Source organism: Nonomuraea sp. NPDC050786 (assembly GCF_040654115.1).
GTDB lineage: Bacteria > Actinomycetota > Actinomycetes > Streptosporangiales > Streptosporangiaceae > Nonomuraea.
The window spans coordinates 115,344-223,630 of record NZ_JBFAHJ010000014.1; the positions used below are offsets into that span (position 1 = coordinate 115,344).

General features: G+C 71.0%; 119 protein-coding genes and 4 pseudogenes (2 of these 123 cut by a window edge). 53 read left to right on the forward strand and 70 right to left on the reverse strand.

The window, feature by feature from the left end; translation table 11 throughout:
• A protein-coding gene (locus tag AB0H84_RS25190; protein ID WP_357608686.1) for an ROK family protein crosses the window boundary here: on the reverse strand, positions 1-906 show its 5' portion. It extends 81 nt beyond the left edge of the window; only the first 906 of its 987 coding nucleotides appear in the window; it begins with the start codon at positions 904-906; its stop codon lies off the left edge, out of view.
• 265 nt (positions 907-1,171) lie between these two features.
• Complete coding sequence (locus AB0H84_RS25195; protein ID WP_357608689.1) at positions 1,172-1,897, reverse strand: alpha/beta fold hydrolase; 726 nt, start codon at positions 1,895-1,897, stop codon at positions 1,172-1,174.
• 159 nt (positions 1,898-2,056) lie between these two features.
• Here AB0H84_RS25195 and AB0H84_RS25200 point away from each other — a divergent pair, with 159 nt between their 5' ends.
• On the forward strand, positions 2,057-2,365 hold the full coding sequence (locus AB0H84_RS25200; RefSeq protein WP_357608692.1) for a hypothetical protein: 309 nt from the start codon (positions 2,057-2,059) through the stop codon (positions 2,363-2,365).
• A gap of 114 nt (positions 2,366-2,479) precedes the next feature.
• Here AB0H84_RS25200 and AB0H84_RS25205 read toward each other — a convergent pair whose 3' ends face one another.
• From AB0H84_RS25205 to AB0H84_RS25240, 8 genes are all read right to left on the reverse strand, one after another.
• A complete protein-coding gene (locus AB0H84_RS25205) occupies positions 2,480-3,208 on the reverse strand; it encodes a GNAT family N-acetyltransferase (RefSeq protein WP_357608695.1) in 729 nt (242 codons plus the stop codon).
• On the reverse strand, positions 3,205-4,317 hold the full coding sequence (locus tag AB0H84_RS25210; protein WP_357608699.1) for an LLM class flavin-dependent oxidoreductase: 1,113 nt from the start codon (positions 4,315-4,317) through the stop codon (positions 3,205-3,207). Before AB0H84_RS25210 ends, AB0H84_RS25205 begins: the two co-directional genes overlap by 4 nt.
• 294 nt (positions 4,318-4,611) lie before the next feature.
• On the reverse strand, positions 4,612-5,595 hold the full coding sequence (locus tag AB0H84_RS25215; protein WP_357608702.1) for an ABC transporter substrate-binding protein: 984 nt from the start codon (positions 5,593-5,595) through the stop codon (positions 4,612-4,614).
• A gap of 19 nt (positions 5,596-5,614) precedes the next feature.
• On the reverse strand, positions 5,615-6,376 hold the full coding sequence (locus tag AB0H84_RS25220; protein WP_357608705.1) for an amino acid ABC transporter ATP-binding protein: 762 nt from the start codon (positions 6,374-6,376) through the stop codon (positions 5,615-5,617).
• A complete protein-coding gene (locus tag AB0H84_RS25225; RefSeq protein ID WP_357608708.1) occupies positions 6,373-7,239 on the reverse strand; it encodes an amino acid ABC transporter permease in 867 nt (288 codons plus the stop codon). Before AB0H84_RS25225 ends, AB0H84_RS25220 begins: the two co-directional genes overlap by 4 nt.
• Positions 7,240-7,429: 190 nt before the next feature.
• Positions 7,430-7,660: a hypothetical protein gene (locus AB0H84_RS25230; RefSeq protein ID WP_357608711.1), complete on the reverse strand. Its 231-nt coding sequence runs from the start codon at positions 7,658-7,660 to the stop codon at positions 7,430-7,432.
• Positions 7,661-7,726: 66 nt separating this feature from the next.
• A complete protein-coding gene (locus AB0H84_RS25235; RefSeq protein WP_357608714.1) occupies positions 7,727-8,476 on the reverse strand; it encodes an SDR family oxidoreductase in 750 nt (249 codons plus the stop codon).
• Between the two features lie 81 nt (positions 8,477-8,557).
• The gene (locus AB0H84_RS25240) at positions 8,558-9,331 is read right to left on the reverse strand and encodes an SDR family oxidoreductase (protein WP_357608716.1); all 774 of its coding nucleotides are present in this window, start codon (positions 9,329-9,331) and stop codon (positions 8,558-8,560) included.
• Between the two features lie 95 nt (positions 9,332-9,426).
• Between AB0H84_RS25240 and AB0H84_RS25245 the strand changes: the two genes are divergently transcribed.
• Positions 9,427-10,026 (forward strand): TetR/AcrR family transcriptional regulator, encoded by a 600-nt coding sequence (locus AB0H84_RS25245; RefSeq protein WP_357608719.1) that lies wholly within the window; start codon positions 9,427-9,429, stop codon positions 10,024-10,026.
• Between the two features lie 223 nt (positions 10,027-10,249).
• On the opposite strand, the gene AB0H84_RS25250 is transcribed toward AB0H84_RS25245, so the two are convergent.
• Entirely contained in the window at positions 10,250-10,861 is a 612-nt protein-coding gene (locus tag AB0H84_RS25250) for a TetR/AcrR family transcriptional regulator (protein ID WP_357608721.1), read from the reverse strand.
• Positions 10,862-11,090: 229 nt separating this feature from the next.
• Between AB0H84_RS25250 and AB0H84_RS25255 the strand changes: the two genes are divergently transcribed.
• Both AB0H84_RS25255 and AB0H84_RS25260 read left to right on the forward strand, forming a co-directional pair.
• Positions 11,091-11,825 carry an MFS transporter gene (locus tag AB0H84_RS25255; protein WP_357608724.1) on the forward strand — a complete coding sequence of 245 codons (735 nt, stop codon included), beginning with the start codon at positions 11,091-11,093 and terminating at the stop codon, positions 11,823-11,825.
• Between the two features lie 33 nt (positions 11,826-11,858).
• Positions 11,859-12,866, forward strand: coding sequence for an alpha/beta hydrolase (locus tag AB0H84_RS25260; protein WP_357608727.1), 1,008 nt, complete (start codon positions 11,859-11,861; stop codon positions 12,864-12,866).
• A gap of 55 nt (positions 12,867-12,921) precedes the next feature.
• Here AB0H84_RS25260 and AB0H84_RS25265 read toward each other — a convergent pair whose 3' ends face one another.
• Positions 12,922-13,764 carry a LysR family transcriptional regulator gene (locus AB0H84_RS25265; RefSeq protein WP_357608729.1) on the reverse strand — a complete coding sequence of 281 codons (843 nt, stop codon included), beginning with the start codon at positions 13,762-13,764 and terminating at the stop codon, positions 12,922-12,924.
• A 71-nt stretch (positions 13,765-13,835) separates the two neighbouring features.
• On the opposite strand from AB0H84_RS25265, the gene AB0H84_RS25270 reads away from it, so the two are divergent.
• The 3 genes and pseudogenes from AB0H84_RS25270 (at position 13,836) to AB0H84_RS25280 (ending at position 14,438) form a co-directional block, all read left to right on the forward strand.
• Positions 13,836-14,153 carry a hypothetical protein gene (locus tag AB0H84_RS25270; RefSeq protein ID WP_357608731.1) on the forward strand — a complete coding sequence of 106 codons (318 nt, stop codon included), beginning with the start codon at positions 13,836-13,838 and terminating at the stop codon, positions 14,151-14,153.
• Positions 14,150-14,329 (forward strand): annotated as a pseudogene (locus AB0H84_RS25275) (SDR family NAD(P)-dependent oxidoreductase); the annotation flags it as partial. The gene AB0H84_RS25270 and the pseudogene AB0H84_RS25275, both read left to right, overlap by 4 nt.
• The gene (locus AB0H84_RS25280; protein WP_357609043.1) at positions 14,313-14,438 is read left to right on the forward strand and encodes an SDR family oxidoreductase; all 126 of its coding nucleotides are present in this window, start codon (positions 14,313-14,315) and stop codon (positions 14,436-14,438) included. The pseudogene AB0H84_RS25275 and the gene AB0H84_RS25280, both read left to right, overlap by 17 nt.
• A 126-nt stretch (positions 14,439-14,564) precedes the next feature.
• Here the strand turns inward: AB0H84_RS25280 and AB0H84_RS25285 are convergent, their stop codons facing one another.
• The 4 genes from AB0H84_RS25285 to AB0H84_RS25300 all read right to left on the reverse strand — a co-directional run bounded on the left by AB0H84_RS25285 (position 14,565) and on the right by AB0H84_RS25300 (position 29,349).
• On the reverse strand, positions 14,565-15,344 hold the full coding sequence (locus AB0H84_RS25285; protein ID WP_357608735.1) for an HIT domain-containing protein: 780 nt from the start codon (positions 15,342-15,344) through the stop codon (positions 14,565-14,567).
• Between the two features lie 144 nt (positions 15,345-15,488).
• Positions 15,489-16,454 (reverse strand): pyridoxal-phosphate dependent enzyme, encoded by a 966-nt coding sequence (locus AB0H84_RS25290; protein ID WP_357608738.1) that lies wholly within the window; start codon positions 16,452-16,454, stop codon positions 15,489-15,491.
• Positions 16,451-24,652: an amino acid adenylation domain-containing protein gene (locus tag AB0H84_RS25295; RefSeq protein ID WP_357608741.1), complete on the reverse strand. Its 8,202-nt coding sequence runs from the start codon at positions 24,650-24,652 to the stop codon at positions 16,451-16,453. The genes AB0H84_RS25290 and AB0H84_RS25295 overlap by 4 nt, the downstream gene beginning before the upstream one ends.
• Positions 24,649-29,349, reverse strand: coding sequence for an amino acid adenylation domain-containing protein (locus tag AB0H84_RS25300; RefSeq protein ID WP_357608744.1), 4,701 nt, complete (start codon positions 29,347-29,349; stop codon positions 24,649-24,651). Before AB0H84_RS25300 ends, AB0H84_RS25295 begins: the two co-directional genes overlap by 4 nt.
• A gap of 1,171 nt (positions 29,350-30,520) precedes the next feature.
• Here AB0H84_RS25300 and AB0H84_RS25305 point away from each other — a divergent pair.
• The gene (locus AB0H84_RS25305) at positions 30,521-31,306 is read left to right on the forward strand and encodes a hypothetical protein (protein ID WP_357608747.1); all 786 of its coding nucleotides are present in this window, start codon (positions 30,521-30,523) and stop codon (positions 31,304-31,306) included.
• Between the two features lie 263 nt (positions 31,307-31,569).
• Here the strand turns inward: AB0H84_RS25305 and AB0H84_RS25310 are convergent, their stop codons facing one another.
• The 6 genes from AB0H84_RS25310 to AB0H84_RS25335 form a co-directional block, all read right to left on the reverse strand.
• Positions 31,570-31,818 carry a hypothetical protein gene (locus AB0H84_RS25310; protein WP_357608750.1) on the reverse strand — a complete coding sequence of 83 codons (249 nt, stop codon included), beginning with the start codon at positions 31,816-31,818 and terminating at the stop codon, positions 31,570-31,572.
• Entirely contained in the window at positions 31,728-31,970 is a 243-nt protein-coding gene (locus AB0H84_RS25315) for a hypothetical protein (protein WP_357608753.1), read from the reverse strand. The genes AB0H84_RS25310 and AB0H84_RS25315 overlap by 91 nt, the downstream gene beginning before the upstream one ends.
• Positions 31,967-33,013 carry a ferritin-like protein gene (locus AB0H84_RS25320; protein ID WP_357608756.1) on the reverse strand — a complete coding sequence of 349 codons (1,047 nt, stop codon included), beginning with the start codon at positions 33,011-33,013 and terminating at the stop codon, positions 31,967-31,969. Before AB0H84_RS25320 ends, AB0H84_RS25315 begins: the two co-directional genes overlap by 4 nt.
• Positions 33,014-33,146: 133 nt before the next feature.
• Positions 33,147-33,557 (reverse strand): cupin domain-containing protein, encoded by a 411-nt coding sequence (locus AB0H84_RS25325; protein WP_225289041.1) that lies wholly within the window; start codon positions 33,555-33,557, stop codon positions 33,147-33,149.
• A 9-nt stretch (positions 33,558-33,566) separates the two neighbouring features.
• Positions 33,567-34,319 carry an SDR family oxidoreductase gene (locus tag AB0H84_RS25330; protein WP_357608758.1) on the reverse strand — a complete coding sequence of 251 codons (753 nt, stop codon included), beginning with the start codon at positions 34,317-34,319 and terminating at the stop codon, positions 33,567-33,569.
• Positions 34,320-34,389: 70 nt separating this feature from the next.
• The gene (locus AB0H84_RS25335; RefSeq protein ID WP_357608761.1) at positions 34,390-35,046 is read right to left on the reverse strand and encodes a LuxR C-terminal-related transcriptional regulator; all 657 of its coding nucleotides are present in this window, start codon (positions 35,044-35,046) and stop codon (positions 34,390-34,392) included.
• Between AB0H84_RS25335 and AB0H84_RS25340 the strand changes: the two genes are divergently transcribed.
• Together AB0H84_RS25340 and AB0H84_RS25345 are read left to right on the forward strand one after the other, a co-directional pair.
• Positions 35,032-35,475 carry an alpha/beta fold hydrolase gene (locus AB0H84_RS25340; RefSeq protein ID WP_357608764.1) on the forward strand — a complete coding sequence of 148 codons (444 nt, stop codon included), beginning with the start codon at positions 35,032-35,034 and terminating at the stop codon, positions 35,473-35,475. The genes AB0H84_RS25335 and AB0H84_RS25340 overlap by 15 nt on opposite strands.
• 195 nt (positions 35,476-35,670) lie before the next feature.
• The gene (locus AB0H84_RS25345; RefSeq protein WP_357609046.1) at positions 35,671-35,805 is read left to right on the forward strand and encodes a WhiB family transcriptional regulator; all 135 of its coding nucleotides are present in this window, start codon (positions 35,671-35,673) and stop codon (positions 35,803-35,805) included.
• A gap of 7 nt (positions 35,806-35,812) precedes the next feature.
• Here AB0H84_RS25345 and AB0H84_RS25350 read toward each other — a convergent pair whose 3' ends face one another.
• The 12 genes from AB0H84_RS25350 to AB0H84_RS25405 all read right to left on the reverse strand — a co-directional run bounded on the left by AB0H84_RS25350 (position 35,813) and on the right by AB0H84_RS25405 (position 48,830).
• The gene (locus AB0H84_RS25350) at positions 35,813-36,298 is read right to left on the reverse strand and encodes an Ohr family peroxiredoxin (protein WP_357608767.1); all 486 of its coding nucleotides are present in this window, start codon (positions 36,296-36,298) and stop codon (positions 35,813-35,815) included.
• Between the two features lie 11 nt (positions 36,299-36,309).
• A complete protein-coding gene (locus AB0H84_RS25355) occupies positions 36,310-36,987 on the reverse strand; it encodes a hypothetical protein (protein WP_357608770.1) in 678 nt (225 codons plus the stop codon).
• A 46-nt stretch (positions 36,988-37,033) separates the two neighbouring features.
• Positions 37,034-37,948: an RNA polymerase sigma-70 factor gene (locus tag AB0H84_RS25360; protein WP_357608772.1), complete on the reverse strand. Its 915-nt coding sequence runs from the start codon at positions 37,946-37,948 to the stop codon at positions 37,034-37,036.
• Positions 37,949-37,990: 42 nt separating this feature from the next.
• Positions 37,991-38,707: an alpha/beta hydrolase gene (locus AB0H84_RS25365; protein WP_357608775.1), complete on the reverse strand. Its 717-nt coding sequence runs from the start codon at positions 38,705-38,707 to the stop codon at positions 37,991-37,993.
• Positions 38,708-38,727: 20 nt separating this feature from the next.
• Positions 38,728-40,374: a ferritin-like domain-containing protein gene (locus AB0H84_RS25370; protein WP_357608778.1), complete on the reverse strand. Its 1,647-nt coding sequence runs from the start codon at positions 40,372-40,374 to the stop codon at positions 38,728-38,730.
• A complete protein-coding gene (locus AB0H84_RS25375; protein ID WP_357608781.1) occupies positions 40,367-40,597 on the reverse strand; it encodes a hypothetical protein in 231 nt (76 codons plus the stop codon). Before AB0H84_RS25375 ends, AB0H84_RS25370 begins: the two co-directional genes overlap by 8 nt.
• Entirely contained in the window at positions 40,594-41,373 is a 780-nt protein-coding gene (locus AB0H84_RS25380) for a methyltransferase domain-containing protein (RefSeq protein WP_357608784.1), read from the reverse strand. Before AB0H84_RS25380 ends, AB0H84_RS25375 begins: the two co-directional genes overlap by 4 nt.
• A 78-nt stretch (positions 41,374-41,451) precedes the next feature.
• Positions 41,452-43,182: an FAD-dependent oxidoreductase gene (locus tag AB0H84_RS25385; RefSeq protein ID WP_357608787.1), complete on the reverse strand. Its 1,731-nt coding sequence runs from the start codon at positions 43,180-43,182 to the stop codon at positions 41,452-41,454.
• Positions 43,183-43,191: 9 nt separating this feature from the next.
• On the reverse strand, positions 43,192-44,376 hold the full coding sequence (locus AB0H84_RS25390) for a low temperature requirement protein A (protein ID WP_357608790.1): 1,185 nt from the start codon (positions 44,374-44,376) through the stop codon (positions 43,192-43,194).
• Positions 44,377-44,378: 2 nt separating this feature from the next.
• Entirely contained in the window at positions 44,379-45,209 is an 831-nt protein-coding gene (locus AB0H84_RS25395; protein WP_357608793.1) for a helix-turn-helix transcriptional regulator, read from the reverse strand.
• Between the two features lie 32 nt (positions 45,210-45,241).
• Positions 45,242-46,009, reverse strand: a complete 768-nt coding sequence (locus AB0H84_RS25400; protein WP_357608796.1) for an SDR family NAD(P)-dependent oxidoreductase — start codon at positions 46,007-46,009, stop codon at positions 45,242-45,244.
• Between the two features lie 163 nt (positions 46,010-46,172).
• Positions 46,173-48,830, reverse strand: a complete 2,658-nt coding sequence (locus AB0H84_RS25405) for an AAA family ATPase (RefSeq protein WP_357608799.1) — start codon at positions 48,828-48,830, stop codon at positions 46,173-46,175.
• Positions 48,831-49,291: 461 nt separating this feature from the next.
• Between AB0H84_RS25405 and AB0H84_RS25410 the strand changes: the two genes are divergently transcribed.
• Positions 49,292-49,930 (forward strand): SDR family NAD(P)-dependent oxidoreductase, encoded by a 639-nt coding sequence (locus AB0H84_RS25410; protein WP_357608802.1) that lies wholly within the window; start codon positions 49,292-49,294, stop codon positions 49,928-49,930.
• A gap of 263 nt (positions 49,931-50,193) precedes the next feature.
• Here the strand turns inward: AB0H84_RS25410 and AB0H84_RS25415 are convergent, their stop codons facing one another.
• Together AB0H84_RS25415 and AB0H84_RS25420 are read right to left on the reverse strand one after the other, a co-directional pair.
• Positions 50,194-50,853 carry a sigma factor-like helix-turn-helix DNA-binding protein gene (locus AB0H84_RS25415; protein ID WP_357609049.1) on the reverse strand — a complete coding sequence of 220 codons (660 nt, stop codon included), beginning with the start codon at positions 50,851-50,853 and terminating at the stop codon, positions 50,194-50,196.
• Between the two features lie 234 nt (positions 50,854-51,087).
• On the reverse strand, positions 51,088-51,438 hold the full coding sequence (locus AB0H84_RS25420; RefSeq protein ID WP_357608805.1) for a hypothetical protein: 351 nt from the start codon (positions 51,436-51,438) through the stop codon (positions 51,088-51,090).
• A gap of 114 nt (positions 51,439-51,552) precedes the next feature.
• Here AB0H84_RS25420 and AB0H84_RS25425 point away from each other — a divergent pair, with 114 nt between their 5' ends.
• The gene (locus AB0H84_RS25425; protein WP_357608808.1) at positions 51,553-51,756 is read left to right on the forward strand and encodes a hypothetical protein; all 204 of its coding nucleotides are present in this window, start codon (positions 51,553-51,555) and stop codon (positions 51,754-51,756) included.
• Between the two features lie 35 nt (positions 51,757-51,791).
• On the opposite strand, the gene AB0H84_RS25430 is transcribed toward AB0H84_RS25425, so the two are convergent.
• Entirely contained in the window at positions 51,792-52,925 is a 1,134-nt protein-coding gene (locus AB0H84_RS25430; RefSeq protein WP_357608811.1) for a cytochrome P450, read from the reverse strand.
• An 853-nt stretch (positions 52,926-53,778) separates the two neighbouring features.
• On the opposite strand from AB0H84_RS25430, the pseudogene AB0H84_RS25435 reads away from it, so the two are divergent.
• A pseudogene (locus tag AB0H84_RS25435) lies at positions 53,779-53,898 on the forward strand (hypothetical protein); the annotation flags it as partial.
• Here AB0H84_RS25435 and AB0H84_RS25440 read toward each other — a convergent pair.
• Entirely contained in the window at positions 53,865-54,077 is a 213-nt protein-coding gene (locus AB0H84_RS25440) for a hypothetical protein (protein WP_357608813.1), read from the reverse strand. The pseudogene AB0H84_RS25435 and the gene AB0H84_RS25440 overlap by 34 nt on opposite strands.
• Before the next feature lie 381 nt (positions 54,078-54,458).
• Here AB0H84_RS25440 and AB0H84_RS25445 point away from each other — a divergent pair.
• The 3 genes and pseudogenes from AB0H84_RS25445 to AB0H84_RS25455 all read left to right on the forward strand — a co-directional run.
• Positions 54,459-54,758: pseudogene (locus tag AB0H84_RS25445) on the forward strand (MBL fold metallo-hydrolase); the annotation flags it as partial.
• A gap of 19 nt (positions 54,759-54,777) precedes the next feature.
• Positions 54,778-55,116, forward strand: a complete 339-nt coding sequence (locus tag AB0H84_RS25450) for a hypothetical protein (protein WP_357609055.1) — start codon at positions 54,778-54,780, stop codon at positions 55,114-55,116.
• Positions 55,106-55,282: a hypothetical protein gene (locus tag AB0H84_RS25455; protein ID WP_357608816.1), complete on the forward strand. Its 177-nt coding sequence runs from the start codon at positions 55,106-55,108 to the stop codon at positions 55,280-55,282. Before AB0H84_RS25450 ends, AB0H84_RS25455 begins: the two co-directional genes overlap by 11 nt.
• A gap of 251 nt (positions 55,283-55,533) precedes the next feature.
• On the opposite strand, the gene AB0H84_RS25460 is transcribed toward AB0H84_RS25455, so the two are convergent.
• Complete coding sequence (locus tag AB0H84_RS25460) at positions 55,534-56,007, reverse strand: MarR family transcriptional regulator (RefSeq protein WP_357608819.1); 474 nt, start codon at positions 56,005-56,007, stop codon at positions 55,534-55,536.
• 94 nt (positions 56,008-56,101) lie between these two features.
• Between AB0H84_RS25460 and AB0H84_RS25465 the strand changes: the two genes are divergently transcribed.
• The 5 genes from AB0H84_RS25465 (at position 56,102) to AB0H84_RS25485 (ending at position 58,683) form a co-directional block, all read left to right on the forward strand.
• Entirely contained in the window at positions 56,102-57,070 is a 969-nt protein-coding gene (locus AB0H84_RS25465) for an NmrA/HSCARG family protein (RefSeq protein ID WP_357608822.1), read from the forward strand.
• On the forward strand, positions 57,034-57,306 hold the full coding sequence (locus AB0H84_RS25470; protein WP_357608825.1) for a hypothetical protein: 273 nt from the start codon (positions 57,034-57,036) through the stop codon (positions 57,304-57,306). Before AB0H84_RS25465 ends, AB0H84_RS25470 begins: the two co-directional genes overlap by 37 nt.
• An 83-nt stretch (positions 57,307-57,389) precedes the next feature.
• Positions 57,390-57,614, forward strand: coding sequence for a hypothetical protein (locus AB0H84_RS25475; protein WP_357608828.1), 225 nt, complete (start codon positions 57,390-57,392; stop codon positions 57,612-57,614).
• Between the two features lie 65 nt (positions 57,615-57,679).
• The gene (locus AB0H84_RS25480) at positions 57,680-58,192 is read left to right on the forward strand and encodes a hypothetical protein (RefSeq protein ID WP_357608831.1); all 513 of its coding nucleotides are present in this window, start codon (positions 57,680-57,682) and stop codon (positions 58,190-58,192) included.
• A 224-nt stretch (positions 58,193-58,416) separates the two neighbouring features.
• A complete protein-coding gene (locus AB0H84_RS25485; RefSeq protein ID WP_357608834.1) occupies positions 58,417-58,683 on the forward strand; it encodes a hypothetical protein in 267 nt (88 codons plus the stop codon).
• A gap of 22 nt (positions 58,684-58,705) precedes the next feature.
• On the opposite strand, the gene msrA is transcribed toward AB0H84_RS25485, so the two are convergent.
• Both msrA and msrB read right to left on the reverse strand, forming a co-directional pair.
• Positions 58,706-59,260: a peptide-methionine (S)-S-oxide reductase MsrA gene (gene msrA, locus AB0H84_RS25490; RefSeq protein WP_357608836.1), complete on the reverse strand. Its 555-nt coding sequence runs from the start codon at positions 59,258-59,260 to the stop codon at positions 58,706-58,708.
• On the reverse strand, positions 59,257-59,736 hold the full coding sequence (msrB, locus tag AB0H84_RS25495) for a peptide-methionine (R)-S-oxide reductase MsrB (protein ID WP_357608839.1): 480 nt from the start codon (positions 59,734-59,736) through the stop codon (positions 59,257-59,259). Before msrB ends, msrA begins: the two co-directional genes overlap by 4 nt.
• Positions 59,737-60,050: 314 nt before the next feature.
• Here msrB and AB0H84_RS25500 point away from each other — a divergent pair, with 314 nt between their 5' ends.
• Positions 60,051-60,968 (forward strand): NADP-dependent oxidoreductase, encoded by a 918-nt coding sequence (locus AB0H84_RS25500; RefSeq protein WP_357608842.1) that lies wholly within the window; start codon positions 60,051-60,053, stop codon positions 60,966-60,968.
• A 197-nt stretch (positions 60,969-61,165) separates the two neighbouring features.
• Here AB0H84_RS25500 and AB0H84_RS25505 read toward each other — a convergent pair.
• Positions 61,166-61,330, reverse strand: a pseudogene (locus AB0H84_RS25505) (glycoside hydrolase family 15 protein); the annotation flags it as partial.
• Between the two features lie 26 nt (positions 61,331-61,356).
• On the opposite strand from AB0H84_RS25505, the gene AB0H84_RS25510 reads away from it, so the two are divergent.
• Positions 61,357-61,671, forward strand: coding sequence for a hypothetical protein (locus AB0H84_RS25510; protein WP_357608845.1), 315 nt, complete (start codon positions 61,357-61,359; stop codon positions 61,669-61,671).
• Between the two features lie 47 nt (positions 61,672-61,718).
• The gene (locus tag AB0H84_RS25515) at positions 61,719-62,543 is read left to right on the forward strand and encodes a hypothetical protein (RefSeq protein WP_357608848.1); all 825 of its coding nucleotides are present in this window, start codon (positions 61,719-61,721) and stop codon (positions 62,541-62,543) included.
• Between the two features lie 81 nt (positions 62,544-62,624).
• Here AB0H84_RS25515 and AB0H84_RS25520 read toward each other — a convergent pair whose 3' ends face one another.
• Positions 62,625-63,476 (reverse strand): NAD(P)H-binding protein, encoded by an 852-nt coding sequence (locus tag AB0H84_RS25520; protein ID WP_357608849.1) that lies wholly within the window; start codon positions 63,474-63,476, stop codon positions 62,625-62,627.
• Positions 63,477-63,569: 93 nt separating this feature from the next.
• On the opposite strand from AB0H84_RS25520, the gene AB0H84_RS25525 reads away from it, so the two are divergent.
• From AB0H84_RS25525 to AB0H84_RS25535, 3 genes are all read left to right on the forward strand, one after another.
• Positions 63,570-64,319, forward strand: coding sequence for a helix-turn-helix domain-containing protein (locus AB0H84_RS25525; protein ID WP_357608851.1), 750 nt, complete (start codon positions 63,570-63,572; stop codon positions 64,317-64,319).
• A 45-nt stretch (positions 64,320-64,364) separates the two neighbouring features.
• The gene (locus tag AB0H84_RS25530) at positions 64,365-64,841 is read left to right on the forward strand and encodes a MarR family transcriptional regulator (protein ID WP_357608854.1); all 477 of its coding nucleotides are present in this window, start codon (positions 64,365-64,367) and stop codon (positions 64,839-64,841) included.
• A 157-nt stretch (positions 64,842-64,998) separates the two neighbouring features.
• The gene (locus tag AB0H84_RS25535; RefSeq protein ID WP_357608857.1) at positions 64,999-66,492 is read left to right on the forward strand and encodes an RICIN domain-containing protein; all 1,494 of its coding nucleotides are present in this window, start codon (positions 64,999-65,001) and stop codon (positions 66,490-66,492) included.
• 15 nt (positions 66,493-66,507) lie between these two features.
• On the opposite strand, the gene AB0H84_RS25540 is transcribed toward AB0H84_RS25535, so the two are convergent.
• Positions 66,508-67,386 carry an ABC transporter ATP-binding protein gene (locus tag AB0H84_RS25540; RefSeq protein WP_357608859.1) on the reverse strand — a complete coding sequence of 293 codons (879 nt, stop codon included), beginning with the start codon at positions 67,384-67,386 and terminating at the stop codon, positions 66,508-66,510.
• Positions 67,387-67,398: 12 nt separating this feature from the next.
• Positions 67,399-68,019: a TetR family transcriptional regulator gene (locus tag AB0H84_RS25545; protein ID WP_357608860.1), complete on the reverse strand. Its 621-nt coding sequence runs from the start codon at positions 68,017-68,019 to the stop codon at positions 67,399-67,401.
• Between the two features lie 144 nt (positions 68,020-68,163).
• Between AB0H84_RS25545 and manA the strand changes: the two genes are divergently transcribed.
• On the forward strand, positions 68,164-69,360 hold the full coding sequence (gene manA, locus AB0H84_RS25550) for a mannose-6-phosphate isomerase, class I (protein WP_357608863.1): 1,197 nt from the start codon (positions 68,164-68,166) through the stop codon (positions 69,358-69,360).
• A gap of 59 nt (positions 69,361-69,419) precedes the next feature.
• Positions 69,420-70,046: a flavin reductase family protein gene (locus tag AB0H84_RS25555; protein ID WP_357608866.1), complete on the forward strand. Its 627-nt coding sequence runs from the start codon at positions 69,420-69,422 to the stop codon at positions 70,044-70,046.
• Positions 70,047-70,050: 4 nt separating this feature from the next.
• On the opposite strand, the gene AB0H84_RS25560 is transcribed toward AB0H84_RS25555, so the two are convergent.
• The gene (locus AB0H84_RS25560) at positions 70,051-71,652 is read right to left on the reverse strand and encodes a bifunctional NAD(P)/FAD-dependent oxidoreductase/class I SAM-dependent methyltransferase (protein ID WP_357608869.1); all 1,602 of its coding nucleotides are present in this window, start codon (positions 71,650-71,652) and stop codon (positions 70,051-70,053) included.
• Positions 71,653-71,746: 94 nt separating this feature from the next.
• On the opposite strand from AB0H84_RS25560, the gene AB0H84_RS25565 reads away from it, so the two are divergent.
• Together AB0H84_RS25565 and AB0H84_RS25570 are read left to right on the forward strand one after the other, a co-directional pair.
• Complete coding sequence (locus tag AB0H84_RS25565; protein ID WP_357608872.1) at positions 71,747-72,325, forward strand: XRE family transcriptional regulator; 579 nt, start codon at positions 71,747-71,749, stop codon at positions 72,323-72,325.
• Positions 72,326-72,396: 71 nt separating this feature from the next.
• Complete coding sequence (locus tag AB0H84_RS25570; RefSeq protein ID WP_357608875.1) at positions 72,397-72,978, forward strand: hypothetical protein; 582 nt, start codon at positions 72,397-72,399, stop codon at positions 72,976-72,978.
• Between the two features lie 232 nt (positions 72,979-73,210).
• Here AB0H84_RS25570 and AB0H84_RS25575 read toward each other — a convergent pair whose 3' ends face one another.
• From AB0H84_RS25575 to AB0H84_RS25600, 6 genes are all read right to left on the reverse strand, one after another.
• Entirely contained in the window at positions 73,211-73,669 is a 459-nt protein-coding gene (locus tag AB0H84_RS25575) for a VOC family protein (RefSeq protein WP_357608878.1), read from the reverse strand.
• A gap of 64 nt (positions 73,670-73,733) precedes the next feature.
• Positions 73,734-74,627 carry an ABC transporter permease gene (locus AB0H84_RS25580; protein ID WP_357608881.1) on the reverse strand — a complete coding sequence of 298 codons (894 nt, stop codon included), beginning with the start codon at positions 74,625-74,627 and terminating at the stop codon, positions 73,734-73,736.
• A gap of 32 nt (positions 74,628-74,659) precedes the next feature.
• A complete protein-coding gene (locus AB0H84_RS25585) occupies positions 74,660-75,466 on the reverse strand; it encodes a hypothetical protein (RefSeq protein ID WP_357608884.1) in 807 nt (268 codons plus the stop codon).
• 107 nt (positions 75,467-75,573) lie between these two features.
• The gene (locus tag AB0H84_RS25590; RefSeq protein WP_357608886.1) at positions 75,574-76,230 is read right to left on the reverse strand and encodes a pyridoxamine 5'-phosphate oxidase family protein; all 657 of its coding nucleotides are present in this window, start codon (positions 76,228-76,230) and stop codon (positions 75,574-75,576) included.
• A 210-nt stretch (positions 76,231-76,440) separates the two neighbouring features.
• Complete coding sequence (locus AB0H84_RS25595; protein WP_357608889.1) at positions 76,441-77,217, reverse strand: putative protein N(5)-glutamine methyltransferase; 777 nt, start codon at positions 77,215-77,217, stop codon at positions 76,441-76,443.
• Positions 77,214-77,675, reverse strand: coding sequence for a helix-turn-helix domain-containing protein (locus AB0H84_RS25600; RefSeq protein WP_357608892.1), 462 nt, complete (start codon positions 77,673-77,675; stop codon positions 77,214-77,216). Before AB0H84_RS25600 ends, AB0H84_RS25595 begins: the two co-directional genes overlap by 4 nt.
• A gap of 86 nt (positions 77,676-77,761) precedes the next feature.
• Here AB0H84_RS25600 and AB0H84_RS25605 point away from each other — a divergent pair, with 86 nt between their 5' ends.
• The 4 genes from AB0H84_RS25605 (at position 77,762) to AB0H84_RS25620 (ending at position 80,691) form a co-directional block, all read left to right on the forward strand.
• Entirely contained in the window at positions 77,762-78,619 is an 858-nt protein-coding gene (locus AB0H84_RS25605; RefSeq protein ID WP_357608895.1) for a class I SAM-dependent methyltransferase, read from the forward strand.
• 37 nt (positions 78,620-78,656) lie between these two features.
• The gene (locus tag AB0H84_RS25610) at positions 78,657-79,520 is read left to right on the forward strand and encodes an SMP-30/gluconolactonase/LRE family protein (RefSeq protein ID WP_357608897.1); all 864 of its coding nucleotides are present in this window, start codon (positions 78,657-78,659) and stop codon (positions 79,518-79,520) included.
• Between the two features lie 72 nt (positions 79,521-79,592).
• On the forward strand, positions 79,593-80,198 hold the full coding sequence (locus AB0H84_RS25615) for a WHG domain-containing protein (RefSeq protein WP_357608899.1): 606 nt from the start codon (positions 79,593-79,595) through the stop codon (positions 80,196-80,198).
• A complete protein-coding gene (locus AB0H84_RS25620; protein ID WP_357608902.1) occupies positions 80,182-80,691 on the forward strand; it encodes an FBP domain-containing protein in 510 nt (169 codons plus the stop codon). Before AB0H84_RS25615 ends, AB0H84_RS25620 begins: the two co-directional genes overlap by 17 nt.
• A 70-nt stretch (positions 80,692-80,761) precedes the next feature.
• Here the strand turns inward: AB0H84_RS25620 and AB0H84_RS25625 are convergent, their stop codons facing one another.
• Both AB0H84_RS25625 and AB0H84_RS25630 read right to left on the reverse strand, forming a co-directional pair.
• A complete protein-coding gene (locus AB0H84_RS25625; RefSeq protein ID WP_357608905.1) occupies positions 80,762-81,400 on the reverse strand; it encodes an NAD(P)H-binding protein in 639 nt (212 codons plus the stop codon).
• Position 81,401: 1 nt separating this feature from the next.
• Positions 81,402-82,301, reverse strand: a complete 900-nt coding sequence (locus tag AB0H84_RS25630) for an EamA family transporter (protein WP_357608908.1) — start codon at positions 82,299-82,301, stop codon at positions 81,402-81,404.
• Positions 82,302-82,378: 77 nt separating this feature from the next.
• On the opposite strand from AB0H84_RS25630, the gene AB0H84_RS25635 reads away from it, so the two are divergent.
• On the forward strand, positions 82,379-82,882 hold the full coding sequence (locus tag AB0H84_RS25635; protein WP_357608910.1) for a MarR family transcriptional regulator: 504 nt from the start codon (positions 82,379-82,381) through the stop codon (positions 82,880-82,882).
• Between the two features lie 86 nt (positions 82,883-82,968).
• On the opposite strand, the gene AB0H84_RS25640 is transcribed toward AB0H84_RS25635, so the two are convergent.
• The 6 genes from AB0H84_RS25640 to AB0H84_RS25665 all read right to left on the reverse strand — a co-directional run bounded on the left by AB0H84_RS25640 (position 82,969) and on the right by AB0H84_RS25665 (position 88,225).
• Positions 82,969-83,784 carry a phosphotransferase gene (locus tag AB0H84_RS25640; RefSeq protein ID WP_357608913.1) on the reverse strand — a complete coding sequence of 272 codons (816 nt, stop codon included), beginning with the start codon at positions 83,782-83,784 and terminating at the stop codon, positions 82,969-82,971.
• A gap of 136 nt (positions 83,785-83,920) precedes the next feature.
• A complete protein-coding gene (locus AB0H84_RS25645) occupies positions 83,921-84,790 on the reverse strand; it encodes a pentapeptide repeat-containing protein (protein WP_357608916.1) in 870 nt (289 codons plus the stop codon).
• A 41-nt stretch (positions 84,791-84,831) separates the two neighbouring features.
• Positions 84,832-85,584, reverse strand: a complete 753-nt coding sequence (locus tag AB0H84_RS25650) for a GNAT family N-acetyltransferase (RefSeq protein ID WP_357608920.1) — start codon at positions 85,582-85,584, stop codon at positions 84,832-84,834.
• A 2-nt stretch (positions 85,585-85,586) separates the two neighbouring features.
• The gene (gene uppS, locus AB0H84_RS25655) at positions 85,587-86,363 is read right to left on the reverse strand and encodes a polyprenyl diphosphate synthase (protein ID WP_357608922.1); all 777 of its coding nucleotides are present in this window, start codon (positions 86,361-86,363) and stop codon (positions 85,587-85,589) included.
• Positions 86,350-87,156: a sigma factor-like helix-turn-helix DNA-binding protein gene (locus AB0H84_RS25660; RefSeq protein ID WP_357608925.1), complete on the reverse strand. Its 807-nt coding sequence runs from the start codon at positions 87,154-87,156 to the stop codon at positions 86,350-86,352. The genes uppS and AB0H84_RS25660 overlap by 14 nt, the downstream gene beginning before the upstream one ends.
• A 97-nt stretch (positions 87,157-87,253) precedes the next feature.
• Positions 87,254-88,225, reverse strand: coding sequence for a small ribosomal subunit Rsm22 family protein (locus AB0H84_RS25665; RefSeq protein WP_357608927.1), 972 nt, complete (start codon positions 88,223-88,225; stop codon positions 87,254-87,256).
• On the opposite strand from AB0H84_RS25665, the gene AB0H84_RS25670 reads away from it, so the two are divergent.
• Both AB0H84_RS25670 and AB0H84_RS25675 read left to right on the forward strand, forming a co-directional pair.
• The gene (locus AB0H84_RS25670; RefSeq protein WP_357608930.1) at positions 88,224-88,370 is read left to right on the forward strand and encodes a hypothetical protein; all 147 of its coding nucleotides are present in this window, start codon (positions 88,224-88,226) and stop codon (positions 88,368-88,370) included. The two genes, AB0H84_RS25665 and AB0H84_RS25670, sit on opposite strands and share 2 nt — an antisense overlap.
• 10 nt (positions 88,371-88,380) lie before the next feature.
• Positions 88,381-89,244: an alpha/beta hydrolase gene (locus AB0H84_RS25675; RefSeq protein WP_357608933.1), complete on the forward strand. Its 864-nt coding sequence runs from the start codon at positions 88,381-88,383 to the stop codon at positions 89,242-89,244.
• On the opposite strand, the gene AB0H84_RS25680 is transcribed toward AB0H84_RS25675, so the two are convergent.
• Positions 89,234-89,725, reverse strand: coding sequence for a MarR family transcriptional regulator (locus AB0H84_RS25680; protein WP_357608936.1), 492 nt, complete (start codon positions 89,723-89,725; stop codon positions 89,234-89,236). The genes AB0H84_RS25675 and AB0H84_RS25680 overlap by 11 nt on opposite strands.
• Before the next feature lie 100 nt (positions 89,726-89,825).
• On the opposite strand from AB0H84_RS25680, the gene AB0H84_RS25685 reads away from it, so the two are divergent.
• Positions 89,826-91,382, forward strand: coding sequence for an LLM class flavin-dependent oxidoreductase (locus tag AB0H84_RS25685; protein ID WP_357608939.1), 1,557 nt, complete (start codon positions 89,826-89,828; stop codon positions 91,380-91,382).
• Positions 91,383-91,432: 50 nt separating this feature from the next.
• Here the strand turns inward: AB0H84_RS25685 and AB0H84_RS25690 are convergent, their stop codons facing one another.
• The gene (locus tag AB0H84_RS25690; protein ID WP_357608942.1) at positions 91,433-91,753 is read right to left on the reverse strand and encodes a GYD domain-containing protein; all 321 of its coding nucleotides are present in this window, start codon (positions 91,751-91,753) and stop codon (positions 91,433-91,435) included.
• A 216-nt stretch (positions 91,754-91,969) separates the two neighbouring features.
• Between AB0H84_RS25690 and AB0H84_RS25695 the strand changes: the two genes are divergently transcribed.
• From AB0H84_RS25695 to AB0H84_RS25710, 4 genes are all read left to right on the forward strand, one after another.
• On the forward strand, positions 91,970-92,239 hold the full coding sequence (locus tag AB0H84_RS25695; protein ID WP_357608945.1) for a hypothetical protein: 270 nt from the start codon (positions 91,970-91,972) through the stop codon (positions 92,237-92,239).
• A gap of 161 nt (positions 92,240-92,400) precedes the next feature.
• Positions 92,401-93,492, forward strand: coding sequence for a hypothetical protein (locus tag AB0H84_RS25700; RefSeq protein WP_357608948.1), 1,092 nt, complete (start codon positions 92,401-92,403; stop codon positions 93,490-93,492).
• Between the two features lie 41 nt (positions 93,493-93,533).
• Positions 93,534-93,935, forward strand: coding sequence for a helix-turn-helix domain-containing protein (locus AB0H84_RS25705; RefSeq protein ID WP_357608951.1), 402 nt, complete (start codon positions 93,534-93,536; stop codon positions 93,933-93,935).
• A gap of 33 nt (positions 93,936-93,968) precedes the next feature.
• Positions 93,969-94,370 (forward strand): DUF4180 domain-containing protein, encoded by a 402-nt coding sequence (locus AB0H84_RS25710; RefSeq protein ID WP_357608953.1) that lies wholly within the window; start codon positions 93,969-93,971, stop codon positions 94,368-94,370.
• Between the two features lie 60 nt (positions 94,371-94,430).
• Here the strand turns inward: AB0H84_RS25710 and AB0H84_RS25715 are convergent, their stop codons facing one another.
• The 3 genes from AB0H84_RS25715 to AB0H84_RS25725 all read right to left on the reverse strand — a co-directional run bounded on the left by AB0H84_RS25715 (position 94,431) and on the right by AB0H84_RS25725 (position 97,021).
• Entirely contained in the window at positions 94,431-95,189 is a 759-nt protein-coding gene (locus AB0H84_RS25715) for a MerR family transcriptional regulator (RefSeq protein ID WP_357608956.1), read from the reverse strand.
• Positions 95,190-95,199: 10 nt separating this feature from the next.
• Positions 95,200-96,084: a DUF2268 domain-containing putative Zn-dependent protease gene (locus AB0H84_RS25720; protein ID WP_357608959.1), complete on the reverse strand. Its 885-nt coding sequence runs from the start codon at positions 96,082-96,084 to the stop codon at positions 95,200-95,202.
• A 94-nt stretch (positions 96,085-96,178) separates the two neighbouring features.
• Positions 96,179-97,021 (reverse strand): TIGR03619 family F420-dependent LLM class oxidoreductase, encoded by an 843-nt coding sequence (locus AB0H84_RS25725; protein ID WP_357608961.1) that lies wholly within the window; start codon positions 97,019-97,021, stop codon positions 96,179-96,181.
• A 117-nt stretch (positions 97,022-97,138) separates the two neighbouring features.
• Here AB0H84_RS25725 and AB0H84_RS25730 point away from each other — a divergent pair, with 117 nt between their 5' ends.
• Positions 97,139-98,152 (forward strand): LuxR C-terminal-related transcriptional regulator, encoded by a 1,014-nt coding sequence (locus tag AB0H84_RS25730; RefSeq protein WP_357608963.1) that lies wholly within the window; start codon positions 97,139-97,141, stop codon positions 98,150-98,152.
• Positions 98,133-99,182: a helix-turn-helix domain-containing protein gene (locus AB0H84_RS25735; protein WP_357608966.1), complete on the forward strand. Its 1,050-nt coding sequence runs from the start codon at positions 98,133-98,135 to the stop codon at positions 99,180-99,182. Before AB0H84_RS25730 ends, AB0H84_RS25735 begins: the two co-directional genes overlap by 20 nt.
• Positions 99,183-99,220: 38 nt before the next feature.
• Here AB0H84_RS25735 and AB0H84_RS25740 read toward each other — a convergent pair whose 3' ends face one another.
• Complete coding sequence (locus AB0H84_RS25740; RefSeq protein ID WP_357608969.1) at positions 99,221-100,042, reverse strand: nucleotidyltransferase domain-containing protein; 822 nt, start codon at positions 100,040-100,042, stop codon at positions 99,221-99,223.
• A 151-nt stretch (positions 100,043-100,193) separates the two neighbouring features.
• Here AB0H84_RS25740 and AB0H84_RS25745 point away from each other — a divergent pair, with 151 nt between their 5' ends.
• From AB0H84_RS25745 to AB0H84_RS25755, 3 genes are read left to right on the forward strand one after another with little or no spacing between them, the layout of a single operon-like run.
• Positions 100,194-101,066 (forward strand): class I SAM-dependent methyltransferase, encoded by an 873-nt coding sequence (locus AB0H84_RS25745; protein ID WP_357608971.1) that lies wholly within the window; start codon positions 100,194-100,196, stop codon positions 101,064-101,066.
• A 43-nt stretch (positions 101,067-101,109) separates the two neighbouring features.
• The gene (locus AB0H84_RS25750; RefSeq protein ID WP_357609052.1) at positions 101,110-101,268 is read left to right on the forward strand and encodes an ADP-ribosyltransferase; all 159 of its coding nucleotides are present in this window, start codon (positions 101,110-101,112) and stop codon (positions 101,266-101,268) included.
• 23 nt (positions 101,269-101,291) lie between these two features.
• Positions 101,292-101,618: a hypothetical protein gene (locus tag AB0H84_RS25755; protein WP_357608974.1), complete on the forward strand. Its 327-nt coding sequence runs from the start codon at positions 101,292-101,294 to the stop codon at positions 101,616-101,618.
• A 213-nt stretch (positions 101,619-101,831) separates the two neighbouring features.
• Here AB0H84_RS25755 and AB0H84_RS25760 read toward each other — a convergent pair whose 3' ends face one another.
• Together AB0H84_RS25760 and AB0H84_RS25765 are read right to left on the reverse strand one after the other, a co-directional pair.
• Positions 101,832-102,287 (reverse strand): hypothetical protein, encoded by a 456-nt coding sequence (locus AB0H84_RS25760; protein WP_357608976.1) that lies wholly within the window; start codon positions 102,285-102,287, stop codon positions 101,832-101,834.
• A 319-nt stretch (positions 102,288-102,606) separates the two neighbouring features.
• Entirely contained in the window at positions 102,607-103,494 is an 888-nt protein-coding gene (locus tag AB0H84_RS25765) for a phosphorothioated DNA-binding restriction endonuclease (RefSeq protein ID WP_357608979.1), read from the reverse strand.
• Between the two features lie 100 nt (positions 103,495-103,594).
• Here AB0H84_RS25765 and AB0H84_RS25770 point away from each other — a divergent pair, with 100 nt between their 5' ends.
• Genes AB0H84_RS25770 through AB0H84_RS25780 form a run of 3 tightly spaced genes read left to right on the forward strand, consistent with a single transcriptional unit; the run spans position 103,595 to position 105,437 of the window.
• Positions 103,595-104,182 (forward strand): helix-turn-helix domain-containing protein, encoded by a 588-nt coding sequence (locus AB0H84_RS25770; protein WP_357608982.1) that lies wholly within the window; start codon positions 103,595-103,597, stop codon positions 104,180-104,182.
• A gap of 3 nt (positions 104,183-104,185) precedes the next feature.
• On the forward strand, positions 104,186-104,902 hold the full coding sequence (locus AB0H84_RS25775) for an SRPBCC domain-containing protein (protein WP_357608985.1): 717 nt from the start codon (positions 104,186-104,188) through the stop codon (positions 104,900-104,902).
• Positions 104,903-104,951: 49 nt separating this feature from the next.
• Positions 104,952-105,437: a metallophosphoesterase family protein gene (locus tag AB0H84_RS25780; RefSeq protein ID WP_357608988.1), complete on the forward strand. Its 486-nt coding sequence runs from the start codon at positions 104,952-104,954 to the stop codon at positions 105,435-105,437.
• A gap of 24 nt (positions 105,438-105,461) precedes the next feature.
• Here AB0H84_RS25780 and AB0H84_RS25785 read toward each other — a convergent pair whose 3' ends face one another.
• Positions 105,462-105,920 (reverse strand): hypothetical protein, encoded by a 459-nt coding sequence (locus AB0H84_RS25785; protein ID WP_357608991.1) that lies wholly within the window; start codon positions 105,918-105,920, stop codon positions 105,462-105,464.
• Positions 105,921-106,125: 205 nt separating this feature from the next.
• Between AB0H84_RS25785 and AB0H84_RS25790 the strand changes: the two genes are divergently transcribed.
• On the forward strand, positions 106,126-107,415 hold the full coding sequence (locus AB0H84_RS25790) for an FAD-binding oxidoreductase (RefSeq protein ID WP_357608993.1): 1,290 nt from the start codon (positions 106,126-106,128) through the stop codon (positions 107,413-107,415).
• An 83-nt stretch (positions 107,416-107,498) separates the two neighbouring features.
• Here AB0H84_RS25790 and AB0H84_RS25795 read toward each other — a convergent pair whose 3' ends face one another.
• On the reverse strand, positions 107,499-108,077 hold the full coding sequence (locus AB0H84_RS25795) for a TetR family transcriptional regulator (RefSeq protein ID WP_357608996.1): 579 nt from the start codon (positions 108,075-108,077) through the stop codon (positions 107,499-107,501).
• Between the two features lie 95 nt (positions 108,078-108,172).
• Between AB0H84_RS25795 and AB0H84_RS25800 the strand changes: the two genes are divergently transcribed.
• On the forward strand, positions 108,173-108,287 hold the 5' portion of the coding sequence (locus tag AB0H84_RS25800) for an NADP-dependent oxidoreductase (RefSeq protein WP_357608999.1). Its footprint extends 851 nt past the window's final position; the window shows 115 of its 966 coding nt (coding positions 1-115); the start codon lies at positions 108,173-108,175; its stop codon lies beyond the right edge, outside the window.

Consider the following 108,287-nt stretch of genomic DNA (forward strand, 5'->3'; position numbering starts at 1 on the left):
CAGCGGACACTTTCCAGCGGCGCCGAATGCCTGCGCGGTGAAGGTCTCCCTGATGTGCTCCTCGAACAGGTCGTACGCGGCCAGCCCCTCGCCGGTGACGACGACCTTCTCCGGGCCGACCAGGTTCACCATTGCCGCGAGACCTCGCCCGATGGCTCGCCCGGCGATCGCGAAGACCTCCCGTACAGCCGGATGCCCGGCATGGGCCAGATCAACGGCTCCGGGAAGATCGAGCCCCATGTCGCGGGTCACCGCCCGCGCCTGCGTGACGATCGCCGGTTCGGAGGCGATCGCCTCAAGGCAGCCCCGCCCCCCGCAATAGCAGGCCGGTCCGGAGGCTGAGACCGGGATATGCCCGATCTCGCCTGCGACACCGTATCCACCCGTGACCAGGGCGCCGTTGATCACCAGGCCGCAGCCGATGCCGACCCCTACGGTCACGACGGCGAACGTGGTCGTGCCGACCCCCTCGCCAAACCACTGCTCGGCCACGGCGAGGGCATTGACGTCGTTCTCGACCGTCACCGTCAACCCGGTGGCAGTGGCGGCGAGGTCGGCAAGCGGTACGTCCTGCCACCCCATGAAGGGGCTGTAGCGAACCAGGCCGCTCGCCTGGTCCACGTCGCCGGCGACCGAGATGCCCAGGCAGTGTGTCTGCTCGCCTCCACCGGCCAGATCGGTCACGACCTGCGCAACGGCCTCTACCACGGCGGGCACGTCCTTGGTCGCGAGGGGCAGGTGCCTCGCGCTCCGAACCTGAGCGCGAAGGTCGGTGAGCACCGCGATCAGCTCGGTCTCAGTGATTTTCACACCGACGAAGTGCTCCCGGTCGGCCCGGACGGCCAAGGGCGCGACCGGACGCCCCAGACGGGCGCCGGTGCGGCCATCGCTCGGGAGTTCGTCCAAGTATCCGGCCTCCAGGATGTGTCTGGCGACCTGGGTGACCGCTGCGGACGAAAGTCCGGTGATTTTCGCGATATCTCTTCGGGAGATCGGCCCGTGGGTGAGAACCGTGGTGAAGACCGCGGTCGCTGCGGGCGTGGTAGTCACCGGATGTGGTCGCATATGAGTCATAAGGCTATCTGCCGCCGCGTTCGGCAAAGGAAGAGCGGCGGCTCGCTGATCAGCGGAACCTCGGCAACGTCCGGTTCCGTTCCAGTAGACCCCCGAGTCAGCCGAGCTTGAGCAGCAGTTCGGTGAGCTCGGCCGGCATGGTGATCATGCAGTCGTGTCCCGACTGCAGCTCCCACACCTGCGCCGGGCTGCCGTTGGGCTGAATCGCCGGAACGGGCCGCCGCTTGATGCCCTCCGGTACGCCGGCGACGCAGTGAATGTGCGTCCGGGGTATGGTGCGCACGGCCGGGTTGTCCAGCCGGACCGGTTGGACGAGGCAGAGCACCGGCTGATCCGACAACATCGCCCGCAGCCACGCCACGTCCGCCGGGTCGGTGACCCCGAACAGGCCCAGGGGCGGCGGCAGCTCGGGCATCGGCGGGATCCGCCAGCCGATCCCGGACTCCGCGGCGCGGTCGATGAGAACCTGAGTCATGGGATGCACGTCCACCGCGCTCTCGCCGTCCTCCGGGACCATCGCGTCGAGATAGACCAGATGGGCGATCCGATCCGGGATCCGGTTCGCGGCGGCGGAGATGACCAGCCCGGCGTAGCTGTGGCCCACCAGGATCACGTCGGTGAGGTTCTCCTCAGTGATCAGCCTGACGATGTCGTCGACGTGCGTGTCCAGCCCCACCTCGGGACCGAGCAGATGCGCCTTGTCGCCGCAGCCGGTCAGCGAGGGCGCAACCACCTGATGCCCGGCCGAGGCCAGCAGCGGGACCACCCGCTCCCAGCATTGTCCACTGTGCCAGGCCCCGTGTACCAGCAAATATGTAGACATGGTGTAGCTCCTTGCTTGCGGAAGACCACCGGTCGGTTTCGCCGGGTGTTCGTGCCGGAAGTGAGGTTTCCGCTCCCCCGCCGACGGAGCCAGAGCCCCCGCGATCCTGGGGGTGAGGGGACCAGGCGCACACGTAGGTGCGCGAATTACCGTGGGAACATGAGCGACGAATCCAACCTTCTGGGCGATTACGTACGCGCCCGCCGGGAGCTCGTCACTCCTGAACAGGCCGGCATCCCCTCCGTGGGCGTACGGCGCGTGCCGGGCCTGCGCCGGGAGGAGCTCACGAGCCCGACCGCGCCCGGGGTCACTCGCACCTACACCACATGGAAGGTCCTGACCGACGAGAACGTCGACGCCCGGGTCTGGTCGGGCATCCACACCCGCTCCGCCGACCAGGCCGGGGTGAGGCTGGGCCGCCAGGTCGCGGCCTACGCTCTGCGTCACGCCGCACGACTGTTCTCGTAGGTCGTACAGGAAGACCACTGAAGATGCATGTTCGGCCCCGTTCCTTCTGGACGGGGCCGAAACAACGGGCGGCTGGTGCCGACGGCCGTGGTCACGCTGCGGCCGTCGCGTCGGTCATGTGATCGGCACCGGGGTGCCCTGGGACGGATCCAGCGCCGGAACACGTACGGCGCGGAAGTCCGGGGTGCGGTGCAGGCGGAAGCCGAGCCGCTCGTACAGGCGGATCGCGCCGATATTGGCGGCCGACGCGTGCAGGAATGGCGTCTCGCCCCGGTTCCGGATGCCCGCGGCGACGGCCAGCACCAGCCTGGTTGCCAGTCCGCGGCCTCGGTGGGCGGGGTCGGTGCAGACGGCGCTGATCTCGGTCCAGCCGGGCGGGTGCAGGCGTTCGCCGGCCATCGCCACCAGCACGCCGCCGGACCTGAGGCCGAGGTAGACGCCGAGTTCGATGGTACGCGGCAGGAACGGGCCCGGCTTCGTCCGCTTGACGAGATCCAGCATCTCCGGCACGTCCTCCGTGCCCAGCCGGACCACGTCGGCGTCGTCAGCACCGGCAACGTGCTCACCGGTGAGCTGGACTCCCTGAACGTTCATCACCTCCTCCCAGCCGGCCGGAGCCGCCGATGTCGGGCCGGTCAGGGCCACGTGCCCGCCAGGTCCCGCCAGCGCCGCGACATCGGCCCAGTCGGCCGGGCCTGGCGCGGGCGGCATCGACAGGAACGGAGAGACGTCGAGGGGATAACGCAGCACGCGACCCCGCCGCTCGGCGAGATGGGCGTGCGCCCCAAGGAGCGAGGCCCGTACCGGATCGTCCAGGACGGCCGAGGACGCGGGCGCGGTCATGGCGCGATCCGGCTCAGCGGTGCCCGCGCTGCCCGCTGCCGGTCCCGTTCGGCGGCCCCCTCACGGACCAGCGGGATCACATGCCGCCCGAAGTCGATGGCGTCGTCCAGGATGTCGTAGCCACGGGCCGAGAGGATCTCGACGCCCAGGTCGTAGTAGTCCAGCAGGGCCTCGGCGACGGTCTCGGGGGTGCCGACGAGCGCCGTCGAGTTGCCCGCACCCTGCGTGGCCTCGGCGGTCGGCGTCCACAACGCGCGGTCGTGCCGCTCCCCTTTGGCCGCGACCTCGAGCAGCCGCTGCGAGCCGGCGTTCTGCGGCGGGCCGGACAACCGGCGCCGGTTCGCCCCCACCCGGTGCAGATCCCCCAGGATGCGCCGGGCCTTCTCCCAGGCCAGCTCCTCGGTCGGCGCTATGATCGGCCGGAACGCCACCTGGAACTTGGGCACGTCACTTCGCCCGGCTCGCAACGCCGCCTGCTTCACCGAGGCGATCTGCTGTGCCGTCTCGGCCAGTGGTTCGCCCCACAGGCAGTAGATGTCGGCCTCCGCCCCGCCGGCCGCGTAGGCGGCCTCCGACGATCCGCCGAAGGACACCCCGGGGCGGGGCTGCTGCTGCGGGAACACGTCCGAGGCGAAATCCCTGAACGAGTAGTGCTCGCCCTCGTGGTCGAACGGCTCCCTCGACGTCCAGCCCTTCTTGACGATCTGGATGTACTCCCTGGTCCGGGAGTAACGCTCGTCCTTGGTCAGGACGTCGCCCTCCCTGCCCTGCTCGTGGTCGTTGCCGCCGGTGATGAAGTGCACCGTCAGCCGCCCGTCGCTGATCTGGTCGAGGGTGGCGAAGGTCTTGAGCGCGTACGTCGGGTAGGACACGTTCGGCCGGTGCGCCAGCAGGATCTGCAGGTCTTCGACCCTGGTCGCCACATAGGCGGCCACCTGCGCGGGATCGGGCGAGCCCGAGCCGTAGGCGAACAGCACCCGATCCCAGCCGTACTCCTGGTGAGCGCGCGCGAGCCGCAGCGTGTACTGCTTGTCGAAGGAGGAACCCGAGCGCGGAGAGGTCTCCGAGCCGTCATTGGTCCCGCCGATCCCGAGAAACTCCACAGGCATGAGCCGAAACCTTTCCGATGTTCGTCAGCGAATGGTCTTGTCGTGCGTGGCAGGGAAGGCGGCACTCTGACCAAGGACACGGCCGTACAGCTGCCGCCGGCCACGGCGTGGACGCCGCCCCGTCACGAGATGATCACCTGCGACGCCGCGGAGAGCACCGGACCGATCGCGCGCCGCGCACCCGGGGTGCGCCCGTACCCCCAGCCCACGTGTACTCCAAGTGCAGTCCGGCCGGCAGCGGCGCGGCGGCCGGGTCCGACATGGGGACGAGCCGCACCTGCGCGGTGAGTTCGCTCACGACTCCTGCCGGGGCAGGCCGGGCGGGTTGATCTGTGACTCGGGGATCGCCTCGTTGGCCAGGCCCCAGCGGTCGAGGACCTCCTTGTACTTCCCGTTCTTGATCACCGTGTTGAGCGCCTCGCTGAGCGGCTTGACCAGGCCGTTGTCCTTCTTGGTCATGGCGGCGATGAGGCCCTGCAGGTCCGGGCCGGCGCCGGAGAACGTGCCGACGATCCGGGACCCGCCGCTGACGGCGATGTTGTAGGCGATGCTCGGGTTCGGCCCGAAGTACGCCTGGACGCGGCCGGACTTGAGCCCCAGCAGCACGTCGCTGTACTTCTCGTAGTAGAGGATCTCGACCGGTTTCAGTCCGGCGGCCTTGTTCTGCTTGTCCCAGTCGAGCAGGATCTTCTCCTGGTTCGTGCCCGAGCCGACCGAGACGCGCAGCCCGGCGATGTCGGCGGGCTTGGCGATCGCCTTGATGGGGCTGTTGTCGGGGACCTGCCAGCCGAGCTGGTCGACCCGGTAGGTGGCGAAGTCGTAGGTGTCCTTGCGCTCCTCGGTGACGGTGACGTTGTTGAAGACCACCTCGTCCTTGCCGGACTTGGCGGCCAGGAAGAGGTTCTCCCACGAACTGATCTCCGGGGAGATCTCCAAGCCAAGCACGTCGGCCACGAGCTGGGCGATGTCGGTCTCCACGCCGATCAGGGTGGTGTCGTCGTCGGCGCGGAACACCAGCGGCGCCGCGCCCTGGCCGCTGAAGCCGACGGTGAGCTTGCCGTCGGCCGCGACGTCCTTCGGCACCTGGGCCGCGATGGCGTCCACCCTCTCAGCCCGCACCCGGTTCTGGTCGGGGCCGGTATTGATCTTCTTGCCCGCCACCACGGGAGCCGCGGTGGCCTGAGCGGCTGGGGTTTCGAGGGCGGGTTCGGCGCCGCAGGCGGCGGTCAGCAGGAGGAACGCGGGCACGGCGAAGGCCCGCGCGAGCGAAGCGCGCATGTCGTTGTGTCCTTGGGAGTCAGAGAACCTTGCTGAGGAAGGCGCGGGTGCGTTCGTGGGCTGGGGCGTCCAGGAGCTGGGCGGGGGTTCCGAGCTCGACGATGCGGCCGGCGTCCATGAAGGCCACGATGTCGGCCACCTCGCGGGCGAAGCCGATCTCGTGCGTGACCACGATCATCGTGGTGCCGCCGCGGGCCAGATCCTTGATCACGTCCAGCACCTCGCCCACCAGCTCGGGGTCGAGGGCGGAGGTCGGCTCGTCGAACAGCAGCAGTTTGGGCTCCAGCGCCAGCGCCCTGGCGATGGCGACGCGCTGCTGCTGGCCGCCCGAGAGCGTGCGCGGGTAGACGTCGGCCTTGTCCGCCAGGCCCACCCGGGCCAGCAGCCGCTCGGCCAGCGGCTCGATCTCGGCGCGGGGCCGGCGCTGGGCCGAGCGCGGCGCCTCCGTGATGTTCTGCCGGACCGTGAGGTGCGGGAACAGGTTGAACATCTGGAAGACGAATCCGATCTGGGTGCGCTGCCGCAGCACCTCGCGCTCGGGCAGTTCGTGCAGGCGGTCGCCGACCTGGCGGTAGCCGAGCAAGTGCCCGTCCACCCGGACCGAGCCGCGATCCACCTTCTCCAGGTGGTTGATCGTGCGCAGCAGCGTGGACTTCCCCGACCCCGACGGGCCAAGGATCACCAGCACCTGTCCCTTGCGCACTTCCAGATCCACGCCGCGCAGCACGTGCAGCGCCCCGAAGCTCTTGTGCACGCCGCGCAGCTCGACCATGGCGGTCATGTGCGCCCCCTGCCGTAGTGGCGTTCCACGTAGTGCTGGACGATCGACAGTGCGGTGGTCAGGATGAGGTACCAGATGGCCGCGACCAGCAGCAGCGCCATGACCCTGCCGTTGCGGTTGTAGATCACCTGCACCTGGTAGAACAGCTCGGGCAGCGCCATGATGTACACCACCGAGGTGCCCTTGACCAGGCCGATGATCTCGTTGCCGGCGTTGGGCACGATGGTCCGCATGGCCTGCGGCAAGATGATCCGGAACAACCGCCGTCCCGGCGGCACTCCCAGAGCGGCTGCCGCCTCCCGCTGCCCGTGATCCACCGACAGCAGACCGCCGCGCACGATCTCAGCCGCGTACGCGGCTTGATGCAGCGCCAGCCCGAGCACCGCCGCGGTGAGCGGCCCGATCAAGTCCATGGTGCCGACGTCGAAAAACTCAGGACCGAACGGCACGCCTACCGACAACCGCGGGTAGAGCAGCGCCAGGTTGTACCAGAACAGCAGCTGCAGGATGAGCGGCACCGACCGGAACAACCACACATATCCCCAGGCCACCGACGACAGCAGCCGGTTGGGCGAGAGCCGCATCAGCGCCAGCACCGTGCCCAGCGCGAACCCGAACCCGATGCCCAGCGCGGTCAGCTCCAGCGTGAGCAGCACCGAACGCATCACCGACGGCGCGAACAGGTACTGCCCGACGATGTCCCACTCCCAGGCCGGGTTCGTCACCAAGGCACTGGCGACCATCGCCAGCACCACCAGCACACCGGCCGCGGCCAGCCACCGCAGCGGACGACGGGCCGTCACCACCTCCGGCAGCCACCCCGCCTCCGGGCGGGCCGGCACCTGCACTTCGGGCAGCGTCATGAGCCGCCTCCAATTTTGATCACGGAATCACTCCTCGACGGGAGGAAGGAGGTTGAGGAACGAGATTTCGTGATCAGTGACATTGCGCGCTGGCGACGTGGCCGTGGTCCACGTGCGGGCGCCGGGTCAGGTTCGCGGCCTGGCTCATGACCACGAAGCTACGGGCGCATATGGGCAAAGTCAATATTTCCTACTGGATATACATGTATTTTCGATCGCAGTGCCATCCGAGACGCAGCACCGGCAACCAGAAGGGCTTCGCGGCATGCTCATGATCACGCAGTCGGAGATCGAGCGCCTGCGCGGGCACGAGCCGGAAGCGGGCGGTGTGGTACTGGACGACCACCTTGCCCCGGCCGGTGCGACACGGCGAGCCGGCCGGGGCGGCGCAGGAGGTCATCGGGCAGTCGTGGGCCTCCACGACTGATGAAACACCTCGCCAATCGACGCAACCGAGAGCGTGGGGAGGACCGCTGACGAATCGAGGTCAGTAGGCGAGTTCTCCGATGCCGCCATCGACGCGCAGGACGGTGCCGGCGGTGTAGGCGGACTCGTCAGAAGCCAGGTAGACAGCCGCCTTTGCCAGCTCGGTGGCGGTGCCAATGCGATGCAGGGGCACGGTCCGCCGCAGCTCGGCGTACAGGGCGGCCTGCCGCTCGGGGCCGAGCGAGGCGAACGTGTCCGTGAGGGTCGGCCCCGGGCTCAGCCCGTTGACCCGGACGCCCCGCTCCTTCAGCTCGTAGGTCAGCCCGCGCGACAGGGACAGCAGGCCGGCCTTGGCGGCGCCGTAGACCGCCGCGTTCTCGTGCCCGATGAAGGCGGAGACGGAGCCGACGAGGATGACGGACGCCTGCCGGGACAGCAGCGGCAGCAGAGCCTTGATCAGGAAGAACGGCCCCTTGAGGTTGGTGGCGACGAGCCGGTCGAACGCCTCCTCGGTCCATTCCTCGATCGGCAGATGGGTGACGTCGGCGGCGTTGCTCATCACGACGTCGAGCCGCGGCCACTCCTGCCGCAGCCGCGCCGCGAGCGCCGCCTGGCCGGGCACGTCGCCGGCGTCGGACAGCACGGGCAGCACCCGGCCGCCCAGCCGCCGGGCGGCCTCCTCCAGACGTTCGCGCGAGCGGCCGGTGATCGCGACGGCCGCTCCCTCGGCGAGGAACTCGCGGGCGGTCTCGAACCCGATGCCGCTCGTCCCTCCCGTGATCAGGGCGTACTTGCCCTCAAGACGACCCATTGACCTCAATCTCCTCACTCGCGCCCGAGCGCGTGGTTCTGGTAGCGGTGGTTGAGCAGAGGGACCGGAGCGCGCCCCGGGTCAGATGGCGGTGCGGCCTCCGTCGGCCGCCACGACGGCGCCGGTCACGTAGCCGGCCTGGTCGCCGGCGAGGAAGGCGATCACCTGGGCGACCTCGGCCGGGTCGGCGGCGCGCTTCAGCGCGGTCGTCAGCCCCATGCCGCCGAGGTCCGGGCCCATGGCCGCCACCACCTTGGAGGTGGTCATCGGGCCAGGTGCCACGGCGTTGACGCGCACGTTGGATGCCGCGAACTCGGCCGCCCAGGTGCGGGTCAGCGACTCCAGCGCCGCCTTGGTGGCGCCGTAGACCGCCATCGCCGGCATGCCCAGGGCGGCCGCGGTGGAGCTGACGTTGACGATGCTGCCGCCCCCGCCGGCGGCCATCCTCGGCGCGAGCCGGGCCACCAGGACGAACGGCGCGCGCACGTTGACCGCGAAGGCGGCGTCGTAGCCGGCGAGATCCTGGTCGGCGGTCGCGCTGAACGGGACGATGCCCGCGTTGTTGACGAGCATGTCCACCGCCCCGGCGTCATCGGCCAGCCGTTGCACGGCCTGCGAGTCGGCCAGGTCGGCGGGGATGAAGCGCACGGTGCCGGCCGCGCTCGCCCGCACGTCATCCACGACCTGGGCGCCACGATCCGGGTCGGTGCCGGTGATGATCACGTTGGCCCCGCCGGCGGCGAGGATCCTCGCTGTCGCGTGCCCGAGCCCGCCGATGGCGCCCGATCCGGTGATCAGCGCCGTCTTCCCGTTGAAGTCCATGGGGTCCTGCCTCTCGTCCGCCGGCGCGCTCACGCGCCACCGACTTCTATGCGTTCGTTCAATAAGTCGAGCAGCCGTCACCGTACGGCATTTCGTGCAAGCGGTCAAAAAGTCGTACCCTGGGGGGCATGGCACGGACAGGACGCCCCCGCGCATTCGACAAGGACCAGGCCCTCGAGCGCGCGCTCCTGCTGTTCTGGTCCCGGGGCTACGGAGAGACCTCCGTCCAGGACCTCGTCGACGCGCTGGCGCTGGAGCGGGGCAGCCTGTACGGCGCCTTCGGCGACAAGCGGCAGTTCTACCTGGCGGCGGTCCAGCTGTACTGGGACACCTACGAGCGCGAGCTGGTCACGGCGCTGGAGGCCGGGCCGGTCTTGCCGGCGCTGCGCGAGGTGCTCACCCATCCGGCCCGGACGCAGGAGTACGCCTCCGACGTCGGCGTTCCGCAAGGGTGCATGATCGGCAACACCACCGCCGAACTGGTCCCGCACGATGCCGAGGCCCGCGAGATCGTAGCCCGCTCACACGCTCGCTTCACCCAGATCGTCGCCGACGCCCTGCGGCGCGCGCAGGCCATCGGTGAGGTCACCCAGGCCGCCACCCCTGAGGCCCAGGCGCAGCTCCTGCTGTTCACCGTCCAGGGCCTTTCCCTGGTCTCCCGCGCAGGACTCGACACCTCCGCCGCGCTCGCCGCCGTCGACGCCCTGATCGACGCCCTCCGCGCTTGATCCACGGGCTCGGCGGCCCACCGCGCCGTCGGCCCGTCCGGATCGCTGGGGCCTCGACCAGGTCACTGTGCGCCCCGGGGCCTTGCGCGAAATCCTCGAAGGACTTCACCGGTGACGAACGTGCCTGACAATCTCGGAGCCCACTTGCTCAACGGCGGCGGGGCTGGTGGGAGGCGTCGCTTCGGTCGGGGCGGGTGAGCGGCTGCAACGGCGTCGCCGGCCGTCAGCCGCCTGCGGCCTCGCCCGCCGCCGCGCGGGCGAGGGTGTCGGCCACCGTTGTGCGGGCGAGCCGGGCCACGGAACGCAGTTCGGCGTCGGAGGCGCCGGCGCGGCTGAGCACGGCCAGCGACTGGTTGATGCCGACGACGAACACGGCCAGCTCGTCCAGGACGCGGGGATCGGCCGGTGCGGCCGCCAGCGCCCCGCGTACCCGTCGGCGTTGGATGTCGAGCAGGGTGCGCACATGGCCACGGCTCTCCTCGCCGAGGATCGCCGACTGCGCCGCGGACTGCGCGATGAGGCACCCCGTAGGAACCGACGGGTCGGCGATGCGCGCCAGCACCACGTCCAGGAACGCCTCGATCGCGCGCACCGGATCGTCGGAGTGCGCGGCGAGCGCCTCCTCGTACTGGGCGCCGTAGGTGGCCGCGTAGCGGTCGAGACACCGGCGGAACAGGGCGTCCTTGCCGCCGAACGTGCCGTAGATGGAGCCGCGGCCCAGACCAGCGGCCGCGCCCAGGACGTCGAGCGAGGCATCGGTGTACCCGCGCTGCCAGAACACACGCATCGCCTGGTCCAGGGCAACGCCGACGTCGAACTGCTTGCGGCCTGACATGCCACACCTCCCGGATTCCTGGTAACCCGCCGTGATTCTACTCACATGTTGGACTGAACGATAAAACTATCTTTGACTGTTCAGTACAAGATGGCATAGCGTGCTGGAGCATGCGCAAGGGAGAAACCACTGTGATCCAGGACATCGCTCCAGAAATCGGTTCGCAAAACCACGGCGGCCGCCGCATCCGCGCCGGGTTCTGACTCGTGGCAACGATGTACGCCCTGTCATGCTGGGTGGCACCCTGCCGATTCCGCTGTACGCATTCTGGGTGCCGCACATGGGTTTCGGGCCCTTCACCACCACGCTGGCGTTCGCCGTCTATGCGCTGGGAACGGTGCTGGCGCTGATGATGTTCGCGTCCCTGTCCGGTCACGCGGGGCTCCGGCCGCTGCTGGCGGCCGCCGCGAGCACCGCGCTGTTCCTGATCGCCCGGGACGCCGGGACGCTGCTGGCGGCGCGATTCCTGTGCGGGCTGGCCACAGGGGTGTTCACCTCCACCGCCACCGCGGCGCCGAGCGAGCTCGCCGGCGGCAACGCTCGGCGCGCCGCGATGGTGTCCACCGCGGCGAACACGGGCTGGCTGGGACTCGGCGCCGTCATGGCCGGCGTGTTCGCCGAGTACGGCACCAACCCCACGCACCTGGTCTTCTGGGTCTACCTGGCGACGCTGGCGCCTGCGTTCCTCGCCGTCACGATCACGCCCGAGACCGTCGCGGTCCGCGGACGACCCGCCCTGGATGTGCGCAGGCCGGCCGTACCGGCCTGCGAAGCGGGGAGGCCGGAGTTCTGGCGGGCCGCCGCCGCCGTCTTCGCGGCCTACACCGGGTCCATCGCCCCGACGCCGGCGCTGGGGCTCCTCAACCAGGCGCTCGACGAGGACCTGGCGACGCTGCTGCTGTCGGTCGCGGTCGCGGCCACCACGCTCGCCTCGGCGCTGAGGCGTCCCACTCCGGCTGCTTGACGCGGCCGCATCACCTACCAGAAAGGAAACGCCATGAAGGCACCCATGCCCGAAGGTCCCGGCTCGGTCAGCGGAGCGCCGCACCTGCCGCCCGGCTTCACCGACACCTTCATCAGCCGCTACGTCGACACCGGCGACGTGCGCCTGCACGCGGTCACCGGCGGGCGGGGACCCGCGCTGCTGCTGCTGGCGGGCTGGCCGCAGAGCTGGTACGCCTGGCGGCTGCTCATGCCTGCGCTGGCCGCCGACTTCCAGGTCGTCGCGGTCGACCCGCGCGGCGTCGGGCTGTCGGACAAACCGCAGGACGGCTACGACACCGGCACCCTCGCCGCCGACATGGTGGCGTTGATGGCCGCGCTCGGGCACCAGCGCTTCTCCATGGTCGGCCATGACATCGGCATGTGGACCGGCTACGCGCTGGCCGCCGACCACCCCGAGCGCCTCGACCGCCTGGCCGTCGCCGAGGCCGCCATCCCGGGCCTGTCCCCCTCACCGCCGCTTTTCCATGGCACACAGGCCAACGACCGCCTCTGGCACTTCGCCTTCAACCGCCTCGCCGAGCTGAACGAGCTGCTCATCCAGGGCAAGGAGCGCATCTTCTTCGGCCACCAGTTCGCCACCAAGGCCGTGCGCAAGCTGCCCGACCACGCTGTCGAACACTATGTCGGCCCCCTCGCCGCCGACCCCGACGCCCTTCGCGCCAGCTTCGCGTTCTACCGCGCACTCGACACCACCATCGCGCAGAACCAGCGGCGCAAGGTTCGACGGCTGACCATCCCCGTCCTGGCGATCGCCGGAGCGGGCAACTCCGGCGACCTGGTCGAAAAGACCATGCGGCTCGCCGCCGACGACGTGGAAAGCGTGATCATCCCCGACTGCGGCCACTACCCCGCCGAAGAGGCACCCGAGGAAATGCTGGCGGCCCTCAAGCCATTCCTGACGGCCCACCGCTTCGATGCGATCGGGGGAGAAAGTGCCCCGAACTGCTCGCCCGGCTGGCCGCCCAGCGCGACCAGATCGACAGGCGGATCGCCGGCCTGACCGGCACCCGCAACCGGCTCGACTCTGTACTGGGCCGACCACGGGCGCGGTGGTCTCAGCGGGTGCTGTTGACCGTTGCCGTCGCCGCCATGAGGGCGGCGACGGAGTCGCGATGGTCGTGCTCGTTGCGCCCGAGGACGATGCGGCTCGGTCCGGCGTCTGCGACGGGGACGCAGATTGTGCCCGGTGATGCCGGGGTGACAAGTGAGCGAGGAAGTACCGCGACCACTCGTCCGAGTCTCACCAGTGGAATCAGTTCGGCGACGTCGTTGAGCTCCGGTCCGTCAGATCCGTCGTTTGATATGCCACGCCAACGAGGGAAGGTCTCTCCGTCGAGATCCGCGGACCCGATGCTGGAGCGTTCGGCCAGACGGTGGCCTTCGGGCAGCACGGCGACGCGGTCCTCGACGCGGAGTGTCTGGGTCGTGAGGCCGGTGAGGTCTTCGAAGGGCGCGTACAGGAGAGCGGCGTCGGCTCGTCCGTCGCGGACGAGGTCTGCTCGTTCCGGGCCGGGGTGGAACATGATGTCGACGTGTCGGGCGTGCGGGGTCTTCGCATACTCCGCGAGCAGCGCGGACAGCAGTCCGGCGTCACCGCCCGGTTTCATGGCGAGGCGCAGTGGCCCGGTCTCGGCCGCCTGCCGGGTGCGCTGCACGGCGACGTCCATGGCGTTCAACGCGTGCCGCCCCTGCTCGAGCAGTACCCTGCCGGCGTCCGTGAGCATCACGCTCCGACTGGTCCGGACGAACAGCTGCACACCCAGGCGAGTCTCGATGCGCTGGATCGTCTTCGACAGCGCGGGCTGCGCGATGCGCAGGCGGGACGCCGCGCGGCCGAAGTGGAGCTCCTCCGCGACGGCCATGAAGTACCTGAGCTCCCGCAGTTCCAGCAGATCCATGCCTGGAGGATATCAGTGTGCGACCCGGGCGGTATTGGACGGGGCGACCGGTGGAGTGCTTGAGTGGAACCATGTTCCTGCACACGATGCTCGTCTCCTTTGACGGCCAGATCTCCGACCCGGATCTCGATCAATTCCTTTCCGATATTGAAAAGTCCATGAAGGACACCGGCGTGGTGCGCAGCTTCTCTGCGCAGCACCACATTCCCGTCGTCGGTGAGGAAGCGATCCCGGCGTTCATCGCGACCGCGGTCCTGCAGTTCGGCGTCGAGTCCCAGGACGATCTGGCGACGTTGTTCGCGGCTCCGGGGGCGATCGACGTGATCCACAAGGGGAAGGCCGACCACCCCTACAAGGTGGCGTGGGTGAACCATGAGGTGCCGGCGTGACCGGCTTAACCGGGAAGGTCGGCCTCGTCACGGGTGCCGGAAGCGGGATCGGACGCGCCATCGCGTCCAGTCTCGGCCGCCGTGGCGCGGCAGTCGCGGTCCTCGACCTAGACGAGAGCGCGGCAGAGGAGACGGCCGACGCGATCACCGGGGCAAGTCATCACGCCGCTCGGACACCTGGCGACGCCGGAGGAGATCACCGAGGCTGCGATCCGGCTGAGCTCCGACGAGGCCTCCTCCGTCACCGGCACCACGCCGTCCGTCGACGGGGGAAGGCGAGCATGAGACCCGACCGACAGGCACGCAGCGCAAGGTCCCTGCTCAATCGAAGTCGTCGCTGGTTCCAACTGTCGTCCCCTGCGCTGTCCGCGTGGGGCAAACCAGAGGGACGGGGCCGGAAGCGACGCACTTTCAGGACGCCGCGGCGGTTCTGATGTGATCGGCCAGTGGCGACAGCGACGACAGCGGCAGTTCCCGATGCGTCCATGCCTGCCTGAGATCCTCGGGGGTGTAGCGGGGAAGCAGGTGAAGATGGAAGTGGAACACGGTCTGCCAGGCCGTAGGGCCGGTGGCGTGCCAGATGTTCATCCCGCCCGGTTCCAGCGCGCGCCGCAGCAGGGCGGCGGTGTGCACAGCACCCTGCATCAGCCGGCCCGCACGATCCGGACCGATGTCGGTCAGGTCGCGACAGTGCTCGCGGGGGACGACCAGGGTGTGACCGCGAGTCGCCTGCGAGATGTCAAGGAAGGCGACCACGTGCTCGTCTGCGTAGACGATCTCCGCGGGGATCTCTCCAGCTACGATGCCGCAGAATGTACAGGTCCCGGTCATGGCCGCCTTTCCTCCGCTTGATCGAACCAGAGCGTAGCGACGCCGGATCAGACTTGGGAGAGCGGGGCGCGTCCAGAGCCTCCGGCCTCGGGCCTTGACCGCTGCAGGTGGGCTGGTGGCATCCGCAGGAATGCCGGTGGTGTTGGACAGATCAGCTCCGGAGAAATCTGCCTCGGTCAAATCAGCGCCGGTCAGGTCGGCTCTAGCAAGAATAGTGCCAGCTAACTCAGCTCCAATGAGAACCGATTTTTGCAGGCTTGCCATACCTAGGTCTGTTCCGTCAAAAACTACGCCAAAGAGCGTTGAATCGGAGGGCAGGGCGCCCCTGAGGTCCGCATTGGCCGCGCCGACGGCTGGCATGGGCCCCTCCCAGGCCCGCCGTCGCGATGTTCGGCGACTCCAGGCCCCCGTGCGAGCCCCCTCCGGGAGCCCCGTGGGCGAGGCGGCCGAACACCGCGACGGCCCTCAACGTGCCGGCCCTCAACGTGCCGGCGCTGAAAGAGGTCAGGGTTCGCCGACGAGTGAGCGCTCCTTCGAGGCGCCGGAGCGGAGGGCCGCATTGCCGCCGGACAGGACGGCCACCACAGGCCCGGCCGGCAGCGCGTCGCGGTGGGCGAGGCACGCCGCGGTGGCCACCGCGCCGCTGGGCTCGGCGTGCTCACCCAACTCCCGCCAGAGCAGATCGGCGGCGGCCTCGATGCCGTCCTCCGTCACGGTCACCATGTCGTCCACGTACCGGCGGATGTGCTCCCAGGCCAGAGCGCCCAGGACCGGGGCCCGCAGGCCGTCGGCCCGGGTGCGGTACGTCCGCTCGACCGGCCAGGCAGTGCGCCGGCCCGACCGGAAGCTGGCCACGCCGTCGGCGGCCAGCTCGGGCTCGACGCCGATCACTCTGATCGTGGGGTCGGCGGCCTTGGCCGCGACCGCGATCCCCGCCAGCAGGCCGCCGTTGCAGACGGGCACCAGGATCGTCCGGACGCCGGGCAGGTCCTCGGTGATCTCGGACCCGGTGCTGCCGTGCCCGGCGACGATGTCGAAGTCGTCGGAGCGGACCACCGTGGCCCCGAGCCGGTCCGCCAAGGCCAGGCAGGTGACCTCCCGCAGCGCCGGCGGCACGATGACCACTTCCGCGCCCAGCTCGCGGGCGGCCACGACCTTCAGCTCCGGCGCGGTGTCGGGCAGCACCACGGTCGCGCGTAGGCCATGCCGGGCGGCGGCGTACGCGATGGCCTGGGCGTGGTTGCCCGACGACTGCGCGATGACGTGCCCGACACCGTGCTCGGCCAGCCGCCCGACGGCGTTCACCGCACCCCGCACCTTGAACGAGCGGGTCGGCTGCCGGTTCTCGGCCTTGACCCAGAGCCGTTCCCCGGACAAGGACGAGGGCAGGGACAGCAGCGGCGTGCGCTCGACGAACGGCGCGATCCGGGCCGAGGCGGCGGCCACGTCCGGCATCGTGACGAGGCTCATCCGGCCAGCACCTTGTCCTGGATGGCGTCGAGGTCGGCCTCGGCCTCGGACGGCGGCGCGGCGTCGGGCACCAGGTCCTCCAGGTGGTGCAGCGTGCGGTAACGCAGCCCGAGTATCCCCCAGACCACCATGAGCACCCCGCTGACCAGCAACACCAGCGCCGCACCCCGGCCGGGTCCGGAGGTGTGCGGCTGGGCCAGGTCGGCGAGGGGGCCGGCGGTCAGGAAGCCCAGCGGCTGCATGGCCGCGGCCAGCATGAGGTTGACGGCCAGCACCCGGCCCTGGAGCTCCGGTCCCACCTTGACCTGGATGATCGAGAGCCAGTGTGCGTTGGTGATGCTCATGCAGGCCAGCCGGAGGAACAAGGCGGACGCGATCAGCCACACCACCGGCCAGGCACCCATCAACACCATGCTGAGCCCCGACCCGATCACGAAGCCGACCATTCCGGTGGCCCGGCGCCGGGTCCCACCCCACACAAGCACTACCGCGGTGCCCACGGCCGCGCCGAGGCCGCCGGCCGCGGTCACCACGCCCAGGCTGGTCTCGGAGCCGATGGCCAGCACGACCGGCGTGATCAGTACCCACATCAGCGCGGTGCCGAAGTTGACCACCGAGAAGTACGCTGCCATCACCAGCAAGGGCCGACGCCGGAGGATGAACCGCCAGCCGCCGGTCAGCGCCCTCCGGAACGTCTCCTCCTGCCGGTGGAACAGCCGGTCGGGGAACCGGACCGCCAGCAGGGTCACCACTCCCACGGCGAACGTGACCACGTCGATGGCCACCACTGTGTGCAGCCCGAACATGCCGATCAGTGCGCCGCCGGCGAGCGGGGCCACCACGGTCCCGACGCCGAATCCCAGGTTGGCCAGGGCGTTGGCCTGCGGCAGGTACGGCTTGGGCACCAGTTGTGCGATCGCGGCCAGGTAGGCGGGCTGTTGGAAGGCGGTGACCAGCGAGGTGACGCCGACGATGGAACACACGTTCCACAACGCCAGCTGGTCGGTGACCAGCAGCACCACCAACGCCGCCATGGCGAGCCCGGAGATCGCGTCGCAGGCCAGCATGATCCGGCGCCGGTCCACCCGGTCGGCCACGGCGCCGCCCAGCGGCGTGAGCAGCACGGCCGGGATCTGGGCCAGCATCACGATCAGGGCCAGGTCCATGATCCGGCCGCTGCTCTGGTAGGCCCAGACTCCGAGGGCGAACGAGCTCAGCGCCGTGCCCACCGCCGAGACGAACTGCCCGCCCGCGACGGTGTAGAAGGGGCGCAGGCCGGTCCGTTCGAGTGGACGCACCGGCTCGGGCAGCCGCCCGGACCTCCAGCGGCTCAGGTGCTCGGTCAGCAGGGCGGCCAGCGGCTCGGCCTGGTGCCGCAGGAAGTAGTGGCCGGCGCGGGGCAGCACGGCCACCTCCGCGCGAGGCGCGAAGACTCCCCACTCGGCGTACCGCTCCTCGTACAGCTCGGTGGTCCGGTCCCGCTCGCCGACCACGCAGAGCAGCGGAGCACGTAGCGGCGGTCCCTCGGCGGCCAGTTCGCGGCCGAACCACTCCCGCGCCTCCATGGCGTCGTGGCGCATCGCCCGCACCGCGGCCCGCTGAGCCGCCTCCCCCATGTCGTCCAGCAGGCCGCCGGTGGCGCGCAGCGCGTCGAGGAACATCCGGTCGGAGACCCAGCGGTCACCGCGGAAGAGCCGCTGTGCCAGGCCGGGGAGCCGGGCGTTCGGGAAGCTGGCGGCCGCGATCACGCCCACGATCGGCACGCCGTCGGCCTCCAGCCTGCGGGCCAGGGCCACCGCCGGGGCGGAGCCCACGCAGTGGCCGTAGATCGCGATCGGGCCGGAAGCCGTGCCGGCCACCTCTGCGGCAAGAGCGTCCACCAGCTCGTCGAGCGGCATCGGCGGCTCTTCCGGCCGGGCCGGGTCATGGCCCGGCAGCTCCACCGCGAGCACCTCCACCCGCTCGCCGAGAGCGCGGGCCAGCGGCTGGTAGACCGCCGCGGATCCGCCGCCGTACGGCACGCACACCAGGGTGAACTCGCTGGTACGGCCGCCGCCCAGGCGGTGCAGCAGGGTGCCGCCACCGTCGAGGGACGTGCGGTCCAGGAACGCGGCCAGCTCGGTGACCGTGGGCCGGGTGAACAGGTCGATGACCCGCAGCCCGTGGCCGATCTCCTTGACCGCGCGCACCGCGGCGAAGGAGTCGCCGCCGAGGGCGAAGAAGTCGTCGTGCGCCCCGACCTCGACCGCGTCCAGGACCCGGGACCACACCCCGGCCACCAGCTCCTCCGTGGGTGTGGCGAGCGGTACGAACGTGGCGGTCTCCGGCTGGGGCTCGGGCAGGGCGGCTCGGTCCACCTTCCCGTTCGGGTTGAGCGGGAGCCGGTCGAGGACGACGATCTGGGCGGGGACCATGTAGTCGGGCAGCCGCTCGCGCAGCGCGGACCGCACCGCTGACGTATCCACGGTGGACGGTGTCACCCAGGCGGCGAGCTGCCGGGCCTTGCCTTCGCCCACGGGCAGCACCACGGCCTCGGCGATCTGGGGCAGGGCGCGCAGCGCGGTGACGACCTCGCCCAGCTCGACCCGGTAGCCGCGCACCTTCACCTGGTCATCCACCCGGCCGCGGAACTCCACCTGCCCGCCGGGTGTGACCCGGAGCAGGTCTCCGCTGCGGTAGCAGCGCCCCTGCCCGGTCAGAGGGTCGGGCACGAATCGCTCCGCGGTCAGCTCCGGCAGGCCTATGTAGCCGCGGGTGACCCCCCGGCCGCCGACCACCAGCTCGCCGGGAACACCGACCGGCACCGGGCGCATGCTCGCGTCCACGAGATGCCCGTACACACCCGGCAGCGGACGGCCCAGCGGCACGATCCCGGTCCGATGCTCGACGGGGATCTCCTCGGTGTCGCAGACCAGGCAGATCATCGTGGATTCGGTGTGCCCGTAGTGGCTCTGGATCCGCAGTCCCGGCCGCGCGGCGCGGGCCCGCTCGACCAGGTCCCACGGGCATGCCTCTCCGGCGAGGATCAGCAGCTTGTCCGGCAGGACCGCGGTCAGGTCGCCGCCGGAGGCGAGCAGTTCCAGATGGCTGGGCACGCACTTGACCACGTCGATGTGGTGCGCGTTCAGGTAGCCGGCGAACGCGGAGGGATCCATCGCGGTCTCCCTCGGCACCAGGTGAACCACTCCGCCCGTGGTCAGGGCGCCGAACACGCAGGTGAGACCGAAGTCGGCGGCGGGGGTGGAGACCACCGCGTACGACCCGCCGGGCACGTCGATCCTCGGCAGCATGCCGCTCAGGTAGCTCATCACACTGCGGTGCTCGGCGGCCACGGCCTTGGGCGTGCCGGTGGACCCGGAGGTGAAGATCACGTGGTGCAGGTGTTCGGGCCGCACGTCGGTCTCCGGCCGGGTGTCCGGCAGGGAGGGGAGCCGGTCGAGCATCAGCACCTGGTGATCCGGCCCGATGAGGCCGGCGAACTCGCTGGTCGTCACCACGGCCCGCACCCCGGCGGCGTCGAGCATGGCGGCGATCCGCGCGGCCGGATAGGCCGGGTCCATGGGCAGGTAGCCGCCGCCCGACTTCTGGATCCCGAACAGGGCGCAGGCCAGGTCGGCGCCCGGCTCGAGGAGCACGCCGACGGGCTGGTCGGCGCGCACCCCGGCGGCCAGCAGCCAGTGCGCGATCCGGTTGGCGTCGCGCTCCAGTTCCGCGTACGTCAGGCCGCGGTCCGCGCCCACGACGGCGGGGGCGTCGGGGGTGGCGTCCACCCACCGCTCGATCAGCCGGTGCACCGGGCCGTCCGCCTCGGCCGGCAGGGGTTCCCCGGCCAGGATGGGGCCGGTGACCGGCTCCAGCGGCACGGCGCCCACGGGTGCGGCCAGGTCGGCCAGCATCCCGTCCAGCAGCGTCAGGTACCACCGGATGAGCCGGTCGGCGGTGGGCGCCTCGAACAGGTCGGTGCGGTAGGAGAGCCCGCCGCGCAGCGGCCGTCCGGGCCCGCTGTCGATCACGTGCCAGTTCAGGTCGAACTTCGCGGTGTGTTCGGTCAGGGGGATTTCGGTCGCCTTCAGGCCGGGCCACTCCGCCCAGCCCGGGTCAGGGTAGTAGTTCAGCATCACCTGGAAAAGCGGGGTCGCAGACAGGTTCCGCTCCGGCCGCAGCCGGTCCACCACCCGATCGAACGGCGCGCCGGCGTGCGAGAAGGCGCCGAGCGCGGCCTCCCTGACCCGGCCCAGCAGCTCGTGGCCTGTCGGGTCGCCGCCCATCTCTGTGCGGACCACCACGGTGTTGAGGAAGCAACCGACCACGCCCTCGGTGTCGGGGTGGTCCCGGCCGGCGACCGGCACGCCGACCGCGATGTCGGTGCCGGCCGACAGTCGGGCCAGCAGCGTCTGCAGGGCCGCCATCAGCACGATGAACGGCGTCGCCCGGTAGGCGGCGGCCACCGCTCGTACCCGGTCGCTCAGCTCGGCCGGCAGCTCCAGGTGCACCGAGGCGCCGCCAGGGTCGGCCACCGCGGGGCGCGGCCGGTCCGTGGGCAGGTCCAGGATCGGAGGCAGACCGCTCAGGTGCCCGGCCCACCAGTCCAGGTCGTCCAGGGCGGGAACCGGGGCCACCTCGGCATACTGGGCCGGGGGCGGCTCCGGTGACGGGCGCAGGCCCAGCCGGGCGGCGTACAGGGCGGACAGGTCCGACAGCAGCAGGCCGCGGGTCCAGGCGTCGGTGGCGATGTGGTGGAAGGTGAGCGAGAGCACGTGCTCCTGCTCGCCGGCCACGAGCAGCACCGCCCTCATGGGCGGCTCCCTGTCCAGTGCGAAAGGCGTGGCCAGGTGCGCGGCCACCGTGCTCTCGAAGTCCGACGGTGCGACGTCCACCACGGACACCGGGACCTCCGTGGCCGGCCGCACCCGCAGGACCGGCTCGGGACCGGAGTCGTCGATCACGCTGCGCAGCACCACGTGCCGCTCGGCCAGGTCACGGACCGCGCCCAGCAGCGCCTCCCGCTGGAGCGGCCCGCTCAGCCGCAGCGGCAGCGGCACGTTGTACGCGGTGCTCTCCGGTTCCAGTTGCGCCAGGAACCACAGCCGCGCCTGCGTGCCGGACAGCTTGGCCGGCCCGTCGGGCCGTTCCCGTCGTATCACGGTCGCCTCGGCGAGGCGAGGTAAGGCGGCGGCCAGGTCGGCGAGCACCGGATGCTCGAACAGCAGCCGCACCGGGATCGGCGCGCCCAGCCGCTCCCGCAGCCGGCCGATCACGCGGGTCGCGGCGAAGGAGTGGCCGCCCAGGGCGAAGAAGTCGTCGTCCGCCCACACCTCCGGCAGGTCCAGCACCTCGGCCCAGACCTCGGCGACCAGGTGCTCCTGCGGCGTGCCCAGCGGCACCCGCACCGCCGGGCCGGCCTCGGGGACGGGCAGCGCCGCCCGGTCCACCTTGCCGTTCGGGGTGAGCGGCAGCGCGTCGAGCGCGGCGATCGCGGGCGGCACCATGTAGTCGGGCAGCCGCTCCCGCAGCGCGGCCCGCACCCGGGCCGTGTCCACGGTGGAGGGTGTCACCCAGGCGGCCAGGTGCCGCTGCGCCCCGGCGCCGACCGGCTGCACGAAAGCCTCCGACACCTCCGGAAGGACCCGCAGCGCCGCGACGACCTCGCCCAGCTCGACCCGGAAACCACGCACCTTCACCTGGTCGTCGAGCCGCCCCAGGAACTCCACCAGCCCGTCCGGGTTCACCCGCACCCGGTCCCCGGTGCGGTACCAGCCGTCCACGAACCGCTGCGCGGTCAGGTCGGGCCGGCCCAGATAACCGCGGGACAGGCTCGGGCCGCCGATCCACAGCTCGCCCGGCACGCCGGGCGGCAGGGGCCTGCCGGCGGGGTCCACCACCCGGAGTCTCGCGTTGGCCAGCGGGCGGCCCAGTGGCGCCACACCGGGTGCGACCTCCGTCATGTCGCAGGTCATCACCGCCACGGTCGTCTCAGCGGGCCCGTAATGGATCTGCGCCGTCAGATCCGGCCGCGCGGCCCTCACCCGCTCCGCCAGATCCGCCGGAACGGCCTCACCGGCCAGGATCAGCAGCTTCCTGGGCAGAGCATCCATACCCAGCAGTTCCAGCTGACTGGGCACCATCTTGACCACGTCCACCGGATGCGCGGCCAGATAGGCGGCGAACGCCGCCGGGTCGGTGGCCGTCTCGTGATCGATCAGGTGCAAGGTGGCGCCCGACGTCAGCGCGCACAGCACGGGGGTCAGCCCCAGGTCGGCCGCGGAGGTGGACACCAGGGCGTAGGAGCCCATACCCGGGGGGATCCGCTCGCCGACCGCGCCCAGGTAGTGCGTGATGTGCCGGTGCTCGACCGCGACGCCCTTGGGCGCGCCGGTGGAGCCCGAGGTGTAGATCACGTACGCCAGGTGCTCCGGCTGGACGGTCACGTCCGGGCGGTGCTCCGGCTCGGCCGCGGCGGCGGCGATCTCGGCCATGGTGAGCACGGTCCGGACACCGGCGGCGGTGACGACGGCCTCGATCCGCCCCGCCGGGTACACCGGGTCCAGCGGCAGATAGGCCGCACCGGCCTTGAGCACCCCCAGCAGGGCGACGGCCAGCTCCGGCCGCCGCTCGAGCAGCACGCCGACGGGCTCCTGCGGCTGGACCCCACGGGCCAGCAGCCAGTGCGCCACCTGGTTGGCCCGCCGGTCCAGCTCCGCGTACGTGAGCCCGGGACAGCCGGGAGAGGCGACCGCCACCGTGTCGGGGGCGGCGCCGGCCGCGCGCTCGACCAGGACGTGCAACGGCACGTCCGTCGCCAGGTCCCTGGCCGGGCCGAGCAGGTCGGGGCCCGCGGGCAGCCGGACGGGCGCGCCCGGATCGGCGAGCATCCCGTCGAGCAGCACCAGGTACCACTCCACCAGCCGTCCGGCGGTGGCCTCGTCGTACAGGTCGGTCCGGTAGCGCAGCTCCCCGGCGAAGCGGGTCCCCTCGTCGGCGAGCGTGAGGTTGAGGTCGAACTTGGCCGTCGGCGAGGGCAGCGGCTCGGGTTGCACCTCCACGCCGGGCAGGCTCAACGGCGCGATCGCGTCGTACACGTTCAGCATCACCTGGAACAGCGGGGTGACCGACAGGCTGCGCTCCGGGTGCAGCCGCTCCACGATCTGCTCGAACGGTGTCCTGGCGTGGGCGAAGGCGTCCAGCGCGGTCGTGCGGGCCCGGTCGAGCAGCTCGGCGCCGGTGGGGTCGCCCGAGGTGTCGGTGCGCATCACCAGGGTGTTGACGAAGAAGCCCACCACGCGCTCGGCGTCGGGGTGGTGGCGGCCGACGTGCGGCACGCCGACGGCGATGTCCTCGCAGCCCGACAGGCGGCTCAGCAGTGCCTGCAGCCCGGCCAGGAAGACCATGAACGGCGTCGCGCCCGCCACCGCGCGCACCTTCGCGGACAGGGACTCGGGTACCTCGACCGGGATCGTGGCCCCCTCCCACGCGGAGACGGCCGGGCGGGGCCGGGCCGCGGGCAGGTCCAGCACCGGCGGCAGGCCGGCCAGGCGCCGGGTCCACCAGTCGAGGTCCGCGTCCGCCCGCCCGGCTTCTTCCTGGTCCGCCTCCCAGGCGGCCACGTCCGCGTATTGCAGGGCCGGTGGCTCCGGCGACGGAGCCAGGCCGAGGCGGGCGGCGTACAGAGCCGCGAACTCCTCCAACAGCAGCCGTTCCGACCAGGCGTCAGTGGCGATGTGGTGCAACGTCAGCGCGAGCACCCACTCGTCGCCGCCGAGCCGGAAGAGCGCGGCCCGCATGGGCGGCTCGGCGTCCAGCCGGAACGGCCGCCAGGCGTGGGCGGCGAGCTCCCCGGCCAGCGATGCGGGCTCCACGTCCACCACAGGGACCGGTACGGGTCCGGCCGGGCGCACCCTGTCCCCGTCGATGACGCCGCGCAGAATCCAGTGCCGCTCGGCCAGGTCGGCGAGCGCGCCGGTGAGGGCGGCGGCGTCCACCGCGCCGGTCAGCCGCAGCGCCAGCGGCACGTTGTAGGCGGGGCTGTCCGGTTCGAGCTGCGCCAGGAACCACAGCCGCTCCTGGGCCGGCGCCAGCGGCATGTCCGGCGCGGACAACGCCGGGATGGCGGAGGCGCTCGGGACCTCGGCCGCGGCACGGGCCGCGGCGAAGCGGGACCGGACCAGTTCGGCGATCCGGTCCTGACTGACCTCGGTCATACGTCGTTTCCGCCCATCAGCTCGGCGATCAGTAGTTCTTCCAGTCCGGCGGCGAAGTCGGAGAGCACCGGCCGCTCAAACATCAATCGCACCGGGACCTCCAGCCCCAGCGTCTCCCTCAGCCGGCTGGCCACGCGGGTCGCGGCGAAGGAGTGTCCGCCCAGGGCGAAGAAGTCGTCGTCGGCCCAGACGGCCGGCCGCTCCAGCACGGCGGCCCAGATGGTGGCCACCAGTTGCTCGGGCTCGGTGGCGGGTGCAATCCGCTCGGCCTCCGGGACCTCGGCCGGCTCGGCCAGCGCCGACCGGTCCACCTTGCCGTTGGACAGAGTGGGGAGGGCCGCCAGCGCGACCCACCGCCGCGGCACCATGTGGCCGGGCAGCCGCGACCGAAGGTGCCTCTCGATCGCCGACACGTCGGCCGTCGCCGGCGTGACATGGCCGACCAGGTGTGCCTGCTCGCCGGAGCCGGCGACGGTCACCGCCCCGTCGGCCACCTCGCGCAGCACCGCCTCGATCTCGCCCAGCTCGATCCGGTATCCGCGGACCTTCACCTGGTGGTCCCTGCGGCCGTGGGGCTCCAGCGTCCCGTCCGGCCGCCAACGAACCAGGTCCCCGGTCCGGTAACACCGGCCGCCGGAGACGAAGGGGTCGTCGACGAACGCGGCCGCGGTCAGGTCCGGCCTGCCCCGATAGCCCCGGGTCACGCCGGCGCCGCCCAGCAGCAGCTCGCCGATCGCGCCGGGCGGCACCAGTCGCAGCTCGGAGTCGACCACGTAGGCGTGTTCCCCCGGCATCGGCAGCCCGATCGGCACCGGGCCGGACTCGTGCGCGCGGACCCGGTGCTGGATCGAGGCGACCGTGGCCTCGGTGGGGCCGTAGGCGTTCCACAGCTCGCGGACCAGGGGCAGGATCTGCCCGGCCAGGGCCGTATCGAGGGTCTCACCGCCGATGATGGCCAGCAGTGCCGGGTCGCCGGCCCAGCCCGCGGCCAGGAGCATCCGGTACGTAGTGGGCACCAGTTCGATCACCGTGGCCTTGCTGGCGGCGATCCGCTCGGCCAGCGCGTGCCCGTCCACGGCCGTGGCCCGGTCCACCACCACACAGGTGCCGCCGACGCTCAGGATGCTCCATAGCTCTGACGCGGAGATGTCGAAGGTCAGGGGCCCCACGACCGGCTGTACGTCCCGGGGGCCCAGGCGCAGCTCGGACGCCAGCCCGGCCACGTAGGCGGCCAGGTTGCCGTGGGTGACCTCCACGCCCTTGGGCTTGCCTGTGGAGCCTGAGGTGTAAAGCACGTAGGCCAGATCCTCTGCCCGTACGGCCGGCAGTTCCGTCAGGCCGTCGCGGGTGGTCGCCAGGTCGTCCGCGTCCAGTGTGGTGACGCCGGGCACGGTGGCGACACCGTCCCGGGTGAGCACCACACGCGCCCCGGCGTCCTCGGCGAGCCAGCGCAGCCGCTCGGTCGGGTGCTCCGGATCCAGCGGCAGATATGCCGCACCGGCCCGCCATACCGCCAGCAGGGCCGCAGGCATCAGGTGGTCCCGCGGCAGGCAGACCCCGACCACCTCGCCTGGCACCACCCCGTGTCTCAGCAGCGCCGCCGCCACTCGGCCGGACCAGTCGTCAAGTTCGGCATAGCTGAGTGAGGTTCCGTCCGGGCCGATCACGGCCGTCCCGTCGGTGCGGGCTTCCAGCGCCTCCGGCACCGTCTGGAAGGTCTCCGGCAGCTCCGGCCCGGCCGCGGCAGCCAGCAGGGCGGCGCGTTCGTCCGGGGTGACCAGCTCGAACGCCGACAGCGGCCGGTCCGGGTCGGCCAGCGCACACCGCAGCAGCCACATCAGCCGCTCCAGGTAGGCCTCGGCGCGCGCCGGATCGAGGTGAGCGGTGGCGTACTCCACCTGTAGTTCGGAGCCGTCCACCGTCCGGTTGACCCGCACGCTGAGCTCGTGGACCGAGGCACCCGAGCCCAGGTCGGTGAGCAGCTCCAGGTTGCCCAGGCGTACGGGCACCTCGGCGTGCTGCATGGCCAGCAGTACCGGGGCGCGGGGCAGGTCGGCGGGCGGCACCTCCTGGTGGACCAGTGCCCGCGTGGTCGCAGTCGCGGCCTGCCGGACCAAGTCGCGGAAGGTCAGCGTGCCGACCGGCCGCAGCCGTGCCGGTACCGTGTCCACCAGCGGGCCGATGACCTGGGTCAACTCCGGCCGGGCCCGCCGCGCCGCGACCACCCCCACCAGCGTGTCAGGCTCGCCGCTCGCCAGGGCCAGACCGGCCAGGTACACCGCGAACGGGGTGGCGCCGCAGTCCCGGGCCAGCGTGGCCACGCCTGTCACGAACTCCTCGGGCAGCGGCCGGATCGCCCGGCCCGACGTCAGGTCCGCGGGCACGGGCTCCGCCACCGGCGCGCCGGCCAGTTCGGCCCTCCAGAACTCCCGCAGTCGCGCCACATCAGGCTGTTGCCGCTGCTGCACGGCCACATCGCCGATCTGGACCGCAGGCTCGGCAACCGGCTCGCCGGCCAGTTCGGCGGCCAGCTCACCCATCAGCACCCCGACCGAGCCACCGTCGAAGGCGATGTGGTCCACCACGACCACGAGCTCGGCCTCCGCGTCGCCGAGCCAGCACAGGCTGGCCCGCAGCAGCGGTACCTCGCTCGTCACGTCGAACACGTGCGCTGCCGCGACCCTGGCCACCTTCTCCGGGTCCTCTCCCACGGCGTGCTCGACCAGGGGAACGACGGCCGGCGGATGCACCACGGCGTACGGCACGCCGTCCTCGTCGACGGCCACGGTGCTGCGCAGCACCTCGTGCCGGCGCACGACCGCATTCAGTGCCGAGCTCAACGGCGCGGCCTCGGGGAGGTCGCGCACTCGTAACCGGATCCCCAGCGTGGTGACCGGGCTGCCAGGGTGGAGCCGCCTCAAGGTCCAGAACTCGCGCTGCATGTCGGTGAGCGGATGCCGGGTCCGCCCACCTTGCCGTACCAACTCGGGCCCGGCCTGGCGTAACCGGGCGGCCAGGCCCGCCGCGGTGGGAGCGGTCAGGAATGCCGCCAGCGGCACGGTATGCCCCACCCTGCGGGACAGCTCGGTGACCACCCTGGCCGCAGCCAGGGAGTGCCCTCCCAGGTCGGTGAACTGATCGTGCACGCCGACCTGCGCCAGGCCGAGAACGTCGCCGATCACCTCGGTCACCAGGCGCTCGTCGTCGGTGCGGGGCGCGACCAGCGCCGCACCGGCCGACCGGAAGGCACCGAGCCTGGGCAGGGCCGCGCGGTCCACCTTGCCGTTGGGGTCGAGAGGAAGCTCCTCGGCCACGCCGATCCGGGTCGGCACCAGATGATCGGGAAGGCGGGCGCGCAGCCAGTCGCGCAGCTCCGGCTCGCCCACGCCGGAGGCCGCCACGTGGCCGGCCAGGTAGGCGACGCCGTCGTCGTCGCTCTCGGCCAGCACGGTGGCCCGGCGCACCGCGGGATGGCGGGCCAGCGCGGCCTCCACCTCGCCCAGCTCCACGCGGTAGCCGCGGATCTTGACCTGGTCGTCGGCCCGGCCGGCGAAGCGCAGCTCGCCCTCCACCCGGCGGACCAGGTCGCCGCTGCGGTAGACCCGGGAGCCGTCCGGCTCGGTGCGGAACGCCGGCGACTCACGGCCCAGGTAGCCGCGCGTCACCACCGGGCCGCCGATCCACAGCTCTCCCGTCTCCCCGTCGGCGACGGGGTTCCCGGCAGCGTCGCGCACCGAGAACGTCGCGCCGGCGATCGGCTCGCCCAAGGGCGGCTCACCCTCGTGGTCGCGGCCGATCTCGGCGGCGGCGCAGGTGGTGGTGCACTCGGTCGGGCCGTACAGGTTGAGCACCCGGTGGACCCCGGGGTTGGCGTAGATCCGCCGCACCAGGGCGGCGGTCAGCGGCTCGCCGCCGCAGAGCACCGCGCGGACCCCGGCCGGCAGCGGCTCGCGCAGCAGTACCGCCAGCGCGGACGGGACCCCGTTGACCGCGGTGACCTCGTCCCGGGCCGGCAGGGTCGGCAGCGCCAGGAGGTTGTCGGCGAGGATCACGGTCCCGCCGGCGACCAGGGGCAGGAAGATCTGGCTGATCGACGCGTCGAAGCAGACCGAGGCGGCGGCCAGCATGCCTGCCAGCTCCTCGGCGGAGTACGCCGCCGCCTCCCAGCGCAGCAGGTTGAGGGTGTTGCGGTGCTCCACGACCACGCCCTTGGGCGTACCGGTGGAGCCGGAGGTGTAGATGACGTACGCCGCGTCGCTCGGATCCCCGGGCACCGGCTGGAACCCGTCGCCCGGGGTCACGGCCTCGACGAGGACGGGCTCGGCGCCGGTCAGAGCGGCGGTCTCGCGCAGCGCGGCTGAGGTGAGCACGACGCTCACCCCGGAGTCCTGCGCCATGAAGCGCAACCGCTCGGCCGGGTAGGCGGGGTCCAGCGGCACGTAAGCCGCGCCCGCCTTCCAGACCCCGATCAGCGAGGGGATCAGCCACTCGTCGCGGCTGAGACACACGCCGACGAGCCCGCCGCGTCCGACGCCGCGTCGGGCGAGGGTGCGGGCGATGTCGTCGGCTCTGCGGTCCAGCTCGGCATAGGTGAGCCGGCTGGTGCCCGCTACGACGGCGGTCCGTTCGGGGGTAGTCCTACTTTGGACCGCTATCGCTTCGTGGACGCGACTTGTCGCGTCGAACGTCTCGGTCATGTCGACCGCTCCGTGCTGGCCATCTACGTTCTGCCTTAAGTTCTTGCCCGTGTCAGCCCATAAGTCACCACTTATGGACCTACTGACTGACTTGTCGGGTAAACCCTACTGATCGACTCTGGGTACCGAAGGCTCCTTGATCACGTTTTTGTCCCGGTCTGCGCACTTTTCGCATGAGCCAGGTAACGCGGGGTGCCGGAAGCCGCCGATTCTGTAATCGCCCGGGTGGCCGCTGGTGGCCGGAGGATTATTTCTCCGGCGCTTTTCGCGAAATCCCTGTCCGGCGGAGACAGAGCGCGGGAAATGTGCTGATCCTGTGGTTTCCTTGGCCGCGTGCATGGTGATCCGCCGCACCTCGTTCTGATCGTCCTGGCGGTCGGATCCGGCGTCTCGGGTTACCGGCAGAGATCATCCTCGGGGCGATGAGCCTCGGTTTCGTCGGCGGATGCGTGTACGGCGTGCCCATCACGCCGTCCATCGCCTGGGCACCGGTCGACGGAGACACCGTGCAGGCCCTCGTCACGGTGGTGATAGTCCTGGTGGCGGCCATGCCGGGGAAGCTCTATTCGTCACCCCCCGGGCGCCGTGGTGCGTTCCTCTGTGCGGCGGCAACCGGCCAAGGTCGTGGACGCGGTGGGCGGCACAATAGCCGGGGCGCTCCCGGTGCTCGTCATTTTCCGGATGGTGGGCAGCGTGCTGGTCATCAGCTCATTCGTACCGGTCGTGGAACGGATTCGCGGCTCATTGTTATCAGCCACGGTGGACGGCGTGAGAGCCTGGCATAAACCGTTCGAGAATTCATCGACCGGTCCGAATTCCCGCCCGTGCTCATCGCCGTCCGGGGCGGCATCGTGGACGTGGAGCCGCCCGACCCGGCCCGGCGGTGCTCGCCGGCGCCGGGCTCCAAAGGGCGACGCGTCGCGGGGACGTCTACGTGATCCGCCGCACCGTCGAGCAGGGAAGCTCCGGCGGGCCACGGCCCTTGGCGGCCTGGAAGGACTCCCGGCCGCCTTCTACGAAACCTCCTGAAGGGCCTCCCCCCTGAAAGTTTCCCCAACCACAGCCCATCCACCAGCGCCGTTATCGCCGGCTGTCGCCACGCACCCTCGCCTGGACGCCGGATGGCGTACCTTACTCCCGCTCACCCACATCCGCGTCAAAGGGAGTCGTCGTGCGTACATGGTTGGCCCGCGCCGTTGTGTCCTTCCTGATGGTGCCGCTTACGGTCGCTCCGTCGGCCTCCTCCGCCTCGGCTCAGACGGACGCGCGTACGTGTGTGAAGGCGAACCTGCTGTTCTGCGAGGACTTCCAGGCCATGCCCGTCGGCGGCGCGAGCAGTCTCCGCTGGGGAATCGACACCAAGCATGGCACGCTCACCGTCGAGCGTGGCGGGCGGGGGCAGAAGGTGCTGCGTGTGCATACCGATGGCAACGGCCGCGCGTTCCTGAAGGTGGACGACTTCGCCGCGCCGGGCAACAGCTTCTACGGGCGCGTACGGTTACGGGTCGGCGCGTTCCCGACCGCGCCGGACTGGGCGCACTACACGCTGGTCGAGGCGACCGGCGACGGGCCCGAGATCGTCCGCCCGCTCGGCGGCCAGTACGCCCCACCGCCCCACGGCGGAGCCGCGTACTGGGGCGTCGGCGCCGACGGCGGCCCCACCGGCGACTGGACGAACTGGCAGACCACAGCGCCCTCCGTCGCCGGGACCTGGACATGCGTGGAGTGGCACATGGACGCCGGCGACAACCGGATCTCGTTGTGGTTCGACGGGGTGGCCAAGCCGGAGCTCACCGTGTCCACCCGGGAGCACGGCGGCAACCCGGTGGACTTCGTCTTCCCGCGGTTCGACACGATCAAGCTGGGTTGGCAGCTCTACCAGAAGAACCCGACCCCCGCCGGCTACGACATGTGGATCGATGACATCGCGCTGAGCAGCCGAAGAGTGGGCTGCTGACCGGGCGCGCCTCGGCCCGCTGACGGTTCCGGCGCAACCACTCCCCGTACAGCAGATGAGCGCGCACTTGTCTCCCAATGGGCGCTGCCAGAGTCAGGTTGGCGCTTTGGGTGGTGGCCTCGGCCGCCGACAGCACTTACTCATATCGCGCGAGGCCGTTGTAGAGGACCGAGGCCGCCCAGTGCGCGGACGCGACGCCATTCAACTGACGGCGCGCCCGACGCCGACGGCTGGGGGCAAGTCGACCACACCGGCGCCGATTCTCACCGAGGCTCTCCGGCTTTCAAGGCGGTCTTGAGGACGTCGATGGCCTCGGCCATGGCGGCGCTGGTGGCCTCGGTGACGCGGACGGGGTTGAGCATCATGAAGTCATGCAGCGTGCCGTTGTAGCGGACGCTGGAGGCGGGCACCCCGGCCGCGATCAGCTTGCGGGCCTCGGGCGAGCGGTCGTACTCGACGAAGACGACGGCCGCGCCCGCACGTTGCCGACCCCGGCGGGGACGACGATCCACTTTTCGTCCACGTCCGGCTTGGCGATCGGGGCGGCCTGCAGGTCGTCGAGGACCTTGCGGGCGCCCTCGGGGCCGAGCTCGTACAGGAACGGCGGCTTCGAGGTGGCCTGCGCCAGCTCCCAGGCGGCGGGCTCGAGGATGTGTCTGTTCATGCTGTGCCTTCTTTCGCTGTGGAGCGGCTACGTGCTTCGCGCGGCACGTAGGCGAAGGTGGGACCGGCGCCGCCGGGCAGCGCCATCAGGGCCTGCGCCTGGGCCCTGAGCGTGAACATGGTGCGGGTGGCGTCCGTGAGCCGCTTCGGGTCGCCGTTGAATGCCTGCTCCAGCAGGTTCAGCAGGGTGCTGTAGGTGGTGTCGAACAGATCCTGCGCCGCCCGTACGGCACTGCCCGGCTCGGCGGGCCGCGGGTTGGGTGTCATCGGGAGCACGCCGTCCGGGTCGACGCCGACCTTCTCGCCGGTCGGGCCGGTCTTCGGGGTGTCGCCCCGCTGGTAACGGCGGCCGAGCTTGAGCTCCTGGAAGCGGTAGTAGTGGGCGACCTCTTTCCGGTCGGGGTGGAGGACGTCCTGGTCACCGTCCCAGACCTCGCCGCGGGCGTTGCCTTCCCCCTGCTCGACGATCTCCTTCAGCGCGCCGAGCGCGGACTCCAGATCCTCGACGGCGAACAGCGATCCGGCAGTGTGACGGAAGCGGGCGCCGCTCACCTGCCGGGCCGGGTCGCCGCAGAAGACCTCCTTCTCGCCGAGCGTGTCACACAGGTAGCGCAACCCCTGCTCGATCGCCGCGTAGAACTGCCCGATCGTCTCGTAGCCCTCGGCCTCCGGCGGCGCGCTCGGTGCCGCCGGCTGCTCCAGGCGCAGGAACATCTCCAGCGCCTCCTCGCCGAACGGCACCAGCGACACCTCCAGATCACTGTGCGGCAGCTTGCGCGGGTGCGGCGGCAGCATCTGCGGCATGTCCAGGCGCGGCGTGCCGCCGACGGCGTTGAGCAGGTTCGCCGCCAGCGCCAGATGCAGCATCTCCTCCACGAAGACGCCGCTCACCACCTCCACAGCCGCCGGGTTACGCTCCGGATCCAGCGAGTACAGCGCGGTCAGGTACGGCGGCAGCGTCGCGTGCTCCAGCTCGATCGCCCACTGCAGGTGCTCGCGGAGGCTGTCGAGCGTGCCGATCCGAACCGGTCGTTCGTGGTTCATTCGTGTCATACCTCGGGTTGTTGGCATGGCGGATCGGACCGCCGGCCGGTAGGCCGGCTGCCTGGTTCGATCCTGGGATCAGGCAGCGATGACGGCAGCCGGTGCCGTCACGCTGCGGGTACTTCGCCGGGGTTCAGGACGGGCGTGGCGCGCGGCGGTCCTTGCGCTGGGCCAGCTCGGCCTCTTCCACCAGCGTGAACATCGGCTTGCCCGGCTCGCACAGCATGGTGACCGTGAACCGTACCGGGACATCGTCGCGATTGTTGCCGTCCTGGTAGTGGATGACGTCGCCACCCGGCTCCCAGAACGCCTCGCCGGCGCGGATCACCCGCTCCGGCTCCCCTTCCAGCTCCATCAGCATCTCGCCCTCGAGGACGACGCCGAAGGCGGGACCCGGGTGGCGATGCGGCGGCGCGCCCGGGTCTCCGGGCGGGTACTCGATGACCACGGTCATCGCGTGCGCACCCTCGGGGATGAACGGAGGCTGCGCCTCCTGCAGCACGGTCAGCGCCGTCTGCCACGCGGTCGATCGCGGCTTGTCCATCGCCCGGCCCTACTTCGCGGTGGACTGGTCGAGCCAGTCTTTGTAGGTGATGGTGCCGAGCTGCGCGCCCTCACCGGGCACCAGCGACCGCTCGCCGAGCACGCTGCCGAAGTAGCGAGCCTGCGGGTCGGTGACAACCTCGCGGGTGTCGCCCCAGGCGGCCAGCGCCTTGCGGAAGAACTCGTCCATCTTGTACTGGGTCGGTCCGGCGATCTCGATCCGGCCGTTCAGCGGCGTCCCCACCGCGGTCCTGCCGACCGCCTGGGCCACGTCGTCGCCCGCGATCGGCTGGAACAGCACCGGCGCGATGTGCACCTTGCCGTCGACCGTGCTCTCGTCGGCGATGCCGCGGGCGAACTCGAAGAACTGGGTGGAGTGCACCAGCGAGAACGGGATGCCCGACTTCTCGATCAGCTTCTCCTGGGCGATCTTCGCCGCGAAGTAGCCGTTCTCCGGCATCCGCTCGGTCCCCACGATGGACACCGCCACGTGGTGGCCCACGCCCGCGGCCGCCTCGGCCGCCAGGAGGTTGCCGGTGGAGGTCTGGAAGAACTTCATGACGGCCTCGCGCTCGAACGAGGGCGAGTTCGACACGTCGATCACGACCTGGGCGCCCTTCAGCACCTCGGCCAGGCCCTCGCCGGTCAGCGTGTTGACGCCGGTGTTCGGCGACGCGGCCACGGCCTCGTGGCCGTGCTCGCCCAGCTTCTTCACCAGCTTCGACCCGATGAGCCCGGTCCCGCCGATCACTACGATTTTCATTGTTGGCACCCTTCTGGCTTTCGGGGCGCTGTGGTGCGCCCCTGTCGTCAGCTAAGACAAGGCAGCCCCCTCAGTTGTGACAGGCGGCCTCGTGTTCGAGGACGAGCCCGGTGAGCTCGACGCGCGAGCTGATCCCGAGCTTGGTGAAGGCGTGCCAGCGGTGCGTGCTGACCGTGTGCGGCGACAGGTAGAGCCGATCGGCGACCTGCTTGTTGGTGGCGCCGCCCGCGACGAGCCTGACGATCTGCAGCTCGGAGGCGGTCAGGCTGTCCCAGCCTGCGGTCGGCCTGCCGGACCCCGCGCGCGAGCGGCGCTCGCCCAGGCCCTTGAGGCGGTCGCGGACGCGGGTGGCGTCGTGCTCGGCCTCGACCTGCTCGTAGAGTCGCGGGGCGGTGTCCAGGTGGCCGCCCGTGCCGGTGTCCTCCAGCGCCGCCGCGAGCACGAGCGGCCGCGGGATGTCCCCGTACAGTTCGACGGCGCGGTCGATCAGGGCTTCGTCGCCGTCCAGGAGGGTGCGGGCGTGCAGCGCGGTGGCCGCGAAGATGGGGATGTCGGCGTTGCGGCGGTGGCGGGTCTCGGCGAACTCGGTGACCAGGACCGCCCGGCCGCGATCCCCCCGCCCGCAGGGGCGCCCGCCGCTCTCGGCCTGGCCGCCGTCGCGGCGTCCACCACCCCGGCTATGGCCGACAGCTCCGCCCGCCGCCTTCCCACGGTGGTGCTCGTCCACGGCGCCTTCGCCGACGCCAGCAGCTGGGACGGGGTCGTCGCCCGGCTGCAGCGGCGCGGGTACCCGGTTATCGCGCCCGCCAACCCGCTGCGCAGCGTGTCGGGTGACGCCGCCTGCATCGCCAGCGTCGTCAGGAACGTGCGCGGCGACGTGATCCTGGTCGGCCACTCCTACGGCGGCAGCGTGATCACCAACGCCGCCCGCCAGGCCTCCAACGTCAAGGCTCTGGTGTACCCGGTTTGGAAGAAGATTCCCAGCTGGGCGATCATCACGACCCAGGACAAGGCCATCGATCCGAACGGGCAGCGGTGGATGGCCAAGCGCGCCACGGCTCACGTCGTCGAGGTGAAGTCCTCGCACGCGGTCTCGGTCAATCACCCCGGCGCCGTCGCCGACGCCATCTTCGACGCCGACCTCGGTACCCGCTGACGCCGGGAAGGACCGGCCCGCTACTCGCGGGCCGGTCCCCCTGGCCTCCGACACTCAGGTGACGATCATGAACACAGCACCCCTCGCACCCCTGCACTGGGCAGACCGCGGGGCCTGCCGCGACAGCGATCCCGAGCTCTTCCCCCGTTCACCTGGGAGGGCCGGCCTGCCTGGCAGACCGCGGTCGCCCGGCGGATCTGCAGGGCTGCCCGGTGCGCGCAGTGCCTGAGGTGGGCCCTGGAAACGGGCGAGGCGGACGGGATGTGGGGCGGCACCACCCCTGACGAGCGCCGCCGCATCCGCGCCACCCGCGAGCGGCGGGCCGGGTGAGGCAGAGTCAGGAGGCGAAGCTGATAGTGGCGGGGATGCCCTGCCGGGTCATCTTCGCGTACGGGCACAGCGCCGTGGCCTGCTCCAGCAGCGGGGCGGCCGCCGCCGCTGCCACCCCTGGCCAGTTCACGACGAGGTCCGCCCGTAGCTGGTAACCGCCGTCGGCGGGATCCCGGCCGAAGGCCACGGTGGCCTCCACCGAGATCGCGGCCGGGTCGAGCAGGTGCCGCCTGGCCAGCAGGCTGAGCGCGCCGTGGAAGCAGGCGGCGTATCCGGCGGCGAAGAGCTGCTCGGGGTTCGGTCCGGGGTTGTCGCCGCCGAGCTCCTCCGGCATCCGCAGCTCTAGGGAGAGGGTGCCGTCAGCGGACCTGGCCTGGCCGCTGGCCCGTCCGTGTAAGGAACTGCCGCCGGTCACGGCGACGCGCGTGGAGTAGAGCGGCTTGAATTCCGCCCCGTTGTAGTCGTGGTCAGTGGGGAGGATCTGGTCGTTCACTGGTATGCCTTTCAGCGCCAATGCTGGAGTTTGTCGGGGTTCAAGATGATCCATACCGCCGTGACCTCGGCGCCGGCCACGCTCACGCTGGCCACCGCCACGGCCTTGCCCGCCCGCCGCAGGACGAGCCCCGTCCTGCCGTTCACCGACCCGATGGCCAGCTCGGTTTCTGGCTGGTCGATCAGCAACGCCGTGACGACCCGCGTGACCGCCTCCGCGCCGTAAGTCGGCCGTACGGCGACGCGCACCTTGCCGCCGCCATCGCTGACGACGATCGCGTCGGCGGCCAGGACTTCCCGCAGCGCATCTGTGTTGCCCGCCTGGCAGGCCGCGGCGAACCTGCGGGCCACCCGCTCGTGCCTGGCGAGCATCACCTGGCTGTATCCGGCCTGGTACGAGGTCGGACCGGGCACAGGCTGGGCCGGGGTCACCAGGCCGCCGGGTACGGGGTCGGGGTCGGGGTCGGCGAGGAGCTCCAGGCAGATGCTGCCCGCTGTCCGCGTCAGCCAGGCGCGCGGCACCGCGATGGCGGCGCGCTCCTCCTGATCGAGGGCGTACCAGCGGCGATAGGTCTCCTGGACGACGTGGTCGGCCGTGGTGTCCGAGCCGAAGATCCACAGAGCGATCTCGAGCAGGTGCTGCCGTTCGTCGAGCATCTCCGCCAGCGACTCGGCGCCCATCTCGGTCATGGTCTGCCGCCTCCTTCATTGTTGGCAGGTAAGACCGGACAGCCCGTTACGTTGTGACAGAGCGGCTGCGAGACCGCTCGAAGGCCTCGATCTTGGCCGGGTTGAGGATCCACAACAGGTGGTGGATCCCCTCCCTGGAGGCCTCGATGCCGAGCAGGGCGACGCCGCTGCCGTCCCGGGTGACGAGCACGCCTGGCAGCCCGTTCATCTCGACCCACGTGATGGCGGTGCCCGGCCAGAACCGCGGTGAGAACGCGGCCACGAACCTGGCCACCCGCTCGCTGCCCAGCACGGGGAACTTGGCCGATCCCCTGATGCCGTCTCCGTCGGAGGAGCTGACGACGTCGGCGGCGAAGAGCTCCTCCAAGGCGCCGACATTTCCCGTCTGGGCGGCGTCGAGGAAGGTCTCCAGGAGGCGCCGGTGCTGGAGCCTGTCGATGGGCTCGTGGCGTACGGCGGTCAGGCGCCTGCGGGCGCGGCTCACGATCTGCCTGACATTGACCGGGGTGAGCCGCAGGATCTCCGCTATCTGCGGATAGGGGTAGTCGAAGGCCTCGCGCAGGACGTAAGCGGCGCGCTCGGTGGGATTGAGTCTCTCCAGCAGGAGCAGAAAGGCCAGCTCCAGCGCTTCGCCGCGTTCGGCGCCGACAGTGGGGTCCAGACTGGTGTCCACGGGTTCCGGCAGCCAGGGGCCGATGTAGGACTCCCGCCGCACGCGCGCCGACTGCGCCAGGTTGATGGCCAGCCGGGTGGTAACCAGCGCCAGAAAGGCCGGCGGGTTCTCGATGGTCTCGCGGTCGGTGTCCTGCCAGCGCAGCCACACCTCCTGGACGATGTCCTCGGCCTCGGCCGCGCTGCCCAGCATCCGGTAGGCGATGCCGAACAGCCGCGGGCGCAGCTCGATGAAGGCGGACGCCGCCCGATCGAGAGCATCCGCCTGTTCCGGGGATTCCGTGTTCATGTGCCCCACGTCGATTCGCCCGTTGGCCTGGGCAGGGATTCGTCAGCCTCGCGCGTGGTCGGCAGCGTCGAGGATAGTCGCTGTCACGGCGTCGGGCTGAGAGGCCGCGAGCGCGTGGGAGGCGCCGGCGACCTCGCGGGTACAGCGCGAGTCCGCGCGCTCGGCCATGAAGCGCAGTGCGGCGGCCGGGATGTTGAGGTCCTTGTCGCCGTGGACGAACCAGGACGGGACGGTGCGCCAGGGCGCCTCATCGACGGCGAGCCCGTCGGACAGGGCGCGCTCGGTCACCGGCCGCTGGGTCGCGGCCATCAGCGCGGCCTCCTCGGTGTCGAGGTCGGCGCAGAACTGGCGGTGGAACTTGGCGGGGTCGATGCGGAACTCGTTGCCGCCGGAGGCCACCGGGTAGGACTGCAGCGCCTGGCCGAGCGTGCTGCCCTCGAACTTGCTCGACAGCAGCAGCGCGCTCTCGCCGGGCTCGGGGGCGAAGGCGGCGACGTAGACCAGGGCACGCACGGCCGGGTTGCCCGCCGCCGCCTGGCTGATCACCATGCCGCCGTAGGAATGGCCGACCAGGACGACAGGGCCGCCGATGCCGTCGATCACGCCCCGCAGGTAAGCGGCGTCGCCCTCCACGCTGCGCAGCGGGTTGGCCACGGCAACCGTGGTGAGCTGGTTGCCGCGCAGGCGCTGGATGACGCGGTTCCAGCCGGCCGACTCGGCGAAGGCGCCGTGGACGAGGAGGACGACGGGCTGGTTCATGGGATTGCCTTTCTGGTTGTTCACTCGTGAAAGCCGATCTCGCGGTGGGTGCCGTCGCAGAGCGGTTTGTTGCCGGAGTGGCCGCAACGGCACAGCGTCATCCGGTTCCTGGTCTCCAGGGGCCGGCCGTCCGACCGGGTGATGGGTATGCCGCCGGTCACCCACAGCGCGCTGGCCAGGCCCTCCTCCTCCTCCAGCACCGAGATGGCGCGCGGGAGGTCGGCCTCGATCGTCTCGCCACCGCGTTCGAGTGCGTAGCTGTAGGAGCCGGAGGGGCAGTGATCGATGCGGCCCATGATGTTCGAGCGCACGTCGCTGTCGGCGGTGTCGTCGAGCATCTTGGCGATGGGCCTGGTCCGGCCGATGCAGAAGGCGGCGTGCACGCACAGCTCGCCCACTCGCTGCGCGGAGATGCCGACGCCGTCGTGCACGTGCTGCAGCTCCTGGTAGGGCCGCATCGGCGCGGCCTCCGTGCCGTCGAAGCCGATCACGGCGTGGGTGCCGTCGCAGAACGGCTTGGCGCCCGAATGGCCGCAGCGGCACAGCGCGTAGGTCTCCTCGGTCTCCAGCGGCTCGCCGGTCTTCCAGGTGAGCGCGTTCTTCTGCTCGGCGGAGACGATCTTCCGCTTGCGCCGCAGGGGGACGCGACCGTACACGACGTACGGCCCGTCGCGGAGCGCGACGATCCGCTGGTGGTCGCCCGCGCTCCAGCGGCGCAGCTCGGGCGGGACGTACTCGAAGGTCAGGCCGCCCCGCCGCATCAGCTCGTGCGCCTGGGCCTTGAGCGCGTACATCTCCCCGGTGGCGACGGCGAGCATCCTCGGGCTGCCGTTGAAGGCCACCTCCAGCAGGTGCAGGATCGCGCAGTAGGTGTGGTTGAACTCCTCCTGCGCGGCGCGGTCCGCAGGGTTGGGCGTCATGGGAAACACCCCGGTGAGATCCACCGAGAGCCTCTCACCGGTGGGCCCGGACTCAGGGGTGTCCCCGCGCCGGTAGCGGCGACCCAGCTTCAGCTCCATGAAGCGGTAGTAATGGGCGACCTCGTCCTGGTCACCGTCCCAGACCTCGCTGCGGGCGGTACCCTCCCCCTGCTCGACGATCTCCTCAAGCGCGTCCAGCGCCGAGGCGAGGTCGGTGACGGCGACCAGCCTGCCGCCGGTGTGGCGGAAGTGGCCGCCGCTCACCTGCCGGGCCGGGTCGCCGGAGAAGACCTCCTTCTCGCCGAGCGTGTCGCACAGGTAGCGCAACCCCTGCTCGATCGCGGCGTAGAACTGCCCGATGGTCTCGTAGTCGTCGTCCTCCGGCGGGGCGCCGGGCGGCGCGGGCTGTTCCAGGCGCAGGAACATCTCCAGCGCTTCCGGGCCGAACGGCACCAGCGACAGCTCGAGGTCGCCGTGGGGCAGCTTGCGGGGGTGCGGCGGCAGCATCTCGGGCGTGTCGAGCCGCGGGGCGCCGCCGACGGCGTTGAGCAGGTTCGCCGCCAGCGCCAGGTGCAGCATCTCCTCCACGAAGACGCCGCTCACCACCTCGACGGCAGCCGGGTTGCGCTCCGGGTCGAGGGAGTACAGCGCGGTCAGGTACGGCGGCAGCGTCGCGTGCTCCAGCTCGATCGCCCACTGCAGGTGCTCGCGGAGGCTGGCGAGCGTGACGATCCGCGGCTCAGGCAACGTCGCCACCCGGCCGCGAGCCGTCCTCCAGCACCTCGACCGCGTCGCGCAGCACCCGCAGAGCGATCTCCTCGCGCTCGACGTCCGTCGGGTCGTACAGCCACTCGGTGACCGGCCGCCCCATCTCCTCCTCCGGATGGCTGGCCTCGGCGATGATCAGTTCTTCCTCGATCTCGACGTGGAGCTCGTACAGGAACTCGTTCTCACCGTTCGAGGTGCTCATGTCTCCTCCATGGGTTGTACGGCCGGCCTGCTGACCGCGTGGATCAGGCGGACGGCGATCTGGCCGGTGGCGAACAGGCGGGCGAAGCGCTCGCCCTGGCGGGCAGCGAGCGCGTAGGCGGGATCAGCCCAGTGGCGGCGGGCCACTACCGCGGCGACCTGGTCGGCGCGCCGCGACCACGACAGAGGCGCCCGGCCGGGCTGGTCGAGTTGCTCGAGAACCTCGAACCCGGCGCCTTCGAGCAGCGCGTCGAGCTCCCGGCAGGTGGGAAAGTGGTTGCCGTCGGGGACCTGGAGAACCTGCGGGCCCCTGGCCACGACCACCGAGAGCCCGAGCGAGGCGCCGGGCTTGAGCACCCGGTGGATCTCCCTGAGGACCGCGGCCTTGTCCCGCACGGTGCACAGCACGCCCAGGCACCAGGCGGCGTCGGCGGTTGCCGGGCGGAGCGGGATCTCTCGCCCGTCGGCCGCGATGACCGGCAGTCCGAACAGCCGGGCGGCCGCACGGCTGGCGGTCGGCATCGGCTCGATCAGGATTGGCCGGACCCCGAACCGCTCGGCCGCCCAGGCCGCCGGCCCGCCGACTCCCGCGCCCACATCGAGCAGCCGCATCCCGGGCGCCAGCTCGCACGCCTCGGCCAGCCATGCCAGCGCCGCGGGGCTCGCGCTGCCACGGCAGGCAGCCGGTACGGCATGCCGCTCCCCCAGCAGTTCGACGGCGTCGGCGGTCCAGCCCGCGACATCGTCGAACTCGGCGACCATCGCCAACGCGGTCACAACAACTTCCCCCGTTCAGTGATGTGGCCCGATCGCCAGCTAAGACAGGACAGCCCCGGCATTTGTGACAAGATCCGGCTACTCGACGAGCTTTCCCACGGTCGAGACCTCGCGCATGAGCGCCGCGATCTCGGCGGGAATCGGCGGGATGCTCTCCCGCTCCACCGATCCGGGGCCGGACCACACGAGGTTGACCTGCAGTGCGGGGTCGAGTTGCGGGTAGTCGGAGCGGTTGTGGCAGCCGCGGGTCTCGCGGCGCTCGATCGCGGTTTCGATGGTCGCGCGCGCGGTGAGTGCCGCGGACTTCAGGTCGAAGGCGTGGGCCAGGTCCTGGAAGCCGGCGATGTCCGGGTGCACGCCTATCCCGCTGATGCGCGCCTCGACCGCGGCCAGTTCGGCGAGGCCTTTTCGCAGGCCGCCCTCGTCGCGTACCACTCCGGCGTGCTCCGTCATGATGTCGCGCAGCGCTCGCTGCAGCGACCGCACGTTCTCCGGGCCGTCGGCAGACAGGAGCTCGTCCACTTCCTCCCGCGCTGCGGCGAGCGCCTCGGCGGAGCGGCGCTGGGCGTCGAGGCCGGCGGAATACTCCGCCGCCGCCTGGCCGACGATGCGGCCGAAGACGAGGAGCTCGATGAGGGAGTTGCCGCCCAGGCGGTTGGCGCCGTGCAGGCCGCTGGCCGCCTCCCCGATCGCGTACAGACCGTCGACGCCCGTGCCGTGGTCCTCGGGGCGTACCCAGACCCCGCCCATCGAGTAGTGCGCGGTCGGCGCGACCTCGATCGGCTTCTTGGTGATGTCGAGCATCTGCAGTTCCAGGAGCGTCTGGTAGACGCGAGGCAGCCGCGTCATGATCGTCTCGCGCGGCAGATGCGACACGTCCAGCCACACACCGCCGTCCGGGGTGCCGCGACCTTCCTTGATCTCTGTGTAGGCGGCCAGCGCGACCCGGTCGCGCGTGGACAACTCCATCCGCTCCGGGTCGTACCGGGACATGAACCGCTCGCCGAGCCGGTTGCGCAGGATCCCGCCCTCTCCCCGTGCCGCCTCGGAGACGAGCGTGCCCGCCGCGTTCTCCGGCGCGATGAGACCAGATGGGTGGAACTGCACCAGCTCGGCGTCGCGGACGCGGCAGCCGGCCAGGACGGCCAGGCGGAAGGAGTCGCCGGTGTTCTCGTCCCTGCGGGAGGAGGTGCGCCGCCAGATCCGGGTGTGGCCGCCCGCGGCCAGGATCACCGCATCGGCATGGATGACATAGCGGCTGCCGTCGGTCAGGTCGAACCCGTACGCGCCGAAGACCGCGTTGTCGCGCACGAGAAGCCGCGTGATGTACACCGTGTCGAGGACGCGGACGTCGAGCTGGGTCGCCCGGTTGATCAGCGTGCGCTGGATCTCAAGTCCGGTGTAGTCCCCCGCGTACGAGGTGCGCCGGAAGGTGTGGGCGCCGAAGAAGCGCTGGGAGATCCGCCCGTCCTGCTCGCGTGCGAACGGCATGCCGTACCGCACGAGGTCCTCGATGCCACGCGCGGCCCCCTCGGTGACGATGCGCACCGTCTCGGGGTTGGCCAGCAGGTAACTCTCCTTGAGAGTGTCGGCCGCGTGCTGCTGCCAGGTGTCCTCGGGGTCCATCGTGGCGAGGGCCGCGTTGATGCCGCCCGCCGCGAGCGAGGTGTGTGCGTCCGCCTTCGGCCGTTTGCCGACCGCGAGGACATCCACCCCGCGCTCGGCGAGTTCGATGGCCGCCCGCAGCCCGGCCCCTCCGGTCCCGATGACCAGGACGGACGTGGCGATTCTGTTCTCTGATGCGTGCATGATGCTCCTTCAGCTACGTGCCGCCCAGATGGCGACGGCGACCAGCGCGACGCAGGCGGCCGCGATCAGCGCGACCACGGCGGCCAGCCCGATCCATGGCGCCGCGAGCGGCGACAACACGACGGCGCCGACGCACCCTGCCACGGCAGTGCGGGGGATGACGGAGTCCGCGTCGACCAGCGCGTGCACCGCCCAGAGCAGGATGAGATACACCCCGACCGGGATGGCGACCGCGTAGCCGATCGCCATCGGCGATGCCGCCGCCTGGCGCCCGCTCTGCTCCACAGCCACCTCGAGCCCGGCGCCAAGAGCCGCCAGCGCGGCGAAGATGCCGAAGTGGCCGTACCCCCACCAGTACGACCGATCACGCCGGTCGCTGAGCCCCTCCCCTGCCTCGACCAGGAAGTACAGCCACCACAGGGCGAACAGCAGGACGAGACCGGATCCGGCGATGACGACGAGGGGGCCCGCTTCGAGCGCCCCTTCAACCCCTCTGCTCGCGGCCAGGACACTTTCACCCAGCAGGATGATCGTGAACAGGCCGTAGCGCTCGGCGATGTGGTGCGGGTGCCAGGTGGTTGCCCTGATCCGCTCCGCCCACCACGGCACCGCCAGCTCCAGGACGACCAGGCAGGCGAAGAACGGCAGCTGGAGTGACGCCGGCAGGAGGCCCGCCTCCACGAGAGCGAGCCGGAGCAACCAGCCCAACTCGGCCAGCCCTATGCCCCCGGCATAGCGGAGCCCCGTACGGCGGCTCGCCGGGTCTTCGAACGCGGCCCTCAGCCATTGGGCGACAAGCCCGATCCTCATGATGAGGTAGCCCAGGGTGATGATCCCGTAGTCGGAGTGGCCGACCGCGGCGGGCACGCCGGCGGCGAGGACCAGCACCCCAGCCATCTGCACCATGGTCAGCAGCCGGTAGGGAACGTCATCGGTGTCGTAGGACGAGGCGAACCAGGTGAAGTTCATCCACGCCCACCAGATCGCGAAGAACACCTGGAGGAACGGGACCAGCCCGGTCAGGCCATGACCTTCAGCGATGGCATGCGCGAACTGCGCCGTGACGGCCGCGACCGCGACCACGAAGGTGAGATCGAAGAGGAGCTCGAGCTGGCTCGACGCGCGATGCGGCTCGTCGATGGGCCGCGAGCTCATCCTGACCCGGATCCGGGTGGTGGTCCTGGTTGAGGGCACGCTCACGCTCCTGTCGCTCTTGCGGCGTCCGGTTCGCCAGGAAAGACCGGACGGCGTCGCGATCTGTGACAGATCGTGGCGGTGGTTGTCACAAGTCGGGAGGCCACTCCTCGACGTCGGGCCGGATCGCGCACGAGATCCTCATCCGCCCAACGGATCAGACTCACTAGACACCAGCTTCTCGACTTCCGCGCGCACCTCCGCCGCCCTCGCCACGTGATCAGGCACCGGCGCTGACCCGGCACCGACCGGTAGAGTCCCGCCCGCTCCTCCTCTTCGTGCGGGATCCCTTGCTCGACCACACCCAGCGCCTTCAGCAGCCGCGACAGGGCAGTCCCAGCTGTCAGCGGGACGCTGTCCATGCCGCGCAGGTCCACATAGAAGCAGCCGTGAGGGAACGCCTCCCCCAAGTGCCGGGTGGCGTGGACGGCCAGGGCTGTCTTCCCGATCCCGGCGTTACCGGAGATAGTGGCCACCACCGCGGTTTCCCCGGTCTCCGCCTGCTCGGCGAGGTCGCGCAGCAGATCGAGCTCCCGCAGGCGGCCGACGAAATCCCCTGTATCGCGCGGCAGTTGGCCCGCACCGGTGACCGGGCCGCTCAGCCGCGGCCGCCCCACCCGTGCAGCCTCGGCCGGCTCCGCTCGCTGTCCCTCATCCACCCGCAATGCCTCGGCCAGCGCCTGCACCGTGCGCCGTTGCGGGCTGCGGCTGACACCTCGCTCCATGTCACCGATCGCCCGCACGCTCACGCCCGAGGCATGCGAAAGCTCCTCGATCGTCAACCCCGATTCCTGCCGCAACCTGCGCAGGAGCGGGCCGAACGAGCTGACCATCCGTCCTCCTCGGTCTCCTCCATCGAACGCGGTTACCAGGTCTGGTCGCCGGCGCGGACCAGCAACTCGTTGATGGCGACCCGCCGGTCTCGCGTGACGATGTAGCCGATGGCGTCCGCCACGTCCTCCGGGCGCAGCGCTTCGATTCCGTCGATCCGCCGGCGGGCCGCGTCCCGGACGGTGTCGCTCAGGTGGTTCACCAGCTCGGTATCCACGGTCCCGGGCTCGACCACGCTGACCCGGACGCGCTCGCCGAGCAGTTCCTGGCGAAGCGACTCGGTGAACGCGTTCACGCCGGACTTGGTCAGGCCGTAGACGCTGCTCCCCGGCCGGGCGACCCGCCCGGCCGTCGAGCTGACGTTCACCAGGTCTGCCACCTGCCGGGGGGATGTCGACGCGGCGTAGATCAGGTGCGGGACGGCGGCGTGCGTGACGTGCAACAGCCCTGCCACGTTGAGCGAGATCATCCGATCCCACTCTTCAACGGTGGTGTGCAGCGCCGAGTTGAGCAGCATGATCCCGGCGTTGTTGACCAGGATGTCCAGCCGTCCGAACCGGTCCAGCGTGTCCTGCACCACGTTCTCGGCGCGCTCGGGTTCGGTGATGTCGGCCTCCAACCCGACGGCCTCGCCGCCCAGCATCGCGATGTCGCTCGCGACCCGGTCCAGGCGGTCGCGGCGGCGGGCCACGAGAGCGACCGCCGCGCCCTCACGGGCGAGGCGGCACGCGGTCGCGGCGCCGATTCCGCTGCTCGCGCCAGTGACGAGCGCGACGGCGCCGTCCAGCGGCTGATCATGCATGGCTGTCTCATTCCATCGGGGCGAGGAGGCCGCACGCAGGCACGACCGCTTCTCCCGCGTCCGGCCGAAGTGCCGACGTGATGAGACTCGCGCAGTGAACCCCTGGGCCGAACCAGGGTGTCTCACTGGTCAACCGGGGCCAGTGAGTGCCCCGGCGGCGGGGCTACGCCTCGCCGCCCGACAGTACGTCGCCGAGCTGCTTCCTGGAGCTGATCCCGAGCTTGGTGAAGATCTTGCGGAGGTGCCACTCCACCGTGCGCGGGCTCAGAAAGAGCCGTGCCGCGACTTCGGGGTTGGACAGGCCGTCTCGCACGAGCAGGGCGATCTGCTTCTCCTGCGCGGTCAGCTCGCCGCTCATCGAGGAACTCTTGCGCTCGCGGACATGGTCCCCCGTAGCGAGGAGCTCGCGGCGGGCACGCTCGGCGAACGCCTCCATCCCTATCGACACGAACATCTCGTACGCCGTCCGCAGGTGGACCCGCGCCTCGGCCCGCTGCCGTTCCCTGCGCAGCCACTCGCCGTACAGCAGGTGAGCGCGCGCCAGTTCGGGATGGAGAAGTGTACGGCCCAGCCGTTCGATGGCCTCGCGGTAGAGCCCGTCCGCGGCGGCGGTGTCGGTCAGCAGCGCACGGCAGCGAGCCAGGATCCCCTGCGCCCAGTCCGTGTCGCATGGTTCTGCCGCGTCCGCCAGGCCGTCGAGCGCCTCGCGGGCCGCCGCGTCGTCCCCGGAGCGCGCCGCAGCCTCGACGAGCTCGGGCAGCGCCCACTGAGAGACGATCAGGTTGGCGCTCTCGCTGCCGGCATGGGCTGCCGGCAGCGCGAGCCCGTAGCGGGCCAGGCCGTTGTAGAGGATCGCGGCCGCCCATTGGGCGGTGGCGACACCGTTCAGCTGGCCGCTGGCGCCGGCCTCCTCAATCGTGGCCTCGATGATCTCCATGGCCTCGGCCTCTTTGCCTTGCATCGCCGTCAGCAGGAGTTGCGTGTGCTGCGCCATGGGCACGCCCGTCGCATCGACGGCGGCTTCCGCTTCCGCGACGAGCGCGGCCGCGGCGGCGAGGTCCCCGCTCAGCGCGGTCGGTATCCCCAGCGAGTGGAGATAGACGGGAAGGTCGGACACGACGCCGGATCTGCGCACCTCGTCCAGTGCCCTGGCGCGGGTCTCAGGCATGGCCAGGTCGTCCCAGACGAGCGGGCTCACGCCGAAGGCCGCCCAGCCCCATTTCAGGAGCTCCTGAACGGGGCAGTCGGCGAGCGCGGCCTGCGCCCTGCGCAATGTGGGAAGCGCGGCTCTCCTGCCGTCGGTGATGAGCAGCGCGAAACCCTCGAGCACGAGCTCCAGGAGCCGCGGGCTGCCCTCGGGCGCGGGGAGTTCCCTGATCGCCTGGGAGACGGCCATGAGGCTGCCTCGGTTCGCCGCGCCGAACGACGCGGAACCCCAGGCGATGAGGTACGTCTCACGCGCCAGGTCCAGGTCGAACGGCTGCAGCCGCCGCGCGGCTGCCAACAGCATCAGCGGCGCCTCGTTGTCGAAGCCGGTCGCGAACGTGATGTGACCGCGCGTCAGGTGCGCTCGTACGCGCTGGAACTCGCTCTGGGCATCCCGGTCGGCGATGTCGGCGAAGCGGCGTGCGGCCTCGATGTCACCCGCCCTGAGGCTGGCGTCCGCCGCCATCAGGGCACGCTCGGCACGCCGCGAGGTGTCGATGGTCAGAGCCACGGATCGCTGCAGGAACGCCGCCGCAGCCGCCAGACCGCCGCGCGCCTGTGCCCGGCCGGCAGACCGTTCCAGCTCGGCGGCGACGCCCTCGTCGGGCGCGGCGGCCGCGGACGCGAGATGCCAGGCACGGCGGTCCGGGTCGGCCTTTGCGTCGGTGACCTCCGCCAGCGCGAGGTGGACCGCCCGGCGATCCCCTTCCTTCGCCGAGCGGTACACGGCAGACCGCACGAGCGGGTGACGGAAGATCACCCGCACGCCGAACTCCAGCAGCCCGTCCGTCCCGCCGGCCAGGACTGCCGCGGGAGTGACGCCGAGCCGTTCGGCGGCACGCCACACCAGCGAGGGGTCACCGAGCGGCTCTGCCGCGGCGACCAGCAAGAGCAGCCGGGTCTGCGCGGACAGGCCCTCGATCCTGGCCAGGAAGCTTTGCTCGATCCTGCCGGGCAGCGTGTCGGCGTCAAGGAGGCCGAACCCGCCCGCCATCCGGGTCACCGCCAGATCACGCGGCAGCTCCAGCAGGGCCAGCGGGTTTCCCCTGGTCTCGGCCACGAACCGGTCGCGGACGTGTTGATCGATCTGGACGTGCGTCACCCGGCTCAGCAGGGCGTGCGCCTCTTCCGCCGTCAGGCCGGTGACCTCGAGCTCCGGCAGTCCGAGCAGGTCGTGGGTCTGTTCGCGAGAGCCGAAGACGAGGGCGACCGACTCCGCGAGGAGCCGCCGGGCGACGAAGCCGAGGACCTGCGCCGAGGCCCGGTCCATCCACTGCGCGTCGTCTACCACGCAGAGCAGGGGACCCTTCTCCGAGGCGTCAGACAGCAGGCTCAGTACGGCCAGCGCGACCAGGAAACGTTCGGGCGGCGTTCCCCCTCGTATCCCGAAGACCGTCTCGAGGGCGTCGCGCTGCGGTGCGGGAAGGTTCTCCAGCTGATCCAGCAGCGGTGCGCACAACTGGTGCAAAGTGGCGAAAGCCAGTTCCATCTCGGACTCGACACCGGCCGCACGCAGCACCCGCATGCCCGTCGCCGAGCTCGCCGCGTACTCCAGCAGCGTCGTTTTCCCGACTCCCGGCGCGCCGTGTACGACGAGCACGCGGCTCTCGCCCATGCGGACGGCCGCGATCGTCTGATCGAGGAGAGCGCGCTCCGGTTCCCGCCCGACCAGCCGGTGTTCTGACCATGCCGGGCGCCCCGCCTACGTCGGTTCACGGTCCCCCGCCTTTTGCACCAGTTGCACGCCTTTAAATACACCCTAGGCACGCGCCGGGCCAAGTTGTACGATCTGCGTCTCCCCAGCTGAGCCGGTAGATCATCGTCGCGGATGCCGTCCACAAGCTCGGATACGACGCCATCGGGACTGAGGCAGTGTTCCATGTCCGGCCGGGCGTGCGGACGGCACGAGGTCGGTGCGGGGCCATGGGCCGCCCCGTGTGGCTTGTGGCGGGTTGACGTACCTGGTTCCTCGCCACGACGCCGCCATTTCGCGGCAGCTGTCACAGCCTGGAGGCTGTCCGGTCTTAGCTGGCGACCGGGGGCAACGAGGTGGCCTGGCGGACGAAAGGGATCCCGATGAAGATCGGCGCCGCCGCACCCGCACTCCTGGTGGTGACGTCAGCCGTTATCAGGACGGCAACACGACTCCCGGTCCGTTTCACGGTCACCATGCTGTGTGACCCCGGCAAGCCGATGCTCGTCCTGGGAGACGACGAAGAGCTCGCTCAGTTCAAGAACAACGCCGGGGTGATGCTCAACGGCCCGATCGTGGGTGCGGACATCACGCAATGGACCCGCATGGTCGAGACCAACCTGCTCGGCTCGATGTACATGGTCCATGCGGGTCTGCCCCACCTGTTGGAGCGCAGGGGCACGATCGTGCAGGTCTCCTCGACCTCGGGCTGGATCGCGTCGGCCTACGCCGGTGTCTACGCCGCGACCAAGTTCGGCATCACCGCCTTCTCCGAATCGCTGCGGCAGGAGGTCACCACCCGGGGTGTGCGTGTCGTGGTCATCGAGCCCGGCTTCGTCGCCACCGAGCTGACCGGCCACAACACGGACCCCACGATGCGGGCCGCCGCGCAGAACATGGCCGCCTCCATGCGCACCCTGCAGCCCCAGGACATCGCCGACGCCGTCGTGTACGCGGTCACCCAGCCGGAGCACGTCGCGGTCAACGAGATCCTCATCCGCCCGACCGACCAGACCCAATAGGGGAGTGACACCGGCCCTGCGCATAGGCGACCTTCGCCACGCCGGACATGCCATTGGTCGCAGGACCGAACGCGGCGGTCGTGACACACCGTTACGAGGAAGGCACCGGCATCCCCGTGTCACCGCCTCGCGCAGGGCCGATCTGGGCGCTCAGGTCAGAGACGTCATCGATGGCTTGACCCGCCTTCTCGTCCCTCCATTGCTGCGACGTCGACACCTGGCCTGAGGGCGCCACCCCGGCCGTAGCCCGACGCTGATCGGACCTAGCGGGCGACGTCGTCGGCGAGCAGTTCTTCCAGTCCGGCGAGGTCGCCGGACTGCGCGGCGACGACGAACGTCCGTACGAGGCGCCGGTGCGCGGTGGTGCTCACCTGGTGGCGTCGCTCGGTGGCAAGGTGGTCGCGGGCGCGTCGCAGGAGTTGCCGCGCATGGTCTTCGCCCAGGTGGAGGATCTCGGAGATCTGGCCGTAGGGGTAGTCGAAGGCTATGCGTAGGAGATAGACCGCTCGTTCGGCGGGGTTCAGTCTTTCCAGCAGCAGCCGGATCGCGGTGTCGACCGCCTCGCGTCGTTCGGCTGACGTCTCGGGGCCGACAGAGAGGTCCGTCGTCTCGGGAAGCCAGGGGCCGGCGGAGGTCTCGCGGCGCCTACGGGCGGACTGCGCGACATTGATGGCGAGCCTCGTGGTGGTCAGCGCGAGGAACGCGGGCGGGCTGATGACGACCGACCGGTCGGCACAGGCCCAACGCATCCACGTCTCCTGCACCACGTCCTCGGCCTCGCCCACGTCCTGCAGGAGGCGCAGACCGATCGCGAAAAGCCGGGGCGCGGCGCTGACGAACGCCGAAGCGTCTCCGTCCCATCCTGTGATCGACCGGTCATCGGTCTGCTCTGCGTGGTCTCTGTGCGACTCCAACAGGTTCATGGTCACGGTCCCGGCTCCGTTCGCCCCTGGCATCCGGCGATGCCACTGCGATCACGGTCGCTTCTCGGGCCCCTCCATCGCGCCCTTGGGACACCCTGGTCGGTACCCTGGCCCGGAGTTACGGGTGCCCACTGGGCCCCGTGGTAGGTACCGGGGGCAGGAGAGGCCCTTCAACCAGTGAGGTCCTCGGCGGTGCCACCGAGGACCTCAGCGGGCAGTCGGTCGTGCCGCCGTTCAGAGACTGACGTCATCGTCTCCATGATCATGCTGTCCGCCGAGCCCGTCGAAGCCGTGACGATGGTTCCGGCCGTGGGCAACATTGCCGAAGGCTAGGGAGCGATCACCTGTTTGATCATCGTTTGCCTGATCGACGCTGGACCAACTCGTGGCGACGGTGCAGGGCGGCCACAGCTCGGTCCTGGTTCTGCGCGGCGAGGCCGGCATCGGCAAGACGACGCTGCTGGAGTACGCGCGGGACAGCGCGTCCGGCTGCCGGATAGCCAGAGCGGCGGGCGTCGAGTCCGAGATGGAGTTGGCCTTCGCCGGACCGCACCAGTTGTGCGCGCCGATAACGGACAGCCTCACGCGCCTTCCGTCGTCGCAGGGCAACGCGTTGCGCGCGGCGTTCGGGCTGAGCGCGGGACAGGCGCCCGATCAGTTCCTCGTCGGTCTGGCCGAGGTGGCCCGGAGGCCGAATCGATGGCGGTGGTCTTCGCCACCCGGGTGCCGGACGAGGCGCCGGAGACGACGGGCCTGCCGGAGATGCAGGTCACCGGCCTGCCGGAGTTGGCGGTGACTGGACTGCCCGACAGTGAGGCGCGGGCGCCGCAACGCAATAATCAGCACCCGCGGGACCGCGGCACCCTTGAGGACCGCCCCTTGCCGGGCACCGCACCCTGCTGACCGTCGGCGTGCCCGACGCCGGCGGCCCAACCGTGCTACTCGACGGCGCGCAGGTACACGAGTTCCTGGTGACCGTTGCTGATGAGAGTGGGTACCGGCCGCAACGCGTCGGCCGGTGCCCCGAGTGACATGGCGGGGAACCGCTCGAAGAGCTGACGCAGGACCTCTGCGACTTCGAGGCGGGCCAGGGGAGCGCCGAGGCAGAAGTGCACGCCGTAGCCGAACGCCAGGTGGTCCTTCACCTTGCGGGTGACGTCGAAGGAGTCGGCGTCCGGCCCGTGCCAGTCCGGGTGACAGTTGGCAGCTCCATACGCGGCGAGAATGGGATCTCCCGCGGCGATGACCTGCCCGTCAGGCAACTTGATGTCGGTCACGGCGAAGCGCAGCGGCAAGTACTTGATGGCGGGCTCGGCGCGAAGGGTCTCTTCCACCACGTCCTCCCAAGTCGCCTGGCCGGTGCGGACGAGGTGGAGCTGGTCGGGGGACGTCAGCATCGCAAAGACGGCCTGGTCGATGACATTGACGGTCGTTTCGTACCCGGCGTTGATCATCAGAATCATCGTGTCGCGCAGTTCGACATCGGTGAAGCCGCTGCCGTCCGACTCCTCATCGCGTGCCCCGATGAGGAGCGAGGTCATGTCGTCGCCGGATTTGCTGCGCTTGGTGGCGATCAACTGGTCGGTCGTCTCAAAAAGACGCGCGGTGTTGGCCTGGGCCTGCTCAGGCGTGAGCGTGCTGTCGAAGACGTTGTCGACGAGCTGCCGGAAATCGTCCCGCTGGTCTTCTGGTACGCCCATCAGATGGCCGATCACGGCGATGGGCAGCGGATAGGCCAGTCGCTCGCGCAGGTCCACCACCTGGCCGGGGGGCACCGCGGCAAGGTCGTCGACCAACTCGGTGACCAGGGATTGGATGATCGGCTTCAGTTCGGCGATGCGGCGCGCGCTGAAAGCGGGGGCGACCATCCGCCGTAACCTGCGGTGGTCGGCGCCGTATGCAGTGAGCATGCTCTGCACCTCGATCCACAGGGCGAGCGGCCACGTGCTGATCGTCTGCTGAAAGGCTGGGTAGTGAGCGCGGCCGTTCTTGGAGACATCGGGGCTGGTGAGCAGAGTCTTGAGAAGGGCAGGGTCGGTGACCGCCCAGGCGCGCAGGCCGAGGATGTCCACGGGGGTGGCCGGGCCACGAGCCCGCAGGGCCTGGTATTCAGCATGCCGGTCGGCACCGGTGGGATCGATGACGAACGGGAGAGGTTGGGACATGTGTCTTCTCCTTCAGGTCCCAGCAGCGAAGCGGAGGAAGGGGTCTCACGGGCCACGCTGGATCGCTGTGGCTCGCCAAGCTGGTCTCATGCGGGATGGCGGATCTGTCGTAGGCCGTGTCTGGGCGATCTGGTTCAAGTCGAACTGGCCAGGCTAGTAGTGCTCAAGGTTGCTGGTTGATGACATTGATGCGGTGCAGGCGTTGATGACGGCGACGAGGCCGAGGCTCTACACACGGTTGACCGGGTAGCCCAGGCTATGTGTGACAGGAAGCTGGGTGTGACGTACGTCTCATCAATGTCAACCCTCCGGGATCGTGGAGACAGACACGCAGCCTCAGCCCGTCGCGCTCAGCGCGGGCGGTCGCCGTCGTCCGCGCGAGCGAGTGCTTCCTAGGCGACGGCGTCCGCCTCCTCCCGCTCGGCCAGGGCCGTACGCGTGCGCCGCTGGGCGGCGGGGGCGCGGATGGCTCAACCTCAGCGCTAACAAGGCGATGTACCTCCGCGACCTGCCGTCCAAGACCCGGACGGTCGCACCCCACCGAGCACGGAAGGAGTGACCGCACCGCCTGGGGCCCAGGGCAGCCGCCCACCCAAGCGCCTCGGGCGTCCACGACACGCCGTACGGAAACACAAAACGGATGATCAGGCGAAAACAACCGCAAAGCGGAGGCCCTCGCCCGAGTCGGCTGATGGCTGAGGCATCGAGGTCAACAACCCGCTGGTGCCACAAATTCGAGGCGCCGTCGGTCTCAATGGGCATGAGTCAATCCTTGGAATCGAAGACCGGCGTTGACGGGCCGGTAACTGTGATCAAGAGCTACACCGTGCCGGCGGACGAAGCCGACTATTTCGTCGAGGTGTACCAGGAGAACGCCCGGATCATGTCGACCCAGCCCGGCTTCCTCCGCTCCCGCCTGCACAGGCCGCTCGCCGACGCCCTGAGGCGCGGTTCGTCCACATCGCCGAGTCGACCTCGGGCACCGCGCTCGACAAAGCCACCGGCAATCCCGAGTGGCATGCCTCGCTGCAGCGCATATTCGACGATCCGGGCCTTCACATCACCTCAGAACCTGCCAGCTATCGCGTCGTTGTCGAACTTCACCCCTCCTGACAACAGCGATTGCCGCCCGCAGCACAAGCCGGCATCGACCTATGACCCATGCTCACAAGGACAACACATGACTACTGAGCCCGCAGAGACGAGCACAACCAACCGCCGCACGTTCTTGAGGCGCGCGTCGTCGCCGCCGCAGTTCCCACCGCCACCTCGCTGCTCGGCGGTTTCTCGGGCACCGCTGCCGCGACCGACTCGCCCGGCCTTCCGGACTACGCGCGGGTCCCTTCCGCATCGGTCGGGCCCGCGCCCAACGCCGACCGCTACTTCGTCGGACACATCGAGGGCAACCTGTACTGGGTCACCGACTCCTACTACCAGGCCATGTTCCTCACCACGCGGGACGGCGTCGTGCTCGTCGATGCCCCGCCCACCATCGGGCACAACCTGCTGCGGGCCATCCAGGAGGTGGCCCGTGCCAACGGCAGGCCCTCCAAGGTCACGCACCTGGTGTACTCCCACTCTCACGCCGGCCACATCGGAGCTGCCTCCATATTCGGCAAGGACGTGGTGCGCATCGGCCACACCGAGACCCGCCGCCTGCTGCGCGTCGATCCCGACCCCAACCGTCCGGCACCTACGGTGACCTTCGACGACCACTACGTCCTGCAGGTCGGCGGCGAGCACCTCAAACTCGCCTACCGTGGCCCGAACCACTCCGGACAACATCTTCGTCTATGCGCCCGACTACGCCACGCTCATGGTCGTCGACGTGCTCTTCCCCGGCTGGGTACCCTTCAAGCGCCTCGCCGCCTCCCAGGACATCCCCGCCTGGATCAAGGCCCATGACATCGCCATGGACTACCTCTGGCGGACCCTCGTCGGCGGCCACCTCGGCCGTCTTGGCGTACGCGCCGAGGCCACCCTCCAGAAGCAGTACGTGGCCGACCTCCTGGCCAGCACCCGCGCCGCCTCCGCCTCAGTCGACCCCACCCCGTGTTACGAGAAGTACGGGCCGACCGGCAACTCCTGTGCCATCTAAGGCGTACCTGGACGCCGTCGCCACGGCAGCCGCCGCGCCCGTCGCCGCCAAGTACACCGGCGTTCTCGCCGCCGCCGACGTCTTCACCGTCGACAACGCCATGGCCATGGTCGAGTCGCTGCGCATCGACTTCGGCGAGCTCGGCCCCTTCGGCACCCGACCGTAACACCCGGTTCGGGTCGTGGCTGACGGTCCTACAGAAGCGTGTCGAGCTCCGCTGCGCGGACCCAAGGTCCGCGCAGCCGAACTGCAGTTCTTCGCCGGCGCTCCTGCCGTCTGTTCCGCCCAGACGGTCTTGAGGTCGGATACGCGGCGGCGGCCAGCGTGGCCACCCAGGGGAGCAGGGGCAATCGGGGCAGGAATGATCTCCGCCTTTCGCCACACCCTAGGGGCGCTTTCCGCGGCGCGGGAGCATGATCACAACGAGCAGTCCCGCTCCCGGTGCTCGTCGAGTGCGCGGAGCACGTCGGCGCAGGCCTGCGCGAAACCGGCCAGCCGCTCGGGCCCCAGCACGTCGACGAACAGGGCGTGAACCATCTCGGTGTGCTCGGGGACGGCCTTGTTGATCGCCGCGTAGCCCTTGTCGGTGAGCCGCACATCGGGGTAGCGGCGGTCGTTGGAGTCCACTCGCTCGACCAGCCCACGTTGCGCCATCCGGGTGAGCTGGTGGGACAGGCGGCTCTTCTCCCACTGGGTCGCGGCGGCCACCTCCGCGACGGGCATCTCCCGCCGCTCCGACTCCGTGAGCCGGACCAGGACCTCGAAGTCGGCCGCCGACAGGTCGCACTCGCGCTGCAGGTGCTGCTGCAGGTGGGAGGCGAGGTGCTTGGCCATTTCGATGTACGTGCGCCACATCCGGTCGGCCTCGCTGAGTTCCTGTTCCCATCCCATGACGCCCACTCTACCCGTTGCTTGACGTATCAACCTGGCGCTGTATGGTGGCCGGGTTGATACATCAACCTGAACACGTGAGGGGTTTGTCTCTGTGAGCGAGCAGCAGATCATCGCAGTAGTGGGCGCGACCGGAGCGCAAGGGGGCGGGCTGGTCCGCGCGATCCTCGACGACCGCAGTGGGCGGTTCGCCGCGCGGGCCCTGACCCGGGACCCGGGTTCGGCGCGGGCCAGGGAACTGGCCGCGCTCGGGGCCGAGGTCGTCGGGGCCGATCTCGACGACGAGGGCAGCCTGCGCAAGGCGTTCGACGGCGCCCACGGCGCCTTCGTGGTGACCAACTTCTGGGAGCCTCGCACGCCCGAGGAGGAGCGGGCGCGGTCCGCGAGCACCAAGGAGCGGGAGCAGGCCGGCAACGCGGCGCGGGCGGGGCAGGAGGCCGGCGTACGGCATTTCGTCTGGTCCACCCTGTCCGACACCCGCGGCTACTTCCGGCCGGGCGACGGGACGCCGAGCTTCGAGGGCTCGTACAAGGTGCCGCACGCCGACGGCAAGGCCGAGGCCGACCGGTTCTTCCTGGAGTCGGGCGTGCCCACCACCTTCCTGCAGGCGAACGTCTACTACGAGGCATTCCGGGACATGTTCGCGCCCCGGCGTGACGAGACGGGCGCGCTGGTGCTGCCGCTCGGGTTCGGCGAGGCGCGGGTGGCCGCGCAGGCCGCGGAGGACGTCGGCAGGACCGCGCTGGGGATCTTCCACCACGGGATCGGGATGGCCGGCAGGCGGGTGAGCGTCGCCGGGTCCGTGCTCACCGGCTCGCAGTACGCCGCCGCGCTGAGCCTGGCGCTCGGCGAGCCCGTCACCTACCAGGCGGTCAGCCCCGACATGATCCGGGCCGCGGGATTCCCGGGCGCGGGCGAGGTCGGCAACATGCTCCAGTACCTGATCGCGGCGGCCCCGGACATCGCCGAGCTCATCGACTTCGAGCTGCTGCGCGAGCTCAACCCGAGGCTGCAGTCGTTCGACACGTGGCTGGCCGCCCACCGCGACACCATCCCGCGCTGACCGGCACCCTCTACGGCGTCATCCGCAAAGGAACGCTCAGCCACTTCGACTCCACCTGCGGGTCCGACGGCGTGCACAAGGCCGGGCAGACCATCGTCGAGGCCAGCGGCTCCGACCACGTCCACATCGGCCAGAACCAGGGCGACCAGCCCGTCCTCATGGAAGTGCTGTACGTGATACCCCACGGCGCGCCACTCTCGGTGGACGCGCCGAACCCGGGGTGCGACTTTCAGTAGGAAACCACCCCGCACCAGCCCTGGCGGAGTGACGCCCGGCCACTCCGCCGGGGCCAAAGTGTGGAAATGATCATCAAACGTAGATGGAAGTCAAGACGGACTGCCCACCCGGATGGGCCGAGAACACTTCCTTGGGTGACCGCTGCGGGGTGACCGGCGGCAGGCCACGTCGGAACACTGCTGGGCATCCGCTCGCCCAGGGGCTGTTCGACCTGCGGCAGCTCGTGGAGGTAGTCCATGTGGAGAATCTCCAGAAGCCGCTCAGCCTCGGCCGCGATCCCACGCCCATAGCCGCCCGGTTCGCTTGAGCAGGGCGTGTAGTCGGCCCGCAAGTGAGCTAGGGCCGATAGACCCTGAGGCATAGGTGGCCGAAGTGGCGACGCTCACATATGAGCGCATGTCACAGGTGGCGCGAGCAAACTGTCTTATTGTCATGGCAAACCTGATAACACGGCGGACACTCCTCGGCAGCCTGATTGCCGCATGCCTCCTTCACGTGTGGGCCTATTTCGCACCCCGAACCTGGTATGAGACGTTTCCTGGCATCGGCCGAGGCTGGCTGCTCCGCCTCGGCCCGTACAACGAGCACTTGGTCAAGGACATGGCCGCGTTGTACATGGCCATGCTGGTCGTGACAGTCGCGGCCTGGCGCTTTGCCGACCACGACCGTTACGTCAGGACGGTTGGCGGGGCCTGGCTCGCCTTCAGCTGCTTTCACTTGCTCTACCATCTCCAGCACCTGAGCATGTACAGCTCAGGAGAACGCGTCGCTATCGTGGCCCTGCTGTCTTCGCTGACGGTGATTTCGGCGCTGCTATTGGTGCCATCGCCTCGCCAGAACGCAGGTTTGCGTTCTGACACAAGGGATAATTCCTCGATGACATGAACGCAGTACACAGGTTGATGCGTGGAGTCTTCGGCTCGTGGCAGGCAGCGCTCGGTGCGCTAAAACCGTGATATGCGATACGGGCAACAAGGCCGAAGATCGGACGCGGTGACGGCAGTATGTGAGCCTCACAGGTTGCCGAGCGGCGAGCAGCGGGTGCAGTCACTCGCGGATGGTTGCTTGGCGGTTGCTCGCGACAGCGACGGCAAGGACCTTGGGCAGAAATGCCCGAACTGCGCCGTGGCGGCTTCGCCACCCAGGACGCCGCCAAAGACGAACTCGGCCAGGTGCGTGACCTGCTCGCGCTGGCCGACCCGCGCGAGCCCGCCACTCGTACCCAGATCGCCGACCTGATCAAGCGCACCCTGGCCGAGACTGACACGCTTTTGAGCGTGGAAGCGGTCCACCGGAAGATCAAGACTGGGCAGCATCTGACCCAGGTTCCGCCTCTGCCTGACGCCGTGAGGGCGCGCTCATCGCCTCAGTGGTGAACGCGCCCTCGCAACAGAGCCCTCAGGCTGAGGTCGCAGCGCGCCTGGGCAGTACCCAGTCCGGACGCGGGAAGTGGCACGTGTAGCCGTTCGGGTACGCGATCAGGTAGTCCTGATGCTCGGGTTCGGCCTCCCAGAACGGCCCTGCGGGCTCGATCGTCGTCACGGCCTTACCCGGCCACAGGCCCGACGCATCGACATCGGCGATCGTGTCACGTGCGACCTTCTCCTGTTCGGGGGTGAGCGGGAAGATCGCCGAGCGGTAGCTCGTGCCGATGTCGTTGCCCTGACGGTTCAACGTCGACGGGTCGTGGATCTGGAAGAAGAACGCCAGGATGTCACGGTAGGTCGTCTGCGCCGGATCGAAGACGATCTCGACCGCCTCGGCGTGGCCGGGGTGGTTGCGATACGTGGCATGTTCGTTGTCTCCACCGGTGTATCCGACGCGCGTGTCCAGCACGCCTGGCTGCCGGCGAATGAGGTCCTGCATGCCCCAGAAACACCCGCCGGCCAGGATGGCCGTCTCGGTGCCCGGTTTGCGGGTGATCTGTCCGGTGTCATGAATTCCGCTGGTCATGATGTGTGCTCCTCTGTGCTGGTGGTGTCGGCTGTCTCGAACAGCGAGCGGTACTCGCCGTAGCCCTGCGTCTCGAGCTCGGAGACCGGGACGAAGCGCAGCGCCGCTGAGTTCATGCAGTACCTCTGGCCGCCGGCGCCGGCAGGACCGTCATCGAAGACGTGCCCGAGGTGGCTGTCAGCTCCGGTGGACCGCGCCTCCGTGCGAGTCATCCCGAACGACCTGTCCGTCTCCAACCGAACGGCGTCCGCCACGATCGGCTTGGTGAAGCTAGGCCATCCGGTGCCGCTGTCGTACTTGTCGGTCGACGAGAACAGGGGCTGCCCGGAGACCACGTCCACGTAGATCCCCGGCTCATGGTTGTTCCAGAACTCGTTGCGGAACGCCGGCTCCGTCCCGTCCTTCTGAGTGACGCGGAACTGGCTGTCGGTGAGGCGGCTCAGCGCCTCCGGAGTCTTGCTGTAGTTGTGCGACACGATGTCTCCTCCTCTGACGTCGCTGGCTGCGGCGTCACTGGAAACAACATCGCAGAGAATCGTTTTGGTCCCGCCCTCGACGCCAATCCCGGTTCGTACTCAGTTCCACCTGCGCGGCGCAACCGGTCAGGGACTGCCCGGTGACATGGTAGGTGGGATGGGGGAAGCCCGGCCTCGCGATCGCGCTCGTTCCTCGACGCCCTCGCGCCATGACCCCTACCGATCAGCCTGGTAAGAGGCCGAGGGTTGGTGCCGCTAACGCTGGTGAACCGAGAACGCCGTGTAGGCGAGGACTGGGTGCAATGGAGGGCCGGATGAAGGCGATTGTGGTGACGGACCAGGCCGCGGGAAAGGCCGGGATGACGCTGGTGGAGCGGCCCGAGCCGCAGGCAGCGCTGAGCGACGTCCTCGTTCAGGTTCATGCGTCGGGATTTGTCCCGACTGAGATGGCGTGGCCCTCGACCTGGACCGATCGCCTCGACCGTGACCGAACACCGTCGATCCCTGGACACGAGCTGGCCGGAGTGGTCACCGCCCTCGGCTATGGCACGACGGGGCTGTCGGTGGGACAGCGGGTGTTCGGCATCACGGACTGGACTCGCGACGGCACCCTGGCGGAGTATGTGGCCGTCGAGGCACGCAACCTCGCGCCGCTGCCGGGCGACGTCGACTTCACGGTGGGCGCGAGCCTGCCGATCTCGGGCCTGACCGCGTGGCAGGGACTGTTCGAGCACGGCCGCCTTCAGGCGGGACAGAGCGTCCTCGCGCACGGCGCGGCCGGCGCAGTCGGGTCGATGGTGACGCAACTCGCACGAGAGGCCGGCGCCTACGTCATCGGCACCGGACGTGCCGCCGACCGTCAGAAGGCGCTCGACTTCGGCGCGCAGGAGTTCGTCGACCTTGAGAACGACGCGCTGGAAGCCATCGGCGAAGTCGATCTGGTTATCGATGTCATCGGCGGCGACATCGGGAAGCGGTCCGCACGCCTGATTCGAGCCGGAGGAACACTGGTGTCCGTCGTCGGGCCACCCGGGGCGCGGCCCGCCGACGGCCTGGCGGTCGACTTCGTTGTCGAGTCCGATCGCGCCCAACTGGGTGAGATCGTCCAGCGGGTACGGGACGGACGGCTGCGGACGAACATCGGCAACGTCGCGACCCTCGACGACGCCGTCGCCGCCCTCAATCCGACCGAGCGGATCAACGGGAAGACGATCATCCGCGTTCGTCCGTGAGGACTCGAGGACGCGATCGTCGGGCAGCCGGCAGGTCGGCAGGTCGGCACAACCAGGCTGGCATTCCCCAGGCAACTGGTGGAGATCCAGCTCGCCGCCAAGATATCGCCAGCCAGTCGAGTCGGTGCGGACCTTGCCGACGCCGGTGGTGATCTGATGGGCGCAGGAGAGACCGCGAGCACATCGGAGCCGAAGGCCTGCATGAACGCCCCCAGCCGGTCGTTCCAGCCTTCGCGCAGCAGGGTTTCGCGGATCTCGGCGCGGGTCCGCCGCCAGGACTCGACACGCTCCTGCGTCCGTAGGAGGCCGGCGAGGGCGATGCCGCGGTCCAGCGCCACCCAGCACATGAGCTTGGAGTACAGGAAGTGCCGCGGCTCCCCGTCGCACCGTGAACACGCCGTATCCGCTGGAGTCGCTGATGCCGAGGGGGACCGGCGTGGTCAGCACGAGAAAGGACGTGGAGATCAACCCCGCCGCCGTCCTGGAGATGCCCGCCCACACCCGGCCAAAGCCACTGGTACGGACCGACGACCGCGTCCGCGACCGGCAGGCCGACCTCGCCTGTTCCTCGAAGAAGCCCAGCGTCACCGCACATCCGGCCCCGCGTTCGCCGCCTGCTCGCGAAAAGTCCAGGTCCACGGCTCAACAGGCCGTCGGCCGGGGTGAAACTTTCACGTCGATCCCGCCGCCCTTCACCGCTTGACCTGCGACGGTGAGGATTCCTTGCTCGCCGGTGTTTCCCCCGGCCGAATGCCGACTTACGGTGACCACACTTCCCATCGGAAACGGTCCCGGCCGCGTCGGCATCTCGTCGAAGCGCTTCGACAGTCCGGATTCGACAGAGACGCCCGCCATCGGCCGACAACAGCGGAAAGGGAGATCATGCTCAGGACGCTCCGCCTCTTCGTCTCGGCATCCATGCTCGTCGCGCTCATCGGGGTGCTCGCTCAGCCCGCCCAGGCCGCCGTCTGGTCCTCTACGGACCGGTGGGGCACCTGGACCAGCGGCGGTTACACCCTTTACAACAACGTCTGGGGCAGCGGCGCCGGCCCACAGACGATCTGGGCCAATTCGTACGGCAACTGGGGTGTCTGGGCCAACCACCCCAACACCGGTGGCGTCAAGTCCTACCCCAACGCCACGAAGAACGTGAACCGGCGGCTCAGCGCCCTCGGCAGCGCGACCAGCAGCTTCAACGTCACCGTGCCGAACGGCGGCGCCTACACCAGCGCGTACGACATCTGGTGCGACGGCCACACCTACGAGATCATGCTCTGGATGAACAAGTACGGTCCCGTGGGCCCTATCGGGTCGCGGCAGACGAGCGCGTCGGTGGGCGGCCACAGCTGGGACGTCTACCGCGGCTCCAACGGGTCCAACCAGGTGTTCTCCTTCGTCCGGCAGGGCAACGTCAGCTCGGGGACCGTGGACATCAAGGCGATCCTCAACTGGCTCCGGGCCAGGAACTGGTTCGGTGACGTGACGCTGGGCGACGTCCAGTTCGGCTACGAGATCACGTCGTCCAGCGGCGGGATGGACTTCCGCACCAACAGCTTCTCGGTGTCGGCGAGCTGAGCTCACGGCCGGAGCCACGGCGAGATCCGGGCCGAGCGGCCGCGGGCGCTCGGCGTGACGGCGGAACGCGCGTGAGACGGCTCAGGCGGTGAAGGCGGCGCGGTGGTCGCGGGCCCAGGTGCCATACGTGCGGGGCGGGCGGCCCAGCGCCTTCTCCGCGTCCGGGGTCAGCCGGGCGTTGCCGCCTCGCGCGACCAGTTCGGCGCCGTGGACGGCGGTGTCGGCGAACGCGGCGTCCTGTCCGGCGGCGAGCAGCTGCTGCCGGTAGCGCTCCAGCGGCACATCGACCGTCTCCAGGCCGCGACCGAGGAACTCGCCCAGACACGCCACCATGTCGGGAACACTCAGCAGCTCAGGCCCCGTCAGTGTGAGCACGCTGCCCGCGAGGTCGCCGGACGTCAGCGCGCGCACGGCTACCTCGGCCACGTCGCGCGGGTCGATGACGCCCTGCGTGCCGGTGCCGGTCATGTTGGGAATCGGGTGCCCTGACCGGATGGGGGCGGCCCAGCGAAGGGTGTTGGAGGCGAAGCTGGAGGGGCGCAGCACGGTCCATTCCATACCGCTCGACCGCAGCGCTTTTTCGCCGGGAAGGTGCCAGTCCGCCACCTTGGAGTCCGGCTGCTCGCCGGTGCCGATGGCCGAGAGCTTGACCGCCTTGCGCACGCCCGCCTCCCGCGCGGCGGCGAGCATCGCCTCGTCGTGCCGGGTGATCGCCGGGCCTGGGGCGCTGAGCAGGAACAGGGTGTCGGCTCCGGCCGCCGCCTCTGCCAGGGACGCCACATCGTCGAAATCGCCCCGTACCGCCTCGACGCCGGGCAGTGCGGGCACGCGCGACGGCTCCCGGGCCATCGCCCGCACCCGCTCGCCACGGGCCGACAGCAACTGGAGCACTTCACCGCCGATGGTGCCGGTGGCACCGGTAAGAAGGATCATGCCTCGCATGCTGTCAGCGCGCCCGCCGGCACCTATAGGAAATTCCGGCACACCATCCGCCGGTGGCCCGGTCCTGGCGGCTAGCGTGAGGCCATGAACCTCCCGCCCGGCAGGCTGCGACGTTGGATCAGCGACATCACCGTGTGGACGGGCACCGGGCCCGGCGATCGGCTCGTGCGCGTCCCCGACGCCCGCACCGCGCTGGTCGTGCGCCGGACGCGGCAGGGCCGCTGCGACCTGCTGGTGGCCGGGCCGCGTACGCGTGCCACGTACAACACCGGCAAGGACCTCCCGTTCAGCCTCCGGCTCCGGCTCCGGCCCGGCGCCGCCCTGCCGCTGCTCGGTGTGGGAGCGGGCGAGCTGGTCGACCGCGTGGTCGGCATCGGCGAGCTGTGGCCCGGCTCGGACGACCTCGTGCTCCGACTGTTCGAGGCGGGGACCGACGCGGAGCTCGTACTGAAGCATCTGGAGTCGGCGCTGCTGACCCGGATCGCCGCCCGAACTCCGGCGGACCTGGCGCGGAGCGAGCTGGTACGTGCCGCCGCCGTGGCCCTGACCCGCCCTTCCGGCCAGGGACGGGAGCCGGTGCCCGCCATCGCGCGGCAGCTGGCCGTCAGCGAGCGTCATCTGCGCGGCCTGTTCGCCGACGACATCGGGCTCCCGCCCAAGCGTTTCGAACGCATCATGCGCGTCCGCAGAGTGCTCGCGAACGGCCGTGCCTCCGGCTGGGCGGCGGCCGGCTACTACGACCAGTCGCACATGACGGCCGAGTTCCGCGCCATGATGGGCGTGACTCCCGGTGCCTTCTTCGCGGGCCGCCTCCCGACGCTTCAGCCTTGCTAAACTGGCAGTTAGTTCGTTTTCCGAATCAAGCAGAGGGTCGGCGGCATGGTCAAGCCAACGGGTGAGCACATGGGAGTCGTCTCCGCGCTGGTGCGCGCCTCCTTCCTGGTGAGCGCCGTGTACGCCGACTCGGCACGCGAGTACGGGATCACCTCGCAGCAGGGTCAGCTGCTGTGCGTGCTGATGGCGCAGCCGTACGGGATGAGCGAGCTGGGCGGGATCCTGCGCCTGGCCAAGTCCAGCCTCACCGAGCTGGTCGACCGCAGCGCCCAGCGCGGCCTGGTGCGCCGCGAGCCGGACCCGCGCGACGGGCGCGCCGTGCGGGTGACGCTCACCGAGCGGGGCGGCGAGGTGGCCGAGGCCTTCTACACCGAGACGTGCCGCCGGATCGACCGGCTGCCCTCGGGCCTGGACGCGGACGAGCGCGCCGCGCTGGCCGGGCTGCTGGGGCGCGTGGTCGAGGAGAACCAGGTCCCGGTGGTCTTCCTGGAGCCGGCCGGCGCCTCCTCCCCCAAGCGCTGACCCGTACGGCGCCGGCCGTGGCGGTCTTATGGGGCCTGGGCGGCCCACCCGCTGACCTGGGGCGGAGCTGAAAGTTTCAGCGCCGACGTGCGCGGATGCCGCCGGAGCGGGCGCGGCGCTGGCCTGCCCGACCGGCCGGTCCTATGGTGAGGCGGCCATGTCCCGTGTCCTCGCCCTCCTGGCCGGGCTGTGCCTGGCACTCGCGCTCCCGCCCGCCCCCGTGGCGGCGCGGGCCACACCCGTCACAGGGTCTGTCGCCGCTCCCCCCGTGCCGGTCGCCGCTCCCGTCACAGGGTCTGTCGCCGCTCCCGTCACCGTGCCGGTCGGCGCCCAGTTCACCGACACGTCGGGCAACCTGCTGCACGCCCACGGCGGCGGCGTGATCAAGGTCGGCTCGTACTACTACTGGTTCGGGGAGAACCGCAACGCCGACGGCACCTTCCGCTACGTCTCCGCCTACCGCTCGGCCGACCTGCGCACCTGGGAGTTCCGCAACCACGTGCTCACCCAGTCGAGCGCCGCCGAGCTGCAGGTGGCCAACATCGAGCGCCCGAAGGTCGTCTACAACGCCTCGACCGGCCAGTTCGTCATGTGGATGCACAAGGAGAACGGCCGCGACTACGGCGAGGCGCGGGCGGCCGTCGCGGTCTCGAACACGGTGGACGGCGCCTACACCTACCTGCGCAGCTTCCGCCCGCTCGGCCACATGTCGCGCGACATCACCGCGTTCGTCGACACCGACGGCGCGGCGTACATGATCTCGGCCGCGAACGAGAACTACGACCTGCACGTGTACCGGCTGACCGCCGACTACACCGACGTGGCCGCGCTCGCGCGGATGTGGGCCGGCGACCACCGGGAGGCGCCGGCGATGTTCAAGCGCAACGGCGTGTACTTCATGCTGACCTCCGCCGCGACCGGCTGGCAGCCCAACCAGGCCCAGTACGCCACCGCCACCAGCATCACCGGCACGTGGAGCGCCTGGCAGAACGTGGGCGACGCCACCACGTTCGGCTCTCAGCCGGCGTACGTGCTGCCGGTGCAGGGCACCTCCGGCACGTCGTACCTGTACCTGGGCGACCGGTGGGCCGGCGCGTGGGGCGGCCCCGTCAACGACTCCCGCTACGTGTGGCTGCCGATCCAGTTCCCGAGCGGCACGTCCATGAGCCTGGCCTACGCCCGGCAGCTCACCGTCGACGCCGCCACCGGCACGATCACCACGACCGGCACCGGCTACGACCGGCTGGCGGTACGCCATTCCGGCAAGTGCGCCGACGTGCGCAACGCCTCCACCGCCAACGCGGCCGCCGTCATCCAGTACTCCTGCGGCGGCGGCGCCAACCAGCAGTGGCGCGTCCAGTCGATCAGCGGCGGCTACGTGCAGATCGTGGCCCGCCACTCCGGCAAGTGCCTGGACGTCAACAGCGGCTCCACCGCCGACGGGGCCGCCGTCCAGCAGTACAGCTGCGGCACCGGCACCAACCAGCAGTGGACGCTGCAGGACGCGGGCGGCGGCTACCTGCGGCTGGTGGCCAGGCACTCGGGCAAGTGCGCCGACCTGCCCTCCTCGTCGCAGGCCGACGACGTCCAGTTCAAGCAGTACGCGTGCAACGGTGGCCAGAACCAGCAGTTCACCCGCACCCAGCTGTGAGCCCTTCGCGTTCCCTCAGCGCGCGCTCTCGTAGTGGCGCAGGAACAGCTCCTCCAGCGTCGGCGGCCGGCTGACCAGGCTGCGCACGCCCGCCTCCGCGAGCCGCCGCAGCGCCGGGTCCAGCGCCGGGTTGTCCACCGTGAACCGCACCCGCCCGTCACCGGTGGTGAGGTCGTGCACGCCGGGCAGCTCGGCCAGCCCGTCCGGCGGCCCCGCCAGCTCCGCCTCGATCGACGTGCGCGTCAGGTGCCGCAGCTCCGCCAGCGTGCCCGTCTCGACCGTCCGGCCGTCACGGACGATCGTCAGCCGGTCGCACAGCGCCTCCACCTCGGCCAGGATGTGGCTCGACAGCAGCACCGTACGCCCCGACTCCTTGACGCACTCGCGGAACACCTCCTCCATCAACGGGTCCAGCCCGGAGGTGGGCTCGTCCAGGATCAGCAGCTCGACGTCCGAGGCCAGCGCCGCCACGAGGGCCACCTTCTGCCGGTTGCCCTTGGAGTACGTGCGGGCCTTCTTGCGCGGGTCCAGATCGAACCGCTCCAGCAGCTCCGCCTTGCGCCGCTCGTTCAGGCCGCCGCGTAACCGCCCGAGCAGGTCGATCGCCTCGCCGCCCGACAGGTTGGGCCACAAGGTCACATCGCCCGGCACGTACGCCAGCCGCCGGTGCAGCTCGGTCGCCTCCGACCACGGATCGCCGCCCAGCAGCCGGGCGGTGCCCCCGTCGGGCCGTACCATGCCCAGCAGGATCCGGATGGTCGTGCTCTTCCCCGCTCCGTTGGGCCCCAGGAACCCGTGGACCTCGCCGGTGCGCACGGTGAGATCGAGGCCGTCCAGTGCCCTGGTCGACCCGAACGTCTTCGTCAACCCCTGCACGGCGATGGCGTCAGCCATGGCGATGCTCCTTCACGTGTTCCGGCCCCGATCGAGGGCCTTTCTGGCCTCCGCGGCCTCTTCGAGGCTGAGCAGAGGGTGGGAGTAGACGTCGAGCATCACCCGCATCAGCTTGGCCTGCCCCTCCGGGCTGGTCAGGTCGGCGCCCAGGCCGCGTTCGACGTGCCGGCGCAGGACCGTGACCGACAGCGCCATCGCGGCGATCAACGCCGAACGGGAGCGCGCGTCGACGTCGGGCGGGTCGGTGCGGCTCTTGTCGGCCTCCGCGATCCACCGCTCGCCGATGTCGACCATCTCGTCGAACAGCGGCGCCGCCCAGCCCTCCGTCAGCGCCCGCGCCAGGTAGGGCTGGTAGGGCCCCATGACCGCCACCGGGTTGAGGCCGGCCCGCGGGTCGCGCGCGGCGTCCTCGTGCAACTTGTGGATGATCTTCACCAGGTGCTCGTCGCACGCCTCGCGCAGCGCCTCCTTCGAGCCGAAGTGGTGACGCACCAGGCCCAGGGAGACTCCCGCGGTCTCGGCGATCCCGCGGATCGTCGCCCGCTCGAAGCCGTACTCACCGATATGCCGCATCGCCGCGTCCCTGATCCGCGCACGCGCGGTGAGGTCCTCCGGATCCGGTACGGTCGTCATCCCATTCCTCTGTATAGCCAACTGTTCACACGAAAAGCAGACTATACCGATGTATAGTCACGGCGCAACGCGGGGCGGCCGCTGCGCAGAAGGCGGTGGCCCGCGCCCCGACTACGCACATCGGCCTGTCCCGTTCTACGCTCCATGACGACGATTGGAGCCACCGCCGTGCCACAGACCGACCTCCCGACGGCCACCGCGCCCCTGCGCCTGACCACCGCCATCCGCCCCTACGACTGGGGCTCGGTCACGGCGCTCCCCCACCTGTTCGGCACCGAGCCCACCGGCAAGCCGCAGGCCGAGCTCTGGATGGGCGCCCACCCCGGCGACCCCTCCACCGTCGCCGGCACTCCGCTGAACGAGCTCATCGCCCACGACCCCGCCGCCACCCTCGGCGAGCCCACCGCCGCCCGCTTCGGCCCCGCCCTCCCCTACCTGCTCAAGATCCTGGCCATCGAACGCCCCCTCTCCCTCCAGGTTCACCCCACGACCGCGCAGGCCGAGGCGGGGTTCGCCGACGAGAACGCGCGCGGCGTCCCCATCGACGACCCGGCCCGCACGTACAAGGACGCCTCGCACAAGCCCGAGATGGTCTGCGCGCTCACCCCGTTCCACGGCCTGTGCGGCTTCCGCGACCCCGCCGCCACCGCCGGCCTCCTCGACCGCCTGGCCCTGCCGGACCTCCGCCCCTGGACCGACCTGCTCAGAGCGGGCGGCCTCCGGGAGGTGTTCGCGCAGATGCTCGACGACGCCAACCGGCCGCTGCGCGCCCAGGTGGAGCAGGCCCTGCTTGCCGTGGACGGCGACCCCGACCTGGCCGTGTACGGCGACATCGCCCGCGCCTGCCCCGGCGACGCCGGCGTCACCGCCGCCCTCCTGCTCCACCACGTCAACCTGCGCCCCGGCCAGGCCCTCTACCTCGGCGCCGGAGTCCCCCACGCCTACCTCGGCGGCATCGGCGTCGAGATCATGGCCAACTCCGACAACGTGCTGCGCTGCGGCCTCACCACCAAGCACATCGACGTGCCGGAGCTCATGCGCGTCGTGGACTTCACGCCCTCGGAGCCGCACCGGGTGCGGCCCGAGGAGGACGTACGGGGTGAGCACCACTACCGGCCGCCGGCCCCGGAGTTCGCCCTTGCGCGCTATGACCTGGAGACCCCCCACTCGCTGGCCGGGGGCGTCCCCCAGATCGTCGTCTGCGTCGACGGGGAGGCACACCTCGAAGAGCTGACCCTGCGGCCGGGCGAGTCGGCGTTCGTCCCGGCGGCCGTCCCGTCGGTGCGGCTCTCCGGCAAGGGAACGGCGTACTGCGCCTCGCCGGGCGCCTTTACAATGTAGATCTATACGCACGGACGTTTCGCCGCCGGCTTGAACGTCGCGTTCCTAGGCTCCCTGGCATGAATCCCGTGACCACTGCCACCCATGTGACCATCGAGCCGAGCATCCTGTACTTCGGGACGCCGGTCGTCCTGCTCTCCACGGAGAACCCGGACGGGACCTTCAACCTCGCCCCGATGTCCTCCGCCTGGGCACTGGGCCATGTGATCGTGCTCGGAGTGGGCGCCGAGGGGCAGACCGCGCGCAACCTCATAAGCCGCCCCGAGGTGGTGATCAACCTGCCCGCTCCCCACCAGTGGGCGGCGGTCGAGCGCCTGGCCTCGCTCACGGGCCGTCATCCGGTGCCGGCCGGCAAGCCGGCGGGCTGCCGTTACGAGCCCGACAAGTTCGGCGCCGCCGGATTGCGGCCCGCGCCGTCCGAGACGGTACGGCCCCCGCGCGTGGCCGAATGCCCGATCCAGTTCGAGGCGCGGGCGGAGCGGGTGCGGCGGGACGTCTCGGGGTCGTTCGTGATCGCCGAGGCCGTCGTGGGGAAGGTGCACGCGGACCCGCGCATCGTCGTGCCCGGCACGCACCACGTGGATCCGGGCGCGTGGAGCCCGCTGATCTACAGCTTCCGCCACTACTTCGGCCTCGGCCCCGAACTCGGCCACTCCTACCGCAGCCAGACGCCCCGCACCCGGTAGCGGCTCAGCGAGGGTCGCCGGGCAGCCGCCTCACCTTGAGCACGTTGTCGGTGCGGGTGCCCGGGTGGCCGTCGGGAGAGTTCTGGGTGTGCTCGTACTCCTCGCTGACCAGCACCTCCCACTCCCCCTCCGGCAGTGCGAGAGCGTCGAGGACGTCCTGCGGCGTGGGGAAGTCCGCCTCGAAGGGCGGGTTCTCCACCCAGGACGCCCAGCCCCCGTGCCCGACCACCAGCAGCACCCCGCCGGGGGCGACGGCCGACGCGGCGGCGCGCAGGATCGCCTCGCGCGGCAGGTCACGGGGAGAGTGCAGGAAGCAGGCGGAGACGAGGTCGTACGTGCCCTCGGGGAAGGACGCGGACAGGTCGTGCCGCTGCCAGTCGATGCGGTCGGCCACCCCCGCGCCCGTGGCGTGCTCGGCGGCGCGTTCGAGCGCCACGCCGGAGACGTCGGCCGCGGTGACGCGCCATCCCCGGCCGGCGAGCCAGATCGCGTCGGCGCCCTCGCCGCACCCGAGGTCCAGCGCCGTGCCGGGCTCCAGGTCCGTGACCTCGCGCACCAGCATGACGTTGGGGTTGCCGCTCCACATCTGCGCGCTCTGGCCGTAACGAGCGTCCCAGTACGCCTCGTCGGACTCGTGCTCCTGCGCGCCGTGGGCCCAGGCCCGGGCGGCGACCGCGCGCCGGGTCTCCTCGGCGATCAGGTCGGCGTTGATCGCCGCCGCCGCCCGCACGCCCGCCGCCGCGGCGCCGATGACCTGCTCGGTCAGGCCGGTCACGTTCCCCGCCACCCACACCCCCGGCACGCTCGTGGCGCCCGAGGGGTCGGCGGGCACGCGGGTGCCGATCACGTACCCGGACATCTCCTGCTCCTCCGTCTCCAGTCCCAGCCCCGCGAGCAGGCCCGCGCGGGCGGTGAGACGGCTGGCGGCGGCCAGGGCCCGGCACGCGACCACCCGCCCGTCGGCGAGCCGCACCCCGGCGAGCCGGTCGTCCGTCACCTCCAGGCCCGTCACCTTCCCCTCCACCACGGCGACGCCCCTGGCGGCGAGCTGCTCGCGCTGCTGCGCGTCGAGGTCGGGCGCGGTGTGCAGGAAGAGGGTCACGTTCTCGCTCCACTGCCGCCACAGCAGTGCCTGGTGAACGGAGAGCGGACTCGTGCCCAGGACCCCGATGGCCTGGTCGCGCACCTCCCAGCCGTGGCAGTACGGGCAGTGCAGCACGTCCCGTCCCCACCGCTCGGCCAGGTCCGGCACGTCCGGCAGCTCGTCGACCAGGCCGGTGGTGACCAGCAGCCGGCCCGCCTCGACCGCGGAGCCGTCGTCGAGCAGGACGCGGAAACCCCCTCCGTCCAGGCGTTCGGCGCTCTCGACGGTGCCCGTCACGATCTCCCCGCCGTACCCGGTCACCTCCTCCCGGCCCGCGGCCAGCAGCTCCAGCGGCGGGACGCCCTCGCGCCCCAGGTACGTGTGCACGCCCTCGGCGGGCGCGTTGCGTGGCCGCCCCGCGTCGATGACCAGCACCTTGCGCCGCGCCCTGCCCAGCGTGAGCGCCCCGCTGAGCCCGGCGGCCCCGCCACCGACGACCACCACGTCGTACTTCGCGTCCATCACGCGTCTCCTCTCGGTCGTTGCGACTGCGCCAACTGTCCGCGATCAGCCGACGGGTTGACAAATAACCTTGCCGAAATGGCAAAGTAGGCGCATGGACCTCGACGATGTGCTCCAGTCCGTCGGCCCGCGGCTCCGGGCGCTGCGCCAGGAGCGCGGGGCGACGCTGACACAACTGTCCGGGAGCACCGGCATCTCCGTCAGCACCCTGTCCCGGCTGGAGTCCGGCCAGCGCAGACCGACCCTGGAGCTGCTCCTGCTGCTGGCCCGCGCCCATCAGGTGCAGCTCGACGAGCTGATCGACGCCCCGGTGACCGGCGATCCGCGCGTGCACATGCGCCCGTTCAAACGGCACGGCACGACGTACATCCAGCTGAGCCGCCGGCCCGGCGGGATGCAGGCGTACAAGCAGATCTACCCGCCGCGCTGGCCGGGGTTCGAGCCCGAGCAGCGGGTCCACGAGGGTTACGAGTGGCTGTACGTGCTGGCCGGGCGGCTACGGCTGCGCCTCGGGGAGCACGATGTGATCCTCACGCCGGGCGAGGTCGCGGAGTTCGACACGAGGACGCCGCACGCGTTCAGCAATCCCGGCGAGGAGCCGACGGAGGTCCTGGCGCTGTTCGGGCCGCAGGGCGAGCGCATGCACGTCCGCGCCCGCCCCGCCGCCCGCTGACCACGCGGCAGTCTCCCTCGGGGAAGGTTTGGTGGTGGGGGCAGGTGGCAGTCGGGTGCATGATGAAGCGCGTGATCGAGTCGGTGAAGCGGTGGGTGCGCGGGCACCGGCCGGACGGCAATCCGCTGCGGCGGCGCTCCGACCGCCTGGAGAGCGCCGCGCTGGCGGTGGCGGTGCTGATCGTCCTGCTCAGCGTGTGGCCGGCGGTCCTGGCGGGGCGGGAGGCGTACGAGGAGGCGGAGCATGCGGCCGCCGCGCGCCGGAGGGTGGAGGCGACGTTGCTGGCGGACGCGCCGGTCACGCGCCTGTCGTTCGGGGAGGTCTCCCGCGGCGGGCTGACCTCCGCCCGGTGGACGGCGCCCTCCGGGCTGGAGCGTACCGGGCAGGTGCCGGCTCCGTCCCTGGCCAAGGCGGGCGCGAAGGTGCGGATCTGGGTCGGTCCCGATGGCCGGCGGGTCGCCGCGCCGCCGAGCCAAGCGGAGCTCCGGGTCACCGCCGCGGTGACGGCGCTGCTGGTCGTGGCCGTGGCGGCGGCGCTCGTGCTGCTGGCGTTCACCGGGTTCCGCCGGGTGCTCGACCGAGGCCGGTACCGTGCCTGGGAGGCCGCCTGGGCGCTGTCCGGCGAGCGGTGGCGGCGGCCGCGCCCGTCGTAGGCCGGCTCTGTCCCATACCGAAATCGCATAGGCGGTCATGCGCCAGGTCAACGGCCCGCCCAGCTCACCGGCCAGATCCGTGCCGATCGACCGCATTTGCGAGCGTCTATGGTGAAACGGAGTCACGTGTTCGCCCGCTTGATGGACGGGGTGCGGGCGCGGGGCGCCCTGTTCGGCCGGGCGGTGCTGGAGCCGCCGTGGTCGCCGCGGGCGCCCCGCTGGCTCTCCTCGCTTACGCGTCCGTGCCGAAGCCGTCGAGGGCCTGGCGCTCCTCGAGGGTCTGCAGCTCCTGGAAGAGCGTGATGTGCAGGCCCGCGGGCGCGTCCAGCCGCGAGTTCAGCGACTCCCAGGGCGTGACCGTGGGCGGCGCCACCTCCGCCGCGCCCGCCGACACCAGCCGCTCGGTGGTGCCGCGCGCGTCGTCCACCTCGAACGCCACCCGGATCTTCGGCGCCACCTGACGCCCCACCTCGACCTCGTCGATCATCTTCTTCTGCGCCGGGTTCGCGATCTCCAGCGTGGCCCGCCCGGCGTCCAGGATCACCACCCGCGCGCCGTCACCGCCGGAGAACGCGGCCTGCTCGGGCAGGCCCAGCACGTCGCGGTAGAAGGCGACCGCGGCCTCGTAGTCGTCGGCCTCCACGACCAGCCGGAGCTGGCGGACCGGGCGGTCTTCGTCGGGCGTGCTCATGGGATCTCCTCCAAGGGGACAAACGACGTTCATTCCCCCGCTCCAACCCGCCGGCGCCGGCCTTTCATCCCCGCCCGTAACGGTCTTCGGCCCGCCAGAAGTACCAGAAACCAGCGAGCAGCGCGAAAACCGCCCAGAACACGCAGGACACCCACACCGTCCGCGGCGGGTCGTGGCTGCCGATGAGGAGGTCGCGCATCCATTCGATGTAGGAGGCCGCCGGGTTCAGGTACATCACCGTGGCCACCCATTCCGGCAGTCCCGCGCCGTTGACGACCTTGTCGTGGATGGCGAAGAACACCCCGGACGCGTACAGCCACGTGCGCATGATGAACGGCAGCAACTGGTTCAGGTCGCGCATCGAGGCGCCCAGCCTGGCGAGCACCAGCCCGGCCCCGATGTTGAACGACGTCTGCAGCACCAGCACGACGGGTGCCATCAGCCAGAACCACGTGAGCGGCTCCCCGGTGAGCAGCACGATCAGCAGCAGCACGCCCATGGAGATGGCCAGCTGCTGCAGCTCCTGGATCGTGTACGCCAGCGGCAGCGACGCCCGCGGGAAGTGCAGGGCGCGGATCAGCGACAGGTTGCCGGAGATCGACTTGGCGCCCGCGGTGACGGTCCGCTGCGTGTACGTGAAGACGAACATCCCGGTGAGCAGGAACGCCGGGTAGTTGTCGACGTTCTTGCTGCCGCCCAGGATGAGCCCGAACATCACGTAGTAGATGGCCGCGTTCAGCAGCGGGGTGAGGACCTGCCACAGCTGCCCCAGGGCCGAACCCGAGTACTTCGAGACGTTGCGCGAGGTCGCGTACGTCAGGATGAAGTGCCGCCGCTCCCACAGCCGGCGCACGTACACGGGGAGCCCGGGCCGCGCGATGGCGGGGCGCAGCCCGTGCCTCCTGGCGAGCTCGGCCAGCGACCCGCTCTCCGGCGCGGCGTTCTCCAGTTCGCTCATGCGCACCTCATCGGTGTCTCATAGGGGCGCCGTCAGGGCATCGCGAGGGTCACGCCCGTCACGGCGAAGCGTTCGACGGCCGCCAGGTGGCCGCCGGTGGAGGCCACGACGCTGAGCGTCCGTCCCGGCGTGGCCGTGAACGAGACCCGGGCCGACCACGGCGAGCCGCTGCCACCGGCGCTCACGCAGCACTTCTGCCCCACCGGCGCGGCCGAGCCGGGCTGCCTCACCTGGACCCTGATGCTCTCGTCCACGCCCGAGATCCGCCCTCCCACGGTCAGCGGGGAGCGGACGGCGGCGCCGTACGCGGGCCTGGTGAGCGAGAGTGTGGTGTCGTCGGTGCCGACCACCTCCCAGGGGGCGTCCCCGCCCGAGCCGTACCTGACCAGGTGCACGACGGCCGCCACCGGCGGTCGCGAGCCCTCCTCGCCGCGGTAGGCGACGTGCACCCGCGCGTGGGCGCCCTGGGTGACCGTCCTGGCGACCCGGTCGATCCCGGTGAAGCCGAGGTAGTCGCGGGTGAAGGCGAGCGCGGTACGGCGGGCGTCGAGGTGCCACGCCCCGCGGCCGTCCTTGCGGTACGCGCCTCGCCACGCCGCCACCTCGTCCGGGCCGGAGAACGGCCAGAGCGGCTGGTAGCGGCCGGCGACCAGGCCGTCGCGGGGACGGGACGCGCCGGTCGATCCGGTCGGCGAGGCGGTGGGGCCGGTCACGCTCGACGCGGGGACGGCCGTCCGGGTGGTGGTCGTGGCTCGCTGCGCTCCGGCGCTCCCGCAGCCGGCGGCGGCGAGCCCGAGCACGACCAGCACCGGCAGGACGTGCCGGGCAAGGGGTTTCACAGGGCTTCCTCCTGACAGTGACGATCATGCCCGTCGCGTATGGAAGGTACCCCACCGAGCCCCGTCCTGACCTGGCCTTTCCGCCACTGGTTGATCTCCGACGGCGGCTAGCCGCCGTGGATGCGGCGGCCCGCGATCTGCTGCGGGACGATCCGGATGTAGAGGCGGCGCTCGCCGCCCACCCACGGCGTGACGTCGGCGCCGGCCACCTCGGCCATCTCGTCCGGCGCCACATGGTGGGCGGGCCCCTGCACCAGGACGCTCCACCCTTCGCGGTTGGTCTCGTCGATCCGGTCGACCTCGAAGGAGATCTTGATGTCCACGCCTTCCAGTCCCGTACGGAGATCGCGGTCCATCGAGCCGCCCGAGGCCGTGCGGAAGACGATCGCGCCGCGGTGCATCGTGTAGTTGACGGGCAGCACCGCCGTCCCCTGGGAGCCCTGGAACGCCACCCGCCCGATCCCGCCCGGCTCGATCAGCCGCAGGCACTCCTCCCGGTCCAGCTCCTCCAGCGTCGGGTTGGCCATGGCGGGCCCGCGTCCGGGCGGCCGGTCCCGATCGCCGCCCAGCAGCTCGTGCACCGTGGTCCGCAGGGCGTCGGCCAGGCGGTAGAGGGCTCCGGTGTCGAGGATGTCGGGGTTCTCCTCCAGGTAGCGGAGGTAGCCCGGCGACATGGCCGCGTGCTCGGCGACCTGCTCGCGGGTCAGGCCGAGGCGTTCGCGGCAATGGATGATGCGGCGTCCGAGATCTCCTGTGCCGGTCATGATGGCCTCTCCTCGCGCATGGGTACGGCGCCCGGTGCGGTTCGACCGGAGCCCGTCCGGACGCGGGCGTCCAGGCGGGTGCCCACACCCCGGACGCTGCCCACACAGCCGTCCAGGCGGGTGCCCACACCCTGGACGCTACCCACGTACGCCCCGGCCAGCCCTCGCCTGACCAGGGCGAACGCCTCGACCGGCGGCGGCGCCGCACCGCTAGAGGCGGGTCCCGATGACCGCCGTGGCGTCCAGCTCCTCCGAGTGCGCCACGCGAGCGGCCAGTCCCGCGGCCGCGACGGCCTCGGCGGTCGCGGCCGCCTGCCGCTCGCCGGTCTCGACCAGCAGGTGGCCGCCGGGAGCGAGCCACCGCGGCGCTCCGGCGATCACCCGCCGTACGACGTCGAGCCCGTCGCCCCCGCCGTCGAGCGCGACGAGCGGCTCGTGCAGCCGGGCATCGGCGGGCAGCAGCGCGACCGACGCGGAGGGAACGTACGGGGGGCTCGCGATCAGGATGTCCACCCGGCCCCGCAGCGTGGCGGGCAGCGGCTCGTACAGATCGCCCTCGTGGACGTGACCGGCGGTGAGGTTGCGCTGGGCGCAGCGCACGGCGGCGGGGTCGAGGTCGGAGGCGTGCAGCTCGGCCCGCTCGAGCTCCGCGGCGAGCGCCGCCCCCATCGCGCCGCTGCCGCAGCACAGGTCGAGGACGACCGGCGTCGCGACGACCCGGCGGGCCAGCGCGACGGCCTGCCGGATGAGGAACTCGGTGCGCGGCCTGGGCACGAACACCCCGGGCTCCACGACCACCCGCAGCCCGCAGAACTCGGCCCAGCCGAGGACGTGCTGGAGGGGCTCGCCGGCCACGCGCCGCTCGACCATGGCGGCGAGCTCCTCAGGGGTGGCGGCGGTGGAGACGAGCAACTGGGCCTCGTCCTCGGCGAACACGCAGCCGGCGGCGCGCAGCCTGGTGACGAGCGTGTCGAATGCGGCGGTCACATCGTCCCCTGGCGGCCGGGGCCCGGCACGGCGACGACCTCACGGGGGTCGGCGAGCTCGCCGCACTCGGCGCACTCGAGCTTCTGCTCGACCGCTCCGCCGCACGAGGAGTGGCGGAACAGGGCCGGCGGCCCTTGCGGCGCCGCCCAGCGGTCGCCCCAGGCGGTCAGGGCCAGGATGACCGGGAGCAGGTCGGCCGCCTTGTCGGTGGGCAGGTACTCGTAATGGTCGGCGTGGCCGCCGTAGGGCCGGCGCCGGAGAACATCCTCCCTGACCAGGTGGTCGAGCCTGGCGGACAGCACGTTCCTGGCGATGCCGAGGCCGGCCAGGAACTCGCTGAACGTCTTGATGTCACGCAGGAGCACATCGCGCAGGATCAGCAGGGTCCACCGCTCTCCGACGAGCTCCAGGGTGCGGGCGGCGGAGCAGTTCTGCCCCTCGTAGGTTCGGCCGAGCATGGCCTCATCCTAGTGGTTGCGTGATAGGACCAACCCTCGTAGATTCGTGGTCCTATCAAGCAACCACGAGCGAGCGGAGCAGCGACATGACCGTCGGCGACGGGATCTGCGCCATCAAGCGCACGCAGGCCCAGGACTGGGACGCGGCCGCGCAGGGCCTGGAGGGATTCGTGGACGACCTGGAGGCCGCCCTGTCGTCGGCCACCGGGCGGCTCATCGAGCTGGCGGCCTTACGCCCCGGTCAGCGCGTCCTCGACCTCGGCACCGGCTACGGGGAGCCCGCGCTCTCGGTGCTCCCGCTGCTGCGGCCCGGCGGCCACGTGACCGGCATCGACCTGTCCGACGAGATGATCGAGCTGGCCCGCGATCGCGCCGGCGGCGAGCCGGACGTGGAGTTCCGCGCCGGCGACTTCGACAGCCTCGACCTGCCGGACGCGTCGGCGGACGCCGTCCTGGCCCGTTTCTCCCTGATGTTCGCTCCCGAGCCGGTCCGCACCTTCACGGAGATCCGGCGCGTCCTGGCCCCGGGAGGGGTGCTGGCCGCGACCGTGTGGGCCGCTCCCCAGCTCAACGGCTTCGCCACCGGCACCTTGGCCATCGCCCGCGCCCTCGGCGCCACCCCGCCGCCCGGCGCGCCCGGCCCCTTCGCCATGGCGGACCTGGACACGCTGATAGGGCAGCTGCGCGAGGCGGGGTTCGCCGGCGTCAGCAGCGAGGAGCTGGTGGTCCCGTTCAGAATCGCCGGACTCGACCGCTACGTACAGATCACCCTGGCCGTCACGGCGCCCCGGCTGCTCGCCGCGGCCCGGCAGCGCCTCGGCTCCGAGGCCGCGGTCACCGACCTGATCAGCAGCGCCGCCCGGCCCCATCTCGACGGCGACGGCACCGTCGTGCTCCCCTCGACCGCCTTCTGCGTACGGGCCGTCGCGACGGCATGGCGCTAGGGTCTGGATCATCACCCTGCGACCTCAGGAGAGCGGCATGAGCATCACCCCGTACACCGTGACCGATCCCGTCGCCGAGCACGGCGAGGGGCCCGTGTGGTCGAGCCGCTGGGGCGGGCTGCGCTGGGTGGACATGCTGGCCGGTGACGTGCTCGCACTCGACGCCCAGGGCGGGGTGCGCCGCCGCCACGTGGGCAAGGTGGCCGCCGTGGTGCGGCCGCGCGTGTCGGATGGCTACGTGGTGGCGGCCGAGCGCGAGCTGCTGCTGTCGGACGCCGACGACCTGGACGCCCCGCTGCGCTCGCTGGGCGAGTCCTGGAGCGATCCCACCGTCCGGATGAACGACGGCGGCTGCGACCCCGACGGCCGCTTCTACATCGGCAGCATGGCCTACGACGAGGGCCCGGGCCGCGGGTCGCTCTACGTGGCCGAGCCCGGCGGCGCGCTGCGGGTGGTGCTGTCCGGCGTGACGATCTCGAACGGCTTCGACTTCAGCCCGGACGGCAGCCTGGCCTACTACGCCGACACCGCGACGGGCCGGGTGGACGTGCTCGACTACGACCCGGAGGGCGGGCTGAGCGGGCGCCGCCCGTTCGCCGTCGTCGATCCCGGGCACGGGCAGCCCGACGGGCTGACCGTCGACGCCGAGGGCGGGGTGTGGGTGGCGCTGTGGCAGGGCGGGGCCGTGCATCGCTATGACGCGAGCGGCCGGCTCGACGCCGTCGTCGACCTGCCCGTACGTAAGGTCACCGCCGTGACGTTCGGCGGTGAGAGCCTCGACCGGCTCTTCATCACCACCTCGGCCCTCGGCGTGGACCGCGCCGAGCAGCCGGACGCGGGCGCCGTCTTCGCCGCCGACCCCGGGGTGCGGGGCCGGCCGGTCCTGCCGGCCGCCATGTGACGGAGGCGCCGGCCTGCCTACCTAGAGATGCTAGGCTAAAAACTAGAAGCCCTAGGTTAGGAGGAGGTGCCCATGGCTCGTGCCGGGCTGACGGCGGACCGGGTGACCGAGGCGGCCGCGGAGCTGGCCGACGAGGTCGGGTTCGACAACATCACCGTGTCGGCGCTGGCACGCAGGTTCGGGGTGGCGGACGCGAGCCTCTACTCGCACGTCAAGAACCTCCAGGACCTGCGTACCCGCGTGGCCGTCCTGGCCGCGCGCGAGCTGGCCGACCAGCTCTCCGACGCGACGACGGGGCGGTCGGGCAAGGACTCGCTGACCGGGTTCGCCAACGCCTGGCGCGATTTCGCGCTGACCCGCCCCGGCCGCTACCGGGCCACCCAGCTGCCCGTCGGCCCGGACGTCGTGGCCGCGTCGCAGGGGCACCAGCGCATCATGTCCATCACGTACGCGCACCTGAGCGCGTACCGGCTGCCCGAGCCCGACCTGACCGACGCCATCCGCCTGCTGCGCAGCACGTACCAGGGCTTCTTCGAGCTGGAGGCGAGCGGCGGGTTCCAGCACGCGCGCAGCCTCCAGGCGTCCTGGACGAAGATCCTCGACGCGCTCGACAGCGCGCTGCGCCATTGGCAGGTCTCCGAACGACCCCCAGGGAACGACCATGAATCCGATCACTGAGCACGACATCCGCGCGTCCTTCGTCAACTGCTCCAAGGGCGAGGCCCGCAGGCTCAACCTCCCGCGCGACCTGGCCGAGTCGCCCTGGCCCGACCTCGACTTCCTGGGCTGGCGCGACCCGGGGGCGCCGGAGCGGGCCTACCTGGTGGCCGAGCGCGGCGGCGAGCTGGTCGGCGTGGCGCTGCGGCCGGCGCAGGAAGCGCGCAGGAGCTTCACCAAGTCCACCCTGTGCTCGGTCTGCGTGACGCCGCACGCGGGCACCGGCGTCGCCCTGTTCGCCGCGCCCAGGGTCGGCGCCGCCGGCCGCCAGGGCAACACGGTGGGCGCGTACATGTGCGCCGACCTGGCCTGCTCGCTCTACGTACGCGACAAGAAGCAGACGGAGCTGGGCACGCGGTTCGAGTCGCTCACGGTCGAGGAGCGCATCGCACGGGCGGCCGCGAACCTGGACGGCTTCCTGGAGCGCGTGCTCGACGGCGGCGTCGTGGGGTGACGTGAGGCGCCCGGACCCTGGAGGGCGGCGACGTTCAGCACGACCGCGGATGAGAAGGGCCATCCGGCAGTCAGTACCCGACGGTGAACCTGACCCGGTGGTGCCGGGGGCGTTCGGCCTCGTCGAGCAGTGCGACGGCGAAGTCCTCCATGGAGATCGCCGACACGCCCTGGGCGTCGACCAGCAGCTCGTCGCCCCCGAGCCGGTAGCGGCCGGTCCGCTCCCCCGGCTCGAGCAGCGCGGGCGGGCTCAGGTAGGCCCAGTCGGCGACCGGCTCGGCCCGGCAGGCGTCGAGCTGCCGGTCGCAGGCCAGCGCGATGGGCCGCCACGCGGGCGGGAAGTCCGGGGTCTGCACGACGGTGAGGCCGCCGGTGCCCGGGACGGTCAGCCCGGCCGCGCCGCCGACGAGCAGCAGCCGCACGCCGGTCGCCGCCACCCCGGCCAGCAGCGCCTTGGCGGTCGTGACCAGGTCGTCCTCGTAGCCGGGCGCGGGCCGGGTGGCGCTGACGACGAGGTCCTGGCCGGCGCTCAGCGCGGCCACGTCATCGACGTTCGAGGCGTCGCCCGTGCGGGCGCGCGCGGCGGGGTGCAGCTGGGGCAGGCGGGCGGGGTGGCGGACGACGGCGGTGACGTCGTGGCCGCGCGACAGCGCCTCGGCCACCACCCTGCTGCCCACTGCCCCCGCAGCTCCGAAGACGGTGATGCGCATGTCAGGATTCCTTTCCGAGCAGGACGCGGGGCGTCGCGGTAGATGTGCGGGCGGGTTGGAGCTGGGCCGCGACGAGGGCGGCCAGGACGACGGCCGCGCCGAGCGCCTGCGCCGGGGCGAGCTCCTGGCCGAGCACCAGCCAGCCGAGCGCGGTCGCGACCACGGGGCTGAGCAGGCCCAGGAACGTGACCTTGGTGGCCGACAGCAGCCGCAGCCCGCGGAACCACAGCGCGTAGGCGAGCGCGGATCCGATGACGGTGAGGTAGGCGTACCCGGCGAGGTTGGCGGTGGTCAGGGTGGCCGGCGGCGCGCCTTCGGCGAGGAGCGCGACGGGGAGCAGCAGCAGACCTCCGGCCACGAGCTGCCAGCCGGTGGTGGCCAGCAGCGGCGCGGGCGACTGCCACCGCTTGCTCAGCACGACTCCCAACGCCATCACGGCGGCTCCGCCGAGCGCGGCGGCCACCCCGACGGCGTCCAGCCGGGCGTCGGCCCGCAGCACGAGCAGGCTCACCCCGGCCACGCCGGCCACGGCGGCCACCAGAGTGCGCGGGGACAGGCGTTCACCGAGCAGTCCGGCCGACAGCAGGGCGACCAGCAAGGGCTGGATGGCCCCCACGGTCGCGGCCACCCCGCCGGGCAGCCGGTACGCCCCCACGAACAGCAGCGCGAAGAACACCCCGATGTTCAGCGCCCCGAGCACCAGCGCGCGCCACCACCAGACCCCCTGCGGCAGGCGCCGGGTGACGGCGACGAGGAGCAGCCCGGCAGGCAGAGCGCGGATCACGGCGGCGAGCAGTGGCCGGCCGGGCGGCAGCAGCTCGGTGGTGACGAGGTACGTGGTCCCCCAGATGGCAGGCGTCAGGGCGGTCAGCAGGACGGCTCCCGTTTGATTTCTTAGCACTAAGACAAAGTAGCTCAGCGCTAAGCTACTTGGCCACGTGATTTACCTCACCGCTAAGACATCTGTAGGCTGGGAGGGTGGCTGATCATGTTGACCTCGTGCTCCGGCAATGGGCCGCCCAGCGTCCCGACCTGGACGTCTCCCCCATGGCGGTGATCGGGCGGCTGTCGCGGGTGACGCGGCTGATCGACGCCGAGCTGCGCCGTACGTTCGCCGCGCATGACCTCGATCCGGCCTCCTTCGACGTGCTGGCCACCCTGCGCCGCAGCGACCCCCCGCACCGGCTGACCCCCGCCGAGCTGATGCGCGCCTCCATGGTCACCTCGGGGGCGATCACGCAGCGGCTCGACCGCCTCGAATCCAGGGGCCTGGTGGCCCGCACGCCCAGCGACGTGGACGGACGCGGCGTCTACGTGACGCTCACCGACGAGGGGCGCGCCCTGATCGACCGGGTGCTGCCGGACCATCTGGCGACCGAGGAACGGGTCCTGGCGGCGCTGCCGGAGGAGCACCGGGACGCCCTGGCGCGCACGCTGGCCGTGCTGCTGGAGTCGCTCGGCGACACGACCACGCCCTCCTGACCTTCCTGGGCCGTCTCATTCCGATCCCGTCACGGGCCCACCGGCCCTCCCGGCAGGCTGGAGACGGTGGTCGCCAGGTGCGCCGTCTATGCCCAGCCGAAATGCTTCATGACGGCTTCGATGCCGCTCTGCAGTTGGCTCTGTTCGGCATGGGTCAGCGGAGCCTGGTCGCAGTATGCCCCGACGAACGCTTCCTGGACGAGCCGGCTCGTCGGCCCCCAGTCGTGGAAACGAGTTCCGAGCAGCACTGGCGCTTTGGCCAGGTCCGACACCCTTGAGCGGTAGGTCACCTCCTCGAAGTCGAGGACTGCCGTGATGCTCGTCCCGTCATGAAGGAGGTTGGCGGACCGGAAGTCATTGTGGACGAGCTGCTCATGCCGGGCCGACGGGCCGCCGCCGATGTGGTGGGGGTAGGCAGCCATCGCTTCGTGGAGCGTCGCCAGCATCCGGCCCGCCTCGGTGACCTGCGCCGGATCTCCTACATCGAGAAGATCGCCGTCGATGACGGGAAAGACCCCGAGCGAAACGTCATCCAGCTCTACTCGAAGGCGACCGTCTCTTGCCGGAATCGGAGCAGCAACAGGGATGCCGCAGCGGTGAAGCCACATGGTAAGGGTTGCCGTATCGGCCAGGCGCTGGAACAGCTTTGGGTCGACGGACCATTTCGCGATGAGGCGTATGTCATCGGCCGTGAACCACGCCAGCAGGTTTCCGGCACTCATGACCAGGCGCTCGCAGCCATCGACCGTGATGGCCCAGGTGTCCCAGAGGGTGTCACCCATCCAGCCGACCGCGGAAACAGCATCGGCGAAGCCGAAACGCCGGCTTAGAGCTTCTTCGGGGTCGACTGACTCCCACAGCATACTGAGTTGAGGGGTGGCCTTCATGATCCAGTAGTCCATCACAGTGGGTCGCGCGTCTGGTTCTGTTCGGGAGAATCGGTCCGCGCGACCTACGAGCAAACGTTCCATGACACGGCACCAGGCCGCGAGCAATAACCGTCAGAAGTTCAACACGCTGGACTTGACAGAGAAGACGTCAGCGGCGGCGACGGGGCCGACCGGACCTGGGGCCGGAGGCCCTCTCGTAGCGGGTGGCGGGCCAGTGGGCGGGGCGGGTGAGGGTGGCCGGGAGGCGGGTGGCGGCGTCGCCCTTGGCGGCGTTGAGCTGGGCCTGGGTGAGGAAGATGCTGCCGGTGAGGTCGGCGCCCGCCAGATCGGCACCGCGCAGGTCGGCCCCGATCAGGTCGGACTCGCGCAGGTCGGCGCCCCGCAGGTCGGCGCCGATCAGGTAGGCCCCCCGCAGGTTGGCCGCCCTCAGGTCGGCGCCCGCCAGCCGGGCCCCGATCAGGTCGGCTCCCCTGCGCTCCTTCCCCTTGCGCCCGGCCCTGGCCAGCTCGCTGGCCCGCAGCAACAGGGCGTTGACGTCGGCCCGGTGGGCCGCGACGTCCAGCTTCTCCAGCACGTCGGCGCTCTCCCGGGTGAGCCGCTCGGTCTCGGCGAGCGCCTGGGCCAGCTCGGCGTGCACGGCCCGGGCGGGCTCCAGGGTCAGCGCCTCGGCCAGGTACCACAGCAGCTCGTGCAGCTGCCGCATGACGGGGAACACGGCGTACATCTGCTTGGCCGTGCCCGGGGCCTCCCGCCAGCTCGTGCCGCCGAAGGTGACCTGGGAGACCTTCTGCCCCGCCCCGAAGCAGTCGAAGACGGTGCAGCCCGGATAGCCGCGCTCCCTGAGCTGCGCGTGGATGGAGCAGCGGAAGTCGTCACGCAGGTTGTGGCAGGGCTGCCCGGCGTCCTTGTCGGCGGCGAAGTCGGCCGAGGCCGAGAACGGCAGCGCGACGCAGCACAGCCCGAAGCAGCTCTCGCAGTCGGCCAGCAGGCCGAGCTCGCGGGGGTGGGTTTCGGGCAACGTGCTGCTCTCCGTTCGTCAAGGGCGTCAGACCAGGGTACTCAGTCGTGGACGTACGGCGTCGTCGTGGTGAGCGCCTCGAACCCCAGCCGCAGCAGGATGGGGCGGCTCTGGCTGGAGGCGTCCACCTGGAGGTGGTCGTAGCCGCGCGCGGCCGCCTCGCGGGCCCGGTAGGCGACGAGCGCGCGGTAGACGCCGCGCCCGCGCCATTCCGGCACGGTGCCGCCGCCCCACAGGCTGGCGAACCGGGTGCCCGGGTGCAGGTCCATGCGGGCCGCGCTGACGGGCACGTCGCCGGCCATGGCGAGGACCGCGATGAGGTCGCCGGTGGCGAGCTGGTCGAGCAGGCGCTCCCTGATGCGCTCGCGGGTCGTGCCGAAGGCATGCTCGTGGACCTCGGCCACCAGCTCCACGCCCTCCGGGCCGGTCACCGGGACCAGCCGCACCCCCTCGGGCGGCTCCGCCTCCACCGGCAGGCGCGCGACCTCGGCCACCATCAGCGTCTCGGTGGGCTCGGGGGTGAAACCGGCCGCCAGGAGGCGCCGGTCGAGGTCGGCGGGCCGGTCGTGGCCGTACAGCTTCCACTCGAACGACCGCCCGAGGCCGCCGAAGTAGCGCACCTGCTCGGCGATGGCCGCGTCCGCGCTCCGCTCGTCGAGGTCGGACCAGAGGATGCCGTTCCAGGCGTGTTCGGGCCCGACCTGCCGCACCACGTGCCCGGTCCGCTCGATCGTGACGTCCGGCCCCTCCGGACGGGCCTCCCGGCGCATCTGCCGGTCGAAGAGCTCCAGCATCTCTAGCCGCCGAACCGCCGCTGGCGGGCGGCGAAGCTGCGCAGCGCGCGGAGGAAGTCGATCTCGCGGAAGGCGGGCCAGTACGCCTCGCAGAAGTACAGCTCGGAGTAGGCGGACTGCCAGAGCAGGAAGTTGGACAGCCGCTGCTCGCCGCTGGTGCGGATGACGAGGTCGGGGTCGGGCTGGCCGGCGGTGTACAGGTGGGGCGTGATGTCGTCCACGCTCAGGGTCGAGGCCAGCTCCACCATGGACTGCCCGGCCTCGGCCCGCTCGTACAGCAGCTCGCGCAGGGCGTCGATGACCTCCTGGCGGCCGCCGTACCCGATGGCCAGCGTGAGGTGGAAGCCGGTCTCGCACGTGCGGGTCGCCTCGACGGCGCTCTTGAGGGCGCGGGCGGTGGTGTCGGGCAGCATGTCCAGCAGGCCCGCGACGTGGAGGCGCCAGCGGGCGTCGGGGCGGTCGAACCGGTCGGTGACCATCTGCTCGATCACCCGCAGCAGGTAGGCGACCTCCTCGTCGCCGCGGCGCTCGAGGTTCTCCGTCGAGCACAGGAACACGGTGACGTGCTGGACGCCCAGACCCTCGCACCACGACAGCACGTGCTCGATGTGCTCGGCGCCGTACTTGTGGCCGATGCTCGGGCTCGGCAGGCCCTGTTTCCTGGCCCAGCGCCGGTTGCCGTCGATGATCAGGCCGACGTGGCGGGGCAGCGGCCCCGCCGTGACCTGGCGGCGCAGGCGCCTGGCGTAGAGGGAATGTAGGAGGTCAGTCGTCCACATCCTCCAATGATCGCTCACTCGAGAGGCCGGAAGGCGCTCCTTCCCGATGTGCCGGGCCGAGGTGGGTGAGCTTGTCCGGGTTGGTGATGATGTAGATGCCGCTCACCTGCTCGCCGTCCGGGGTGAGGTCGAGCACCATCATGCCGAACGGCGCGTCGCCGTCGAACACCACGGCGGACGGGTCGCCGTTCACCTCGCGATGGTGGACCTCCAGCCCGGCGGGCACGCGGTCGAAGCCCGAGGTGAGCAGCCTGGCCACCTTGTCGCGGCCGTGGACGGGACGCAGGCCGGGCTGGGGCGCCTTGCCGCCGCCGTCCGACCAGAGCGTCACGTCCGGGGCCACCAGCCGCAGCAGGCCCGTCAGGTCGCCGCCGAACACGGCCGCCAGGAACTTCTCGGTGGCCCTGCGCCGCAGCCCCGGGTCCACGTCGTAGCGGGGACGGCGGGCGTGGACGTGCTCGCGGGCCCGGTGGGCGAGCTGGCGCACGGACGCCGAGGTGCGGTCGAGAATCTCGGCGATCTCGGTGTGCGCGTAGCCGAAGACCTCGTGCAGCAGGAAGACCACGCGTTCGAGCGGGCTGAGCGACTGGAGCACCACGAGCAGCGCCATCGACACCGACTCGGCGCGCATGGCCTCGCCTGAGGCGTCCTCCTGCTCGCCGGTGGCGACGGGCTCGGGCAGCCACGTCTCCTGCAGCACGTCCTCGGTGTCGGCGACGCTGCCCAGCATGTTGTAGACAACGGAGAACAGCAGCTCGCGGTGGTCGACGAAGACCTCGGTGGACTCTGGCATCGCGGTGTTCCTCCCGGGGCGGTCACGGCCGTCTACCTGGTGAGAGCCGTCGCGCCCCGGCGAGTGTGACGCGCGGGGCGCTAATGTGACCGGCGTCTCATTCCGCGGGCGGCCAGGCGTCGCCCCAGTCGGCGTCCCGCGCGGCGCGGTAGAGGTCGCCCTGCCGCTTGGACACCACCACGTCGCTGACCTCGTCGTCGCCGGTGCACAGGCGCAGGGAGACCACGCCCTTGCGCTTGACCGGGTGGCGCAGGACCCGGGCCGCGGCCCGCTGCGCCGGGGCCGTCGTGGCGGCCACGTAGGAGAACTTCTCGTCCTCGAAGCTGAGCGTGCCCGCCTTGATCCGCCGGTGCAGGGAGCTCCTGGGGAGCCTGACGGAGAAGTGGCACCAGTCGCGTCCCGGCACGATCGGGCAGGGGCCGTCGTGGGGGCAGGGGGCCACGATGGTCAGGCCGCGGGCGGCCAGGACCTCCCTGACCTCGGCGACGGTGGCGTACCCCGCGGGGGTGCCGGGCTCGACGACGATCACCATGGCGGCGTCCGCGGCCAGCCAGCCGACGATCTCACGGCGCTGGGCCGCGGGCAGCTCGCCCAGCGCGTACGACATGGTCACCAGGTCGGCCGGGGGCCGGTCGAGGCCGGGACGGACCGACGCCTGCCGCCAGGTCACCCCGCGGAGCGACTCGGACGTACGGGCGAGGCGTTTGCCCAGGTCGATGATGTGCGGGTCGTGTTCGATGACGGTGACCTGCTCGATGGAGCCCCAGGTCTGGTCCGCCGCCCAGATCGCCGCCCCGGTGCCGCCGCCGACGTCGAGGTGGGTCCTGGGCCGGAAGCCCGGGGTCAAGGTGGCGGCCTGGCGCATGGCCGTGGCGGCGGCGGCGTAGGTGGCGGGCATCCGGTAGGCGGCGTAGGCGGCGACGTCGGCCCGCGACCTGATGTGGGTGCCTCCTCCCGTGCCCGTGCGGTAGCTCTGGGTGAGGCGCGCGACGGAGTCGGACAGGTCTTGCGGCGAGTAGCCGGACACGGCCTTGTCCAGTGCGGCTCTGAGTTCATCGGGCAGGAGCATGTACAACCTCAGCGGATTCGTCGAGCGGGGCGGCCAGGGTGATGCCGTCGCCATCGCCCAGGCCATTATCGGCCACACCGCCACCTGGCCGAGAGGGCTGCGCCTCCGGCGAACAGCCGCGTTCCCCGGCCCCGCGCCGCAGTAGCGTGCTGGGCATGCTGACCGTCGGCAATGTCAGGATCGCGTACGAGGAGGCCGGTCCCGCCGCGCCCGCGGGCACCGTGGTGCTGGTGCACGGCGCGACGGCCGACATGCGCCTGTGGGATCACCTGTTCCGTGCCCTGTCGGAGCGCTACCGCGTGATCCGCTACGACCGCCGGGGCCACGGTCGGTCCGGCGACGCCGAAGGGGAGGTCTGCCACCACGAGGACCTGCTCGCCGTCATGGACACGCTGGGTGTCGAGCGGGCGGCGCTGGTCGGCAGCTCGATGGGCGGCGCGTACGCGACGGAGGTCGCGCTGGCGGCCCCCTCCCGGGTCGTCGCGCTCGCGCTCATCGGCTCCGGCCTGGCCGGGCACCAGTGGCCGCAGGAGATGCTCGACCAGGTCCGTGACCGCGTCCACACCTCGGTGCCCGCGGACCGGCTGGCCCGCTACCACGACAGGACGGCCGGCCACGTGGACCCCGCCGACGTGCGCGCGATCGCGGAGGCCTACACGCTGTGGCAGACGGCGGGCCCCGACCGGGGCCGCGGCGACCTGTCCGACGAGGTGTGGGAGGCGGCGGTGGAGATGTGCCGCCTGGTGTTCGAACGCTCCTGGAGCGGCCCCCGATCCACGGAACGCTTCCTCGCGCCGCCCGCCGCCGGCCGCCTGCACGAGGTCACCGCCCCCACGCTGGTGATCAACGGCCTTGCGGACGTGCCCGGCATCCAGGAGGTCTCCGGCCTGCTGGCGAAGGGCATCCCCGGCGCCCGGCGCCTCGACCTGCCCGGGACGGGCCACCTGCCGCCGCTCGAGCGCCCGGAGGAGGTGACGGCGGCCCTGACGACGCTCCTGGCGGACGTCTTCACCGGGTGACGGGCGCGGCGTCCGTCACGTGGCCGGAGGGCAGCCAGTCGCGTCCCGTCCGGGACGTGTGCTCGGCCAGGAGATCGCCGATGGCCGACGTCAGCAGCGCCCTGTGCTGCTCCGGCAGCTCCTCCGTCAACGCGTCCAGCCGCCGCGTGACCCCCTCGTGGGCGAGCACGGCGATCCGGGCGCCGTCCTGGCTCAGCTCGATCCGGCAGGCCCGCCGGTCACGGGAGTCGCGGGTGCGGACCACCAGCCCCCGTTTCTCGGCCCGGTCCACGAGCCCGGTCAGGCTCGACTTCTCCAGGTGCAGCGCGCGCGTCAGCTCCGTCATCCCCACGGGCCCGTCGATGAGCAGGCACAGCAGCTGCGCCTGCTGGGGCGTCAGGTCGTGCTCCCTGCTGACCTCGCCGAACACCTGCTGCACCAGATGCGCCAGCCGTACGAGCGCCTCGGTGAACCGCAGGGCCGGCTCCTTCGTCGTGACCACGGGACCGAGTCTACTTGACAATTGTTCATAGTACGAACTAATTTCGTTCTCGCTGTCAACTGTTCGTACAACCAACCAAAGGCCCGGCCAAGGAGCCCCCATGCCCGACTACGGCCACGACCTGCTCTTCGGCGTGAACATCGTGCCCTCCGCCGAGCAGGCGGAGACCGTCGTAGCCCTCTCCCAGCTCGCCGAGCGCGCCGGGCTCGACCTCGTCACCTTCCAGGACCACCCGTACCAGCCCGCCTTCCTCGACACCTGGACGCTGCTCAGCTATGTCGCCGCCGCCACCGAGCGGATCCGGCTGGCGGCCAACGTGCATCCGCTGCCGCTGCGGCCGCCCACCATGCTGGCGCAGGCCGCGGCCAGCCTCGACATCCTCAGCGGTGGCCGGTTCGAGCTCGCGCTCGGCAGTGGCGGGTTCAGGGACGCCATCGCCTCCATGGGCGGCCCGCGCCTGACGCCGGGCCAGGCCGTGGACGCGCTGGAGGAGGGCATCGCGATCATCCGCGCCGCCTGGGACACCGGCGCCGCCGGCGACATCGCCCATAGCGGCGAGCACTACCAGGTCTCCGCCCCGCGAGGCCCCCGTCCCGCCCACGACATCGGCATCTGGCTGGGCGCGTACAAGCCGCGCATGCTCCGCGTGACCGGGCGGCTGGCCGACGGGTGGCTCCCGTCCCTTCCCTACCTCCGCTCGGTCGCCGAGCTCGGTGCGGGGAACGCCGTCATCGACGAGGCCGCCGCCGAGGCGGGCCGCTCACCCGGCGACATCCGCCGGCTGCTCAACCTCGGCGAGGAGCTGCCCGCGGCCCAGCTCGCCGAGCTGGCCCTCGCGTACGGGGTCAGCGTCTTCAACGTCATGGCCGGCGACCCGCGCCAGCTCCAGCGCTTCGCCCAGGAGACCGCCCCGGCCGTACGCGAGCTCGTCGCCGCGGAACGCGCCCCGGCCGCACGCGAACCCGTCACCGCGGAACGCGCCCCGGCCGCACGGGAGCCAGTCGCCGCAGAACGCGCCCCGGGCCGCCCGGACACCGGCTCCGGAGTCGGCGCGCAGGACGCCCCGTTGCCCGCCACCCCGACCCCGGACGACGGCGTACGGCTCACCGACATCCGCGTGTGGGACGAGAGCGCCCGCCCCACCGCCCCGCGCACCGATCCCGGCAGGCGTTACACCCCGGCGGAGCAGGCCAACGCCCAGCACCTCATCGACGTGCACGACCACCTGCGCGGCGAGCTCGCCCAGCTCCGCGACCTCGTCGACCAGGTCGCCGCGGGCACGATCGACGCGGGCGCCGCCCGCTCCCACATCTCCACCATGACCATGCGCCAGAACAACTGGACGCTCGGCGCCTACTGCGAGTCCTACTGCCGCCTCGTCACCATGCACCACTCCGCCGAGGACGCCATGGTCTTCCCCACGCTGCGCCGCGCCGAGCCCGCTCTCGCGCCGGTGATCGACCGCCTCGAGGAAGAGCACCAGGCCATCCACAAGATCCTCGAGCGGGTCGACCGCGCCCTCGTCGCCTTCGTGGGCGATCCGGCCGGCCTCGACGACCTGCGCACCGCGGTGGATCTGCTCACCGACAGCCTGCTGTCCCACCTGTCCTACGAGGAGCGCGAGCTCGTCGAGCCCCTGGCCAGGCACGGCTTCTAGGGACCGGCGGGTCCACCCCGCCGGCCGGGATGCCGGCGTCCGCCTCCACCTCATGCGCCGGGAGTCTGGTACTCCACCTCCTTCCTCGCGGCCTCGTCGATCTCCTCCGGCGTCATCAGGACCACCGTCTTCGTCTGCACGCCTCCGGACGCCGACACGTTCAGCGACACGGCGGCCGACGTCGCGTTGTCCGGCATGTCGACGATGAGGTACACGTCGTTCTCGCCGAACGCGAAGTACATCTGGTCGACCCGGCCACCGGCGCTCGCCGCCATGCGCTCCACCGCCTGGAGGCGTCCGGTGCCGCCTTCTCGGAGCACCCCCTTGACGCCGTCCGCCGTATATTTCGCCTGAATAAGGTATTTGGGCATGTTTGAACCCTTCCGTATCCGCCGCTCGATATCACCGTAGGGAATGGATCGGTGACGACACGGAAGTCGCCACTGTGCCCGCAGCGGAACGGACCAATGTTTAGCCGCCATTGAGGCTTTCATCGACCGTGGGGTCGCGTGCTGGGCTCGGCCACCGGGTACCCCGGTCGGGACAGCGATTCAGGGGGGAATCCGATGATACGAATGCTTCACAAGATGGGAATACGGTCCACGACGATGTACGTGGCAGGAGTGGCCTCGATCGGGGTGTCGATCGCGAGCTGGGCCGCCTCGCTGACCTACGAACGCGCCGGCATCGACCGGGCCGACCGATGGGGCATCTTCATCGGGCAGTGGGCGCCTACCTTCTTCGCCCTCGGCACCGCGCTCCAGCTGGAGGAGACGCGCCAGGAGATGATGCCCGAAGAGCGCATGCGCATGGGCGAGCGGGAACCCTCACGCATGCCCGCGGGGGCGCACGCCTGACCGGGGCTGTCCCATCCCCGAAGACGCGGCCCGGCCTTCTCGGAGGCCGGGCTTTGCGATGTCCCTAGGCTGAGACATGCGTCACCCTGATTTCCCCTAAAAACGGATCTCAAGGCATGATCGGTGTAAAACACACCGAAAGATGGGACCGCGTACTGCCTATGATCCGTGACGTCGCGAAGTGGTGGACCGTTGTTATTCCTGGGCTGGCCCTGCTCGCCCTCGTGGGCTCGTGGGGGCGCGAGCTGCCAGTCGCCCTGGTGATCCCCTTGGCCCTGCTCCTGGCCGGGGCCGTGCTGGCCGCCGTGCACCACGCGGAGGTCATCGCCCACCGCGTCGGCGAGCCGTTCGGGTCATTGGTGCTGGCCGTGGCCGTGACGGTGATCGAAGTCGCCCTCATCGTCAGCCTCATGATCTCGGGCGGCACGCAGACGGGGGCGCTGGCGCGGGACACCGTGTTCGCGGCGGTGATGATCACCTGCAACGGGATCGTCGGGCTGTCACTGCTCACCGCCACACTCAAACGGCGGATCGCGACGTTCAACGCGGAGGGCACCGGCACGGCGCTGGCCACCGTGGCCACGCTCAGCACGCTCAGCCTGGTGCTGCCGACGTTCACGACGAGCGCGCAGGGGCCGGCCTTCTCCCCCGCGCAGCTCGGGTTCGCGGCGGTGGTGTCGCTCGCGCTGTACGGGCTGTTCGTGCTGACGCAGACCGTACGCCACCGCGACTACTTCCTGCCCGTCCAGGCGGACGGCCGGCCGTCCGCCGAGGAGGAGCACGCCCCGCGGCCGTCCGGGCGCACGGCGCTGACCAGCCTCGGGATGTTGCTGGTCGCGCTGGTGTCCGTGGTCGGCCTGGCGAAGGTGGAGTCGCCCGTGATCGAGACGGCCGTGTCGGCGGCCGGGCTGCCGCAGGCCGTGGTGGGCGTGGTCATCGCGCTGCTGGTGCTGCTGCCCGAGACCATCGCCGCCGTCCGCGCCGCCAGGCGCGACCAGGTGCAGATCAGCCTCAACCTGGCACTCGGGTCGGCGATGGCCAGCATCGGGCTGACCATCCCGGCCATCGCGGCGACCTCGATCTGGCTGGACGGGCCGCTGCTGCTCGGCCTCGGGGGCACCCACATGGTGCTGCTCGCCCTGACGGTCGTGGTCTCCACGCTCACGGTGGTGCCGGGGCGGGCGACGCTGCTCCAGAGCGGGGTGCACCTGGTGCTGTTCGCGGCGTTCCTCTTCCTGGCGGTCAGTCCCTGACTCCCTATCACTCCCTTTAGTATGCCATGATAGGGAGCGATATGGAGCAATACACCGTCGAGCAGGCCGCGGCGCTGCTGGGGCTGCACGTCAAGACCGTCCGCAGCTACGTACGGGACGGGCGGCTGCCCGCCGTGCGCGTCGGCAAGCGCTACCGGATCGCCAAGGACGACCTCGCGGCCTTCGCGGGGCTGCCGGTCGGCGTTCCCGTCGCGCCCCGCCGCGCCGAGGTGTCCAGCATCGTGCAGATCGACGGCGTCACCAGGGGCGACATGGACCGGATCAGCACGATGGTCCTGGGCTCCCTGGCGGGCCGCCCGCACGGCCTGCGCGTGGAGTTCGCCTACGACGAGGAGCGCGCTCACCTGAAGGTCATCGTGCTGGGCGGGCTGGAGGAGAGCGCCCAGGTCCTGCGGATCGTGGACGCGCTGGCCCGCGCTTGACGCCCCCGCACACCGAGAACATGGAGAAGCAGGATGCTTGACGACCGTGTGTACGTCTGCGAGCCGCACGGCGAGCCGCTGCGCGAGAGCAGCGACGCGCTCGACCTCCTCGGCGAGGCCTTCGGCAGGGGCGCGACCTGGGTGGCTGTCCCGGCCGAGCGGCTCCACGACGACTTCTTCACGCTGCGCACGGGCGTGGCGGGCGAGTTCGCGCAGAAGTTCGTCAACTACCGCATCGGCCTGGCCATCGTGGGGGACGTCTCCCGCTTCACCGCCGCCAGCTCCGCGCTGCGCGACTGGGTGCTCGAGTCGAACCGGGGCGCCCACATCTGGTTCGTCGGCGACCTGGAGGAGCTGGCGGCGCGGCGGTCAGCTCGCGAACGTCCGGCCGGTGACGTGCACGAACGTCGCGGTGAGGCCGCCGGCCCAAGCTGAGGCGTCTCGGCGACCCCGATGACGCGTGTCATCCGGAGAGACGCTCGCGAAGCACCCGAGCTACATCCGGGTCCGCGCGTACGCTTGCAGCGCGTCGCGGACGAACGCCGCCCCCGCCGCGTCGTCGTACATGCCGGCGAAGCGGGGGTCGTCGACGTACATGTCCCCCAGACCTTTCACCATCTCGATCGAGCGCTCCCGATCGCCCTCGGCCGTGGGGGTGCCCGGGATCTGGCTCAGCCACTGGACGTGCCGGGCGGCCAGTGACTGAGCGGGTTCCGATGTCGGGGAGAGCCCGGCCTTCGCCGCGGCGACCCATGCGGCGACGAGGTCCTCGGCGGCCTGCTTCCAGGCCAGCTGCTGGTCAAGGGTCTTGCCGTGCCACCAGTCGTTGCTCACCTGGTACGCGCGCTCGCCCCAGCGTGAGATCACCTCGTCCTTGTAGCGGTCGTTGAACCCCACCAGCATGACGTCCATCCGCGGTTCCGCCCCCGCCTGCAGGGCCTCGAGCGTGTGACGCACGGACCGGATCTGCCGTTCGATGCGCTCCCGCTCCTCTTCCAGCGCGGCGATGTGGGCACGGAGCCCGTCGCACGCGTCCACCTCGTCAGCCAGGACCTCGGCGATGGCCGGCAGGCCCATGCCGAGCCGGCGCATGATCAGGATCCGCTGGAGCCGGACGACCGCGCCCGGGCCGTAGTAGCGGTACCCGTTCTCGCCGACCCGGGACGGGGCCAGGAGCCCGACGCGGTCGTAGTGACGCAGGGTGCGGCTGGAAACGCCGGCCCGCACCGCGAGCTCCTGGATCGTCCACTCCATCGTTCCAGTGTCACCCGCGGCGGAGCGTGGCGGCGATGATCTCCGAGCTGTCGGCGTGCAGGGCCTGCGCCGCCGTCTGCCCGGTCGCCGCCAGATAGGTGTCGACCAGCCGGTTGCCCGCTGCGTAGCCGGCGCCCATCGGCAGCCCCACCGGGGTGACGCCGAGGTGCTCGGCGCCGGGGTCTCCGTGCACCCAGGCAGTGAAGTTCTGCATGCCTGTCACGTCGAGCCCGGTGAGCACCTTGGCGAAGACCTCGTCGTCGTGCAGGTGCGGCACGCCGATCCGGGCAGGGCCGAGCTCGTCGCCGTAGAGCTGGCGGGCGAAGGCGTCGGCCAGGCCCTCGCCGACGATGTGCTCGCCGACCGTGACGGTCATCGGGTCCCACACGACCCCGCCCGGGCCCCACCGCAGGTTGTGGTGGAGTTCGTGCACGGCGGTGGCCTCCAGCCGCGCCACGTTCTCGGGGAAAGGCCAGAACGTGATGGCGATGTTGCCCGAGATGCCGCCGAACCCGGTCAATCCTAGGCAGGGACCCATGAAGTGCTTGTCAGCCGGATCGCCGAGCACGAACAGCACGGTGATGTCCGGGATCTCCAGCCCCGGCGTCGCCTCCAGCAGTACGGCGAGAGCGTCGTCGAGCGCGCGCTGCATCCGCTCCCAGGCTCCGGCCGCCGCCAGGGTTTCGAGCGCGTCGAGGCAGCGCTCCTCGTCGCGGTCGATGGGGAACCCGGACGATTGGAGGTGCATGGCCACCAGGTCCACCTCGCCAGGGTAGTAGCGGTACATGCCCCTGTTGAGCTCCAGCATCGAGCGCAGCAGGTCGGCGCGCTCCGCGACCGGGGCCAGCAGGATCCGCCGCATGGCGGAGTAGGTGTCAAGAACAGTGATCGACATGGCGAGGATGCTAGAAGTTGACGCAGCGTCAAGGTCAAACGGCGGCGCTCTTCGTCGAGGCACGGTCGGCAGGGATCGACAACCGGTCCGAAGGTCAAACGGCCGTCCGGGGACGGCGGGCGGCCACGGCGGCGAGCATCTCCCAGGCCGCCTCCGGCCGCAGGGTCTCCGCCGGGTCCTGATGGAACGGGTCGAGGACGACGGTCTCCGCGCCGAGCAGCCGCAACTCCTCCAGGTCCGCCATCACCTGCTCGATCGTGCCCTCCCCCGCGTGCCGCTCCTGCGGAGGCGAGTCCGTGATCCGCAGCATGATCCTGGGCGCCAGGGCGGGCGCCGGGCGGCCCTGCTCGGCGGCGATGTCCTGCACGCGCGACCACGTCTCGCGCAACCACGCGACGCTGTTGCGCAGGGGGTGCCACGCGTCGCCGTACCGTACGGCCCTGCGCAGGGCTGCCTCGCTCCCGCCGCCCACCCAGATCGGCACGCCGCCGGAGCGGTAGTCGCGCTCGTCGGCCCAGGCGGCGCGGATGGCGGCGAGGTACTCGTCGGTCACCTTGCCGCGCCGCTCGTACGCCGCTCCGAGCGCCTCGAACTCCTGCCGCGCCCACCCGACCCCCACGCCGAGCACCAGCCGCCCGCCGCTGAGATCGTTGAGGTTGGCCGCCATGCGGGCCACGAGGAGCGGATGACGGTACGGCACGAGGATGACAGTGGTGCCGAGGCCGATCCCCGAGGTGATGCCGGCGAGCCAGGAGAGCGTCGTGAACGGCTCGTAGAACGGCGCCGGATACTGCTCGGCCACGTCGGGGGTGATCACCACGTGGTCGGAGACCATGAGCAGGTCGAACCCGAGCCCTTCCACCGTCTGCGCCCACCGCCGCAGCACGTCGGGATCGGTGCCGGGGCCGAAGTTCGGGACGTTCACACCAAGTCGCATCGGTCCAGGCTAATCAACGGCGCCCGATCGGCATTTCGGGGGAGATGTGCCGTCCTTTTTCCGCCAATGACGGGAAAAGGCGGCGCGGGCCCCTGGGGGTGGGTGATCATGGATGGCATGCTGCGCGCTCTCGGCCTGTCCGCGGCCGAGCAGGCCCTCTACGAGGCGCTGGTGGAGCACTCCCCCGTCACCCTCGAAGAGCTGGACCGGCTCGCCGCCCAGCACCTCCCACCGGGACTGACCGGCGCCGTCGCCGTCAGGCTCGAGGAGCTCGGACTGATCGCCCTGCTCCCCGAGGACCCGCCCCGGTACGTCGTCGTCCCGCCGGAGATGGGGCTGGACGCGCTGATCCGCGAGCGGGCCCGCGAGCTGGCCGAGGCCCGGCTGCACGTCGGCCGGCTCGCCACGCGCTACCACCGGACCACGGCCGCGCAGGAGTCCGGCGGGCTGGTGGAGGTGGTCATCGGGCGGGAGGCGGTGCTGCGCCGCTTCGAGCAGCTCCAGCGCGGCACGCGCAAGGAGATCCGCATGTTCGACGCGCCGCCGTACGCGGGCGTCGTGGGCGGGAACACCCAGGAGTTCGACCTGCTGAGCCGCGGCGTCGACTACCGGGTCGTGTACGACAGGCGCGCCATCGAGGTACGCGGGACCCTGCAGGCCATCGCCGGCTACGTCGCCGCCGGCGAGCAGGTGCGGGTCGGCGACGTACCCATGAAGCTGGTGCTCAGCGACTATCCCATGGGGCTCGTGCCGCTCCGCCACGACCTGCAGATGGTCGAGTCCGCGCTCGTCGTGCACGACTCGACGCTGCTCGACGCGCTGACGGCGCTGTTCGAGATGTACTGGGAGCGGGCGGTGCCGCTGCACATCAGCCACGGACGCGCGCAGCTGGCGGAGACCACGAGCCCGACCGGGGCGCAGCGGGACCTGCTCGCCCGGCTGGTGGCGGGCCAGACGGACAAGGCGATCGCGGCCCACCTCGGGTGGAGCGACCGCACGGTACGCCGCCACATACGCGCGATGATGATCCAGCTGGACGCCCAGACCCGCTTCCAGGTTGGCTACCAGGCCGTCCTGCGCGGGTGGCTGACCGACGAGAAGAGCTCGCAGGATGACGCGACCACCGCATGACGGCCCCGGCGGCAGAGCCCGGCACGCGCTCGCCGCGGCCGGACTCACCCCGGACGAGGAGACGGTGTACGAGCTGCTCGTCGACTCCTCACCGGCGACCGCGGCCCGGGTCGCGTCGCTGGGAGCGGCGGCCGGGCTGCGTCCGGAGGTCCTGCCCGGGCTGCTCGCGACGCTGGAGGCCAAGGGACTGGTCACCAGGTCCGCCGACGAGCCGCCACGGTACGCGGCCGTCGCCCCGGAGGTCGCCCTCGACGTCCTCCTGGTCACCGCCGAACGCCAGCTGGCCCAGGCCCGCGAGCGCGCCGCCGAACTCGAACGCGCCTACCAGCGCCGCGTCACCGAGGAGGCGCCTCCGGTCGTCGTCGAGGTCGTAACCGGCCACCGTGCGGTGCAGCAGCGGCAGGCGCAGATCCAGCGCGGGGCGTCGCACCAGTTGCGGGTCTTCTCCAAGCCGCCCTACTTCGACCCGCCGGGCAGCGTGGTGGCGCAGCACGAGCTGCTCGCCCGAGGCGTCACCGTACGCATGATCTACGAGCGGGCGTTCGTGGACCGGATCGGGGCGCTGCGCCAGATCGAGACGATGATCGAGGCGGGCCAGCAGGCCCGGGTGCTACCCAGCCTGCCCATGAAGCTCTACCTCATGGACGACCGGTTCGCGCTGCTGCTCCTGCGGCACCAGCCCGACGACCCCGACGCCGACGCCGCGCTCATCGTCCACCCGTCCGGCCTGCTGCAGGCGTTGAGCAGGCTCTTCGAGGGCCTGTGGCAGCGGGCCCTCCCCCTCGGCCTGCGGCCGTCCGCGCCCGGCTCGACGTCGCCGTCCCGCACCCGGCAGCCCGGCCACGACGACGAGCGGCTGATCGCGCTGCTGCTCGCCGGGCTCACCGATGAGGCCATCGCCCGCCAGCTCGGCATCAGCCACCGCACGGCGGAGCGCCGCATCGCGGACCTGACGAGCAGGCTCGGCGCCCACACGCGCTTCCAGGCGGGCGTCCAGGCGGCCTTCCGCCATCCCCCCGCCACGGATTGACCGGATTGACCGGGGTGACCGGGGTGACCGGGGCGCTCTCAGGAGCCGCAGGCGGCACGTACGTCCGCCACCAGGCGTACGGCGTCGTCGACGGTCCGCCCGATCTCCTCCCGGGTGCTTCCGACGGCGGCGAGCAGGGCCTGCGCGCGTTCGGCGAAGCCGGCGGGCGCGGACGGGAGCCTGGCGGCCGAGGCGACCATGCCCTTCTCGTTGATCAGCCAGGCGCCGTCGGCGGCGTGCAGGGCGTGGCAGACGACGCCGAGCGCGCGGAAGACCGCCCCGGCCGCGTACGCCGGGTCCTCGCCGGAGGCGCCGTACCGGGCGATGGACAGGGCGAAGTCGGCCTCCCACAGCGCTCGGACGAGGGCCTGCCGCAGCGGCGGCGGGTACCCCTTCGCCACCTCGTCCCGCAGCGCGGACAGCTCGCCGGTCGGGTCGGACAGGACCTTGCAGAGGGCGACCTCGCCCACGTAGGCGTGGGAGTAGAACCCGAGCGGATGTCCCGGCTGGAAGCCGATCTCGTAGCGGCCCTCACGGCAGTCGCGCCAGATGCGGCGGACGCGGTCGAGGTCGCGGTAGATCCAGTCCACCCGCCATCCCTCCACGGTGAGCCAGCCGCCGCCGTCCACCCACGGCCCCCAGCCACCCGGCTCGGTCACCTCGGTCGCCTCGCCCGTCACCTCGCGCGCCAGCGCCCGCAGGGCGGCCACGTCGAGCGGGCCCCGGTAGTAGAGGCCCAGGTCGATGTCGGAGTCGGGGCGGTGCGTGCCGCGTGCCCGGCTGCCGCCGAGAACGACGGCCACCACTCCGGGGACCTCGGCGAGGCGGGCGGCGATGGCGTCGATATCCGGATCATGCACGAGGCGAACAATACTCATGGAGCACCTCATGCACCGTCTCGCGCATCACACTCCGCTGACCGCTCTGCACTTCATCAACGGCATCAAGCACGTGCCCGTCCGGTTCGAAATTCGGTGGCCTCCGCGCGGCGGTCGTGGTTAGCGTGTCGCGGTGATCTACGAGCATCCTCTGGCGTACGTGCTGGGCCTGGAGGGCATTGCCCTGCTGCGCTCCTTCACCGGCGAGCACGACCGCGCGTTCGTCGAGGCACGCCTGGCCGAGATCCGCAAGCTCCTCGACGACGACTCCCTGGCCGGCGCCGCCGTCGAGGTGGCCCGCGTGGACACCGTGGCGGGTTACCGGATCTGGTCGCGCTCCTCCGACGGACCCAACCCCACGTTCGACCTCGACGAGCCCTTCATCAGGGAGATCGTCGACACCCTGCCGGCCGGCGACGCGCTGGACGCGGCGTGCGGCACCGGCAGGATCGCGGCCTACCTGGCCGAGCGCGGCCATCGGGTGCACGGTGTGGACAGCTCGCCCGACATGCTGGAGCGGGCGCGGCGGCGGGTGCCGCAGGCAGAGTTCCAGCTGGGCAACCTGTCCTCCCTGCCGATGCCCGACGCCTCCGTCGACCTCGTGGTCTGCTCGCTGGCGTTGACGCATGTGCCCGTGCTCTATCCGGTGCTGGCCGAGTTCGCCCGGGTGCTGCGGCCCGGCGGGCATGTGGTGATCGCCGACATCCATCCCGAGGGCGTGGCGCGGGGGGTGGTCCCGCCCGTACGGCTGCCCGACGGCCGGCCGGCGAGAGTGGCCACCTACCGCCACCTGGTGGGGGACTACGTGCGAGCCGCGCTGGCCGCTGGACTCCAGGTGCGGCGCTGCGACGAGCCGCTGCACCCGCCCGGGGAGCCGCGCGAGCGGACCGACGTCCTGGAGCCATGGGACGTGTGGCCGTGGGCCCTGTGCGACCTGGCGCCCGAGGCGGCGCACGCGGCCATCGCCGGGACACCGTCGATGCTGTTCTGGCACTTTCAGCGCTGACCAGCTTCCCCGCAGCGCCGAGGTCGCCGACAAGATCACCGTCATCACCGAACCGGGATACTTGAGCACGAGCGTGGGCCGGCGAGGCGGGTTCGACGGGGACCTTCGCGTGCTGTTACGGGTCCCCAAGGGGCACGAAGCGCTCAACATGTTCCCCATCACCGGGCTGATCAGCGAACGGGAGATCCTCTATGGATGCTGACCTCGGCTGGAAAGGACCCGACGATGACTGACACGCCGAATCCTCGGTTCTATGATTACGTCACCCCGATCACCGTCTCCGAGAACGACTCCTACGATTTCAAGGCCACCGGCCCGAAACGGCGGGCCGCGGTATACGACCAGCAAGGACGGTTGCTGGGAGACGTGTGGACCGACGATCGTCAGGCCGCGGGTTTCACCCTCGTCGACGACCCTGAACCGGACATGGGCTATGTGGCAGGACGCATGGATCGGATTCTCACCGATGCCTACAAGGCGGGAATCCCCGCCAGCAAGGTTCTCGACCCCGCCTTGTACGCACCGGACTTCGAGTTGCGCATTACGTCGTGACGCGGAATCCCTGGAGCGACACGGGACCCGCCGGCGACAAGATGACAGCGGACCGTTCTGCGCCACCCGCGATTACTCGTAGGTGCGCCTACCGGCCGACAGTTCTCGCCGGGGATCTGTACTTCGTACGCGCGCAACCACATCTGACGCCGCCTTGGAAACCGGGGGCGGTCTCGATGATCTGGACGAACGCTTCCAACTCGCCGAGCAGAGTCATGAGGCGAGCAGGTCGAAGTGGAAGCCCACGAAAAACAGCCCCAAGGACACCCACTTCAGCGTCATCGGAAGCTCGGGGTCCTGCAGCGTGCGGCCCATCCTGACAGCGAGCAAGCCTGCGGCCCCACCGAGCAGCATCCCGAGCACAATTTCCAATGGCCAGGGGACCCCGATTGGCTCAGCGACGACGAGAACCGCCGCTCCTGCGACGATACCGGCGATAAAGGGACCTCCAGTGGGTCTTCGAGCCATGAAGCTTGTCACGCGTTCGCCATAGCGAGTCAGTCTCTCTGGACCTACCAGATCAACGACGACCGCCGCGCCGGCTACGAACGAGAGAATCTTGCCGAAGCGGCCCCACCAGATCATCGGCAGGCCGAGAAGGTCATGGCCCAGCGTGGACCTGCCGTCCAGCCACATGCCCCATGCGTCGAAGTAGCTGATGTCCGCCACGGAGAAAGCGTAGAAGCGGTCGGGGCGTCCGACCATGGGTGTGAACGACTACGTCTGGCCGCGCTGGATGCCCCCGCGTACGGTGCCCGCCCGCACTCCCACGCGGGCGTTCCCCTTCGCGATGTTCCTGGTGCTCCCGGGCATGGTGGCGCTCCTTGTCGTGGGTTCTTCGGTGGGCAGCTCCCCGGCCAGAGCCGTGGCGCATGTGGCTGCGTTGGCGACGGCTCGCTGCTGCCACTGTTCGCGGAGGCGGGTGCGCCTGCGCCGAGTCGCCAACGCACGTGACGGTGACGGCTTACGGGCCAGACAGCCGATGGCCTCAGCCGCGGGCGGGCGTGCGGAAGACCTGGCGGCTGTGCCAGCTGATGTGTTCCTGTTCGACCGTGTCCAGGCCGGGTTGGGGGTTTCGGGCGGGGCGGCCGGCCAGGGAGAGCACCATGTCGCGGGCCGCCTCCGACCGGCCCACGAACCTGGCCGAGACGGCGATGGTGCGTTCCGCTGTCAGGCCGAGGACGCCCTTGTCGAACAGTTTGTGGTGGATGGCGCACAGGCACAGGCCGTTCGCAACGTTGTCCGGCCCGTCGAAGGCCCACCAGCGCACGTGCGCCGCGTCCAGCCCCACCGCCGCGCCGTCCAGCCAGCTGTCGTAGGAGCAGAACGCGCAGCAGTATTCGTACGCCATGAGCACCTGGTCGCGAAAGCCCGGGTCGCGGCGTACGGTCGGCGGCCTCTTGATCTCTCCGACGGTTTCGAGCGTTTCCAGGTCCAGGCCGGCCAGCAGGCACAGGTCCGTGTGCAGGGACGGGGCGAAGTTGGCGTCCAAGAGGTAGCGGGCGATTCTCCCCAGCAGGCCGGGCTCCTCCGACAGGGCGCGGGCCAGGTCGGGGTGCAGGCGGCCGGCGGCCTGGCTGTCGCGAAGGCGGCCCAGCTCCGGGCCAGGGCTGCCCGGGCCGTGGCGGGTGTCGACCAACCAGAGGCCGTCGTTCGTCAGATGGTGGAAGGGGTAGCCGGGGCTGGTGTCTCGGGGCGGGCCGTACTCCTTGAGCAGTTTCTTGAGCTCGGCCTCGGCGGCGCTGAAGGGGATGGGCCGGTTGCCGTGCCGTTGGAAGTGGCCCAGGGCGTACAGGAGGAGGAGCGGCTTGTGCGGGGCCCGCTCGCCGCCTCTGGTCCAACGCCGGATCTCGGCGACCCGCTCGATCCAGTCCACGACCGGCCAGTGTAGAGCGACCTCCCGGTCGCGTCAGGACAGACGGTCGGAGCAGTGCGCTTGTCTTGACAAGCTTTTTTGTCGGTGCCATCGTTTCACCATGCAAGAAGTCGCGGTGATCGAAGATGCGGCGGCCGCCGAGGCGTCACTCGACCCCATGCGGTCCAGGCTGCTGGCCGCCCTGGTCGAGCCGGGCTCGGCCACGTCGCTGGCGGCCAAGGTGGGGCTGGCCAGGCAGAAGGTCAACTACCATCTGCGCACGCTGGAGCGGCACGGCCTGGTCGAGCTGGTCGAGGAGCGCAGGAAGGGCAACGTCACCGAGCGCGTGATGCAGGCCACCGCCGCCTCCTTCGTCATCTCGCCGACCGCGCTGGCCGCCGTCCAGCCCGATCCGGGCAGGTCACCCGACCGGCTGTCGGCGCGCTGGCTGCTGGCGCTGGCCGCGCAGCTCGTACGCGATGTCGGCACGCTGATCACGGGGGCCGCCAAGGCGCAGAAGCGGGTGGCGACGTTCGCCATCGACGGCGAGGTGCGCTTCGCGTCAGCGGCCGACCGGGCGGCCTTCGCGGAGGAGCTCGCGCAGGCCGTGACGGAGCTGGTCAGCAAATATCATGACGAATCCGCCGAGGGCGGGCGCGATCACCGGCTGATCGTCGCCGTGCATCCCGCCGTGAAGAAGGAGCGCTGAGCGTTGGGCCACCCGTTCGAACTGCCCCAAGAGGCCCTGGTCGAGGCGGCGCCCGAGGAGGTGTGGGAGGCCATCTCGACGGGTCCGGGCATCGACTCGTGGCTGGTGGGGCGGAGCGCCGTGGCGGACGGCGTCGTACGCACCGCGTTCGGCGGCGGCGAGATGCCCCCGTCCACGGTGACCGCCGCCGAGCCGCTCCAGCGCTTCGCCCACAGCAGCGACAAGGCGGACGACGGGCGGTTCGTCGCCTACGAGTTCATCATCGAGGGCCGCGGGCGGGGCAGCACGCTCGTGCGCATGGTGACCAGCGGGTTCCTGCCCGGGGACGACTGGCAGGACGAGTTCGAGGCCATGTCGCGCGGGCTGGAGATGTTCTTCGCGACGCTGGTCGAATCCCTCTCCCACTTCGCCGGGCGCACTGCGCGGCCGGTCACGGCGTTCGGGCCGATGGTCCACGACTGGCCGCGCGCCTGGAAGACCCTGTACGCCGCCCTGGGCGGGCCGCCGTCGCCCGGCGACCGGGTGCGCGTCGGCCCGGCCGAGGGGGTCGTGTACTTCCGCAACTCCCAGACGCTCGGGATCCGCGCCGAGAACGCCCTCTACCGCTTCCTCCAGGGGTTCAACGGGTCCATGATCGCCGCTCACGTCCTGTTCGAGGGGGAGGACGAGGGGCCGCTGTGGCAGGCCTGGCTGGAGGAGCTGTACGCGGGCGGCGCCTGACCGGGGCGAGCGGCGTTGCGGACAGGTGGGGAGTGGGCAGGGGCACGGTGTGAGAGTCGTCGTGCTGTCGGACACGCATGCGCCCAGGCGGTGGCGTTCGTGCCCGCCCCGGGTCGCCGAGCACCTGCGGGACGCGGACGTCATCCTGCACGCGGGTGACGTCTGCGTCGCGTCCGTGCTCGAGGAGCTGGCCGCGTACGCGCCGGTCCACGTCGTGAAGGGGAACAACGACGGACCGGACGTGGTCGCGCCCGAGACCCTGGAGCTGACCCTCGAGGGGCTGCGGATCGGCATGATCCACGACAGCGGCCCGGCCAAGGGCCGCCTGGCCCGCATGCGGCGCCGCTTCCCGCGGGCCGACCTGGTCGTCTTCGGCCACTCCCACATCCCGCTCGACGAGTCGGGCGAGGACGGCCCGCGCATCTTCAACCCCGGCTCCCCCACCGACCGCCGCCGTCAGCCGCACGGCACGCTGGGCCTGCTCACCGTCGAGGACGGTGTCCTGACCCGCGCCGAGATCGTGCCCGTCACTTGAGCGGGCCTCGAGCCGTGCAGCCCCTCAGGTGAGCCAATAGACCACGGCGAGCAGCGCCAGCGGCACCACGGCCCGCACCACCCGGCTCCGGGCCGAGGCGACGAGCGCCGCGGCCGCATACGCGATGACCCCGACCAGCAGGAAAACGCCCCAGGCAAAGAAGGAGAGGCGCTCGGAGAGCAGGACCGCGACCACGTACGCGGGCCCCAACAGCGCCACCACGAACAGCGCGCCTATGATCGCGACGGGCCAGGCGGGGCGCACCCGGAAGAGATGCAGCGACGCCCAGGACACGGCCCCCGGCAGCGCGACCAGCAAGGCCATCATCGCCGGCTCGCCCAGGCCGACGACGGCGTACAGCACCGGCGCCGCCAGATACGTCGCGATGAACGCGGCCATCGGCAGCAGCCCCGCGGCCGCCGCGCGGGCTATTCGCGCGGGCAGGGGGGCGTCAGGTGAGGCGGGCCGCGAACGCGTGTTCATGTTGCCGATCGTACGACAGGCGGATCAGAGCCCTCGCTCGCATACGACCGCGGGCGTAGCGGAGAAGGCGACGGCCGGCGGATTCTGTCGGAGCCCGCTGCCAGGATCCTGAGGACTTAAAGGGCGGCGGTAAGGCGACGGGAACGGAGCCGTAAGCGCCCCCAGGCACTGTGGTCACAGATCACCGGAGAGAAGGGCCGAGAAGATGAGCCAGCCGTACATCGTCCAGGACGAGATCGCGCTTCCCGGGTTCGCCGGGGCTGTGCACCTGCCGGGCGAGGCCGCATACGACGAGCTTCGCCGCTCGCTCAACCCGCGAGTGGACTCCCGACCGGCCGTGGTGGCCGAGGCGCACGGCGTGCGGGACCTGCGGACCGCCCTGCTGGCGGCGCGGCAGCACGGGGTGCCGTTCGCGGTGCAGGCGACCGGGCACGGCACGCATGCCGCGTGCGACGGCGGCGTCCTCGTCAGGACCTCCCGCATGGCGTCGGTGCTGGTGGACCCGGGTCGTCGGGTCGCCCGCGTCGGGCCGGGCGCGCTGTGGGGTGACGTGATCGCCGCCGCCGCGCCGTTCGGGCTGGCGCCGCTCTCCGGGTCGTCGCCGTCGGTCGGCGTCACGGGATACACGCTCGGCGGCGGGCTCGGGTGGCTGGCGCGCAAGCACGGGTTCGCGGCCGACAGCGTGGTGCGGGCCGAGGTGCTGCTGGCGGACGGCCGGCACGTCGTGGCGAGCGCGGACAGCCATCCGGAGCTGTTCTGGGCGGTGCGCGGGGGCGGCGGCGGGTTCGGCGTCGTCACCTCGCTGGAGTTCCGCCTCTACCCGGTGGAGCAGGTCTACTCCGGGTTCGCGTACTTCCCGATCGAGGCGGCCGGCGAGACGCTGAGCGCGTACCGGAGCTGGATCGAGCACGCCCCCGACGAGATCAGCACGGCGGTCGTCCTCAAGCGGATGCCCGACGACGCGCCCGAGCCGGTCCGGGGCAGGCACGTGGTCATGGTCAAGGTGGTGCACGCGGGAGAGGCGGCGGAGGCCAGGCGGTTGCTGGCGCCGCTCTGGCAGGCGGCGGGGCCTGCGCTGCTGGACGAGACGCGGCCCAGCACGTACGCGGCCACGTCCATGGGCGGGACGCCCAACCGGCACATGGACATGTTCGAGAGCGTGCCGGACGAGGTGCTCGGCACGCTGGTCAGGGCGGCCGAGGTGGCGCAGACCGTGGAGATCCGCCACTGGGGCGGCGCGATGGGCCGCCCGGGTCCGGACGCCGGGCCCGTCAGCCACCGCGCCACCCGGCTGTCGGTCATCGTGGACACGCCGGTGCCGGGGCTGCCCGAGGCGCTGCGCCCCTACGCGAACGGGGGCACGTTCCTCAACTTCCTGGCCGACCCGTCCAGGACGGCGGCCGCGTTCACGACGCCGGACTACCGGCGGCTGCGCGACGTCAAGCGGGCCTACGACCCGGACGGCTTCTTCCGTGTCGGCCACGTCGCCCGCTGACCGGCCGGCCTCCACGTGGGTTGGCCTACGATGGCCGAACCCCCTGGCCGACGAGGTCAGCGCCGCCCCCTTGAGGACCGCCCTCATTCCGGGTCGCGTGTGAGACCGTCCATGACGAGCCCGAAGAGGTGGTCGCGCCGTGAGCCAAGGGACGGGGCCTGGTCGGTGATCCAGCTCAGGGCGTTGGCCAGCGCGAACAGGTCCGTCCCGTCGATGTCCGCGCGGATGCGCCCCTCCGCCTGCGCGCGCTCCAGCAGGCGCCCCGCCGCCGAGCGCATCGCCATGCAGGACGCGTGCAGCGGCGACTGTTCGTCGCTGATCGTGGCCATCATCGAACCGGCCAGCCCCCGGTAGGCGCCCGCGCCCCCGATGAGGTCGCGCAGGAACTCCACCAGCGCCTCGTACGGCGAGCCGCTCTCCCCCAGCGCCTCCGCCCGTCCGGCCAGCCGGTCGAACCCCTGCCGCAGCAGCGCCTCCAGCAGCGCCTCCCGCGTCGGGAAGTGCCGGTAGAGCGTCCCGAGCCCGACCTCGGCGCGCCGGGCGATGTCCCGCAGCGAGGCCTCGGTCCCCTGCTCCTGGACGACTCCCCTGGCCACGGCCAGGATGCGCTCCCGGTTGCGCCGGGCGTCGGCCCGCTGCTCCTTCGGCGATTCTCCCGTCATGCACGGTCCTTCCGTTGACAAGTGGAGCACTGTTCCGATTAATATCCGGAACAGTGCTCCGAATCATATCGGAGCCGTTCCCGCAGGGAGAAACCATGCCCGCTGTCATGCATGCCGTCCGCATTCACGCGCCCGGTGGTCCGGACGTCCTCACGTACGAGGAGGTGCCCCGTCCCGAGCCGGGACCAGGCGAGGTCCTGATCCGGGTCC

What these genes read in the sequence shown, in the direction of transcription:
- AB0H84_RS25195 (WP_357608689.1), bottom strand. Translation starts at nt 1,897, where the DNA reads ATGTCTACATATTTGCTGGTACACGGGGCCTGGCACAGTGGACAATGC.
- AB0H84_RS25200 (WP_357608692.1), top strand. Translation starts at nt 2,057, where the DNA reads ATGAGCGACGAATCCAACCTTCTGGGCGATTACGTACGCGCCCGCCGG.
- AB0H84_RS25205 (WP_357608695.1), bottom strand. Translation starts at nt 3,208, where the DNA reads ATGACCGCGCCCGCGTCCTCGGCCGTCCTGGACGATCCGGTACGGGCC.
- AB0H84_RS25210 (WP_357608699.1), bottom strand. Translation starts at nt 4,317, where the DNA reads ATGCCTGTGGAGTTTCTCGGGATCGGCGGGACCAATGACGGCTCGGAG.
- AB0H84_RS25215 (WP_357608702.1), bottom strand. Translation starts at nt 5,595, where the DNA reads ATGCGCGCTTCGCTCGCGCGGGCCTTCGCCGTGCCCGCGTTCCTCCTG.
- AB0H84_RS25220 (WP_357608705.1), bottom strand. Translation starts at nt 6,376, where the DNA reads ATGACCGCCATGGTCGAGCTGCGCGGCGTGCACAAGAGCTTCGGGGCG.
- AB0H84_RS25225 (WP_357608708.1), bottom strand. Translation starts at nt 7,239, where the DNA reads ATGACGCTGCCCGAAGTGCAGGTGCCGGCCCGCCCGGAGGCGGGGTGG.
- AB0H84_RS25235 (WP_357608714.1), bottom strand. Translation starts at nt 8,476, where the DNA reads ATGGGTCGTCTTGAGGGCAAGTACGCCCTGATCACGGGAGGGACGAGC.
- AB0H84_RS25245 (WP_357608719.1), top strand. Translation starts at nt 9,427, where the DNA reads ATGGCACGGACAGGACGCCCCCGCGCATTCGACAAGGACCAGGCCCTC.
- AB0H84_RS25250 (WP_357608721.1), bottom strand. Translation starts at nt 10,861, where the DNA reads ATGTCAGGCCGCAAGCAGTTCGACGTCGGCGTTGCCCTGGACCAGGCG.
- AB0H84_RS25255 (WP_357608724.1), top strand. Translation starts at nt 11,091, where the DNA reads ATGCTGGGTGGCACCCTGCCGATTCCGCTGTACGCATTCTGGGTGCCG.
- AB0H84_RS25260 (WP_357608727.1), top strand. Translation starts at nt 11,859, where the DNA reads ATGAAGGCACCCATGCCCGAAGGTCCCGGCTCGGTCAGCGGAGCGCCG.
- AB0H84_RS25265 (WP_357608729.1), bottom strand. Translation starts at nt 13,764, where the DNA reads ATGGATCTGCTGGAACTGCGGGAGCTCAGGTACTTCATGGCCGTCGCG.
- AB0H84_RS25270 (WP_357608731.1), top strand. Translation starts at nt 13,836, where the DNA reads ATGTTCCTGCACACGATGCTCGTCTCCTTTGACGGCCAGATCTCCGAC.
- AB0H84_RS25285 (WP_357608735.1), bottom strand. Translation starts at nt 15,344, where the DNA reads ATGCCAGCCGTCGGCGCGGCCAATGCGGACCTCAGGGGCGCCCTGCCC.
- AB0H84_RS25290 (WP_357608738.1), bottom strand. Translation starts at nt 16,454, where the DNA reads ATGAGCCTCGTCACGATGCCGGACGTGGCCGCCGCCTCGGCCCGGATC.
- AB0H84_RS25295 (WP_357608741.1), bottom strand. Translation starts at nt 24,652, where the DNA reads ATGACCGAGGTCAGTCAGGACCGGATCGCCGAACTGGTCCGGTCCCGC.
- AB0H84_RS25300 (WP_357608744.1), bottom strand. Translation starts at nt 29,349, where the DNA reads ATGACCGAGACGTTCGACGCGACAAGTCGCGTCCACGAAGCGATAGCG.
- AB0H84_RS25315 (WP_357608753.1), bottom strand. Translation starts at nt 31,970, where the DNA reads ATGAACAGACACATCCTCGAGCCCGCCGCCTGGGAGCTGGCGCAGGCC.
- AB0H84_RS25320 (WP_357608756.1), bottom strand. Translation starts at nt 33,013, where the DNA reads ATGAACCACGAACGACCGGTTCGGATCGGCACGCTCGACAGCCTCCGC.
- AB0H84_RS25325 (WP_225289041.1), bottom strand. Translation starts at nt 33,557, where the DNA reads ATGGACAAGCCGCGATCGACCGCGTGGCAGACGGCGCTGACCGTGCTG.
- AB0H84_RS25330 (WP_357608758.1), bottom strand. Translation starts at nt 34,319, where the DNA reads ATGAAAATCGTAGTGATCGGCGGGACCGGGCTCATCGGGTCGAAGCTG.
- AB0H84_RS25355 (WP_357608770.1), bottom strand. Translation starts at nt 36,987, where the DNA reads ATGACCGAGATGGGCGCCGAGTCGCTGGCGGAGATGCTCGACGAACGG.
- AB0H84_RS25360 (WP_357608772.1), bottom strand. Translation starts at nt 37,948, where the DNA reads ATGAACACGGAATCCCCGGAACAGGCGGATGCTCTCGATCGGGCGGCG.
- AB0H84_RS25365 (WP_357608775.1), bottom strand. Translation starts at nt 38,707, where the DNA reads ATGAACCAGCCCGTCGTCCTCCTCGTCCACGGCGCCTTCGCCGAGTCG.
- AB0H84_RS25375 (WP_357608781.1), bottom strand. Translation starts at nt 40,597, where the DNA reads ATGAGCACCTCGAACGGTGAGAACGAGTTCCTGTACGAGCTCCACGTC.
- AB0H84_RS25385 (WP_357608787.1), bottom strand. Translation starts at nt 43,182, where the DNA reads ATGCACGCATCAGAGAACAGAATCGCCACGTCCGTCCTGGTCATCGGG.
- AB0H84_RS25395 (WP_357608793.1), bottom strand. Translation starts at nt 45,209, where the DNA reads ATGGTCAGCTCGTTCGGCCCGCTCCTGCGCAGGTTGCGGCAGGAATCG.
- AB0H84_RS25400 (WP_357608796.1), bottom strand. Translation starts at nt 46,009, where the DNA reads ATGCATGATCAGCCGCTGGACGGCGCCGTCGCGCTCGTCACTGGCGCG.
- AB0H84_RS25405 (WP_357608799.1), bottom strand. Translation starts at nt 48,830, where the DNA reads ATGGGCGAGAGCCGCGTGCTCGTCGTACACGGCGCGCCGGGAGTCGGG.
- AB0H84_RS25410 (WP_357608802.1), top strand. Translation starts at nt 49,292, where the DNA reads ATGAAGATCGGCGCCGCCGCACCCGCACTCCTGGTGGTGACGTCAGCC.
- AB0H84_RS25415 (WP_357609049.1), bottom strand. Translation starts at nt 50,853, where the DNA reads ATGAACCTGTTGGAGTCGCACAGAGACCACGCAGAGCAGACCGATGAC.
- AB0H84_RS25425 (WP_357608808.1), top strand. Translation starts at nt 51,553, where the DNA reads ATGGCGGTGGTCTTCGCCACCCGGGTGCCGGACGAGGCGCCGGAGACG.
- AB0H84_RS25460 (WP_357608819.1), bottom strand. Translation starts at nt 56,007, where the DNA reads ATGGGATGGGAACAGGAACTCAGCGAGGCCGACCGGATGTGGCGCACG.
- AB0H84_RS25475 (WP_357608828.1), top strand. Translation starts at nt 57,390, where the DNA reads ATGGAAGTCAAGACGGACTGCCCACCCGGATGGGCCGAGAACACTTCC.
- AB0H84_RS25485 (WP_357608834.1), top strand. Translation starts at nt 58,417, where the DNA reads ATGCCCGAACTGCGCCGTGGCGGCTTCGCCACCCAGGACGCCGCCAAA.
- msrA (WP_357608836.1), bottom strand. Translation starts at nt 59,260, where the DNA reads ATGACCAGCGGAATTCATGACACCGGACAGATCACCCGCAAACCGGGC.
- AB0H84_RS25500 (WP_357608842.1), top strand. Translation starts at nt 60,051, where the DNA reads ATGAAGGCGATTGTGGTGACGGACCAGGCCGCGGGAAAGGCCGGGATG.
- AB0H84_RS25515 (WP_357608848.1), top strand. Translation starts at nt 61,719, where the DNA reads ATGCCGACTTACGGTGACCACACTTCCCATCGGAAACGGTCCCGGCCG.
- AB0H84_RS25520 (WP_357608849.1), bottom strand. Translation starts at nt 63,476, where the DNA reads ATGATCCTTCTTACCGGTGCCACCGGCACCATCGGCGGTGAAGTGCTC.
- AB0H84_RS25525 (WP_357608851.1), top strand. Translation starts at nt 63,570, where the DNA reads ATGAACCTCCCGCCCGGCAGGCTGCGACGTTGGATCAGCGACATCACC.
- AB0H84_RS25530 (WP_357608854.1), top strand. Translation starts at nt 64,365, where the DNA reads ATGGTCAAGCCAACGGGTGAGCACATGGGAGTCGTCTCCGCGCTGGTG.
- AB0H84_RS25535 (WP_357608857.1), top strand. Translation starts at nt 64,999, where the DNA reads ATGTCCCGTGTCCTCGCCCTCCTGGCCGGGCTGTGCCTGGCACTCGCG.
- AB0H84_RS25540 (WP_357608859.1), bottom strand. Translation starts at nt 67,386, where the DNA reads ATGGCTGACGCCATCGCCGTGCAGGGGTTGACGAAGACGTTCGGGTCG.
- AB0H84_RS25545 (WP_357608860.1), bottom strand. Translation starts at nt 68,019, where the DNA reads ATGACGACCGTACCGGATCCGGAGGACCTCACCGCGCGTGCGCGGATC.
- manA (WP_357608863.1), top strand. Translation starts at nt 68,164, where the DNA reads ATGACGACGATTGGAGCCACCGCCGTGCCACAGACCGACCTCCCGACG.
- AB0H84_RS25555 (WP_357608866.1), top strand. Translation starts at nt 69,420, where the DNA reads ATGAATCCCGTGACCACTGCCACCCATGTGACCATCGAGCCGAGCATC.
- AB0H84_RS25560 (WP_357608869.1), bottom strand. Translation starts at nt 71,652, where the DNA reads ATGGACGCGAAGTACGACGTGGTGGTCGTCGGTGGCGGGGCCGCCGGG.
- AB0H84_RS25565 (WP_357608872.1), top strand. Translation starts at nt 71,747, where the DNA reads ATGGACCTCGACGATGTGCTCCAGTCCGTCGGCCCGCGGCTCCGGGCG.
- AB0H84_RS25575 (WP_357608878.1), bottom strand. Translation starts at nt 73,669, where the DNA reads ATGAGCACGCCCGACGAAGACCGCCCGGTCCGCCAGCTCCGGCTGGTC.
- AB0H84_RS25580 (WP_357608881.1), bottom strand. Translation starts at nt 74,627, where the DNA reads ATGAGCGAACTGGAGAACGCCGCGCCGGAGAGCGGGTCGCTGGCCGAG.
- AB0H84_RS25590 (WP_357608886.1), bottom strand. Translation starts at nt 76,230, where the DNA reads ATGACCGGCACAGGAGATCTCGGACGCCGCATCATCCATTGCCGCGAA.
- AB0H84_RS25600 (WP_357608892.1), bottom strand. Translation starts at nt 77,675, where the DNA reads ATGCTCGGCCGAACCTACGAGGGGCAGAACTGCTCCGCCGCCCGCACC.
- AB0H84_RS25605 (WP_357608895.1), top strand. Translation starts at nt 77,762, where the DNA reads ATGACCGTCGGCGACGGGATCTGCGCCATCAAGCGCACGCAGGCCCAG.
- AB0H84_RS25610 (WP_357608897.1), top strand. Translation starts at nt 78,657, where the DNA reads ATGAGCATCACCCCGTACACCGTGACCGATCCCGTCGCCGAGCACGGC.
- AB0H84_RS25615 (WP_357608899.1), top strand. Translation starts at nt 79,593, where the DNA reads ATGGCTCGTGCCGGGCTGACGGCGGACCGGGTGACCGAGGCGGCCGCG.
- AB0H84_RS25620 (WP_357608902.1), top strand. Translation starts at nt 80,182, where the DNA reads ATGAATCCGATCACTGAGCACGACATCCGCGCGTCCTTCGTCAACTGC.
- AB0H84_RS25625 (WP_357608905.1), bottom strand. Translation starts at nt 81,400, where the DNA reads ATGCGCATCACCGTCTTCGGAGCTGCGGGGGCAGTGGGCAGCAGGGTG.
- AB0H84_RS25640 (WP_357608913.1), bottom strand. Translation starts at nt 83,784, where the DNA reads ATGGACTACTGGATCATGAAGGCCACCCCTCAACTCAGTATGCTGTGG.
- AB0H84_RS25650 (WP_357608920.1), bottom strand. Translation starts at nt 85,584, where the DNA reads ATGCTGGAGCTCTTCGACCGGCAGATGCGCCGGGAGGCCCGTCCGGAG.
- uppS (WP_357608922.1), bottom strand. Translation starts at nt 86,363, where the DNA reads ATGTGGACGACTGACCTCCTACATTCCCTCTACGCCAGGCGCCTGCGC.
- AB0H84_RS25660 (WP_357608925.1), bottom strand. Translation starts at nt 87,156, where the DNA reads ATGCCAGAGTCCACCGAGGTCTTCGTCGACCACCGCGAGCTGCTGTTC.
- AB0H84_RS25670 (WP_357608930.1), top strand. Translation starts at nt 88,224, where the DNA reads ATGTACAACCTCAGCGGATTCGTCGAGCGGGGCGGCCAGGGTGATGCC.
- AB0H84_RS25665 (WP_357608927.1), bottom strand. Translation starts at nt 88,225, where the DNA reads ATGCTCCTGCCCGATGAACTCAGAGCCGCACTGGACAAGGCCGTGTCC.
- AB0H84_RS25675 (WP_357608933.1), top strand. Translation starts at nt 88,381, where the DNA reads ATGCTGACCGTCGGCAATGTCAGGATCGCGTACGAGGAGGCCGGTCCC.
- AB0H84_RS25685 (WP_357608939.1), top strand. Translation starts at nt 89,826, where the DNA reads ATGCCCGACTACGGCCACGACCTGCTCTTCGGCGTGAACATCGTGCCC.
- AB0H84_RS25690 (WP_357608942.1), bottom strand. Translation starts at nt 91,753, where the DNA reads ATGCCCAAATACCTTATTCAGGCGAAATATACGGCGGACGGCGTCAAG.
- AB0H84_RS25695 (WP_357608945.1), top strand. Translation starts at nt 91,970, where the DNA reads ATGGGAATACGGTCCACGACGATGTACGTGGCAGGAGTGGCCTCGATC.
- AB0H84_RS25700 (WP_357608948.1), top strand. Translation starts at nt 92,401, where the DNA reads ATGATCCGTGACGTCGCGAAGTGGTGGACCGTTGTTATTCCTGGGCTG.
- AB0H84_RS25705 (WP_357608951.1), top strand. Translation starts at nt 93,534, where the DNA reads ATGGAGCAATACACCGTCGAGCAGGCCGCGGCGCTGCTGGGGCTGCAC.
- AB0H84_RS25710 (WP_357608953.1), top strand. Translation starts at nt 93,969, where the DNA reads ATGCTTGACGACCGTGTGTACGTCTGCGAGCCGCACGGCGAGCCGCTG.
- AB0H84_RS25715 (WP_357608956.1), bottom strand. Translation starts at nt 95,189, where the DNA reads ATGGAGTGGACGATCCAGGAGCTCGCGGTGCGGGCCGGCGTTTCCAGC.
- AB0H84_RS25720 (WP_357608959.1), bottom strand. Translation starts at nt 96,084, where the DNA reads ATGTCGATCACTGTTCTTGACACCTACTCCGCCATGCGGCGGATCCTG.
- AB0H84_RS25725 (WP_357608961.1), bottom strand. Translation starts at nt 97,021, where the DNA reads ATGCGACTTGGTGTGAACGTCCCGAACTTCGGCCCCGGCACCGATCCC.
- AB0H84_RS25730 (WP_357608963.1), top strand. Translation starts at nt 97,139, where the DNA reads ATGCTGCGCGCTCTCGGCCTGTCCGCGGCCGAGCAGGCCCTCTACGAG.
- AB0H84_RS25735 (WP_357608966.1), top strand. Translation starts at nt 98,133, where the DNA reads ATGACGCGACCACCGCATGACGGCCCCGGCGGCAGAGCCCGGCACGCG.
- AB0H84_RS25755 (WP_357608974.1), top strand. Translation starts at nt 101,292, where the DNA reads ATGACTGACACGCCGAATCCTCGGTTCTATGATTACGTCACCCCGATC.
- AB0H84_RS25770 (WP_357608982.1), top strand. Translation starts at nt 103,595, where the DNA reads ATGCAAGAAGTCGCGGTGATCGAAGATGCGGCGGCCGCCGAGGCGTCA.
- AB0H84_RS25785 (WP_357608991.1), bottom strand. Translation starts at nt 105,920, where the DNA reads ATGAACACGCGTTCGCGGCCCGCCTCACCTGACGCCCCCCTGCCCGCG.
- AB0H84_RS25790 (WP_357608993.1), top strand. Translation starts at nt 106,126, where the DNA reads ATGAGCCAGCCGTACATCGTCCAGGACGAGATCGCGCTTCCCGGGTTC.
- AB0H84_RS25795 (WP_357608996.1), bottom strand. Translation starts at nt 108,077, where the DNA reads ATGACGGGAGAATCGCCGAAGGAGCAGCGGGCCGACGCCCGGCGCAAC.